The organism is Pasteurella oralis (assembly GCF_002850605.1).
In the GTDB taxonomy this organism is placed as follows: Bacteria; Pseudomonadota; Gammaproteobacteria; order Enterobacterales; family Pasteurellaceae; genus Pasteurella; species Pasteurella oralis.
The window spans coordinates 1-115,343 of record NZ_NXGB01000007.1; the positions used below are offsets into that span (position 1 = coordinate 1).

118 protein-coding genes, 9 tRNA genes and 1 pseudogene (1 of these 128 running past the window's edge) are annotated in these 115,343 nt (G+C 36.2%); 56 read left to right on the plus strand and 72 right to left on the minus strand.

Features of this window, described 5'->3' with window-relative positions:
* The 3 genes from C0975_RS08825 to C0975_RS08835 form a co-directional block, all read right to left on the minus strand.
* On the minus strand, nucleotides 1-181 hold a 181-nt coding region (locus C0975_RS08825), incomplete at its 3' end, for an ArdC-like ssDNA-binding domain-containing protein (RefSeq protein ID WP_143485130.1).
* A gap of 159 nt (nucleotides 182-340) precedes the next feature.
* The gene (locus C0975_RS08830; RefSeq protein WP_101776022.1) at nucleotides 341-586 is read right to left on the minus strand and encodes a hypothetical protein; all 246 of its coding nucleotides are present in this window, start codon (nucleotides 584-586) and stop codon (nucleotides 341-343) included.
* Between the two features lie 63 nt (nucleotides 587-649).
* Nucleotides 650-1,003, minus strand: coding sequence for a hypothetical protein (locus C0975_RS08835; protein WP_101776023.1), 354 nt, complete (start codon nucleotides 1,001-1,003; stop codon nucleotides 650-652).
* A 352-nt stretch (nucleotides 1,004-1,355) separates the two neighbouring features.
* Between C0975_RS08835 and C0975_RS08840 the strand changes: the two genes are divergently transcribed.
* From C0975_RS08840 to C0975_RS08870, 7 genes are all read left to right on the plus strand, one after another.
* Nucleotides 1,356-1,772, plus strand: a complete 417-nt coding sequence (locus tag C0975_RS08840) for a TIGR03757 family integrating conjugative element protein (protein WP_101776024.1) — start codon at nucleotides 1,356-1,358, stop codon at nucleotides 1,770-1,772.
* An 8-nt stretch (nucleotides 1,773-1,780) separates the two neighbouring features.
* The gene (locus tag C0975_RS08845) at nucleotides 1,781-2,722 is read left to right on the plus strand and encodes a TIGR03756 family integrating conjugative element protein (protein WP_101776025.1); all 942 of its coding nucleotides are present in this window, start codon (nucleotides 1,781-1,783) and stop codon (nucleotides 2,720-2,722) included.
* A 12-nt stretch (nucleotides 2,723-2,734) separates the two neighbouring features.
* Nucleotides 2,735-4,693, plus strand: a complete 1,959-nt coding sequence (locus C0975_RS08850; RefSeq protein WP_245853349.1) for an integrating conjugative element protein — start codon at nucleotides 2,735-2,737, stop codon at nucleotides 4,691-4,693.
* 32 nt (nucleotides 4,694-4,725) lie between these two features.
* Nucleotides 4,726-5,151: a hypothetical protein gene (locus C0975_RS08855; protein WP_101776026.1), complete on the plus strand. Its 426-nt coding sequence runs from the start codon at nucleotides 4,726-4,728 to the stop codon at nucleotides 5,149-5,151.
* A 129-nt stretch (nucleotides 5,152-5,280) separates the two neighbouring features.
* Nucleotides 5,281-5,550, plus strand: a complete 270-nt coding sequence (locus C0975_RS08860; protein ID WP_245853351.1) for a type II toxin-antitoxin system TacA family antitoxin — start codon at nucleotides 5,281-5,283, stop codon at nucleotides 5,548-5,550.
* Nucleotides 5,550-6,059: a GNAT family N-acetyltransferase gene (locus tag C0975_RS08865; protein ID WP_101776027.1), complete on the plus strand. Its 510-nt coding sequence runs from the start codon at nucleotides 5,550-5,552 to the stop codon at nucleotides 6,057-6,059. The genes C0975_RS08860 and C0975_RS08865 overlap by 1 nt, the downstream gene beginning before the upstream one ends.
* Nucleotides 6,060-6,126: 67 nt before the next feature.
* On the plus strand, nucleotides 6,127-6,351 hold the full coding sequence (locus C0975_RS08870; RefSeq protein ID WP_101776028.1) for a hypothetical protein: 225 nt from the start codon (nucleotides 6,127-6,129) through the stop codon (nucleotides 6,349-6,351).
* Nucleotides 6,352-6,390: 39 nt separating this feature from the next.
* Here C0975_RS08870 and C0975_RS08875 read toward each other — a convergent pair whose 3' ends face one another.
* The 23 genes from C0975_RS08875 to C0975_RS08990 form a co-directional block, all read right to left on the minus strand.
* Nucleotides 6,391-7,905 (minus strand): conjugal transfer protein TraG N-terminal domain-containing protein, encoded by a 1,515-nt coding sequence (locus C0975_RS08875; protein WP_101776029.1) that lies wholly within the window; start codon nucleotides 7,903-7,905, stop codon nucleotides 6,391-6,393.
* Nucleotides 7,906-8,218: 313 nt separating this feature from the next.
* The gene (locus C0975_RS08885; RefSeq protein WP_101776031.1) at nucleotides 8,219-8,578 is read right to left on the minus strand and encodes a hypothetical protein; all 360 of its coding nucleotides are present in this window, start codon (nucleotides 8,576-8,578) and stop codon (nucleotides 8,219-8,221) included.
* Complete coding sequence (locus C0975_RS08890; protein WP_245853353.1) at nucleotides 8,568-11,366, minus strand: conjugative transfer ATPase; 2,799 nt, start codon at nucleotides 11,364-11,366, stop codon at nucleotides 8,568-8,570. The genes C0975_RS08885 and C0975_RS08890 overlap by 11 nt, the downstream gene beginning before the upstream one ends.
* A 39-nt stretch (nucleotides 11,367-11,405) precedes the next feature.
* Nucleotides 11,406-11,810 (minus strand): TIGR03751 family conjugal transfer lipoprotein, encoded by a 405-nt coding sequence (locus C0975_RS08895; RefSeq protein ID WP_101776033.1) that lies wholly within the window; start codon nucleotides 11,808-11,810, stop codon nucleotides 11,406-11,408.
* A gap of 16 nt (nucleotides 11,811-11,826) precedes the next feature.
* A complete protein-coding gene (locus C0975_RS08900; protein WP_101776034.1) occupies nucleotides 11,827-13,224 on the minus strand; it encodes a TIGR03752 family integrating conjugative element protein in 1,398 nt (465 codons plus the stop codon).
* A complete protein-coding gene (locus C0975_RS08905) occupies nucleotides 13,224-14,105 on the minus strand; it encodes a TIGR03749 family integrating conjugative element protein (protein ID WP_101776035.1) in 882 nt (293 codons plus the stop codon). The genes C0975_RS08900 and C0975_RS08905 overlap by 1 nt, the downstream gene beginning before the upstream one ends.
* Before the next feature lie 19 nt (nucleotides 14,106-14,124).
* Nucleotides 14,125-14,754: a PFL_4703 family integrating conjugative element protein gene (locus tag C0975_RS08910; RefSeq protein ID WP_101776036.1), complete on the minus strand. Its 630-nt coding sequence runs from the start codon at nucleotides 14,752-14,754 to the stop codon at nucleotides 14,125-14,127.
* A complete protein-coding gene (locus C0975_RS08915) occupies nucleotides 14,754-15,128 on the minus strand; it encodes a TIGR03750 family conjugal transfer protein (protein ID WP_101776037.1) in 375 nt (124 codons plus the stop codon). Before C0975_RS08915 ends, C0975_RS08910 begins: the two co-directional genes overlap by 1 nt.
* 12 nt (nucleotides 15,129-15,140) lie before the next feature.
* Nucleotides 15,141-15,503 (minus strand): TIGR03745 family integrating conjugative element membrane protein, encoded by a 363-nt coding sequence (locus tag C0975_RS08920; RefSeq protein ID WP_101776038.1) that lies wholly within the window; start codon nucleotides 15,501-15,503, stop codon nucleotides 15,141-15,143.
* A 38-nt stretch (nucleotides 15,504-15,541) separates the two neighbouring features.
* On the minus strand, nucleotides 15,542-15,772 hold the full coding sequence (locus tag C0975_RS08925; protein WP_101776039.1) for a DUF3262 family protein: 231 nt from the start codon (nucleotides 15,770-15,772) through the stop codon (nucleotides 15,542-15,544).
* The gene (locus C0975_RS08930) at nucleotides 15,772-16,095 is read right to left on the minus strand and encodes an integrative conjugative element protein, RAQPRD family (RefSeq protein ID WP_245853355.1); all 324 of its coding nucleotides are present in this window, start codon (nucleotides 16,093-16,095) and stop codon (nucleotides 15,772-15,774) included. The genes C0975_RS08925 and C0975_RS08930 overlap by 1 nt, the downstream gene beginning before the upstream one ends.
* A gap of 125 nt (nucleotides 16,096-16,220) precedes the next feature.
* Entirely contained in the window at nucleotides 16,221-16,904 is a 684-nt protein-coding gene (locus C0975_RS08935; RefSeq protein ID WP_101776040.1) for a TIGR03747 family integrating conjugative element membrane protein, read from the minus strand.
* Complete coding sequence (locus C0975_RS08940) at nucleotides 16,904-17,251, minus strand: hypothetical protein (RefSeq protein WP_101776041.1); 348 nt, start codon at nucleotides 17,249-17,251, stop codon at nucleotides 16,904-16,906. Before C0975_RS08940 ends, C0975_RS08935 begins: the two co-directional genes overlap by 1 nt.
* Entirely contained in the window at nucleotides 17,229-19,385 is a 2,157-nt protein-coding gene (gene traD / locus C0975_RS08945; protein WP_101776042.1) for a type IV conjugative transfer system coupling protein TraD, read from the minus strand. Before traD ends, C0975_RS08940 begins: the two co-directional genes overlap by 23 nt.
* On the minus strand, nucleotides 19,382-19,909 hold the full coding sequence (locus C0975_RS08950; RefSeq protein ID WP_101776043.1) for an integrating conjugative element protein: 528 nt from the start codon (nucleotides 19,907-19,909) through the stop codon (nucleotides 19,382-19,384). The genes traD and C0975_RS08950 overlap by 4 nt, the downstream gene beginning before the upstream one ends.
* A 32-nt stretch (nucleotides 19,910-19,941) precedes the next feature.
* Entirely contained in the window at nucleotides 19,942-20,586 is a 645-nt protein-coding gene (locus C0975_RS08955) for a lysozyme family protein (RefSeq protein WP_101776044.1), read from the minus strand.
* Nucleotides 20,565-21,290, minus strand: a complete 726-nt coding sequence (locus tag C0975_RS08960; protein WP_101776045.1) for a TIGR03759 family integrating conjugative element protein — start codon at nucleotides 21,288-21,290, stop codon at nucleotides 20,565-20,567. The genes C0975_RS08955 and C0975_RS08960 overlap by 22 nt, the downstream gene beginning before the upstream one ends.
* 9 nt (nucleotides 21,291-21,299) lie before the next feature.
* On the minus strand, nucleotides 21,300-21,944 hold the full coding sequence (gene pilL2 / locus C0975_RS08965; protein ID WP_101776046.1) for a PFGI-1 class ICE element type IV pilus protein PilL2: 645 nt from the start codon (nucleotides 21,942-21,944) through the stop codon (nucleotides 21,300-21,302).
* A 302-nt stretch (nucleotides 21,945-22,246) separates the two neighbouring features.
* Nucleotides 22,247-22,498: a hypothetical protein gene (locus C0975_RS08970; protein WP_101776047.1), complete on the minus strand. Its 252-nt coding sequence runs from the start codon at nucleotides 22,496-22,498 to the stop codon at nucleotides 22,247-22,249.
* A 69-nt stretch (nucleotides 22,499-22,567) separates the two neighbouring features.
* Nucleotides 22,568-23,035 (minus strand): STY4534 family ICE replication protein, encoded by a 468-nt coding sequence (locus tag C0975_RS08975; protein WP_101776048.1) that lies wholly within the window; start codon nucleotides 23,033-23,035, stop codon nucleotides 22,568-22,570.
* Nucleotides 23,036-23,112: 77 nt separating this feature from the next.
* Nucleotides 23,113-23,316 (minus strand): hypothetical protein, encoded by a 204-nt coding sequence (locus tag C0975_RS11280; RefSeq protein WP_143485131.1) that lies wholly within the window; start codon nucleotides 23,314-23,316, stop codon nucleotides 23,113-23,115.
* 737 nt (nucleotides 23,317-24,053) lie between these two features.
* A complete protein-coding gene (locus C0975_RS08985) occupies nucleotides 24,054-26,066 on the minus strand; it encodes a DNA topoisomerase III (RefSeq protein ID WP_101776050.1) in 2,013 nt (670 codons plus the stop codon).
* Nucleotides 26,066-26,260 (minus strand): hypothetical protein, encoded by a 195-nt coding sequence (locus tag C0975_RS08990; RefSeq protein WP_101776051.1) that lies wholly within the window; start codon nucleotides 26,258-26,260, stop codon nucleotides 26,066-26,068. Before C0975_RS08990 ends, C0975_RS08985 begins: the two co-directional genes overlap by 1 nt.
* A 125-nt stretch (nucleotides 26,261-26,385) precedes the next feature.
* Between C0975_RS08990 and C0975_RS08995 the strand changes: the two genes are divergently transcribed.
* Nucleotides 26,386-27,387, plus strand: coding sequence for a hypothetical protein (locus tag C0975_RS08995; RefSeq protein WP_101776052.1), 1,002 nt, complete (start codon nucleotides 26,386-26,388; stop codon nucleotides 27,385-27,387).
* On the opposite strand, the gene C0975_RS09000 is transcribed toward C0975_RS08995, so the two are convergent.
* Together C0975_RS09000 and C0975_RS09005 are read right to left on the minus strand one after the other, a co-directional pair.
* A complete protein-coding gene (locus C0975_RS09000; protein WP_101776053.1) occupies nucleotides 27,356-27,763 on the minus strand; it encodes a hypothetical protein in 408 nt (135 codons plus the stop codon). The genes C0975_RS08995 and C0975_RS09000 overlap by 32 nt on opposite strands.
* Before the next feature lie 254 nt (nucleotides 27,764-28,017).
* A complete protein-coding gene (locus tag C0975_RS09005; protein ID WP_101776054.1) occupies nucleotides 28,018-28,488 on the minus strand; it encodes a hypothetical protein in 471 nt (156 codons plus the stop codon).
* A gap of 109 nt (nucleotides 28,489-28,597) precedes the next feature.
* On the opposite strand from C0975_RS09005, the pseudogene C0975_RS11745 reads away from it, so the two are divergent.
* Nucleotides 28,598-29,239 (plus strand): annotated as a pseudogene (locus tag C0975_RS11745) (plasmid fertility inhibition factor family protein).
* On the opposite strand, the gene C0975_RS11405 reads toward C0975_RS11745, so the two are convergent.
* From C0975_RS11405 to C0975_RS09065, 12 genes are all read right to left on the minus strand, one after another.
* The gene (locus C0975_RS11405) at nucleotides 29,196-29,498 is read right to left on the minus strand and encodes a hypothetical protein (RefSeq protein WP_167383053.1); all 303 of its coding nucleotides are present in this window, start codon (nucleotides 29,496-29,498) and stop codon (nucleotides 29,196-29,198) included. The pseudogene C0975_RS11745 and the gene C0975_RS11405 sit on opposite strands and share 44 nt — an antisense overlap.
* A gap of 80 nt (nucleotides 29,499-29,578) precedes the next feature.
* The gene (ssb, locus tag C0975_RS09015) at nucleotides 29,579-30,016 is read right to left on the minus strand and encodes a single-stranded DNA-binding protein (RefSeq protein ID WP_101776055.1); all 438 of its coding nucleotides are present in this window, start codon (nucleotides 30,014-30,016) and stop codon (nucleotides 29,579-29,581) included.
* Nucleotides 30,017-30,363: 347 nt separating this feature from the next.
* Nucleotides 30,364-30,849, minus strand: a complete 486-nt coding sequence (locus tag C0975_RS09020) for a DUF3158 family protein (RefSeq protein WP_101776056.1) — start codon at nucleotides 30,847-30,849, stop codon at nucleotides 30,364-30,366.
* Between the two features lie 13 nt (nucleotides 30,850-30,862).
* Complete coding sequence (locus C0975_RS09025; RefSeq protein WP_101776057.1) at nucleotides 30,863-31,597, minus strand: PFL_4669 family integrating conjugative element protein; 735 nt, start codon at nucleotides 31,595-31,597, stop codon at nucleotides 30,863-30,865.
* Nucleotides 31,598-31,771: 174 nt separating this feature from the next.
* Nucleotides 31,772-33,067, minus strand: a complete 1,296-nt coding sequence (locus C0975_RS11490) for an STY4528 family pathogenicity island replication protein (protein ID WP_174674052.1) — start codon at nucleotides 33,065-33,067, stop codon at nucleotides 31,772-31,774.
* 72 nt (nucleotides 33,068-33,139) lie between these two features.
* Nucleotides 33,140-33,703 carry a DUF2857 domain-containing protein gene (locus C0975_RS09035; RefSeq protein WP_101776058.1) on the minus strand — a complete coding sequence of 188 codons (564 nt, stop codon included), beginning with the start codon at nucleotides 33,701-33,703 and terminating at the stop codon, nucleotides 33,140-33,142.
* Entirely contained in the window at nucleotides 33,696-35,465 is a 1,770-nt protein-coding gene (locus C0975_RS09040) for a ParB family protein (protein WP_101776059.1), read from the minus strand. The genes C0975_RS09035 and C0975_RS09040 overlap by 8 nt, the downstream gene beginning before the upstream one ends.
* Before the next feature lies 1 nt (nucleotide 35,466).
* Nucleotides 35,467-36,843 carry a replicative DNA helicase gene (gene dnaB / locus C0975_RS09045; RefSeq protein ID WP_101776060.1) on the minus strand — a complete coding sequence of 459 codons (1,377 nt, stop codon included), beginning with the start codon at nucleotides 36,841-36,843 and terminating at the stop codon, nucleotides 35,467-35,469.
* 14 nt (nucleotides 36,844-36,857) lie between these two features.
* Nucleotides 36,858-37,664: a ParA family protein gene (locus C0975_RS09050; RefSeq protein ID WP_101776061.1), complete on the minus strand. Its 807-nt coding sequence runs from the start codon at nucleotides 37,662-37,664 to the stop codon at nucleotides 36,858-36,860.
* Nucleotides 37,665-37,735: 71 nt separating this feature from the next.
* A tRNA-Leu gene (locus C0975_RS09055) sits at nucleotides 37,736-37,822 on the minus strand.
* 44 nt (nucleotides 37,823-37,866) lie between these two features.
* Nucleotides 37,867-37,940 (minus strand) — tRNA-Cys (locus C0975_RS09060).
* A 7-nt stretch (nucleotides 37,941-37,947) separates the two neighbouring features.
* A tRNA-Gly gene (locus C0975_RS09065) sits at nucleotides 37,948-38,023 on the minus strand.
* 275 nt (nucleotides 38,024-38,298) lie between these two features.
* Here C0975_RS09065 and C0975_RS09070 point away from each other — a divergent pair.
* On the plus strand, nucleotides 38,299-39,408 hold the full coding sequence (locus C0975_RS09070; RefSeq protein ID WP_101776062.1) for a methionine biosynthesis PLP-dependent protein: 1,110 nt from the start codon (nucleotides 38,299-38,301) through the stop codon (nucleotides 39,406-39,408).
* Between the two features lie 111 nt (nucleotides 39,409-39,519).
* A complete protein-coding gene (trxA, locus tag C0975_RS09075) occupies nucleotides 39,520-39,843 on the plus strand; it encodes a thioredoxin (RefSeq protein WP_167383056.1) in 324 nt (107 codons plus the stop codon).
* 57 nt (nucleotides 39,844-39,900) lie between these two features.
* Here trxA and cobB read toward each other — a convergent pair whose 3' ends face one another.
* Nucleotides 39,901-40,605: a Sir2 family NAD+-dependent deacetylase gene (gene cobB / locus C0975_RS09080; RefSeq protein WP_101776064.1), complete on the minus strand. Its 705-nt coding sequence runs from the start codon at nucleotides 40,603-40,605 to the stop codon at nucleotides 39,901-39,903.
* 62 nt (nucleotides 40,606-40,667) lie between these two features.
* On the minus strand, nucleotides 40,668-41,639 hold the full coding sequence (gene rluC / locus C0975_RS09085; protein WP_101776065.1) for a 23S rRNA pseudouridine(955/2504/2580) synthase RluC: 972 nt from the start codon (nucleotides 41,637-41,639) through the stop codon (nucleotides 40,668-40,670).
* 425 nt (nucleotides 41,640-42,064) lie between these two features.
* Here rluC and rne point away from each other — a divergent pair, with 425 nt between their 5' ends.
* A complete protein-coding gene (gene rne, locus C0975_RS09090; protein ID WP_101776066.1) occupies nucleotides 42,065-45,076 on the plus strand; it encodes a ribonuclease E in 3,012 nt (1,003 codons plus the stop codon).
* A gap of 142 nt (nucleotides 45,077-45,218) precedes the next feature.
* Nucleotides 45,219-45,308 (plus strand) — tRNA-Ser (locus tag C0975_RS09095).
* Between the two features lie 360 nt (nucleotides 45,309-45,668).
* On the opposite strand, the gene priC is transcribed toward C0975_RS09095, so the two are convergent.
* The 4 genes from priC to gloA all read right to left on the minus strand — a co-directional run bounded on the left by priC (nucleotide 45,669) and on the right by gloA (nucleotide 48,895).
* A complete protein-coding gene (priC, locus tag C0975_RS09100; protein WP_101776067.1) occupies nucleotides 45,669-46,217 on the minus strand; it encodes a primosomal replication protein PriC in 549 nt (182 codons plus the stop codon).
* A 44-nt stretch (nucleotides 46,218-46,261) separates the two neighbouring features.
* A complete protein-coding gene (locus C0975_RS09105) occupies nucleotides 46,262-47,620 on the minus strand; it encodes a Na+/H+ antiporter family protein (protein ID WP_101776068.1) in 1,359 nt (452 codons plus the stop codon).
* 137 nt (nucleotides 47,621-47,757) lie between these two features.
* Nucleotides 47,758-48,408, minus strand: a complete 651-nt coding sequence (gene rnt / locus C0975_RS09110) for a ribonuclease T (RefSeq protein ID WP_101776069.1) — start codon at nucleotides 48,406-48,408, stop codon at nucleotides 47,758-47,760.
* 79 nt (nucleotides 48,409-48,487) lie between these two features.
* The gene (gene gloA, locus C0975_RS09115; protein WP_101776070.1) at nucleotides 48,488-48,895 is read right to left on the minus strand and encodes a lactoylglutathione lyase; all 408 of its coding nucleotides are present in this window, start codon (nucleotides 48,893-48,895) and stop codon (nucleotides 48,488-48,490) included.
* A 121-nt stretch (nucleotides 48,896-49,016) separates the two neighbouring features.
* Here gloA and C0975_RS09120 point away from each other — a divergent pair, with 121 nt between their 5' ends.
* Nucleotides 49,017-51,491: a GDYXXLXY domain-containing protein gene (locus tag C0975_RS09120; RefSeq protein WP_101776071.1), complete on the plus strand. Its 2,475-nt coding sequence runs from the start codon at nucleotides 49,017-49,019 to the stop codon at nucleotides 51,489-51,491.
* 46 nt (nucleotides 51,492-51,537) lie between these two features.
* Here the strand turns inward: C0975_RS09120 and cmoA are convergent, their stop codons facing one another.
* A complete protein-coding gene (gene cmoA / locus C0975_RS09125; protein WP_101776072.1) occupies nucleotides 51,538-52,263 on the minus strand; it encodes a carboxy-S-adenosyl-L-methionine synthase CmoA in 726 nt (241 codons plus the stop codon).
* 64 nt (nucleotides 52,264-52,327) lie between these two features.
* Nucleotides 52,328-52,846 carry an isoprenylcysteine carboxyl methyltransferase family protein gene (locus C0975_RS09130; RefSeq protein ID WP_101776073.1) on the minus strand — a complete coding sequence of 173 codons (519 nt, stop codon included), beginning with the start codon at nucleotides 52,844-52,846 and terminating at the stop codon, nucleotides 52,328-52,330.
* A gap of 220 nt (nucleotides 52,847-53,066) precedes the next feature.
* On the opposite strand from C0975_RS09130, the gene aspS reads away from it, so the two are divergent.
* The 8 genes from aspS to ruvB all read left to right on the plus strand — a co-directional run bounded on the left by aspS (nucleotide 53,067) and on the right by ruvB (nucleotide 59,866).
* A complete protein-coding gene (gene aspS, locus C0975_RS09135; RefSeq protein WP_101776074.1) occupies nucleotides 53,067-54,836 on the plus strand; it encodes an aspartate--tRNA ligase in 1,770 nt (589 codons plus the stop codon).
* Nucleotides 54,837-54,968: 132 nt separating this feature from the next.
* Complete coding sequence (locus tag C0975_RS09140; protein WP_101776075.1) at nucleotides 54,969-55,748, plus strand: RsiV family protein; 780 nt, start codon at nucleotides 54,969-54,971, stop codon at nucleotides 55,746-55,748.
* A 10-nt stretch (nucleotides 55,749-55,758) separates the two neighbouring features.
* Complete coding sequence (nudB, locus tag C0975_RS09145; RefSeq protein WP_101776154.1) at nucleotides 55,759-56,211, plus strand: dihydroneopterin triphosphate diphosphatase; 453 nt, start codon at nucleotides 55,759-55,761, stop codon at nucleotides 56,209-56,211.
* A 48-nt stretch (nucleotides 56,212-56,259) separates the two neighbouring features.
* Entirely contained in the window at nucleotides 56,260-57,000 is a 741-nt protein-coding gene (locus tag C0975_RS09150) for a YebC/PmpR family DNA-binding transcriptional regulator (RefSeq protein ID WP_101776076.1), read from the plus strand.
* Between the two features lie 88 nt (nucleotides 57,001-57,088).
* Nucleotides 57,089-57,514 carry a hypothetical protein gene (locus C0975_RS09155; RefSeq protein WP_101776077.1) on the plus strand — a complete coding sequence of 142 codons (426 nt, stop codon included), beginning with the start codon at nucleotides 57,089-57,091 and terminating at the stop codon, nucleotides 57,512-57,514.
* Nucleotides 57,515-57,588: 74 nt separating this feature from the next.
* The gene (gene ruvC, locus C0975_RS09160) at nucleotides 57,589-58,161 is read left to right on the plus strand and encodes a crossover junction endodeoxyribonuclease RuvC (RefSeq protein ID WP_101776078.1); all 573 of its coding nucleotides are present in this window, start codon (nucleotides 57,589-57,591) and stop codon (nucleotides 58,159-58,161) included.
* A 64-nt stretch (nucleotides 58,162-58,225) separates the two neighbouring features.
* A complete protein-coding gene (ruvA, locus tag C0975_RS09165) occupies nucleotides 58,226-58,840 on the plus strand; it encodes a Holliday junction branch migration protein RuvA (protein ID WP_101776079.1) in 615 nt (204 codons plus the stop codon).
* Nucleotides 58,841-58,858: 18 nt separating this feature from the next.
* On the plus strand, nucleotides 58,859-59,866 hold the full coding sequence (gene ruvB / locus C0975_RS09170) for a Holliday junction branch migration DNA helicase RuvB (RefSeq protein WP_101776080.1): 1,008 nt from the start codon (nucleotides 58,859-58,861) through the stop codon (nucleotides 59,864-59,866).
* Between the two features lie 54 nt (nucleotides 59,867-59,920).
* Here the strand turns inward: ruvB and C0975_RS09175 are convergent, their stop codons facing one another.
* A complete protein-coding gene (locus tag C0975_RS09175; RefSeq protein WP_101776081.1) occupies nucleotides 59,921-60,250 on the minus strand; it encodes a DUF5339 domain-containing protein in 330 nt (109 codons plus the stop codon).
* Between the two features lie 458 nt (nucleotides 60,251-60,708).
* On the opposite strand from C0975_RS09175, the gene C0975_RS09180 reads away from it, so the two are divergent.
* The 18 genes from C0975_RS09180 to recC all read left to right on the plus strand — a co-directional run bounded on the left by C0975_RS09180 (nucleotide 60,709) and on the right by recC (nucleotide 74,958).
* On the plus strand, nucleotides 60,709-62,271 hold the full coding sequence (locus C0975_RS09180; protein WP_101776082.1) for a cytochrome ubiquinol oxidase subunit I: 1,563 nt from the start codon (nucleotides 60,709-60,711) through the stop codon (nucleotides 62,269-62,271).
* A 14-nt stretch (nucleotides 62,272-62,285) separates the two neighbouring features.
* The gene (gene cydB / locus C0975_RS09185; RefSeq protein WP_101776083.1) at nucleotides 62,286-63,422 is read left to right on the plus strand and encodes a cytochrome d ubiquinol oxidase subunit II; all 1,137 of its coding nucleotides are present in this window, start codon (nucleotides 62,286-62,288) and stop codon (nucleotides 63,420-63,422) included.
* Nucleotides 63,423-63,433: 11 nt separating this feature from the next.
* On the plus strand, nucleotides 63,434-63,532 hold the full coding sequence (locus tag C0975_RS09190; RefSeq protein WP_101776084.1) for a cytochrome bd oxidase small subunit, CydX/CbdX family: 99 nt from the start codon (nucleotides 63,434-63,436) through the stop codon (nucleotides 63,530-63,532).
* Between the two features lie 5 nt (nucleotides 63,533-63,537).
* The gene (gene ybgE / locus C0975_RS09195; RefSeq protein WP_101776085.1) at nucleotides 63,538-63,825 is read left to right on the plus strand and encodes a cyd operon protein YbgE; all 288 of its coding nucleotides are present in this window, start codon (nucleotides 63,538-63,540) and stop codon (nucleotides 63,823-63,825) included.
* 133 nt (nucleotides 63,826-63,958) lie between these two features.
* Entirely contained in the window at nucleotides 63,959-64,363 is a 405-nt protein-coding gene (ybgC, locus tag C0975_RS09200) for a tol-pal system-associated acyl-CoA thioesterase (RefSeq protein ID WP_101776086.1), read from the plus strand.
* A gap of 25 nt (nucleotides 64,364-64,388) precedes the next feature.
* The gene (gene tolQ / locus C0975_RS09205) at nucleotides 64,389-65,078 is read left to right on the plus strand and encodes a protein TolQ (RefSeq protein ID WP_101776087.1); all 690 of its coding nucleotides are present in this window, start codon (nucleotides 64,389-64,391) and stop codon (nucleotides 65,076-65,078) included.
* A gap of 79 nt (nucleotides 65,079-65,157) precedes the next feature.
* A complete protein-coding gene (tolR, locus tag C0975_RS09210) occupies nucleotides 65,158-65,580 on the plus strand; it encodes a colicin uptake protein TolR (protein ID WP_101776088.1) in 423 nt (140 codons plus the stop codon).
* A gap of 13 nt (nucleotides 65,581-65,593) precedes the next feature.
* The gene (gene tolA / locus C0975_RS09215; RefSeq protein ID WP_101776089.1) at nucleotides 65,594-66,718 is read left to right on the plus strand and encodes a cell envelope integrity protein TolA; all 1,125 of its coding nucleotides are present in this window, start codon (nucleotides 65,594-65,596) and stop codon (nucleotides 66,716-66,718) included.
* 43 nt (nucleotides 66,719-66,761) lie between these two features.
* Complete coding sequence (gene tolB / locus C0975_RS09220; RefSeq protein ID WP_101776090.1) at nucleotides 66,762-68,057, plus strand: Tol-Pal system beta propeller repeat protein TolB; 1,296 nt, start codon at nucleotides 66,762-66,764, stop codon at nucleotides 68,055-68,057.
* Between the two features lie 20 nt (nucleotides 68,058-68,077).
* The gene (pal, locus tag C0975_RS09225) at nucleotides 68,078-68,530 is read left to right on the plus strand and encodes a peptidoglycan-associated lipoprotein Pal (RefSeq protein ID WP_101776092.1); all 453 of its coding nucleotides are present in this window, start codon (nucleotides 68,078-68,080) and stop codon (nucleotides 68,528-68,530) included.
* A 318-nt stretch (nucleotides 68,531-68,848) separates the two neighbouring features.
* Nucleotides 68,849-68,924: transfer RNA gene (locus tag C0975_RS09230), tRNA-Lys, on the plus strand.
* Between the two features lie 41 nt (nucleotides 68,925-68,965).
* Nucleotides 68,966-69,041 (plus strand) — tRNA-Lys (locus tag C0975_RS09235).
* Nucleotides 69,042-69,082: 41 nt separating this feature from the next.
* Nucleotides 69,083-69,158 (plus strand) — tRNA-Lys (locus C0975_RS09240).
* Nucleotides 69,159-69,339: 181 nt separating this feature from the next.
* A complete protein-coding gene (locus C0975_RS09245; RefSeq protein ID WP_101776093.1) occupies nucleotides 69,340-69,864 on the plus strand; it encodes a prepilin-type N-terminal cleavage/methylation domain-containing protein in 525 nt (174 codons plus the stop codon).
* A 4-nt stretch (nucleotides 69,865-69,868) separates the two neighbouring features.
* Nucleotides 69,869-70,576: a PulJ/GspJ family protein gene (locus tag C0975_RS09250; RefSeq protein WP_101776094.1), complete on the plus strand. Its 708-nt coding sequence runs from the start codon at nucleotides 69,869-69,871 to the stop codon at nucleotides 70,574-70,576.
* A complete protein-coding gene (locus tag C0975_RS09255) occupies nucleotides 70,573-71,238 on the plus strand; it encodes a DUF2572 family protein (protein WP_101776095.1) in 666 nt (221 codons plus the stop codon). Before C0975_RS09250 ends, C0975_RS09255 begins: the two co-directional genes overlap by 4 nt.
* The gene (locus C0975_RS09260; protein ID WP_101776097.1) at nucleotides 71,219-71,509 is read left to right on the plus strand and encodes a DUF5374 domain-containing protein; all 291 of its coding nucleotides are present in this window, start codon (nucleotides 71,219-71,221) and stop codon (nucleotides 71,507-71,509) included. The genes C0975_RS09255 and C0975_RS09260 overlap by 20 nt, the downstream gene beginning before the upstream one ends.
* A gap of 68 nt (nucleotides 71,510-71,577) precedes the next feature.
* Nucleotides 71,578-74,958: an exodeoxyribonuclease V subunit gamma gene (recC, locus tag C0975_RS09265; protein WP_101776100.1), complete on the plus strand. Its 3,381-nt coding sequence runs from the start codon at nucleotides 71,578-71,580 to the stop codon at nucleotides 74,956-74,958.
* Nucleotides 74,959-75,023: 65 nt separating this feature from the next.
* On the opposite strand, the gene rimI is transcribed toward recC, so the two are convergent.
* Complete coding sequence (gene rimI / locus C0975_RS09270; RefSeq protein WP_101776101.1) at nucleotides 75,024-75,491, minus strand: ribosomal protein S18-alanine N-acetyltransferase; 468 nt, start codon at nucleotides 75,489-75,491, stop codon at nucleotides 75,024-75,026.
* Complete coding sequence (locus C0975_RS09275) at nucleotides 75,464-75,874, minus strand: DNA polymerase III subunit psi (RefSeq protein ID WP_101776103.1); 411 nt, start codon at nucleotides 75,872-75,874, stop codon at nucleotides 75,464-75,466. The genes rimI and C0975_RS09275 overlap by 28 nt, the downstream gene beginning before the upstream one ends.
* Before the next feature lie 75 nt (nucleotides 75,875-75,949).
* Between C0975_RS09275 and rsmC the strand changes: the two genes are divergently transcribed.
* Complete coding sequence (gene rsmC, locus C0975_RS09280) at nucleotides 75,950-76,936, plus strand: 16S rRNA (guanine(1207)-N(2))-methyltransferase RsmC (protein ID WP_101776104.1); 987 nt, start codon at nucleotides 75,950-75,952, stop codon at nucleotides 76,934-76,936.
* 326 nt (nucleotides 76,937-77,262) lie between these two features.
* On the opposite strand, the gene fbpC is transcribed toward rsmC, so the two are convergent.
* The 5 genes from fbpC to C0975_RS09305 form a co-directional block, all read right to left on the minus strand.
* Complete coding sequence (fbpC, locus tag C0975_RS09285; protein WP_101776105.1) at nucleotides 77,263-78,312, minus strand: ferric ABC transporter ATP-binding protein; 1,050 nt, start codon at nucleotides 78,310-78,312, stop codon at nucleotides 77,263-77,265.
* A 17-nt stretch (nucleotides 78,313-78,329) separates the two neighbouring features.
* Nucleotides 78,330-80,387: an ABC transporter permease gene (locus C0975_RS09290; RefSeq protein WP_101776106.1), complete on the minus strand. Its 2,058-nt coding sequence runs from the start codon at nucleotides 80,385-80,387 to the stop codon at nucleotides 78,330-78,332.
* A gap of 159 nt (nucleotides 80,388-80,546) precedes the next feature.
* Nucleotides 80,547-81,581 carry an ABC transporter substrate-binding protein gene (locus C0975_RS09295; RefSeq protein WP_101776108.1) on the minus strand — a complete coding sequence of 345 codons (1,035 nt, stop codon included), beginning with the start codon at nucleotides 81,579-81,581 and terminating at the stop codon, nucleotides 80,547-80,549.
* Between the two features lie 9 nt (nucleotides 81,582-81,590).
* Nucleotides 81,591-82,613 carry an ABC transporter substrate-binding protein gene (locus C0975_RS09300; protein WP_101776112.1) on the minus strand — a complete coding sequence of 341 codons (1,023 nt, stop codon included), beginning with the start codon at nucleotides 82,611-82,613 and terminating at the stop codon, nucleotides 81,591-81,593.
* 22 nt (nucleotides 82,614-82,635) lie between these two features.
* Entirely contained in the window at nucleotides 82,636-83,673 is a 1,038-nt protein-coding gene (locus C0975_RS09305) for an ABC transporter substrate-binding protein (RefSeq protein WP_101776114.1), read from the minus strand.
* Nucleotides 83,674-83,928: 255 nt separating this feature from the next.
* On the opposite strand from C0975_RS09305, the gene udk reads away from it, so the two are divergent.
* The 4 genes from udk to C0975_RS09325 are packed head-to-tail and all read left to right on the plus strand — an operon-like array spanning nucleotide 83,929 to nucleotide 87,580.
* A complete protein-coding gene (gene udk / locus C0975_RS09310) occupies nucleotides 83,929-84,579 on the plus strand; it encodes a uridine kinase (protein WP_101776115.1) in 651 nt (216 codons plus the stop codon).
* An 18-nt stretch (nucleotides 84,580-84,597) separates the two neighbouring features.
* Nucleotides 84,598-85,182, plus strand: a complete 585-nt coding sequence (gene dcd / locus C0975_RS09315; RefSeq protein ID WP_101776116.1) for a dCTP deaminase — start codon at nucleotides 84,598-84,600, stop codon at nucleotides 85,180-85,182.
* 1 nt (nucleotide 85,183) lies between these two features.
* Nucleotides 85,184-86,395, plus strand: coding sequence for a hypothetical protein (locus tag C0975_RS09320; protein ID WP_101776117.1), 1,212 nt, complete (start codon nucleotides 85,184-85,186; stop codon nucleotides 86,393-86,395).
* A gap of 3 nt (nucleotides 86,396-86,398) precedes the next feature.
* Nucleotides 86,399-87,580: a sugar transporter gene (locus tag C0975_RS09325; protein ID WP_101776118.1), complete on the plus strand. Its 1,182-nt coding sequence runs from the start codon at nucleotides 86,399-86,401 to the stop codon at nucleotides 87,578-87,580.
* A 44-nt stretch (nucleotides 87,581-87,624) separates the two neighbouring features.
* Here C0975_RS09325 and C0975_RS09330 read toward each other — a convergent pair.
* Nucleotides 87,625-87,714, minus strand: a tRNA-Ser gene (locus tag C0975_RS09330).
* A gap of 135 nt (nucleotides 87,715-87,849) precedes the next feature.
* Here C0975_RS09330 and dauA point away from each other — a divergent pair.
* The 3 genes from dauA to C0975_RS09345 all read left to right on the plus strand — a co-directional run bounded on the left by dauA (nucleotide 87,850) and on the right by C0975_RS09345 (nucleotide 91,016).
* Nucleotides 87,850-89,595 carry a C4-dicarboxylic acid transporter DauA gene (dauA, locus tag C0975_RS09335; RefSeq protein ID WP_101776119.1) on the plus strand — a complete coding sequence of 582 codons (1,746 nt, stop codon included), beginning with the start codon at nucleotides 87,850-87,852 and terminating at the stop codon, nucleotides 89,593-89,595.
* 12 nt (nucleotides 89,596-89,607) lie between these two features.
* The gene (locus C0975_RS09340; RefSeq protein WP_101776120.1) at nucleotides 89,608-90,246 is read left to right on the plus strand and encodes a bifunctional 4-hydroxy-2-oxoglutarate aldolase/2-dehydro-3-deoxy-phosphogluconate aldolase; all 639 of its coding nucleotides are present in this window, start codon (nucleotides 89,608-89,610) and stop codon (nucleotides 90,244-90,246) included.
* 122 nt (nucleotides 90,247-90,368) lie between these two features.
* Nucleotides 90,369-91,016, plus strand: coding sequence for a tellurite resistance TerB family protein (locus tag C0975_RS09345; RefSeq protein ID WP_101776121.1), 648 nt, complete (start codon nucleotides 90,369-90,371; stop codon nucleotides 91,014-91,016).
* An 81-nt stretch (nucleotides 91,017-91,097) separates the two neighbouring features.
* Here the strand turns inward: C0975_RS09345 and cysS are convergent, their stop codons facing one another.
* Nucleotides 91,098-92,477 carry a cysteine--tRNA ligase gene (gene cysS / locus C0975_RS09350; RefSeq protein ID WP_101776122.1) on the minus strand — a complete coding sequence of 460 codons (1,380 nt, stop codon included), beginning with the start codon at nucleotides 92,475-92,477 and terminating at the stop codon, nucleotides 91,098-91,100.
* A gap of 148 nt (nucleotides 92,478-92,625) precedes the next feature.
* On the opposite strand from cysS, the gene C0975_RS09355 reads away from it, so the two are divergent.
* The 3 genes from C0975_RS09355 to C0975_RS09365 are packed head-to-tail and all read left to right on the plus strand — an operon-like array spanning nucleotide 92,626 to nucleotide 94,550.
* On the plus strand, nucleotides 92,626-93,135 hold the full coding sequence (locus C0975_RS09355; protein ID WP_101776123.1) for a peptidylprolyl isomerase: 510 nt from the start codon (nucleotides 92,626-92,628) through the stop codon (nucleotides 93,133-93,135).
* Between the two features lie 49 nt (nucleotides 93,136-93,184).
* Entirely contained in the window at nucleotides 93,185-93,736 is a 552-nt protein-coding gene (locus C0975_RS09360; protein WP_174674054.1) for a peptidylprolyl isomerase, read from the plus strand.
* 13 nt (nucleotides 93,737-93,749) lie between these two features.
* Nucleotides 93,750-94,550, plus strand: coding sequence for a TatD family hydrolase (locus C0975_RS09365; protein ID WP_101776125.1), 801 nt, complete (start codon nucleotides 93,750-93,752; stop codon nucleotides 94,548-94,550).
* Between the two features lie 21 nt (nucleotides 94,551-94,571).
* Here the strand turns inward: C0975_RS09365 and C0975_RS09370 are convergent, their stop codons facing one another.
* The 8 genes from C0975_RS09370 to C0975_RS09405 form a co-directional block, all read right to left on the minus strand.
* On the minus strand, nucleotides 94,572-95,249 hold the full coding sequence (locus C0975_RS09370) for a glycosyltransferase family 2 protein (protein ID WP_167383054.1): 678 nt from the start codon (nucleotides 95,247-95,249) through the stop codon (nucleotides 94,572-94,574).
* Nucleotides 95,250-95,327: 78 nt separating this feature from the next.
* Nucleotides 95,328-95,792 (minus strand): anaerobic ribonucleoside-triphosphate reductase-activating protein, encoded by a 465-nt coding sequence (nrdG, locus tag C0975_RS09375; protein ID WP_101776127.1) that lies wholly within the window; start codon nucleotides 95,790-95,792, stop codon nucleotides 95,328-95,330.
* Nucleotides 95,793-96,056: 264 nt separating this feature from the next.
* Nucleotides 96,057-98,198: an anaerobic ribonucleoside-triphosphate reductase gene (nrdD, locus tag C0975_RS09380; RefSeq protein ID WP_101776128.1), complete on the minus strand. Its 2,142-nt coding sequence runs from the start codon at nucleotides 98,196-98,198 to the stop codon at nucleotides 96,057-96,059.
* 310 nt (nucleotides 98,199-98,508) lie between these two features.
* On the minus strand, nucleotides 98,509-99,906 hold the full coding sequence (locus tag C0975_RS09385) for a cytochrome-c peroxidase (protein ID WP_101776155.1): 1,398 nt from the start codon (nucleotides 99,904-99,906) through the stop codon (nucleotides 98,509-98,511).
* Nucleotides 99,907-100,108: 202 nt separating this feature from the next.
* Nucleotides 100,109-101,407 (minus strand): adenylosuccinate synthase, encoded by a 1,299-nt coding sequence (gene purA / locus C0975_RS09390; RefSeq protein ID WP_101776129.1) that lies wholly within the window; start codon nucleotides 101,405-101,407, stop codon nucleotides 100,109-100,111.
* A 176-nt stretch (nucleotides 101,408-101,583) separates the two neighbouring features.
* The gene (lysC, locus tag C0975_RS09395; RefSeq protein ID WP_101776130.1) at nucleotides 101,584-102,936 is read right to left on the minus strand and encodes a lysine-sensitive aspartokinase 3; all 1,353 of its coding nucleotides are present in this window, start codon (nucleotides 102,934-102,936) and stop codon (nucleotides 101,584-101,586) included.
* Between the two features lie 98 nt (nucleotides 102,937-103,034).
* Nucleotides 103,035-104,297: a glutamate-5-semialdehyde dehydrogenase gene (gene proA / locus C0975_RS09400; RefSeq protein ID WP_101776131.1), complete on the minus strand. Its 1,263-nt coding sequence runs from the start codon at nucleotides 104,295-104,297 to the stop codon at nucleotides 103,035-103,037.
* A gap of 16 nt (nucleotides 104,298-104,313) precedes the next feature.
* Entirely contained in the window at nucleotides 104,314-104,994 is a 681-nt protein-coding gene (locus C0975_RS09405; RefSeq protein ID WP_101776132.1) for a trimeric intracellular cation channel family protein, read from the minus strand.
* Between the two features lie 135 nt (nucleotides 104,995-105,129).
* On the opposite strand from C0975_RS09405, the gene C0975_RS09410 reads away from it, so the two are divergent.
* On the plus strand, nucleotides 105,130-105,939 hold the full coding sequence (locus C0975_RS09410; protein WP_101776133.1) for a hypothetical protein: 810 nt from the start codon (nucleotides 105,130-105,132) through the stop codon (nucleotides 105,937-105,939).
* 78 nt (nucleotides 105,940-106,017) lie between these two features.
* Here the strand turns inward: C0975_RS09410 and dcuC are convergent, their stop codons facing one another.
* The 4 genes from dcuC to fbp all read right to left on the minus strand — a co-directional run bounded on the left by dcuC (nucleotide 106,018) and on the right by fbp (nucleotide 109,912).
* On the minus strand, nucleotides 106,018-107,424 hold the full coding sequence (gene dcuC, locus C0975_RS09415; protein WP_101776134.1) for a C4-dicarboxylate transporter DcuC: 1,407 nt from the start codon (nucleotides 107,422-107,424) through the stop codon (nucleotides 106,018-106,020).
* A gap of 107 nt (nucleotides 107,425-107,531) precedes the next feature.
* Nucleotides 107,532-107,897, minus strand: coding sequence for a peptidase dimerization domain-containing protein (locus C0975_RS09420; RefSeq protein WP_245853366.1), 366 nt, complete (start codon nucleotides 107,895-107,897; stop codon nucleotides 107,532-107,534).
* A gap of 400 nt (nucleotides 107,898-108,297) precedes the next feature.
* The gene (locus tag C0975_RS09425) at nucleotides 108,298-108,792 is read right to left on the minus strand and encodes a hypothetical protein (RefSeq protein ID WP_101776135.1); all 495 of its coding nucleotides are present in this window, start codon (nucleotides 108,790-108,792) and stop codon (nucleotides 108,298-108,300) included.
* A 118-nt stretch (nucleotides 108,793-108,910) separates the two neighbouring features.
* A complete protein-coding gene (gene fbp / locus C0975_RS09430; RefSeq protein WP_101776136.1) occupies nucleotides 108,911-109,912 on the minus strand; it encodes a class 1 fructose-bisphosphatase in 1,002 nt (333 codons plus the stop codon).
* A 144-nt stretch (nucleotides 109,913-110,056) separates the two neighbouring features.
* On the opposite strand from fbp, the gene mpl reads away from it, so the two are divergent.
* Entirely contained in the window at nucleotides 110,057-111,430 is a 1,374-nt protein-coding gene (gene mpl, locus C0975_RS09435; RefSeq protein WP_101776137.1) for a UDP-N-acetylmuramate:L-alanyl-gamma-D-glutamyl-meso-diaminopimelate ligase, read from the plus strand.
* 198 nt (nucleotides 111,431-111,628) lie between these two features.
* Here mpl and C0975_RS09440 read toward each other — a convergent pair.
* A tRNA-Met gene (locus C0975_RS09440) sits at nucleotides 111,629-111,705 on the minus strand.
* 240 nt (nucleotides 111,706-111,945) lie between these two features.
* Between C0975_RS09440 and mltA the strand changes: the two genes are divergently transcribed.
* From mltA to znuA, 3 genes are all read left to right on the plus strand, one after another.
* Entirely contained in the window at nucleotides 111,946-113,046 is a 1,101-nt protein-coding gene (gene mltA / locus C0975_RS09445) for a murein transglycosylase A (RefSeq protein ID WP_101776138.1), read from the plus strand.
* On the plus strand, nucleotides 113,046-113,807 hold the full coding sequence (gene tcdA, locus C0975_RS09450) for a tRNA cyclic N6-threonylcarbamoyladenosine(37) synthase TcdA (RefSeq protein ID WP_167383057.1): 762 nt from the start codon (nucleotides 113,046-113,048) through the stop codon (nucleotides 113,805-113,807). The genes mltA and tcdA overlap by 1 nt, the downstream gene beginning before the upstream one ends.
* A 146-nt stretch (nucleotides 113,808-113,953) precedes the next feature.
* Nucleotides 113,954-115,036 carry a zinc ABC transporter substrate-binding protein ZnuA gene (gene znuA / locus C0975_RS09455; protein ID WP_101776140.1) on the plus strand — a complete coding sequence of 361 codons (1,083 nt, stop codon included), beginning with the start codon at nucleotides 113,954-113,956 and terminating at the stop codon, nucleotides 115,034-115,036.
* 138 nt (nucleotides 115,037-115,174) lie between these two features.
* On the opposite strand, the gene C0975_RS09460 is transcribed toward znuA, so the two are convergent.
* A protein-coding gene (locus tag C0975_RS09460) for an AMP-dependent synthetase/ligase (protein ID WP_101776141.1) crosses the window boundary here: on the minus strand, nucleotides 115,175-115,343 show its 3' end. It continues 1,652 nt past the right edge of the window; the window shows 169 of its 1,821 coding nt (coding positions 1,653-1,821); the start codon falls outside the window, past its right edge; it ends in the stop codon at nucleotides 115,175-115,177.

Below are 115,343 nucleotides of genomic sequence, written 5' to 3' on the forward strand. Positions count from 1 at the left end.
TCCAAAGTAATAAGATATTGACACCAGAATAAGTACGCCCAGAAAATGCATTTGTAGGCAATGAAAGGTCGTATTCAGGTGTATTCCAAGGTTTCAGCCATGGGGCTGTTCCTCGTTCAAGTTCAGCAATAATTCGGTTAGTAACGTTTTGGTAAAGATCAAGTTTAAGTTGAGAAGTCATAGTGTGTTCTCCGATAGAAATAGAGAACACATTTACTCATTGGAAAATGTATTCTCCAATGAGAGTGAAGTGTATAATTTTAAGCAATGAATTCAATTTTGCTAATCTTATCTTAGTTATAAGGAACATATCCTGGAGGTATGTTCCCAAAGGGAAAACTCAACGAGTAACGATTAAACGGCCTTCTGAGTTTTGTTTAATGGTAAAAAAGCGGAAATGAATTCCATTGTTAGCAGGCATTTTGTAGATAAAACGAACTTCTTTTTCGTGAGGATATCTATTTACCCAAGCTTTTAATGCTGCATTTTTAATTGCTCTAGCAACTTCATTATCAATCTGTTTGTTCCAGTATTGAGAAAGATAATCTTCAAAGCAAATTAATTTTATATCAATAGTTAGAGCCATGGTATATCTCCTATAATGCAGAGAAATACCACTCAGCAGGGTATTTTCCCTGCTGGAAACAAATTAAATAAATAACGTAGTTAAAAATATTGATAAAGCGCCTAATATAAAACTAATTAGTATTGCAACAATCAACAATAGAATGTGTCGATGTTTTATTACATTAATAAGTCTTTCATATTCGTTAGCCTGTTCTTCAAGCATAGTGTTTATACTTTCTTGATGTAGACGTTCTTCTTCATCTAAGCTTTCATTAAACCCTCGAGATACCTCAAGATATTTATGTTTTGCTCGTGATTTAACTGTTAGAAACAGTTTTCCAGTATGAAATCCAATACGTTCTAATAAAGAAGTCTTTTTTATACCTAAGAACCCATCAACCGTTATTTCTTTCGGATATTGACTAAAATTAGACATACTCATCTCCTTATATAAAAGTAAAAATGGAACAAGGAAATGACGAGTCCCAGGGACTTCGTATTTCCCCGGTATAGTGAAGGGTGCATTCCCCATAATCGAAGATGGGAGCTCTTTTCAGAATGCAAAGAGGCATTAAGTGAAACCTACTCATGTGTAATGAGTCGTTGCTATTTCAAGGCTTCTACAACTTTAAGTACTATCAACGATAGTAGCTTAAACAAGACCTAGTTTAGTTGATTTTATAAAAAAAAATAGAATTAATTGTATTTTTTTTGAATAGGAATTCTTATTTATTTTTAGGCAGTAAATTTTTAACGTTATATTACTAAAATTTTCTTTGAGCTTAGTTATGCGTTATTTAATTTTCTTTTTTTTTAATTTATTTCCTGTATTAGCTACAGCATATTCAATTTCTGTTTATACCACTCAACATTATCCAATTTCAAATGCTCAATTGGCTGATCATATTTATATGCTTGATGCGGTTGAACAACTTGAAGAAAAGCTAAGTGTCAATTTATCGATTGATCCAGAGACAGCGAGTATTCAAGTTAAAAATAAGATGGATACTGAAGAATGGAAAAATACAGAACAAGCACTTGTGTATAGCTATAACGGTGTTATTTCAGGATGGCAAATTGGGATTAAAAAAGTACCTGCTATTGTATTTAGTCTTGATAATAGCTCTCATTATGCTGTTTATGGTGCTACTGATATTAAACATGCAATTCAACTTTATCAACAGTACCAACAGAGCATGAATTGAGGAAAGGTATGAAAACACTCAAATTTACTCAATCAGTTTCATTATTTAGCCTATTCGTTTCCATTTCTATATCTGGATTCTCAGCAAATATTAATACGGCAACGATTTTAAGTTCAAGTGCTTCAGCATCTTGCGCAGATTACAAAGTAGTAGGTATTTGTTACTGGCTGTTTTGTACACAATTTGGTTGCAAAGTGAGAACATCGACAAAAGTACATCATTTTATTCCTGAATTAGTAATATCAAGTTATAACCATGATAAACAAAGCCCATGGACTGAAATGGCTTTCTTAAATAAAGGCGCAAAAGGTGGTGCTTACCGCTCACCAACACAAAAGTATTCTCAATTAACGTTTAAAAATGCTGAGGCTATCGGTCATCCTGGCGGGCTATTTCTAAATATGATTAGCTCAATGGGATATTCATGTAAAAGTCAAACAACACCTTATCTGCCTTATTTTTTAAGTGCTTTAGATTACTTTGCTTGGAACCATGGAATGCCCGAGATGTTTTATCCAGAAGCACTTACTCCTGGTATGAGAGAGGTGAGGAAAGGGGGAGACTTGTGGGGAAATATTTATCCTAGATCTGGGTTTGTTACACAAAATCATGATTATAAAGCGGCAGCAATAACAGTACAAAGAACGGCAGATGTAATTACTCGCGATGGTCAATTACATGTTTATGTTCCAGTTAATGCTAAACAGAGAGATGGTTATTGGCCACCTAAGCCAGTTCAAGAAGGAAATAAAAGAAATCATAAATGGCAAATGCTAAGCCCTAAAATGGAAACATCTTGCTCAATTTTTCCTGATGGCTCTACTACAGATACATATTCTCATAAGCTTTCTGAACAAGAAAATTATAGCTGGGCATTATGGCGTCCTTATTCTTGTTGTAAACGGCGAGGTCAGAAATTCTTAGGCAGTGTTGATTGGGGAAATTATTAAAGGAAATTAAAAATGCGACAACAAATCAAATTTAAATTCATTGCAGTTACGGTAGGGCTTTTAATGGGGATATGTTTAAGCCAACCAATTTCTGCTACTTCTTATGTACAGGGAACTGTGTTATCTGATAGAGTGTTTTATCAAATTGGGGGAGGAGCTGCAATCATGCCCCCTCCATCTCGTAAACGTCCTCATGAGCTTGCAATTGGTGTAGGTTGGAAAGCGAATTTGATGTGCGGTAATTTTGATTTTAAAACAACAATTAAAAATCAATTAAATGGAATTACTGAAGGTTTCAAAGATTTATATAGCAATATTATCCAGTCTGCAACAGGCGCTGTTGCAAGCTTACCTGCAATGATTATTCAGCGAGCCAATCCTCAACTCTACGATATTTTAACAAATGGTTTGTATCAAGCGAAACTAGACTTTGATTTATTAAAAACCAGTTGTGAAGAAATGTCTGGTCGCCTTGCTGATGCATGGGTAGAGGGCGCAAAACTTGAAAACTTTAAAGATATCGTCACATTAGAGTTTGATGCCAAAAAAGCCAAAAAACGTGTAGAAGAGGATAATGGTGATAAGGGAATAACTTGGATTGGCGGTAAGAAGAAAGGTGGAAAAGGACAAGAGCCTATTAAATTACTAGAAGATGTTATTTCTGCTGGTTTCAATTTAAGCCAAGAACGTTCTGTACTTGAAAAAAGCGCTATTCCTGAAACCCAATGTGATGGGATGATGTGTACCGAATGGAAAACGCCAGCAGATGCAGCCACTTGGGTAAGAGATGTGCTTGGTGATAAGACTATCTCGACATGTGAGAACTGTGGTGTACCGCCAAAAAGTGTTGCAGGAACAGGATTAGCACCGAAAATAGAGCAAGAAAGTATTAATGTCATGACGCATTTTGAACAGGTTTTAAATTCTCCGACGCTTACTCAGGAACAATTAGGGAGTATTAGTTCTACTACAGTATCCGTAACACGTGGCTTGATTGAAGCTTTAAGAGAAGATCCTGATGCACCACTCTTAGCTGCCAGATTATCTCAAGAAGTGGCGATTTCTAGAACGTTAGAAAAAGCATTGGTTGCTCGTAGAATGCTATTAGCAGGAATGCGAGAACCTCATGTAGCAAGTAATACGCAAGCATTGGAAGAGTTAAATCGTGATTTAACAGCACTTGATAGAGAAATCAATCAAGTAAAAATGGAAATGGATTTACAAAAAGAGCTTAACAGAAATACAACTCTTGCGATTTTAAATAAACGTGCAGCTGATCAACAAATTGCATTAAAAGGTAATTCAGGAGATGATGCGAAATTCAGTGATGTGACTAAAGAAAAAAATGAATTAGATAACAGCAATGAAGGGCAATTTAAAGCTAAAGATAAGTACATTAAATTACCAATTCCTGGTTCAACTGGCGGCTTGAGTGGGATTTATGGAAAATATTCTCCTGGAAGTGGAGGAAGTACTGCTGGATCATATAAGCAGATTAAACCAATCGCAGGTTCATCGTTAGATCAAGCCACTGGATTACTACGAAGTTTTGAAGGTTTTAGTTCTAAAGCTTATTGGGATGTTAATGCATACCGAACTGGCTATGGTTCAGATACAATTACTAAAGCAGATGGTACCGTTGTAAAAGTAACAAAAGACACGATTGTGACAAAAGAAGATGCGGAGCGTGATTTGATACGGCGCTCGCAAATTTTTGCTGATAGAGCTAAAAATCAATTATCACCATCAACCTGGAATGCGCTATCACCGAATGTACAAGCAGCGTTGACGTCTTATGCTTACAATTATGGTTCACTGACAAAAGATGTTATCAAAGCTGCACAGACATCGGCCCAATCAGGCGATATGAAAGCACTAGCTGATGCAGTAAGAAATCGTCAAAAAGATAACAAAGGCGTAAATGCAAAACGTCGTAATCAAGAGGCTGATTATATTTTAGGTAAGAGTTAATAATAAAAGATGATTTATAAAGGTGATTTATTATGCGTAAATTAATGATATTTGCTTTAGTTACAGTTTTTCCTATTTCAACTTTAGCTGCCGAAACTATTTTTTCATGTACATTGACTGATAGTAATATTGTGACAGTCACTAAAGTTGATAACGATTACCAGTTTTCGTATAAAGGCGTAGTTTTCAAGAATACAATCAAAAGTGTAGTTAAAAATGAAAGTTCATATATCGCTTCAGGTTCAGGTTTTCTTACTCATTCGTTACAAATGAAAAACAATGGATATGCTTATACGATTGAATTTATAAAATCACGTGGTGAGGCTGAAGCGCCAAATTCTATTAACGATGCACAACTTTATATTGAGAGAGATAATCAAATGGATACTCTAGAGTGTGATACAACTAAAAAGATTTACCAAAATTTCAATGCACGTATTATGAGATCTAGTCCTTAGTATATTGAGAATGAAGATATGATAGCAAAGGGTTATTGGAAAAATGACCCTTTTTTATTAGCATCTTGATTTGTATGTTATTTATCCGTACAATTGTTTTTGTAAACATAAATAATGAAGGAGAGAATTATGGCCGCGACAGCAAGATTTGAGGCTAGGATAAGTCCAGAAGTACATGTGTTATTAAAACATGCAGCAGCAATTGAAGGGCGTAGTTTAACAGATTTTGTTGTAAATGCTGCGTTATCTGCTGCCCGTCACACAGTAGAAAAAAATAAAATGATTCATTTAACAATGTCAGATCAACAACAGTTTGCAAATGCATTAATCGATCCGCCATTACCAAATGAAAAGATGAAAAAAGCGATGCATTTAAGTAAAGACTTATTGGGGGAATAATGTCATCACCTTTCAAGATTGTTCCTTTCGATAAGCGGTTTGATAGAGAAAATTTTGAATGTTCTTCTGAAGAATTAAATAATTATTTAAGAAAACAAGCTTCACAAGATGTTAAAAAGCATGTTTCATCATGTTTTCTCGTGATTGATTCAAATCAAAAAATGTTGGGTTATTATACACTTGCTTCTATGAGTGTTCCTTTGCTTAATTTACCTGAGGCATTGAGAAAAAAGTTACCAAGATACCCTAGTGTTCCTGCGGTATTACTTGGTAGATTAGCTGTTGATAAACAGGCGCAGGGAAAAGGCCTTGGCCAAGCTTTAGTCGGAAATGCGTTAAAGAAAGTTATTCGTTCAGAAATTGCAGCTTATGCTTTAATTGTGGACGCAAAAGATGAACAAGCTGTGGCTTTTTATCGTAAACTTGGCTTTATTCCTTTTTTAAACGAAACGAGACATCTATTTTTTCCTTTGGAAAAAGTGAGAGAGTTTATTGAGAAACAGAGTTGATTAAAGGGAATAATTACTTTAAAAATGGTTTAATAAAAAGTATTATAAGGATAAAAGGGAGGGTAGTATGAAAGAATATTTGACTGCACTTTTAGAGCATTTAAAAAAACCTGAGACTATGCCTAGAAACGCGAGATTAGCTTTCTATGGTACTAAAATTATTGTACTTAGCTTTGTGTATTGTGTTGCAGTATGTATATTTTTTTATAGTTTTTTTACTAATCGAAATTCCATAAAAGAAACTGGCTATACTGGATATAGGGGTTATACTGGGTATGGAGATAAACAATAATTTTAATTTTTAAACTTTTGTTTCTCTCCATTGTTTATTTTAGATTTTTCTTGTTTTATTTGTCTTTTCTACACCTTTTGTTCCTTGCTCAACTATGCCAGCGGCAACTTTTCCTCCTGTAATACCAGCCCAGCTAAGCATCCCAAACCATAGACCTGGCAAAATCAAGAAAGTCAAAGAGTTTATAACATTAAGTATAATGTCATCTCCAGTATTGAGCACGCCATACATATTCCAATATGAATGTGTGCTACTACTATAAAGTGCTGTCATCGTCCAAGAATCTAGCCAACGTGCTAATTCCCACCAGAAGGTTAAGAAAAAGGTACCAAATTGGATTACTGTGATGGTAATAACTGTTTTTATTTGGTAATTTCCAATGATGATAATAAGCGGAGTGACGATTACAATAACTAGGTTGATAAGCGCTTGTAGCATTGGTAGTGATTGTCGAATTGTATCGAACATTGGGCCTGTTAAAATTGCACCAATACTAGTCGTGATGATGCCAATAGTCGCATTCATTGCTTCAATCGGTGCTGAAAGAATACCCGAATTTGCAATTGGATCTCGCCCATAACCATTGTAAACGGAGCCATCAGAGACTTGTAGGTTAGCAGGTCGTACAAGATTTCTTACAACTAAATCATGATAGTCACCTTTATTTTTGAAAATAGCTTGTACTTTTGTCATCGTTTCTGGTTCTACTTGAGCTAGTAGCCGTGCTTTTAGTCCGACATTTGGATTAACCCACCAATCTTGACAAGAAGGATAACCGCCAAATCCTGTATTTGGTAAACCAGCATCTCGATTAGAATCATATGCCCATTGGCTACGTGGTAATTGTGAACGGTAATTGTCATAAAAGCCTGGCGTATTGACTAAAAGTTTTGAGCCAATCCAATCTAAATCTCTCGCTTGGACCTCATCTATTTCAATCTGTTGTCTTTTAATTTTACTTCTCGCAGGAACAAAACATTGTGCAACAAAGTCTTCTACTTCTTGTCGTAAAACTGGATTTTTGATTTGTGTATTTTGTATCTCAAATCGAACTTGACGTAAGTCGGGTTTACATGGCAACGATGCAATTGCCCCATGTGTTAAGCCCTTTCCAACACTATAGGTAAACGCCCACCAAATTGGTAACTGCGCACTTTTACCATTCAATTCTGTTGATACTGTACCGAGTGCTGTTTTTTCAGGGGCAATGTATGTAGTTCTACCACATGCTAACGCGGCTTTAATATCATCATCGTGTTTAGGAAATGTCAATGTCTGATAAGACACAGTGAAAACAGGTAAACAACAGAAGACTAATACTAATAGTGAAACATAAATCTTATTTTCTAACCAATTAACATAAAGTCGTCCTTTATTTCCTTCATCATCTCCTTGTTCTCGTACTTTTAAGAAAGTTGATATCATATGCGCGATAAACGGAATAGCAAATATGCCCGTTTGCGTTAATAGTTCCCAAATATTATTGCTAATGATCCAACTAAGTAATGTCAAAAAATAGTCATAATAACTATCAACAGTTAATGATATATTCATACATAGACCTTATGAAAAATTGATTACTTCGATGATAAAGATAAAAACAATATAAATTGCGATAAGTCGCCTAAATGAATTATTTTCGACAGCTTTTAAGTGTGTTTTACGGAGTAAATAAAAGCCAATCATCATTGTGATATAAATACATAGTCGAAATAGTAGCCATAAATGCCATGTTTGTTGAAAAAACTGTGTGATAGTGTCACTTTTGATATCATATGAAATAGCAAGATGTATCGTAGCAAGCGTTAAAAGTGTTCCTATAAAAATAAATACAATGACATTGCCAATTATTGTAAGAATGCGCATGTTATACCTCTAATAACCCATGTTTTAATACGCTAATTAACCAGTAGCAATCTGTTGCATCAACAACATAAACATATTCTCGCCTTAAATGTATTTTTTCTGGAAACTCTGTATAACCTGCAATGACAAATGTTAATGTACATGTACCTCTTTCACCTGTTAAATTTAGGTTTACATAACTGACATTAGCGATACGATAAGGATAGTATTGAAATGTTGTTAAGCGACCTGTCTTTTCTTTGCATTGTGTGAGTAATTTTGCAATTTTTTCTTGAAAAAAGTCACTTAAACGAGCCTGAATTTGCTTCATATCTTGTTGATATGGCGGCACTTTGAATATCGTTTGTGATCTAACTGACATAAATACCTCTCGCTTTATCAATGTTTTCTGCCACTTTAATCGCAGCATCAAGTTCAGATATTCCAAACTCTTGCATTAACTGTGATCTTTCCGCCTTTTCCTCGGGTTCTGTCATTGCAAGCGCTAAATATAGGCTTGGCGGAACGACTCGAAATAATGCTTCCATTTTAGAAGCAAGAACCACACCTTCTGTATATTTCCTGTTTTCCTTTTTAGTTGATAAAACCAGCATACTTTGCTCTGGCGTTAATTGTCTAAATCGGCTCACTTGTTCGACTTCATCTTTTTCAAGATAGAGTAGTTCCCACCATTCAAGCATTGACAACAATTTTTTCGCATCATTGGGAAAATCAGCCATATTTTGTGTTGCAAGCCACAACCAAATACCTAACTTACGCCACATTTTTCCACCTTTAGCAAGAAAGCGAGCAAGCATTTGATTTACAGTAATAATGTGTGCTTCATCGGTAATATTGACTATCGGTCTGCCAGAATACTGGTATTTTTCACCAAGTGAATTGATATGATTAATTAATGAGATATATGCAATAGATAATTGCGCTTCATAACCTTCACGTGCTAATGTTGCTAAATCGACAAGAGTAATATCGGCATCAGGCCAGATTTCACCTTCTTGATTGAAAAGCTCTGCATCAAAGCTTCCAGGTTGGCAGAATAATCCAATTGAATCGCCCATATCATAAGCTCGTTCTCGGCGAAGACAGGGGAGAGATTCATCTTTGCTTATTTCATAAAATGCATCACGTATATCTTGAGTGAGTGTTGTACGATTTTCTGTAAATGTTCGATGTGCAGCAAGTAAGATTGCTTTACGTATCATAGCTTCATCTGCACGAGTCATTTTTTCATCTTCTTTCTCTTTTCCACCTGTGATCATTAGGCGTGCAATAGTTTCCATTTCACCCAAAATATCACGTTGGTCATCTCCTTCTTCATCTTCATCATCTCTATTTATAGTGTTAGTATTTACTAAAATATTTTCTTCACTGGCGACTTCTTCACTGAGTTTTTGCTCAGTTTTAGCAAGTTCTGGGTCAGTGATCAATTTGTGGCAATCCGCAAAAAGCGGTAATGAGATACCTCCTCCTGGCTTTAATGTAATACGATTTACACTGACACCATAACGCTGTGCGTATTCAGCCATTAAACCAAAAGAATTGCCAGCCTCAATAATGAACAAACGAGGGCGATATACGGCGACCAATTGCGCAATTTTTCCATTTAATGTTGCTGACTTTCCAGCCCCAGTTGGACCCAAAATTAAACAATGTCCACTTTTAGCCCGATCATCTTTGTTTAATGGGTCAAAATCTAAAGGTGCTCCACCTCTGTTAAAATAAGTAATGCCTGGATGCCTTGTACCAATTGAACGCCCGAATACAGGGAGTAAATTTGCGATATGCTGTACAAAATTAAACTTTGTATATAATCGATATTTATCATCCATAGGGTCAAAACATAGTGGCAACCATCTTAAATAAGTGCTAAGAGGAGCAATTTCATTACCTTCTCTAACCGAGATTAACCCTGTGGATTGAAGCGTTGTTCTTAATTTTCGACTACGTCGTTGAAGTTCATCTTTGTTTTGTGCTTTTAAATAAAATGCAAGAGAAGAGGGATATAATTTATGTTTATCTTTTAAAAATTCTTGTACTTTTTCACAATCTTTTTTGGCATAGACTGATTCTGTATTATCACCGAGTGCTTTATCACTGATGCTTTGAATGTGATTTTCGAGTAAATCTTGTGGGTAAACAACGACGGTCATTACCATTACACTACCTTCTGGCAGTAAATCAAATAGCGCATTAATATAATCACCGCGTTTGACTTCACCTGTTAAATGCCCTACTTGCGGGGCACGTCTTAATGAATCAATAACAATAATTTCATGAGGATGTTCATCAAAAAACCAATAGCCCTCTTCAGAACGTGGTGAGTTAACGAACAATGTTTCTGAGAAATCATTGAGTAAATAGAGATCATTTTTGTTTGTTGTTGTTTTTTGGGTATAACAACAAGTTTGATAGAAATCTTCAGGATCATCGTAGAGTGTTGGAGCGGGATTAAACCAGCGTAATAACCATTCATGTACTTGTTTACCCGTTTGTCTTGTTGATTTTACACCTGCGCCCAATAGTGAATTAGTCACACTCTCGCAAGTAGCATTTAGTTCATCAATAGCTTGTTCAAATGTAGTATTTTTACTTACATAGCGATATATCACCATTCTAGTTCTTCGTTGTTGTCCTCTCCATATCGTCCCAGTGACTTCTTTATCTTCAAAAAGGCCTTGTTGCTTTGAAACGTCTTTTAAATGTTTGGACATGATTTTGAGCCATTGTTCTGTAAATTCAGTACCTTGGGCTTGTGGTCGAATATAATCACGAACTAAATCGGTATAGTCTTGAATAGAGTCATCTTGACAATAAAATTGAACAACCCATGGATGAGAGTCTAATTCAGCAAAACTGTCTTGAAGGGCATTACATACTTGAGTGCGTACATTTTCTAAGTATTGGGATGATCGTCCTTCAGTTCCAATTACAGTGAGCTCAAAAATAGCACCAACTGAGCGACCATCTTGCAATAAAATGGCTTGTATATCGTCTAAAAATTCTACCCATGGAAGTTTATCTACAAAAGAATCTTTTGGTAGATATTGTGTGAGGTGCTCTTTTTCTGTATATGTTCCTGTTCGTTTCAGAAAAGTCGGTTCATCAGATGCACTATGTTTCGTGATTGCTTCTGGTTTATTTTTTTTCATAAAAGGAAAAAAATTTCTCATGTTATCTCCAAATATTACTTAATAACGACGTGTGCGTTCACCAGGCTGTGCATATTGAGTTCTGCCGTAAAAAGGAAAGACAGTGGTGTAACCAGGAATTGGTACAGGTTCGATATTATTTGTCAGGTGTGGAAAAACATACATAACAAGATCGGGGTTAGGTAGTCGCGGAAAGAGATTTTTTACTTCATTTTGACTATCTCTTGTATAACTGGCATTATCGAATTGAAGTGTTCTATTTTCTGAAATAGGACGTTCAAGCTGTATGGTATTTTGTCTTTCAATGATGTGATTAGTCATTCCTCCACCTTGTTTCCAAATATCTGCCATCGTTTTATCACTGGTCGGTAATAATTTTTCTTGAGATGTTGCACAACCTGTTAAGATGAATATAAATGTAAAAACAAAATAAAATGATTTCATGCTAATATCCTCGTGATTAATCCATTTTGTTCGATGTATTTTTATTATGATATTTCACTTTACGGCCATTAAAGTCGTAATCGATGTCAAGAGATGTTGTAATATGTACAGCAACAGCTTGCCCTGGCGGGGCATAGATTGCATCAAACATTTGTCCGTAGCGTTGTCTTAGCCATTCTGTCGTTTCATTAAGACCGCCACCTAATGCTTGACCTAAGATATATTTTCCTTGATTGCCTGTTACTGCACCGACAATAGTATTACCTTCAACAACAGTGGTTGTTTGACCTTGGGCGAGCCCTTGAGCGGCAGCACTTGCACCAGATAATAGAAATTGTGAAGTTAAATATTGTGGTGCGTTTGTTTTGCGATCTCCTGGAATACAGGGAACGCCTTGCGGGTTTGATAGCCAGCCAATACTTTTAGCATTATTATTTTGGCCAGGTAAACTTAGCACTCGTCCATCATTGAAAATAAATGTGATACTTGATACTTCTCCTTTCACACATGAAAGAGTCCAATCACCTTGGGCAGTGCCTGAAACGATTGCACCTTGTACATCAGGTAGTTCAATACCATTTGCCATCAAATTATCTTGTCCGATCATAATTTTAAATGGAAATGGATCTGTTACTGTCCCTTGTATTGGTACTCGACCAATGAGAGCCGTCATGGCAACAGAGCCCATGAGTGTTGAATTCTGAGGGATAGTGTAATAAGGCTTAAGCTTAGGTTTATCTTCAGAATAACTATTAGGATTTTTATGTAATTCTGTACTTGCTTTACCTAAAGGCGAATCATCTAATGCTTTAAATAAGTTTGGAAATGTAGGCAATGCATTTTGATCATTAGGATTGACAGGACGTCCATTCTGATCAGTGTATTGCATATCAGAAGGCATCACCCAATTTATTTCTTGTGTTTTTGATGGTATTTCAGAGCCACCGATAGGTATTTCAGTAGTTTGTGATTGAGGGGAAAATTTTGCTAAGCGTTCTTCAAAAAATTGTTCTATTGAATTCAAGCGTTTATCAAAATCATTTTCAAGTTCAATTTGTTTTTGTAATACAGCGTCCTCAATCCGTTTATCGACTTCTGTTGCATTATGTTTTAATGTTTCATTTTCACGTTTGAATAATTCATTTTCTTTACGTACAGCTTGTACTTCAGAGCGAGTTTGTTTAATTGCACCAAGTAATGTTTTTAGTGTATCGTGAGGTGTATCTCCAGCAGTTAAATTTAATTCTTTTTGCTCTTCTTCAGTTAAATCATAAACAACCTCAGTAGAGGTGGTTTCTGATGATGGTTCTTGAACCTTAACACTTTTGAATGCATAGATACCAATAAATACAAGTCCACCGATAACAAAGGGAACACCAAATTTTAATAAGCTATTTGATTTTGTGACTGCCATTATTTTTCTCCTTCATTTCTTCTCGAAATTGTTTTTTTTATTACAGCTGCTTTTTGGGGTACAGCAGGAATAATGGCTTTACTGATATCGCCTTCAGTTACGATATAAACAGCAGTAGTATCTTTGAGTGTTCCTGTAGGACCAAGCCAAGAATGTTGAAATGTTGCAGAATAGAATTTCCCCTGAAGATAGCGGGGATCAAGCGTTATTTTATAGTTGTCTTTATTTTGAATTTTTATCGCTGTCACGATGTATTCACCCAGTCCCCAGCTTTCTAGAGGTGTCGCTTTTACTGGTAGATTAGGCAATAATGTTGGTAGATTTTTAGGTAATTTCATTGCAACACGATGTACACCATTTAACGGTTCGATAGTACGTAATGGCGCATACAACGATTGTGCTGCATAACGAGTAAGTGCAGCTGGTGCAGGTAGCCTATTTTCTATATTTGATTTGCTTATTTCTTCGCTATCAGAAACTAAAACTTGAGAGGGCGCATCAATATTATTTTTAATACTTTCATCAAATGTAATGCGAATATTATCAAGTTTTTCCTTATTTTGATTACTTCGTAAGTCTAATAAGATCAGTTGACCTGTTTCATCTCGAAGTTGAACGCGATTAAAGTCAAATGTTTCAAGTGCTTTTAAATAAACTGCACCACCAGTACTTTGTACTTGTAGTTTTTTATTTAAATGTGATGGGATGCCGACTGCAACATTTTTATCTACAAAGATAATGCGTTCTTCATTTACATTTAAATCAATCTTTAATGGTGTTCTATTCCATTGCATTAATATTTCACTGTATGTAAAAGATGAGAAAGTAGAGAAAAAAAGTGCAGTACACAAAAGTGGTTTACGTAATAATGTTTTCTTCATAATAAACCTGCTTATTAATTTATTGATTCTTTTGTAATTCAATACGCTGTGGAATACTGCTATAACAATTGAGAGCAAGACCCCATGGATTGGTTTCAGGGTTCACATCGTAGCGAACGACATTAATTGGGTAACGCACGAGTACGCGTTTTACGGGATCATCTTTATAATATTCATCTGTACTTAAATCTAAAATGACATCCCAATTATCTTGACTGTGTACTTTTACACGTGATTCGCTAAAGCCTCGTCCTGGTATTTCATAAACGCCTCTTACTCGACCTTGAAGCTCACCTAACAAATCTCGCTGTTCATAATCTTTTAAAAAAAACTCATAACAAGCAGGAGTTAAATAATTACGTAACGCTTCAATATTACGTTTATAATCAGTGTACCCATCTGTTGGCCAGCGATTGAGCTGTTGAAAAATATAAAATGAGAATGAATAAACAGACGATGTTGGGATTTCCCACCAGGCACGAGTAGAGCCTGAACGCAAATCAGGAGGATTATGAATAGTCAGATTATCGGGTGCTTTATGCCATCCATAACCTAGAAATAAGCAAAGTGCTGTTAAAATAAAAATAACAATGCGTAAACTTTGAATATGAAAGCGTTCGCTCGTTAACGCGTGTTTATACTTACTCATTATTTAAAAACCTTTCGATTATTTGTTCGTTTTATTGACCAATATTGTTGTTGAGTAATAAATCTGGTGGGATTTTTTTTATACTCAATATAACGTTCTAGCCATGTATCTGGTTTTCCACGTTTTAAACGAGAAATTGTAATTCCTCCAAAACGCACACTTAAAATACTCATGCCAACCATTGCAGCGAAAATGCTATACCAGCCTAAATTAAATAAGAGCATTACAATCAGTCCTACAACACTGCCAATTAATGCACCAACAATCATAACTATCATCAATTCATAGAAAGTCATGCCTCGATAGACTGTTGGGAAGCGATTTAACCGCTCAGGTAAAAATGTAATCGTTGCTGATGAATGCTCTTTTTGCATAATAAATATGCCTTATAAAATTTTAGCGGCTTCAGTTAATAGCCAAATAATGACAACAAGCATGATTGCACCGACGAGTGCAGCCATTCCCAACTCTCCCCATTTTTTCTTACCTGCCTGTACTTCGCCATAGCCTTCAATTAATGCTGAAGCAACTTTCATAAATCCATAGACGGAGAGAAGTAATCCTCCTAGAATCGCAGCATCATAAGCGTGATTTTTAATCGTTTCCATGATACCTTTTCCCTTTCCTCGGGTAGGTTCCTCTAAAGTAGGTAATGCTGCTAGTGCTTCATTAACCTGAATCGAGGCAAATAACATAAGTGCAGCGCAATTTTTCCCAAGTGATTTCATTTTTTTTACGATATTATTCATAGGTGGATCCTTTTAGTTTATTTAGTTTCAATAGATACTTAATTGAGCAGAAAATAACTGATGATTACAATTAGTAACGCCATTCTTATTAAAATAAAAAAGAATTTTTTCATCTCCCCACTTTGCTGTAGTTCTCCATATGCGTGGATAACAACGTAAGCAAAAACAACGAAAAAGAATGCTAAACAGAGGCTAATAAATAGTGTACTGACTTCACTTGCAGTTGCACTTGCGCCCATTTCAAAAGCTTGAGTGGCTGTCTTGCTCATTATTTATTTACTCTTTGTTTATTATATTCACCAGTTAATGTACTAAGTTGACGAGGATCTCGCGGTTGGGCTCTATCAGAGTTGATGTAGAAATAAATACCACTTGAAATAGTTTCTATTTCTTTATGAGCTTTGTCATAGTCAAAGTAAATACGATTTTTAATACCAGAAGAACGGGCATTATTTTCAGCACGAACAAGCGCTTGTTGTGCAGATTTTAATTGGCGAATAGCTTGTTCTAATTCTGCTTGTTCTCCAGCATAGGCAAGTGTAGATATACCTAGTGAGAACATGATTAAAAGAGTGGGAAAGGCGTTTTTCATTAAATTCTCCGTAATATTTACTGCTGAGAAATAATGCAAAAATTAGTTTTTAAATGTAATGGGAAATTGTGTTAAGAAATGAAACAATTTTTAAATAGCGAACTGATGTAGTTCGCTGTTTAAATCTAGAGATATTTTTTGAAATTAGCTGAAGTTAATGCGATTGTTAAACCAAACAGTAATGCTGCTGGAATTAAAATAATGTTAGGATGGATTGAAAAAGGGATGGAGAGATAAATAATCCAAGCTAGAATCATTGTGGGAAAAATAGCTCGTTTAGCATGATGGTATTTAAATGCGGATTCTCGACCAACGCCAAAGCGGCGTATATCTCGTTGTACTAAGCCATCAATAAATCCAACAATTGCAGCTAGAACAAACAAAGGACTTGTTAAAATAATAATTAATAATCTAATCACAAAAGTAATAATGACATAAAGTGTTGATTCAACATAGGCACGGATATAATGGAATAACCAGATACCGATCTCAGATTGATGTGGATTATTCAGCCAACGCTGAATACCTGTTTTAATGAAAAGCCAGTTATATAAGATTGTAATCGTATTTTCAGCTAATGATACAGGATAACTGTAAATCAAACTATATTGGAATTCTGCAGAAAACCAGCTAAATTCTTCTTGCATTACGCGTTTGCTATGCAAATGTCCTTCTTCTGGCCACAGAAAAGTAATGCAAAGCCACTCTATTAAAATACTTAAAAATAATGAAAGAATCACTGTTTTTACAATATTACAAAGTGTACTTGATTTACGTTTGGGATTTGTATGCTCAACGGTGCCACTCATTATTGTACTTGCTCCTGCGACAGTAATTCACATTGTATGAAAAGCTCACCTTTAAATTGTTTTTTAAATGAAATCCAAAAAGCAAAGTAGTTAGCGGGTAAGCTCTCTTTCTCTAATTCAGAGGAAGAGTCTGTATGTTGATACAATTCAATATCATATTGTTGTAAATAATCTGCAAGTTGATGAAGTGAACATTGATGTGTTTCCCAATATGGAAAAATGTTGTCAATGAAAAATTGTAAGCGTTCTGAGTCGCATTCTCCTTGACTTGAACAGAAAAAATATGGACTATCTTGAGATAAATTAATATAACAATCAGGCATATTAATGATGAGTTGTGTTATCATGATGCTCCTTTAAAATAGTATTTTTGGTCAGCTCTTCAAAAGCTTCAACTGCTTCTTTATTTGGTTGATAGTGATGCACTCCCTCCCACCAGACTTCACTACTTGAATAGGTATTTTGCATATATTGTGCAAGTTGTTGTAAAGACGAAGGCATCATGTCATCTTTATCTTCTATTGGGAGTGGTATTCTGATTTTCCATAGTTGACTGCCTTCAATTAGGGCAAATGCTTGCCCTTTGGGGAGATTAGTAATATCGGCAGGAGAAAGCATTGGTTTTGATTTAATAGTGACACGATCACCCGTATTAGAACCAAAATCTTTTTCAGAAGTGGGGTCGTTATTATCGGTTGTACTTGAAAGTGCCATGACTTCATAAATGCTGACTTCATGTAAATTTTTGGTTAATACTTCGGCTGTAGCTTGCTCTTTGACGCGTAGCATAATTAATGAATTAAAGTTTCCAACAATCTGTCCTGCTTTGGCTGAATCACCAATACGTGCTTTTATATCAGAAATGGTTTGTGTATATGCTGTTACTTGTACACCTGCACCTCCGCCTTTGTTAATAAGTGGAATAAACTCATCACCAATTAGCTCATTAAATTCATCACAATGGACGTTAATTGCAATTTTACTTTGTGTATTTTCTAGTGCGGGTAATCCTTCATTGATGCCAAACTTATAGATATGTCCTGCGATTGATACCAAATCAGCAAACATGGAATTTCCTACTGCGGCAGCAACAGTAAGATCAGATAATGCATCTAAACCAATATATACAATACCTCGTTTGCGAATAACTTCTTCCCAGTCAAAAATAGGGCGCGTATCAAGAATATCACTGTAATTTGGTGATAATAATTCTGCGACTTTTCCAGAAGTCAATTTTTCAAGGAGAGGTAATAAAGAGGCGACTATTTTATCAAAATATGTCTTATCGTAACGTACAGCACTACATAAACCATCTAAGACAGGATCGAAAATTTGATTATCTCGTATGTATTGATCGACAGCAATAACCATTTGATTACGTCCTTTCATCGCAAGAGAGAGATTTTTTTGATCAATACTTGTTGCAGCCTCGGCGATCACTGACCAAATTTGTTTGTCTTTTCTATCAAAAAATGCTTTAGCATATTCTAAAAATAGTGAATCTATACTGCGTACATAACGAGCAATTTGTTCATAATTAGGGCGCAAACCCAATTCAACTAATGCTCGAGAAATAATGTTGACAAACCGCCAAGCAAATTCTTTAAATGCGGCAGAATTTCCAGCACCGCTTAGCTGACCAGAAATCCTTGATGCGACTTCAGTAATTTTATTAAAGCGGCCTACAGCGTTGTAACGAGCAGAGATTTCAGGCCAACCTAGATGAAAGACATAAAACTCTTTATCGCGTCCTGCTCGCTTTGCTTCAGCGTACATTCTTTTTAGAATATCCGCATCACCTTTAGGGTCAAAGAAGATAACGACCTCACGCTCATTAAATGTTCGCCCACGATGAATATCTTGTGTGATCAAAAGTTCAGCAAGACGTGTTTTACCGACTCGCGTCGTCCCTAATACTAACATGTGACCGACTCGACTGCTCGTAGGAATCGTGACGTTTACTTCATTAGGCTCAATACCATGTATAGCTGGAATGCCTTCAACAGGTGGCAAGGGGCGAAATGGATTTAACCAATTGTCTTTTACTGTTAATTTTGCAATCCAACTCTCTTCATGTTTCTTTTCAAATTCTCGTGCCCAAGCGTACCATTTAGATGGTCGAATATAATGTTCAGCATTTTGTTGGAAGCAATCATGTAAACGTTGAGTGTGTTTTTGTCCCCATTGAAATCCTTTACCTAAGAATAGGAATTTACGTCCAACAGGGATTTGTTTACTTGATAATGCATAGAAAGTAAGACGACGTAAATTTCGTTGATAGCGGATAATTTTGTATCCTTCAAATCCTCGTTTCATTCCTAAAGCAAAAAAGCCTGCTGCAAGGCCATAGCCGACAGTTGGTCGTAAAGCAATAGCCCAAGGTGCAACAATACATAATATTCCTGCAACAGTACATATCGCCGTAGTATAAAGTTCCACAGGTGGTCGTAATAATGCTTCCACTAAATGTTTATTACTCACTGGAAAAGTCCTTCAGATGTAATTAGTAATGGATAATGAAAAATGCCTAATCTATCAGCTAAACTATCTGCTACAACGGGCATTAATTCTAAACCCTGTGCTATTTGGCGTAGTGTATTTAATTCATTAAGTGTATTAACGTTAATAATTAAACCTGTGGCTCCCATATTTATTAAATTTGTTTTATTTTTTTCTAGCCATTGTATTGAGGTTTGATCGTAACCAATTAAAAAAAGAGGAATAGCACCAGGCAAGGGAAGTGATTTCGTCTCAATCTTTCCTACAGACCATTTATGCGAAATAACGGGTAGTAAGAGTTCTTCTGATAGAATTTGAGGAATTGCATCTGGGTGCTGAGGTGCATCATCAGTATGGATTGGTTGAATACTTTCGTAGAATCGTACTGCACTTTCTCCACCGAGATCTGCGATGACATGAAGTTTTGCTTGAACATTGAAGCAATATAATGTGCTTAACAGAAATAACGTACTGAGTTTGAGGTTGCTTTTAATCAAAAGTAACATATTTTTAGGTCCGAATGTCAAAGAGTGTTAAATCAAGGTATTATCCAAACGATATTTATATTGGGTTGAATCCAAATAGTCGATTGCGCATTAGCGATTAATTTATTTTTGTTATAACGCTGCTTTTGAAAAGTGAGAAAATCATTAACTGACATTTTTTTCTTCATGCCGTTTAGGCGCATATTTCTGATATCTTCTTTTGTTGATTTACCATGCAATGCACGATAAAGACCGTCTAGACCGATGTTATGTGCGATATAGAGGTTTTCGTCAGTTTGTTGAATTTTTCGTTCTGCAAATTTTTTGAGATGAAATTGGGCTAATAAGCCTATTGCTAATGTGTTTATACGTTTATTACGACGAGGATCATGAGGCTTATTGCGATTTTCAGATGTGACTAATTGCATACCTATATCATGTCCTTCTTTTGTTTGCGCGAGAAAATTCCATGTTTTAACTGTAAATTGCCCAACACCGACCGCTCCTGTTGGCGATATTTTTCCGTTCCAGCCATCTTCCATTTTTATTAAACCACGTAACATGCTTTCACTTACATTATAGGTATTTGCGGTTTCTGTGATATATCTTTCGATTTCTTGGTCAAATCCATTAAATGCGTTAGTGTTTTGACTGAACAATAGTAAATAAAATAATCCTAATAGGTAAATTTTAACCATTGCCCATCTCCAGTCACTTGAAATGCTACAGGTATTTTTCCTTTGGCATATTTGAACCAGTATCCTTGATCGTGATTTAGCGTAATTTGTCTGCTTTTCACTTTTTCAATATCGATTTTGTTTTTTAGAGCCCAATCTCTAATTTTGTCATCATTATTTTCACTATCAATAAGATAAATATCGACATTTTTATCATTGATAAAATTCAATAAACGAACCAGATCTTTATCACAGCTATTACAATCTATTTTTGTAAAATAAATGAGATGATCAGCTTCAGCGGTTTTTTGTGTTTGGTCTCCAACTTTAAAAGGAAGGAGTCCAGGATAGAGCTTTTCAAAAGCTTGTGAATATGCGATTTGGAATGCAAATTCTTTTTCTACGCGTTGATACTCTTTTTTAGCGAGTAATTCAGCATAACGTTTACGTTCAGCATTTGTTGTTGCTTCAACCCCTAACATTGTGAGAGGGTCCAAATTGGGGCTCCATATTCCTCTTGCACTTTTTTTTAGTTCTTCATATTTTGCCCATTCTTCTTGTGTCAATCCCCATTCTGACCATCTATCAGTAGTATTTTGTTGATTTGTATTTTGCGTTAAAACATGTTGATTAATCGTATTAGTGATAGCGGATTGTTGTGTATTTTCTGCATTAATTGTCAGTGAGCATGATGCTAATAAGATAAATGTTATTCGTTTCATCATATTTAGTTCCTATTCATGTTCAGAATAATCAGTTTTTGATGATGATTGGATCACTGTTCTAGGCTCAACTGGGGGAGGTAGTACCGTGCGTCCTTTAAAACATACTTGTCTTAGGGTGTCGTTTACTGTCAATTGATATGCTTCACCTGCGAGCATTTGAAGTGCATCTCTTAGACGCATTGAGCCAAATTTATAGTGTACTTTAGGTAATTGGCGATCAAATAATGTGAGTACTTCTTTGTCTGCTGACTGACAGAGAATGTAACCTGTATCTTTGAGGGTATAGTTAATTCCCTGTTTAACATTTAAAGTGTATTTTTTGTTTTTATTGACTGGAATATTGATATTCACTAACTGATCGAGTAAATATTTTTGGCCGCCAATTGGTGTACTTGTAACTAATGTATAGCGACCGTATCGAATGACTTCTGGATATTCTTCATAAGATGTTAAATAAATATCTTTATCGACAATACGATAATTATCATTCATTGATACTGTATTATTGGTGACTGTTGGGGGACTAATTTCAACAGTAGTAGGAAGGATAGATGAGAGATTGTCCTCATTTTTAATAGTTACTTTCTGAGTGTGCGCGCAGCCAGTGAATATTGTTGTGCATAGCAATGTAGTGATAACTGTCAATTTATTCATAAATATAATTACCTGTTTAGCTGAAAAACAGAATTACTATGCAGAAAATTCATTTATTTTTTAAGAATAAAATCGACTAAGAATTTGAATAATTTAAAAATAGGGGAGAGTTGAGAAAGAGAAAGTGCGATCAATTGATCGCACTTTTAGATGGGTGGTCGAGGTTTAAGTGATAAACTAACGTGATTTTGTTAATTCATCCCAATTGGCCCAGATGATGAGACCAAGAAACCCCCCTATTCCTAATGTAATAGATCCTGTTACTAGGATGAGTGGCCAATTCATAAGCCCTCCAGTAAATGCTATTTTTGCTCTACTTTATCCGCTATATAAGCAAATAATTGGCCAAAAGTCCATAGAATTAAACCAAAAGCAATGATGATTAAGCCTTCGATTCTATCAATAGCATCATTTGGCACTACGATACCAATCAGACCTGCTCCAGCAAGTGTACCTGCTTTACGTAGGTCATCACCAATGCGTTTGCATGTATTGGCATGGATATTTTTGAGCTTTATTTTAGCTTTAATTGATTTAAAAAATGCGTACAACATAACCGCTCCTTTCAAATTATAAAGTAAAAGAAACCTATAATCTTGTGATGATTATAGGTTTTAAGTTAATTATTCAGATGGTATGGGTTCATCTGGTTGTTCAAATTGTTTAGGTTCATTAGTCTGTTTGGGTTCAGCTACTTTCTCTTGGTATTTTATTTCACCATCAATTTTAATTAACTTGATGCGAATTAAACGACCTTTTAAAGTAACGCCAACATCACCAACTTTATGGAATTTACTTTCTTTAGCATAAATAAAAGTGTCATACCATAAATCTGACATTACAAAAGAAATTAATACTTTCTTTTTAGCCTTAACAGCTTCATCACATCTTAATATCAATTTTTCAGCTTCTTGACCCACTACATTCATATCGAAATAGCGAAATTCTGGTTCATTACTCGAACCAACGAGAGCTGAAACACGGCAAGCAACAAAAGGTTGCCCCTTTTTGGGTTTAACTTGACGAATATCATTTAAATAACCGATACCTGATGTATGAAGATTGAAGTAATTATTTTGTTGAGTAGTCATCGTATTCTCCTAAATGTAAAAAAAGCGGAGAAACATTTCTACCCCAAACGGGAAAAATGTTTCCCGCAAGGGTTAAATTAATTTGAGGCAAACCAACCATATTGTTGATCGTATAAATAGCAAAGGCTGAATCTTAAATTATCAACGTTTATATCGTTTTTATTAAGTTCAGACTTTAATTGTTCTAATGAGCAAATTTGCTCACCAACAGGCCATCTACCGTCAGTTGAAATAAAGTGAAAGGTTTTGCCATGGAAGTTTGTTCCTGAGATGAGTTTCATCTTGTTTCTCCAATAAAGCGGAGAAACATTTTTAACCTCTGTGGAAAATGAAAATGTTTTCCGCGAGGTATAAGGAAAGTGAAGGATGCATTCCCCATAATCGAAGATGGGAGCTCTTTTCAGAATGCTAAGAGACATTAAGTGAAACCTACTCATATGTAATGAGCCGTTGCTATTTCAAGGCTTCTGCAACTTTAAGTGCTATCAACGATAGCGGCTTAAATTTGATGTAAGTTTATAATATGAACATAAAAAAAATAGTGTAAATTAGATTTAAATTTGAGATGGATTTTTTAGATAAAGTGAAACAAAAGAATAAAGGCAGTGAACATTTCACTGCCTCTAATAAGGATTGACAAACAATCAATGATAAGGTTGGTTGTATAATATGACAATTGAAACAGTCATATTCTCGTCAAGATATTCCTATTTCATTCCACATATTATCCGATAACAAAGCAACCTTTTACCGGTAAAACGTGCATTCCCTTGAATGCAAAAGGCACTCGTTTTTTCACCAGCGAGCTCTGGTAATGATAAGGTTGCAAATTGCAAAGAAAAAAAGATACTTTAGAAAATACATTGTTTTCTTTGCAATCGCTAAGTAAGATAAAAGTGAAAGGTGCATTCCCCATAATCGAAGATGAGAGCTCTTTTCAGAATGCTAAGAGACATTAATTGATTTGTTTTATTCTATCATTTTTAGTAAACAAGATCTATGCTAACTCCGTTAGGCATTACTTGAGTATTTTACTTTCACGTGTTCTGATTTTCTTCCTTTTTCGATTATTACGGATATTTTCAACCCCATCACATTGAGGATATTGGCTACATCCCCAAAATGTCCCATGTGTATTATGTCGTTTCACCATTGGAGCATGACATTTAGGACATTTTTTGATTTCGATGTTATTGAGTTTCATGCCTTGTTGTAAGCATTCATTCATTAGTACTTTAATAAAATGTGTTTGCTTTTGCATAAAAGCATCAAGGCTCAGTTCTCTATTTTCAATTTGATTCAATGCTTGTTCCCAAAGTGCAGTGAGACCAGGATCTTTTAATAACAATGGGAGGTTGTCAATTAATGCGATAGCTTGCTCAGTACTTATAATCGATTTTCCTTTTCGTTTGAGAAACCCTTTGGTGAAAAGACTTTGAATAATACCTGCTCTAGTTGCTTCTGTTCCTAATCCTTCAGTTTCACGTAAACGTTGTTTTAATCGTTCATCAGTAACAAAACGGGCTGCATTTTTCATTGCTGATAATAATGTCCCCTCAGTGTAATGATTTGGCGGTGTGGTTTGTAGTGTGTTTATTTTTGTTTCTAGAATTTTACATACTTGATTTTGTTTTAACATGGGGAGGGTTTGCTTTTCCTCAGCATTTTCATCTTGAGCTACTGTTTTTCCAAATAATATTTTCCAGCCTGGATTAATTAATACTTTTCCTTGAGAGAGCAATTGATGACCTGCACTATCTAATTGAATAACTGTTTTATCTGATTCAGAAATGGGTAAAAATTGAGCGAGGTAACGACGGCGAATTAAATCGTAAACTTTGATTTCATCGAGGGACATTTTCGTCAAGTTTACGATGCTTGAAGTAGGGATAATACCATGGTGTGCTGTAATTTTCTTATCATTCCATGCGCGAGATTTTTGAGATAAATTTAAATGAGGTAATATTTTTTGTAATTCTATATCTGATTTAACTAAACTTTGTAAAACAATACCTACTTCTGCAAATTGTGATTCAGGTAAATATTGGCAATCAGTGCGAGGGTAGGTTGTTGCTTTATGTGTTTCATAAAGTGACTGTGCAATATCTAAAACTTGTTGAGCTCCCATATTAAATAAACGATTACATTCTCCTTGTAAGTCGCTTAATGAAAAGAGTAGTGGTTGATTTTCTTTTTCTCGTTTGGTTTCCACTGATATGACTTTGGCTGAAGCTATTTGTTGAATTTGTTGGTTCACTTGCATGAGAACATGTTGATTGAGACATAATCCATCTTCATCACAATATTGTTCTGGAATTTTATACTGAGCGGAAAAAGGTTGTTGTGAAGGTGAATTGAGTTGTACGCTAAGACTGAAATGTGATTTAGGTTTGAATTGTGCAATTTCACGATCTCGTTTTACAACAAGTGCTAATGTTGGACTTTGTACTCTTCCTACGCTTAATGGAGAGCCTTGATAGCCTTTTTGTTGCGCTAGTAATGTGAACAAACGGGAGAAATTCATTCCCACTAGCCAGTCGGCTCGACTTCGAGCAACGCCAGCGTAATAAAGAGATTCTGTTTCTGCGCTTGATTTAAGCGAGGCTAATGCTTTACGAATGCTTGCATCATCAAGTGCTGATAGCCATAAACGTTGAATTTGACCTTTAAAGTTTGCTAGTTCTAATAGCTCACGAGCAATCATTTCTCCCTCACGATCTGCATCAGTAGAGATAATCACAATGGAGGCTTTTTTTATGAGGGACATTACCGTGTTATATTGTTTTTTGGTTTCTTTTTTAGCAGACAGTTTCCATTGGGTTGGAATAATAGGCAGGGTATCGAATGACCAACGTTTGAAAGTAGGATTATATTGTTCAGGTTGAAATTGCTCTACTAAATGGCCAATGCCCCAAGTGACACAAATTCGCTGGTCGGCACTCAATATACAACCCTCTGCACGTTTTGTTGCACCGAGGACTTTAGCAATGTCATTACCTTGGGAAGGCTTTTCGCAAAGAAAGAGTTTCATTATTTATCTCCTTTTGCTTTCTTAAGTAATACATATTGTGTTAATTCGTCATCTGTGATTTGTTCTAATCCTTTTCTCAAAACAACTTGTAAAATATCTGTTTCTTTAATCATTGTTTTAACTCGGACAATGACATCAACAGTTTTTTCTTCAACTTTTTGCCAAAGCTCGGCATCAATATGTTTTGTTGGCATCTCTTTCTCCTATAGAATATTTCTAATTAATTAGATTGAAACTGGATAATTTTTAAGTTAAAAGAGAGAAAAGGACTTCGCAATTAGAAATTCATTTAAATATTTAGATAAAAAGGAGAATATTTGTGGCGATAATTGATGCTTATTGTGTTCAGCTTGAGCGTTCAGTAACGATTACTGAAGCGAGGACTGAATTTTTAAATCAATCTAAATGGAAAAAATTTGATTTTTTATGTTCTACTGAAAGCTGCCGAGAAAAGGGTATAAAAATGGTTGGTATAAATTACCAAATTCACCCTTCAGATAATCATCATAATACTCCTCATTATCGTAATGCACCTAGGCAAAAAGAGTCTCATTGTGCTAACTGCTATTTGTCTTATGACGTTACCCAACAATTGCCAGGAGAGACTATTGACGAATTTAAATTGAGACAGACTCGAGCTAAGTTAAATGATTATGTTGATGAGTTTGAGCTAATTCATCCAGATGATAAGTCCGTCGTATCATCTAGAAATGTTCAATCTACAAAAAGGCAAGAAACCATTCAAAAAGAGCAACAAGAAGCAGATGTATCTATTGAGAAGTCATATACTCGATATACCAAAACTAATCAATTAGTCAGATTAGTCGAGTCTTACTTAGATAGTAGAAGAAAATTATCAAATGTGGCATTTAAAAAACTACCTTTAAAAATACAGGATACTGATATTCAGTATTTATATCAGTATTTTTATGGGATAAAGAAAGGAATTGAGTATGGCAAACATTGTGTTTATATGGGAGATGCTATACTGAAGTCGACTAAGCAAGGGTTATTTTTTCAGTTTTTTGAGACAATTTGGGAAAATTACAAACCAAAAGGTTATAAGCTGTTACCAATTTATTTAGAGATTTCGCAGGAAGTATTAGATGCATACCATTATAGACGTGCATTATTAGATCATATAAAAACAAATACTTATCAAGAAAAGCGTTTTAAATTATTTTTTATTCCTAATAAAGAAGATATAGCGCAAAAAACAGGAGAAAAAGATGGCAGAGAATATAAATTTCATTTATTCCATATAATGGATCTTCGTTTATTTAGCCTGTTTACATACTCTTATTTAAAAAAGAAAAGTTAAATTGAACACCTTTCTGTTTAAAATAATGGTAGAGATAGTGAATTAATCCATTGATATCAACTGAATCTATTACTGTTATCGAGCCTTGGTTTGATGTAAAAGAATGGGGAAGGAAATGGATTGTATCACTTTCAGTCGCTGTTAAAGTGTAGAGTAAATCATGAGATAGTGTCATAAAATCTAGTGCATGAATGATGACATCATCATAGAGACGGTAAGTCCAATAGTTAAGCAAAATATTTTCTTTACTTAATGGGGGCATAGTTGAGGCAATACACTCAAACAGCTGCATTATTTGTGTGTGGTAGAGTGAATTTATAGTGATATTACTTAAAGTTGTATTTGTATCAAATAACCATGCTGTTGATTTTCTCATTATTAAGCCCTCTTTTCATATCTACTATAATTAAAACTATAAAAAAAACCTCTAGTGTGCTAGAGGCGAAAGTTCGTTATGTTTTAGGCTATAAGGAATATACTTTGCCCATCTGTTATAATAATAAGTAAATTTTTAAGGTATCTTACTAAAGGAATAAAATGAAAAATATATTTATTTGATAAAAAGATATTTTTAGTTTAAAAAAAATCCTAGCATTTCTGCTAGGATAAGTCTTCTAAGGAGAATAATAGCTATTTAATTGCTTTTAAAATTGAGGTTTTAATTTGATTAGCAAAGGATTCTGTGCCATCTACTTCCCAATATATTTGTGTATTTTTACCTGCTTTTTCGAGCGTAACTTTAACGTAGTAACGGCTTTCTGGACCAAATGAATCTGCCATTTGATAGTAAACACCTGGATTTTTCTCATGAATAAAACCGTCTTGTTCTAAACCAATTTTCTTCCAATTTCGATTGGTTCCCCATGTTTTTCCTAATGCTTCAGCTTCTGTTTTAAATCCAATCTCTCTTTTAATACGGAGATACACGGTATCAATATCCTTATGAGAAGTGATATTTTCATTAAAGTATCGCTTATTATTTATTGTATTATTTAAGCTACCTGCAATATCTCCGATTTGTTTATTTATTGCGGTAAGTTCTGCACAACCTGTAATAAGTGCTACAGAGGCAAGAAATAGAGAGTATTTTAAATGACGCATTTCATTCTCCTTATAAGTAGTTTGTTAATATTCATTTTTCACAAAAGTGTGGTTAAAATCTACTTAAAACTCTTTTAGGCAGTAAGAGAGAAAAATGATAGGAGATATTATGGAATTAAAGAAATTTCCTAATCACATTATCTTTATTGAACAAGCTAAATACAACTTGCAGAATTACTTACTCTTTGAACTATTAACAAGAACAGGACAAGCGGTTTACTTTAAACATCCGATATTTCATACACCCAGCAAAGAGATAAAAATTGTATTTGTTCAAGATCAAAAATTTTTATCTCTATGGCAAAATATGCAATATCCCCAAGAACCACAATTAAGTTTTGGTAATGAGTCTGCTTGGAGAAACGATAGGAAATTCTTATGAGCGGAAAAAGCATTATCTCAGGGTCGAGAAAATCCAGTCAATTTAGCAGAAGTTACTTGCACAGAATATTTGAGGCGAACTCCAATTTATGAAAAGCGATTTTGTTGGTTTAATAAATTCGTAGGATATAAGCATTCAAATGAAGTTGAATGTTCATTTATTGATGGGATAACACGCACTATATGGCTACTAGCAAACGGAGTAAGACAATTTCCAGTTTATGTCTATAATAAGCAAGAAGCTACGCTTTTAGCAAAATATGCAGGTATTCATGAAAATGCCTACTATGACTTAGACGAACTTAATTTAGAGTTAGAAGAATTAGTTAACGAAAAGAATCTTTATGAGCCTCTATCTTGGCAAGAATAGTTTTGATACATCCTTTTAATTCATCTAATTCAGAATAAGGGTAGATAGATATTTTTTCTTGGAAATCTAACAAATTTTGATAACTAACTTTGTTATCAAGTATAGTAGGAATTAAGTTAAAATCACTTAACACATCAAGTAAAAAAAGTATTTTTGTACTATATGGTTCTCTATACAATAGGTATTTTGTTCTATTTGCTATTAGTGAGGTCATAAGAATAATTTCCCCAGAAAATTTTAGTGCTTCGTTTGTATTCATAACAGTTTTGTTATCAGATGGTGGTCACTTATTTTATTATGCCGACCCAACGTAAGACTAGTCGTTTCAATATATGTAACTCAGAACGGAAGCTCATCATTAAAATCATCAATCAATGGATGTTCTATTTGAGTTGGCGCATTAGCTGATGGATCTTGAGTCTGTGCTGGAATGGTTCCGTTATTACGACCACCGAGCATTTGCAATACATCACCTTGAATTTCCGTTATATAGCGGTCTTGACCGTTTTGATCTTGCCATTTACGCGTACGTAATCGACCTTCTACATATACTTGTGAACCTTTATGGAGGTATTGACCAACTACTTCAGCTTGACGGCGATAGAATACAATGCGGTGCCATTCAGTCACTTCACGGCGTTCCCCTGTCACCTTATCTATCCAATTTTCACTTGTTGCAACAGTTATATTCGCAACCGCTTCACCATTTGGCATAGTACGCATTTCAGGCTCATTACCAAGATGCCCGACAATAATTACTTTATTCACGCCAGCCATTATTTTTACTCCTTTAACGAATTGAACTAGGTCTATTAAACTTGATTCAGACCAAGAAAAAATCATTTAATTAAAATTCCATTGAAATGAATTTGCGTTATCTTGCTCAATTTGGTGATTTTGGTGATCGATTAATAACTCATTATCCACTTCAATACTAAATCTGATTTTCACTGTTGTTATCATTTACTCTTTAAAGGTAAAGGCAAAAGGCTGTCGCCTTTTCTCGTCAAAGGTAAAGGGGCTTTGCCCCTTACCTTTAAAAGGCCTTTTATTACAGGGATTACATACAGACAAAATCCAGCCATTACAAGCAATCATTTTCCATCGCTTACATACAATAAGTTTTATTTTTGATTACTGAGTTTTTCAATGTATTCCAATTTTGATTTACATTCTGAAGCTTGTCTTATGATATAACTCAGAATTGATATTTGCATATTCAATGCAATGCGTTCTTTTTCAACTTTTAATAGCGCTTGTCGAATTTCTGTTGGATATTGGTGATCGGTAACGATATTCTCCCAAGCTTGTTGACCGCTTTTTGTGTTCTTTAAGTTACGCCATCTAAGAAAACTTGCTCCAGAGCTACTGGCTCTATCTCTAATAAAGATTAAAGGCAATGAGCCAACCAAACCTATTCTTAGGTCTTGGAGCATTTTAGGTTGTAAATCCATGAATGCTTGCCGCACGTTATGTGTTTCATTCAGAATTGATTCATAATCCTCAACAGTTTCATTTTCTCTAAAAATAGTACGCCAAAACCCATTTAAATTATGTAATTGAGCCAATTCTTTATACATTCCTTCGGGTATAAGATTATATATTTGCATAGTCACCTACTATTTAGTTTGATTCATCTAAATCATCTAGAATTTCTGTATCAGTAGTAATACGGCTTCGAATTTCAGGTGCGAATTTTGCTCTTTTTTGTGCAGAAATCACATCTTCTGGTAATTCTATTTTAAATCGTTTGACTGCATCTTTATAAAGTGTGGAATTTACTTTAACATCTTGGCGAGTAATGCCTGTGTGGCGGTAATTTTCGATCACACCAAAACAGCGACGTAGCAGTACTGCGCCAGCTTCTAACCATTGTCTTGATTCAGCTTTTGTCATTAATGCAATATAAGCAGCAGTCATCGCACTTTTTGCTAAAGTATCAAATTCACATAATAAGTAAATCAATTTATAAGCAAGGGGAGAGTCAGCATAAATAGGATACTGTACAGGTTCAATATTTGTGCAACTTTGAATATTAATATTATCAGGAATATCGTCGGAATAGATATCTAGTAACTTATTAACAAGTACTTTCATCTCTTCAGTATTTTTCAATACCATATCTTCGAATTGAATTAAAAAGAAATCTGCATAGGGATCGTCATTTGCGGCATCTTTCTGGATTTGTGACAAAATAGCTAAACAGCTTGTCATACTTAAGATTTGGGGTTTAATTACTTTTTTCCCTTCTCTTATCATGGGTCTCCCTTGCCAGAGTTTAGTTGCATATTGAGAATGCAATGTAAGAGTGATGTTGCTACGGAGAGCGCCAAGATGTTGATTTTGTAATGTTGTCATAATAAACCTCGATTAGTTTTATAAGTTTGTATACTTTTTGTACTAAACGGTTCCCCGGGAACCACTTTGTATACTTTTTGTACTAAATGGTTCCCCGGGAACCACTTTGTATGCTTTTTATACTAACTGTTGCCCTGGGCAACACTTTGTGCGTTTTTTATACTTCTTATGACCCTAGAGTACTCGTTTTCTTGCAAGCTCTCGAATCTGTGTTAAATCTACTTGAGAATTAAAACTTGTGTTCATTGTTTCTAACAACAATGAGCGATGGTGATTTTGACGGTGCTGAGTATGATCATGAATATGGTCACTTTCTTGTTTTTTCTGTGCTTTATTCATCAAATAGGGAGTAAATTCGCCATTTTTCGCTCGTTTGACTAAGTTAAATAAGTAACCTGCTGGCTTTTTAATGTCCCCATTTTTAATGCGAGCATTAGCTTCGAAGATCACTGCTCGACGAGTCTCTTCAGGTAAACAACCCATCATGTTAGAGATAGTTTGTTTTTCTAAATGACTAAGTGGAAAATTATCTAATTCATTTGTGATATGTTCAGTACTAGTACTGTACTGATCTTTATAAGTACTAGTACTATACTGTATAGCTGAGTTTCGATTTGGAACTAAGCCTAAAATCAATGATTTATCTGCATTTTTCTTGCTAAGTTCACTTTGGGAACTTTGTGAAAAATAGCTTAGTTCCCTATTGGAACTCTGTTTCATTTCACTGAGTTCACTTATTTTTGAACAGGGTTCCAAATTGGAACTGAGTAAATATTGCTGTGTTTTGTTTATCGCATCTACCAAATTTTCAGGTAGTTTCGGTATATGTGTATCAAACATTGTTTGATTTTTATGAGCGTTGTATCGCTCACGAATAGCATCAATGTGTGAGGCAAAATGCCAAAGTTGATCTGATGTGATAACTTCATCAATAATGGCATTTGCTACTTGAGCTACAATAGGATCTTTATGTTTAGTTGTTTTTTCTAATAATCGTAAATAATCACTATTCAATGTAATACTGTCTAGAATGCTTAATGGTTCATCATTCATCATATAGACATTACCGAGGATTTGACCTTTTTCATTACGTACTGTTTCACATAATGTTAACCAACGAGTTAGCCGCAATAAGAGTAGTGTTTGGGAAACTAATTTTCGAGAAATTGGTTTATTCTTGTATGCTTTTTCTGATAACCAAAGCGAAAGCTGTTGATAGGATGGAAATAATGTTCCTTTAAATTGTACTGCATTTAATTTTATTAACTGCCAAGCTGTTTTTGCTCGAGGGGTTAAATATGGATCAGTCAATAATCTTACGGGAACTGTCTCATGCCGATTTCCAATAAACAGCAAACTTTGAAAATCAGAATGAGCCATTTTTTCTTTTTCTTTTAATTGTTCGAAATTATTAATGAATTTTTTGTGGGTTAATTCATCTGTTTTTTGTACACTTTCATTGAAATTCATTTCATTCCAACCTATTTGACCTGGATTGAAGTTTCAAGCGAGAACTTGTAATAAGTTTCTCGCTTTTCTTTTTTACTTCTCTGTTGTTAACCATATTGAGATAAGACGCCATACTTCGCTTAAATTTACACCTGTTGATTCTGTGATAAACATCAATAAATCCAACCCTTCATTAGACGTTACAATATCAATATTACTAAGCGTATGTTTATGCTTTTGCCAGCTATCCCAAACAGCTTGCTCTTCTTCCTCTGTCGCATTTTTTTTACGCCCAATATGTTCTTTTATGCCAAGTAATTTTCGTCTTGTGGAAACTTCGGCAGAACTCCAGCCAAAGCGTTCTCGTAGCATTTCACCTGAGATACCAAGCTCTAATGCTCGATCAATCAGTTGGCGTTCTCGTGTATTTTCACGTACAGATTCAATTAAGTTCCAAAACACTCTATGATTAATTTGTATACGAGCAAACGACGCGTTGCTTTCACATAAATCACATACTTCTTGAGTGGATAGATTGATAATTGCACTTAGCTCAGTCTCATCGAAGCCTAATTGTTTACAATAATGAAATTCACCACGACGGATATGGGCAATAATTTCAGAAACTATAGCTTGGTTTAAATTAGAATTAAGCATATTGCCCTCCTTGTCTTAAGTAACGAATGATACGAATTAAACGAAAGAGACGTACTAGAAGTAGATCTGAGATTAATGCGGGTGCATCTTTGGTTCCTAATAACTCACCAATATCAAATTCAATACATTTAGAGAGAGAAGATGTGTTGAGATTCTCTGTTGAAAGTGCGGTTAATAATTGGTGTACTTTTTGAATAAAAGGTGAGTAAGTGTTGGGTTCTAAAGAATGAACTTTAAAACTATAATCAATAGGATCATGTATTACATGCTCAATGAGATGCATAAAACCACATTCTTCAGCAATATCAATTGCTAATGAATATGCTTCTGTTTTATGAGGGCGATTTGGATAGATTTTCCAAATGCTGCTGATTGGTTGGCGGCCAAGATTAGCAAATTCCAACGTATTAATACGCGCTTCTTCTTCTCTTTGAGTTTGAGGGTTTACACCTGGTGTTAAACCTAAATTTGCTAAATATTCACTCGCCTCAGCTGCAATTTCGCTGATACCTAAATTGACTGGTATGCTATCTTCGACAGATACATCGTTATTTTCATCTGATAGATATGTCTTTGTATTATTTGATAGCATATCATTAAAAGTAGATAGCGTTGGCTCTTCTGACTTTTGGTTATTTTTCTCAATTCTTTCTGCTGGATTTTTGGCATCAGAAGATGAGACCCTTGTTTCAATAACTGGTAAAGATGGGGATTGTTCATTATTAGCGATGGTGTGACTTTCGGTAGAACGTTGTAAAATAGTAGGCTGTTTTTCAGCTAATTTACGCAGTTTCTGCTCAGTCAAATCAATATCAAATTTAAATGTTTCGTAAGGGATATTGTAAGAAAATGCTTCGGTGATATTGCCAATTAAAGTATCTTGAACATCATTGATTGTAAATTCGGTAGGCTCCTCATCAAAACTAGAGAGTGTATCCATCCATAGCTGATCAAAGTCAACTGTTGGAAGATATTCTTCCTTATGAATATCCCATGAAGTCATTGCATTTTTGCGGATAACGAGAAGTTTTTCTATTTGATGTTTCCCCAAACCACTTAACAATATATTCGGGATATGAGGGTATAAATAGACTAAGCATTGCTCCATTTTTACAAGAATAGAATGAGAAATTGGGTAACCATTTTCACCTAATTTTTCAGCCAGTTTGCGATGTGAAAAAAATTCTTGGTATTTTTTCTCATATAATGCTTTTACTTCACGGATACCTAACGCTTTTTCGATAAATGAAAGTTCACCTCGTATATCATTTTCAGCTAAGTGTCCAATCAACACGTTTAGCTGTGAGTTGATATCATCAGCATCACCTTCCCAAGGTTTGAAAATACATTCAATCGTCCAAAAACGCAGATCTTGCGTTTCTTGGAACAGTTCATTTAATGCTTGTAAGCGTGTATTACCACCGTCTAATATGATATAGAAATCATCTCCTGGGCGTTGAGTAATATTCGGTGCATGATCTAAGCCGCGTGATTTGATTGAGGCTTTAATTTCCTCATAAGCAGGGTTTTTTGTTTTTCTTGGATTACCTTCATACGGTCTTAACTGTTCTAAAGTAACCGTGACCAAACGGTGCTTACTTTCTGTTGTTTGCGATGCAGCTAAATGTTGTGCTTGTACTATTTGCTGATATTCAATGGAATTGTTTGCAATTGGTGGCGTACTTAATGCTGCTAACATTTGTTTTGCTCTTTCTTCTTTACTTTTTTTGACTACAAGTGGATTTTTATTTTTACTCATCATCTTATAATCTCGCTAATTTGTTATATTCATCATCAGGAATGTTCTCAAAAAGAGAATATTCCCCTTTAAATTTTGCAAAAATAGTGCCAATAGGACCGTTGCGTTGCTTTGAAATGATAATTTCTGCGATACTGCGATATTCACTATCTGAGTGGTAGACTTCATCTCGATAAATAAAGAGAATGACATCTGCATCTTGTTCAAGTGAACCAGAATCTCGAAGATCAGCAGGCATTGGTCTTTTATCTGCACGGTTTTCTAAGTTTCGGTTTAGCTGTGATAAGGCAATAACTGGGCAACCGATTTCTTTGGCTAGTTTTTTCAGTGAGGTTGAAATACTACTAATTTCTAGATTTCGATTTTTACTGTCTTTGTATGATGGGTCATTCATTAATTGAAGATAATCAATAATAATGACAGCAGGTTTGCCGTATTTGCGAACATTACGTCTTACGCGACTACGTAGCATTTGTGGCGTTAATTCACAACTATCATCTAGTAATAAACGATTTGTCCAATAGTTTTTGATATGCCCGATTGCATCAGCATATTTTCCCCAATCTATTTGAGTCATATTGACTGCTTGTCTCGCTTTTTGCATTTCAACTTTTGAAATCATGGATAAAAAGCGTTGCATTATTTGCTCTGCGGGCATTTCTAGACTGAAGTAATGTACTGGTTTATTGGTTGATTCTAATGCACTTTTTGCAAAAGTAAGTGATAGTGCAGTCTTGCCCATAGACGGACGAGCAGCGACCATGATGAGATCTCCATCTTGCGCGCCTGTAGTATTAAAGTCGAGGCGCTCAATTCCAAATGGGGTACCCGTAATAATCGAGCCATTTTCAGAAGCAATAGTCATTTTATCTATCACTTTCTCAATAGCATCATCTAGAACAACATTTGTTTCACTTTCTATAGAATTTAATGTTAATTCTGTTAAACGCTTTTCAGTTTCTGTGATAAGAAAATTAAGCTTATCTTCAGTATTTACTTTGCGAGCTTCTTTACAAATTAAATCCCCTAACGCATATAAATATCGTGTTTGACTATCTGTTCTCACAATTTTTGCGTAAGCAGAAATATTAGAAATATGTGGAAGATTTTTGATCAGCTCTGCTAAATAAGCGAAGCCTCCAATTTGCTCTAATTTTCCTTGTTCTTCTAATATGCGACTGACAGTTAGTAAGTCAGCGGGAATATTTGAAAGCAGTAAACCAGCAATAGTAGTAAAAATGAGTTTATGAGCAGAAATATAAAAATTATTTTCATTAATAATTAAAGATATTTCATCCCATGAATCATTATTGATCAGTAATCCGCCAAGTACAGATTGTTCAGCCTCATTGGAATAAGGTAATTGAATAGTAGAAGTCATCTTTTCCCCCTTAATTAGAATTTATCTTTCCATTGAGGGAATAAAAGAGTACAAAGTTGACGAATGTTTTGCTTTTCTTTCTCGCTATGACGATGTACTGGGAGGGCAAGACTTGCAGCCTCTCGATATGCTACACGAGATGGAATTGTAAAATCGAGCAATTCCATATTCGGATCATCGTGTTGTGCAAAAAGACTTTTTAAACTTTCGACTACTGATTTGGCATCATTAGTATGATCTAAACAATTGATAATCGCTTTTACTTTAGGAAGTGTAAAACCATGTTTAGTAAATGCTTGTAATTGTTGGTATAAGCCCAGAGTGCCACGCATGAATTCTCTTGCTGATAGCAACTCGGGTTTAAGTGGAGATAACACTAAGTCACTGGCTAATACTGACATATCGACAGTAATCCCTCGAGTTCCTCTTGTATCAACAAGGATTAATTCATATTCATGAAATGCTTCAATAAGATCATTAAAGCGTAACATTCCATCAGGAGAATTACGTAAATATGTCGTGATAGTGTCTGTTGGATCATTCGATTGAATGATGTCTAAATGAGTAAATTCAGTTTTTGAGATAATTTGTTCTGCTTCAGTTTCTCGATGAATAAGAAATTCAAAAAGTCCTTTTGGCGCAGAGTAATTAAGATGATAGTAAGAGGATAAAGTAGGTTGCACATCTGTATCAATCATTAATGTTTTGATACCTGAGTCAGCACAGAATGCACCGATGTTTGCAACATTAGTAGATTTAGTTACGCCACCTTTAGTGGACATAACAGTTACAACAAACGTATTAAAGTGCGATTTTTTCATAACGAACTCTCTAACTTGAAGTTAAAGTGAACTTATGAACAGCTAAGATAGGATTCTTTAGAAGTTTTATATGGTGCCCGAGGCCAGACTTGAACTGGCACGCTTCGAAAAGCGAGGGATTTTAAATCCCTTGTGTCTACCGATTTCACCACTCGGGCGCATAATTTAGATATGTTGCGATAACTAACTACGCTTTAGGTTATGGAGGCGTGTCCCGGAGTCGAACCGAGCTACATGGATTTGCAATCCAGTGCATAACCGCTTTGCTAACACGCCGTTAGTTTGGAGCGGGAAACGAGGCTCGAACTCGCGACCCCAACCTTGGCAAGGTTGTGCTCTACCAACTGAGCTATTCCCGCATTCGCTGTTAGTGCGGTGCATTCTACTGATTTCTAAAAATCTGTCAACGATTGTTTTTAAAAAAATTGATTAATTGCTGAAAAAAAATGCATATTAGTTGTTTTTGTGCAGAAATAATCAATTTTTTGTTTGATTTTAAACAAGTTGTATCTTTTCTTTAAGATTGAAGAATTTACTTTTTTGTTTTTTGCCTTTGTGTCATAATGTGCATATAGCCATCTGGATGGCTAATTTGTTATAATGATTTCTTATTAATACAGGGGGTAGAGAATTTATGACACAACAACATTCTATTGATACCTTGCTTGCTCAAGCAGGTAATCGAACAGATAAGCGAACTGGTGCAGTATCAACACCTATCTTTTTGTCTACAGCTTATGGGCATCATGGGATTGGCGAAAGCACGGGTTATGATTATACGCGGACAAAAAATCCAACACGTACAGTGTTAGAAGAAACCATTGCTAAACTTGAGGGAGGGGAACGTGGTTTTGCCTGTGCTTCAGGTATGGCTGCAATTCAATTAATTATGTCACTATTTGCAGCGCCTGATGAGTGGATTGTATCAAGTGACGTTTATGGTGGTACTTATCGTTTATTGGATTTTGCGTATAAAAATATGCATGGTGTGAAGCCTATTTATGTTAATACCGCAGATGTGACGGCAATTGAAGCGGCTATTACGGAAAAGACCAAAGCAATTTTTGTAGAAACGCCGTCTAACCCGTTAATGGAAGAATGCGATGTAGCTGAAATTGCTAAAATTGCCCAAAAATATCATTTATTACTAATTGTCGATAATACATTTTTAACGCCAGTTTTATTTAGGCCCATTGAACATGGTGCAGATATTGTGATTCATAGCGCAACTAAATACCTTGCAGGCCATAATGATACGTTAGTTGGGCTTATTGTAGCAAAAGGCGTAGAGTTATGTGAACGTTTATTCTATGTGCAAAACGGGGCTGGTGCAGTGTTATCTCCATTTGATTCATGGTTAACGATTCGAGGGATGAAAACCTTAGCGTTACGTATGGAACGTCATCAAAATAATGCAAAATTATTAGCTGAGTTTTTAAGAAAACAACCACAAGTAAAAGATGTATTATATCCAAATAAAGGTGGAATGCTGTCTTTTCGTTTACAAGATGAAAATTGGATTAATCCCTTTTTGAAATCTATTAAATTGATCACATTTGCAGAAAGCCTAGGCGGAACAGAAAGTTTTATTACGTATCCTGCGACTCAAACTCACATGGATATTCCAGAACAAGAGCGGATTGCTAGAGGTATTTGTAATTGTTTATTACGTTTCTCAGTTGGCTTAGAAGATGTTGAAGATATTAAAGCGGATTTACTACAAGCCTTTGCACAATTAAACTGAGTTTTCATTGCAAACGGATTGATTTGCATAATGCTTGTGATATTATCAATGCACTTGAAATTATGAAAAGCGTTCTTATTATAGAAAGCATTGTTAACAGAAAAGGAAGAAATAATGGAAGTATTACATTCAACTGATGCAACATTTGCAGCTGACGTAGTTAATTCAGATGTACCTGTATTATTAGATTTTTGGGCTCCTTGGTGTGGTCCTTGTCGTATGATTTCACCAATCTTAGATGAAATTGCAGCGGAATTTTCGGGTAAAGTAAAAGTCGTGAAAATTAATATTGATGAAAACCAAGAAACACCAGCGCAATTAGGTGTTCGTAGTATCCCAACGTTAGTGTTATTTAAAGATGGTAAAGCCGTAGCAACACAAGTCGGTGCATTACCAAAAAATCAGTTAGCGAATTTTATTAATCAGAATATCTAATTTAAATAAATTAAAGATAATCCCAAGTTTGATACTTGGGATTTTTTTATGGACGAATTATAAGAACTGATTGATATATAGAGGAACAACTTCGCTCGCTTTACCGTAGTGAAATTCGTCAAAATTCGACCGCACTTGACTTGGTTCTAAGTTGAGCTCAACAGTATGTGCGCCATGATGTTTTGCTTCATTAACAAAGCTGGCGGCTGGATAGACATTACCTGATGTGCCAATCGCAATAAAATAATTGCATTCAGAAAGCGCAGTATAAATACGTTCCATTTCTAATGGTATTTCTCCAAACCAGACGATATGTGGACGTAATGTTTGTGGTATTTGACAACATGCACATTTATCTTGTTCAGTAATATCTTGTTGCCATACATAAATTTTACCAGATTTTATACAGCGTACTTTTAATAATTCGCCATGCATGTGAATGACATTTTTTGAACCAGCACGCTCATGTAAGTTATCGACATTTTGTGTTATGACCAATAAGTTTTTACCAATTTTCTCTTCCAGCTTAGCTAAAGCAAGATGTGCCGAGTTAGGTTTTAAATGAGGATCTAAGAGTTGTTTACGGCGTTCATTATAAAAACGTTGAACCCGTTGTGGATTTTTTGTAAATCCTTCTGGAGTCGCAATATCTTCAATACGATGCTCTTCCCATAAGCCATCTAAAGCACGAAAAGTACGAATACCTGATTCCGCAGAGATACCAGCACCAGTTAATACAACAATTTTAGGTTGATATGACATTATTGCCTCTCTCTTTTATTGATCATCCACATTAACAGAGCACTATATTATTTTTATACACTTTATTTCTGGTCACGTAATGTTCGTAAAATACGTTTCATTTCTTCATCCAGTGGTGCATTCACACGTAAAAGTTCCCCTGTTTTCGGGTGTTCAAAACGAATAGAAAATGCGTGTAGAAACAAGCGTTTTAAGCCTATTTTACTCATTTGTTCATCAAATTGACTATCGCCATATTTATCATCTAATGCGATAGGATGACCTGCATATTGAGTATGTACACGAATTTGGTGGGTTCGTCCTGTGACAGGGAATGCTTTAACTAACGTTGCATTAGTATAGCGTTCTTCAACTGAAAAGCGTGTTTCAGAAGGTTTGCCTTGCTCACTGACTTTGACGATCCTCTCTCCACTTGATAATTCATTTTTCAGTAAAGGGGCTTTAATCACTTTACAATGCGACTGCCATTGTCCGCGAACTAAGGCTAAATAATCTTTTTGTATCGTTTTTTCGCGTAATTGTTCGTGTAGATGACGTAGAGTAGAACGTTTTTTAGCGACTAATAAGATACCAGAAGTATCACGATCTAAACGATGTACAAGCTCAAGAAAGCGTGCATTTGGGCGCAATGCACGTAATGCTTCAATAACACCAAAATTTAGCCCACTACCACCATGCACTGCAATACCAGAAGGTTTATTGAGGATTAACAAGACCTCATCTTCAAAAACAATGTGTTTTTCTAATTGACTGACTTTATTTAATTTATTGGAAATTGGTGCTTGTTCTTTTTCTGATATACGGACAGGTGGGATACGTACTACATCATTGGTTTGTAATTTATATTCTGGCTTAATACGACCCTTATTCACTCGTACTTCGCCTTTACGTAAAATGCGGTAGATTAAACTTTTAGGTACGCCTTTCAATTTGGTCAATAAATAGTTATCAATACGTTGTCCTGCTTCATCTTCGCTAATGGTGAGTTGTTTTACACTTTGATTGATAGTTTTTTCGTTTGTATTTTGGCGCATTTGACAGCTCTTTTTTGTGAAAATTGGGCGGATCATATCACATTTTGATATCCTTTGAATGATTAAAATTACCTTGATAAATAAGAGTGATAAGTACATAATAGTGTGTATTTTTACGTCATTAAAGTGACTTAAAAATGGAGCGTTATTATTAAGTGAATATAATGCAGCATGTGGCATAAGACATTAATAACTTAATGATTTTACATGTTAAAAATAGCATGAGTACTTGCGGGATCATTTTTTATAGGTCGATTCTGTTTTACGAAAAATGTGTTTTTTACTTCATTTGAGTAACGTAATCAATGCACCCAGCCGTTGACAGTCGAGAGATTGACATTCGGCAACAGACACGAGGTCGATTGCGAAGAAAAAGTGCGTTTATTTTTAATCAAGCAACAGAATTAAAGTTAAGAGAACGAATAATGAAAAGAATGTTAATTAATGCAACTCAGAAAGAAGAGTTGCGCGTTGCATTGGTGGATGGGCAGCGTTTATTTGACTTGGATATTGAAAGCCCAGGACATGAACAGAAGAAAGCAAACATTTACAAAGGTCGTATCACACGTGTTGAGCCAAGTCTGGAGGCTGCATTTGTCGATTATGGTGCGGAACGTCATGGTTTTTTACCATTAAAAGAAATTGCACGTGAGTATTTTCCTGCGGATTATGTTTATCAAGGACGTCCAAATATTCGAGATATTTTGAGCGAAGGGCAGGAAGTTATCGTTCAAGTAAACAAGGAAGAACGTGGTAATAAAGGAGCGGCATTAACGACTTTTGTTTCTTTAGCGGGCAGTTATTTAGTTATTATGCCAAATAACCCAAGAGCAGGGGGGATTTCACGCCGTATTGAGGGAGATGAGCGTTTAGAATTAAAAGAAGCATTAAGCTCATTAGATGTACCAGAAGACGTGGGATTAATCGTGCGTACCGCTGGAGTTGGTAAATCACCAGAAGAATTACAATGGGACTTAAAAGTGCTATTGCACCATTGGGAAGCAATTAAACAAGCATCAGAAAATCGTCCCGCGCCATTCTTGATTCATCAAGAAAGCGATGTGATTGTGCGTGCAATTCGTGATTATCTACGTCGTGATATTGGTGAAATCTTGATTGATAGTCCTAAAGTATATGAAAAAGCTAAAGCGCATATTAAGTTAGTACGCCCAGATTTTATTCATCGAGTTAAACTTTATCAAGGTGAAGTACCATTATTTAGTCACTATCAAATTGAGTCACAAATTGAATCTGCTTTCCAACGTGAAGTGCGTTTGCCTTCTGGTGGTTCTATTGTGATCGATGTAACGGAAGCGTTGACTGCAATTGATATTAACTCCTCTCGTTCCACTCGTGGTGGTGATATTGAAGAAACGGCTTTAAATACCAATCTTGAAGCCGCAGATGAAATTGCACGCCAATTACGCTTACGTGACTTAGGCGGCTTAATTGTTATTGATTTTATTGATATGACACCAGTCCGTCATCAACGTGAAGTTGAAAATAGAATTCGTGATGCGGTACGTCAAGATCGTGCTCGTATTCAAATTAGTCGTATTTCCCGTTTTGGCTTACTTGAAATGTCACGCCAACGTTTAAGTCCATCGTTAGGTGAGTCTTCACATCATGTTTGCCCACGTTGCCAAGGTACAGGAAAAATTCGTGATAATGAGTCACTTTCCTTGTCAATTTTACGCCTTATCGAAGAAGAAGCATTAAAAGAAAATACAAAACAAGTACATACTATTGTGCCTGTTGAGATCGCGTCTTACTTATTGAATGAAAAGCGTAAAGCGATTTACAGTATTGAAAAGCGTCATCAAGTAGATGTTATTGTTGTACCAAATGAAGCTATGGAAACACCGCACTTTGGTGTTTTCCGTGTTCGTGATAGTGAAGAAGTGAATGAACTTAGCTATAACTTAGTTAAATTACATCAAGATCAAGACGATCATTTTATACCTGAAGAATCTCTGGTTTCACGTAATACTGAAACAGCGGCAGTGACGAGTGAAAATGCGTTAGAGGGGGCAGCAGTTTCGATGGCAATTCCTGCGCCTGCACCAGTTCCAGAGAAGAAAGTTGATAACAAACCTTCTTTACTTGCACGTATCATTGCCAAAATTAAGGCGATGTTTGCGGATAAACCAGCAGAAGAAGAGAAATCTAAAAATAGCCGTAATAGGAACAATCGTAATCGTCGTAATCAAGAACGCCGTAATAATCGTCGTTCTCGTACAGAAAATGCAGAACGCGAAAATAACTCGAAACGTAATGATGAAATTGTTGAGGAAGTCGTTCGTCCACGTTCAGAACGCAATAATAAGCGTAATCGTAAAGCAAGTACAACGGAAAGTGCGGTTGTAAATGAGGCTATTTTAGAAAATGTCGTCGAAAATACGGAAGTGGAAAAAACTGAGCAACCAATCCAACAACGTCGTCAGCGTCGTGATTTACGTAAGAAAGTTCGTATTACAGATGAAGTTGTTACAGAAAAAGCGCCAATCACTACTTCTGAAGAGATATCGGTGGATGTGATTAAATTGACCGCTGAGTCTGATACGTCAGTACAAGCTGATGTTACGTTAGTTGAAACTGTTGTGGTAGAGGAAGTTGAACCTGAAAAACGTCGTGATAACGTTCGCCGTCGTTTACCGCGTCATTTACGAGCGAATAATCAGCGTCGCCGTCGTAATCATCAAGAAGGTAAATCACCAATGCCATTGTTTGCTGCTGTTGCTTCACCAGAGTTGGCTAGTGGTAAAGTGTGGATTGATTATAATCATGTTTTAGTCATTGCTAAAGAAAATCAATTTTTGTCAGTGGATGAATTGCTAGAGCAACAAAATCAACCAAAAGATGAAGTTGTAGCGACTATTCCTGCAACAGGTTTAGTTGTTGAGAGTAGTGAAAAATCATCAAAACCATTTAATGCATTTATGACTCAGCCTGCTAATGAATCTGTAGAGAAGAAAGTACAAGAGTCTTTACAACGTTTAGAAGCAGAGCAACCATTAGTTGAAATGACTGTGGTCGATACAAAAATTGATGGGCAGGTATCTACAGTTGAACGTATTGTTATTGAGCCTGTTGAATCAATTACTAAACTAGTTGATGTTGTTGTAGAACAAGTCGAGCAATTGAGTATTCCAGTAGATGATGTGCAAGTATTACCTGCAGAGGCAGACATAAAAATTATGCCAGATTCTGACCGCACTTTTAACTTTACTGGGCGCTTAGGAACAATTTCAGCTGTTGTACATACTAAAGCTGAAATGACTTTAGCTCAGGCAACAAGTGAGATTGAGCCTATGTCATCACAAATTGAGATTTGGGCTGAATCACGTTATTACTTCCATGGTAAAGGAGCAGCAGGACATCATAGTGCAATTAGCCATGTGTATGCGGTACCAACAAGGGCTGAAAGTCAAGCTTAAACAAGGTTTTTTACAGTTTCTGATTGAGATTGTAAGATGAAATGTACGAGTTGTTCTAAATTAGAGCAATTGAATAAAAATCTTAATTTAATTGCTTGACTTAGAACAACAAAATCCGTATTATTCACCTCGCTTAAATCATGGAGGAATGGTCGAGTGGTTGAAGGCACCGGTCTTGAAAACCGGCGAGGGTTTACGCCCTCCGTGAGTTCGAATCTCACTTCCTCCGCCATCAAATTTTAGAAAACCGTAAGTTGATAAAACTTACGGTTTTTTATTGTCGACTAAATTTACTTCCCTGAAAGTGGATTTTTACTGCTAAGTTAACGGCTAATTACTTTTCTCTCCAAATTGGTTTTATTACCGTAGGAGGATTACTTTTTGCGATGTCTGAATGTGTAATAAATAGTACAGTGTACTTTTAACGTACGGTTGTTTCTTTTTTCTATTCTAGAGAGGATAAAGTACGGTCTGCTATGCGTATTTTCCGCTTGTTACGTTCATCTTGTAGAGCGTGATAAGTAAGCTTGTTAAGCTACTTAGCACAGATTAGGTCTTTCATATAATGCTTTGGGTAGGTACTATCCAAGAATTAGATTTGATTTTGTTTAAATACCAAATATTCCTCTAATACTTCAATTGCCATGAGACATTTTTCACGACGTTGTTTAGTGAAGGCGATTTTTTGGACTAAATAAGCTTTTTCATTGTGATCTTGTGCCTTACGTTTTTCATCCTCTTGTTGAGTAATTTTTTCGTTCAACGCTTGGAGGGCGGCATAATATTTTTCTAAGCGCTCGCGAGGTGGCAGTTGATGAATGTTTTGTGCAATTTGTCTTGTTTGTTTTGTTGGCGTGGTTTTAATTGGAATTGGATTTAATGCATCAGAAAGTGCAGCGCATTGAGATAATAGTTTTTCTGCAAAAAAAATGGCTAGATTGAGATCATTTTCCGTTACACCAGCAAGGTGTCTTAGTGTTTGTTGTATTTCTTGATAATAAAATGAGAAAGATTGACCATTTTCACTAAATAACTGAGGATCAAATTTAGTCTGTAATTTTTGCTCAGTACGTTGAGCATATTGTGTATACAGTTGATTTACTTTGTTTGTTAAAGATTGAAGTAGTTCTGTTTTGGTCATCGCATTTTTACATGAAAAATCCTCCCCAAGAGGAGGATTGTTTGTTAGAGATACATAGCTGCTAACCAGCCAAAAATAATGAGTGGGATGTTGTAGTGGATAAATGTTGGTACCACAGAATCCCAAATATGATCATGTTTACCATCAGCATTTAAACCAGAAGTTGGTCCTAACGTAGAATCAGATGCTGGTGAACCGGCATCACCTAATGCGGCAGCTACTCCAATGATGGATACTGTAGCAAGTGGTGAAAAGCCTAGCGATATGCATAGTGGTACGTAAATTGACGCAATAATTGGTACGGTTGAGAATGAAGAGCCGATACCCATAGTGATAAATAAACCAACTAATAGCATTAAAAATGCGGCCAATCCCTTGCTGTCAGCACTTAAACCTTGGCTGAAAGTTTGTACTAGGCTGGTTACTCCGCCCGTTGTATTAATCACGTTGGCAAAGCCAGAAGCCGCAATCATGACGAAACCAATCATTGCCATTAAACGTAAGCCTTGTTGGAAAATATCATTACTTTCTTTCAGTTTGAAAATACCACATACAGCAAAAATAACTAAGCCTGCTAAACCACCGATAATAGTTGAGCTAGTAAACAGCTGTAATCCAAAAGTCACAATGATTGCAGCTAAGCTGGCTCCAACATGAAAGGGTTTGATATTGGCGATATGTGCTTCTATGTCAGCCGTACTGATTTCGCTGTGTGTGACGGCATATTCTCTTGGTTTACGATAGCTAATGAAAATGGCGGTAAGCAAGCCTAAAATCATACCAACAACAGGAACTGCCATTGCAAGTGATACTTCTGCAACAGAAGTCTGTAAACCTAGAGCTGCCCCAGCTTGGTTGATATTTTTGACTAATACACTCTCAATAAAGATTTTCCCGAAACCGACAGGTAATAACATATAAGTTGCCGTTAAACCAAATGTCAATACACAAGCCACTGCACGGCGATCAAGTTTTAATTTATTAAAGATTGCAAGTAGCGGTGGAATCACAATCGGAATGAATGCAATATGCACAGGTAATAAGTTTTGTGATGAAATAGCAAATAAAGCGAGTATAGCTAAAATAAAATATTTAAAACCTGCCATTGAGCGACTGGTTGGTGTATTGCCTAATCGTTTGATTACTTTATAAGCTAATAAATCTGTAATGCCTGACTTGGAAATTGCAACAGCGAAAGCACCTAAGATAGCATAGTTCATTGCAACTTCGGCACCACCACCAAGTCCATTAGTGAAGGTTTTAATTGTTTCGCTGATGCCAAGATTACCCGTTAAACCTGCTATTAATGCGGAAATAACCAGCGCAATGACTACGTTAATTCGCAACAGACTTAAAACAAGTAAAACGACAATAGAAATCACGACTGGATTTGTTATTAACATTGTGTTTGTCCTTTGGTTATTTTTTAGAAAGAATTTCTAAATTTACTAAAAAAAAATAATTTGTCTAGACTCGATTTAGCAAAATGGCAAAATTGATTTAGATTTTGCTAAAAAGAGCGGTCTGTTTTTAGAAAATTTTAAATTTGGTGTGGGAAGCCACCTAGACTTTTTAAGTGATTGACCATGTAGCAAAATAATTCGGCAGTACGTTCAGTATCATATAAAGCAGAATGTGCTTGTTTGCCATCAAAGGCAATTTTCGCAGTTTGGCATGCTTTTACTAATACAGTTTGCCCAAACATGAAACCGCTTAAGGTTGCGGTATCAAATAGTCCAAAAGGATGGAATGGGTTACGTTTTATACCAGTACGTTCAGCTGCTGCCATGAGGAAACTTTGGTCAAAGGCAGCATTGTGTGCAACAATAATTGCACGCTGGCATTCAGCTTCTTTTTGTCCTTTACGAACCATTCTAAATAATTCAGTGATAGCATGTGTTTCGCTGACAGCACCACGCAAAGGATCATGAATATCAATGCCATTGAATTGTAATGATTCTGGATTGATATTAGCACCTTCAAAAGGTTGAACATGGAAGTGGCATCGTTGATTTGGCATTAATAAACCATTTTCATCCATTTTTACTGTGATCGCAGCAAGCTCTAACAATGCATCTGTTTTAGCATTAAAGCCCGCAGTCTCGACATCAATAATTACCGGAAAATAACCGCGAAAACGATTTTTTAATAAATTATAATTAGTGGTTGATTCAGTTTGGATTTCTGTCACATTACTATCCTATATTCAAGTAAATAGCGTGGACAAAGCCACGCTATCAAAACTTTTCAAAAATTGACCGCACTTAAGCTTAGTTACCTAAGCCTGCTTGAGCACTCTTATTTTCAATAAATTCAATTTTATAACCATTAGGATCTTCAACAAAGGCAATCACTGTTTTACCACCTTTTACTGGACCTGGTTCACGTGTAATTTTACCTCCAGCATTACGAACAGCTTCACAAGTCGCATAAATATCATCTACACCAATTGCAATATGCCCATAAGCTGTGCCTAGCTCATATTCTGTTACGCCCCAGTTATAGGTTAATTCTAATACAGAAGCCTTGCTCTCATCGTCATAACCTAGAAATGCAAGTGTGTATTTGTATTCTTCATTTTCACTCGTGCGTAGTAAACGCATACCTAATACATCTTGATAAAATTTGATTGAGCGTGCTAAATCAGTTACACGCAACATTGTGTGTAGAATGCGCATAAATTACTCCAAATTTGTGTTAACTAGTTAAAAAGTATGTAAAGTCGTTGTCAAAATTGAGTAAGATTATGCCATAATCGAGGTGAAAAATCATTATATTCTCAAGAATAAGGAAAAACAGATGCAACAGACGACATTGTTTAATTTATCTTGGCAGAAGTATTTAGCGCTGTTATTTGCATTATTAAGTGCAGGTTTCTTTTCAAGTGGCGTAATTACCTGGATTGCTGCAAATTGGGATTATTTTTCTAAATTTCAAAAGCTTTATGGTATTCAAGCTTTATTTTTTATTACTGTAGGTCTAGGGTTATTTTTTTATTATCGGGAAGCGAAAAAAGCCAATAGTTCAGCGCTTTTTTCACTGATTTTTTCGTTTTTATCACTTGTCTTTCTTGGAGGTTTATTTGCATTAATTGGGCAAACATACCAAACTGGGGCAGATCCTTGGGAGTTATTTGCTATTTGGTCATTATGCCAAATTCCATTTTTGATTTTATTTCCTAATATCGCAAGCGCGTTGTTATTCGCTACCACGTCAAATACAGCATTGATTTTAGCGGACCACATTGTTGGTAACAATTTAGATAGTCTTCTCATTGGGCTTAATTTAATCTTATTGGTGCTGTATGAATATTTTGGTGAAAAGCTAAAAGATACAAATTGGCGAGTGCTGCCAAAATTATTAATGCTGAGTTTAGTAGGATCTTTTTTATCCTTAATGTTTCGCAGTAATGCTGTCATCATTTCTTGGTTAATTGTTGCGGGCTTAATTTATTACTATAAAGAGCGTCGTTTTGATTTCCTCAATTTAATCATTTTATTTATCTATGCCATTATCAGTTTCCATGTGAAATTATTAGTAGAATCAGGCAATGATTTTTTCTCAGGTATATTTCTAGTCACTATATTGGCTTTTGCTTCAACAATCGGTGGGATTATCATTCTAACCAAATGGTTTAAAGCACATAATCCAATAGCTAAAAAAGTAACATGGCATATTTATCCTTTATTTATTTTATTAATCTTATTTTGTACGGGATTATTTTTAGCGACAGCCATTTTTACGTTTGAGTTATTAGATGATGAGCATGAGTTAATTTATCTCAGTTTCACATTGCTTATCATTACTAGCATAATGCATTTTAGCCAAAAAGAAGAGAATGAGTTGCTTTATATTGCCATTGATATGTTGTCAGCGATTGGTTTGATTATTTATTTTATTTTCTTTTTGTTTGAAGCGAAATCAGAAGCTTATTTTGCCTTAATGCTGATTATTTCTGTTTTTTTCTATGTACTACGTACTGCAAATTGGTTGCGTTTTCTTATTAGTGCTCTAGTCATTATCGCATTTCTCCATTATTTAGGTTTTTTTGAATTTGGTTGGTACATCGATGAAGGGAATTTACCGAATCAATTTGTGTTATCAACGCGGCAATGGCTGATGATATTGGGATTAGCACTTTACTATTACTGTGCAATCAATAGTGAAAGTAAAAGTGGAATTATCCTATTGCCGATCGCTTGGTCTACATTATTAATCGGTTTGAGCTTACCAAACTTGGATATTCTCAAAAATTGGGAATTCTTTGAGCCAGTGGCAGAGTTACCTGACATTAAAAGTTTATTTGATTGGTTTGATATCATTACGGTTTATTTTTTTACTCATTTTAATCGCGATGTTTGGTTACTAAAGAGTTTAACTTTCTTACTTTCGATTACACCAATTATCTTTTTTCTTTTACTCAGTAGACGTTTTGCATTAAGCAAAAAATTACAGACGATCTTATTTTTTGCTATTGTGTTGCTATGTTTAAGTTTTATTGCCGCAAATGAGACATTAGCTTGCATTGCATTATTGTTATTAGCTTATTTAAGTGTAAGTCGTATTTTATTTGTAGTTGCTGTATTTGGTGTAGTGACAAATTTAGCCGCTTATTATTATTTACTGACTATACCATTATTATATAAATCTTTTTTATTGATGCTGTTAAGTATTATTTGGTTATGTTTTACGTTAATTTTAATACGCCACATAAAAAGCCAAGAAATGGTTGAAGAACGAGCTGAAAGTACGGTACCAAATCGTAAAACTTTGTTAATTAGAGTCATGTTGACAGCAATAACGGCATTAGCTATCGGTTTGACTACGAGTTATAGCATTCATAAATATGAAGATGTTTTAACTACTGGTGAATCTATTATTTTAAAAACAGCACCTGTTGATCCGCGTTCTTTAATGCAAGGGGATTACATGAGCTTGAATTATGAAATATTGCAAGATATTCGTAATGCATGGTATGAAGATCCTCCTGAAGGTGCCTCTTTTGTGTATGCGCTATTGAAACGTGATGAATTGGGGATAACTACGTTATGTCGTTTACAAAAAGATATACCCACAAACTTTGAAGGTTGTACACCAGATATTTATTTGCCAATTAACGTAGCACAATGGTGGCCTCGCTTACCAAGCCAAGATTACTTTTTCGCAGAAGGGAAAGGTGAATATTATGCTCAGGCTGAATATGCGGAATATCGTTTTAAAAATGGTAAAGCTTTGTTATTTCAATTGTTAGATAAAAATTTAAACCCATTATAAGCGGAAAGGCGGTTTTCATACCGCCTTTCTTTTGTCGCAAATTGTGTTATTTCACTGCAATCATAGAACCAAAATTGAAGCATTGGAACCATAATTCCACTTGATTGAATCCAACCGCCGTTAATCGAGTTTTGTGTGTCAGAATACTGTCTGTACGCATCACATTTTCAAGTGCAGTACGTTTTTGGCTTACTTCTAATTCGCTGTATCCATTAGCACGTTTAAATTGGTGGTGTAAATCAATCAGTAAATTATCAATTTTCTCATCTTCAAAGTGGAATTTTTCGGATAATACTAATACACCATTTGGATTTAAACCCTGATAAATTTTTTCTAATAGTGCGCAACGATCTTCAGGAGGCAAAAATTGGAGTGTGAAATTTAAGATTACCATTGAGGCATTTTCAATTTGAATATGACGAATATCATCGCAAAGAATGTCTACTGGTACGGTACTTTGGTAAGCATTAAGATGTTGGCGACAACGTTCTACCATTGGTAATGAGTTATCTACACCAATAATTTTAACGCCAGATTTGTCAATATGACGTCGTGCAGAAAGTGTAGCTGCACCGCGTGAACAGCCTAAATCATAGACATTACTATTAGCAGTGACAAAACGAGAAGCTAGCATGCCGATTGCAGTGATAATATTGGAATAACCTGGAATCGAGCGTTGAATCATATCTGGAAAAACTTCTGCTACACTTTCGTCAAAAGTGAAATCACCTAATTTAGCAATAGGCGCAGAAAAAAGCGTATCTTTAACCATAGTTTTTAAAATCCGATCAAAAGTGCGGTCATTTTAGAAGAAGTTTTATACTATCACAAATAAATTATTGGGTTTTAAACAAGTGGGTCATTGCGCTTTCTTCTTGCTTAATTCTGATGGCTAAAATTACTAAATAGATAGGTAAACCAATTATTGCTGTGTATTTAGCTTGACAAAATAGACACAAACCAATGAGTTCGGGAATAATGTTTAAGAAATAATTTGGGTGGCGTACATATTTGAATAAAAAAGAACGATTGATTTTATGCTCAGGCAAAATATAAATTTTAACAGTCCAAATTTCTTTTAATTCATGAATGACATAAAATAACATCACAATTGCAAATATAAGTATCGCTAATCCGATTTGGGATACTGTATTCAATGTGATGCCGTTATAATTAGCTTCACTAATTGCAGCGAGATAAAACAACACATGTACCATAGATAATATAGTTGAATTGCGTTTTCCGTATTGTATTGCGCCTTTTGCTATCAGTGCTTTTTCATTGCGAATAGAAATGGATAGACTATAAAAACGAATGGCTAAAATAAGTATAAAAGTGAGATTGATAAATAACATACTGTCATCCTTAACTAGATTAAACTCCTATGAAGTGAGTCAATATAACAAAAATGAGTAGAAGGTGCATTAAAAGTCTGCAAATTTAATCGAAACCAAGCTTAGTTTTACTTATTTTTTCGCCATTTCTCCTACAGAAATAATCTTTTTCTCTCCGCTCATTTTCCGCTATAATTGTTGCAATTTTTTCTCATGATTTATAAGACAAAGGATTTTTGAAATGATGCGTACACATTATTGCGGTAGCTTGAACCGTAGCAATATTAGTCAAGAAGTGACATTAAGTGGATGGGTTCATCGTCGCCGTGATTTAGGTGGATTAATTTTTATCGATATGCGTGATCGTGAAGGTATTGTGCAGGTTTGTTTTGACCCTAAATATCAAGAAGCATTGAGTCTAGCGGCAAGTTTGCGTAATGAGTACTGTATTCAAATTAAAGGGGAAGTGATTGCCCGTCCAGATAATCAGATCAATAAGAATATGGCAACAGGTGAAGTAGAAGTATTAGCAAAATCGCTTTTTATTTATAATAGCTCAGAGCCATTACCTTTAGACTTTAACCAAAATAATACCGAAGAGCAGCGTTTGAAATATCGTTATTTGGATTTACGTCGCCCAGAAATGGCACAACGTTTAAAAACACGCGCAAAAATTACCAGTTTTGTTCGCCGTTTTATGGATGAGCATGGCTTTTTGGATATTGAAACGCCAATGTTAACTAAAGCAACGCCAGAAGGTGCACGTGACTATTTAGTCCCTAGTCGTGTACATAAAGGTAAATTTTATGCCTTACCTCAATCTCCACAATTGTTTAAGCAATTGCTAATGATGTCAGGCTTTGATCGTTATTACCAAATTGTGAAATGCTTCCGTGATGAAGATTTACGTGCAGAGCGCCAACCTGAATTTACCCAAATCGATGTAGAAACCTCTTTTTTAACCGCACCAGAAGTACGCGAAATCATGGAGAAAATGATTCATGGTTTGTGGTTAGATACTATTGGGGTTGATTTAGGTAAATTTCCAATCATGACTTTTTCTGAAGCAATGCGTCGTTTTGGTTCTGATAAACCTGATTTACGTAATCCATTAGAAATGGTGGATGTCGCAGATTTATTGCAAGACGTTGAGTTTAACGTATTCAATGGACCAGCTAATGATCCAAATGGTCGTATTGCTGCGATTAGAGTGCCAAATGGTGTTGAAATTACGCGTAAACAAATTGATGAGTATACTCAATTCGTGAGTATTTATGGTGCGAAAGGCTTAGCATGGCTGAAAGTGAATGATTTATCAGCTGGCATGGGAGGTGTGCAAAGTCCAATTGCTAAGTTTTTGTCTGAAGATGTGTTAAATGCAATTTTAGTGCGCGTCCAAGCGCAAAATGGAGATATTTTATTCTTCGGTGCTGATAACTATAAAGTCACTACAGATGCGATGGGAGCATTACGTTTGAAATTAGGTCGTGATCTAGGCTTGACTAAATTAGAGGAATGGCAACCATTATGGGTTATTGATTTCCCTATGTTTGAGCGTGATGATGAAGGTGGTTTGGCTGCAATGCACCATCCATTTACATCACCAAAAGATTTTAGTCCAGCACAACTAGAAGCAAATCCAACTCGTGCTGTAGCAAATGCTTATGACATGGTTATTAATGGTTATGAGGTCGGTGGCGGTTCTGTTCGTATTTTTGATCCTAATATGCAACAAGCAGTATTTCGTATTTTAGGTATTAATGAGGAAGAGCAGCGTGAGAAGTTTGGTTTCTTACTTGATGCATTAAAATTTGGTACACCGCCACATGCAGGTTTAGCATTTGGTTTAGATCGCTTAACTATGCTGTTAACAGGTACGGAAAATATTCGTGATGTGATCGCTTTTCCGAAAACAACGGCAGCGGCGTGCTTAATGACAGATGCACCAAGCTTTGCTAATCCACAGGCACTTAATGAATTAGCTGTACAAGTTATTAAAGCAGAGCAATAGATTTAAAGTGCGGTCAATTTTGACTGCACTTTTAAAGCGTACTGGTCAGATAAATAACATTTTTATGCTTTATCGGGTTTTTTAGGGATTCCATAAGATATTAGAGGGTGAAAATAATTTAAGGGATATTTTATGCGTAAAAGTATCTTATTGTTTATCACAGTTTTATTAAGTGCTTGTTTTGATAAGTTACCATTTGTCCATAAAGGCTCTCCTACTACTAATCAAGTTGTGGCGATCCAATCTGATTTTCATATTTTAGCACAACGTCTTCAATGTATTCATGCTGCGATTGAAGACGATTTAATCGAGGAGCATTGTGCAAGTTTAAGCTTGATCTCGCAAAAGACAAATTTAGAGTGGCTGAATCAGTTCTTAGATAGTCTCACATTAAGTGTATTAACTGAAACCAAATCATCTGAACAAGGTATCGAACAATTAGTACAGAAATGGTTCAACGATGTGTTACCTGAGTTGGAAATTAATCAAGGCTGGGACTATACGCGTGAAATTCATTTTATTGGACAACGTGGACGTTTAGCCACATTTTCTGTAATAACTAGTTATTACACAGGTGGTGCTTATGGTATGTATGATACTCAGTTTTTAAATATTGATTTAATAGATAAAGTTATCTATCAGCTGGATGACTTACTTATTTCATCAGATAAACTGCCAGCATTGACAAAATTATTACGCGATAAAAATATGATTCGTCTAAATGAATTAGGCATCACTGAAAATAGAGAGAATGATGAGTTACAAGCAACAAATAACTTTGTTTTTACTATTAATGGATTAGTTTTCCGTTATCCAGTTTATGCATTAGGTTCTTATGCAGAAGGGGAAATTGATTTAGTGTTACCTTACTCTCAATTAAAAGGCATTGTTAAGCCAGAATTATTACATTGATGCTATCGAAATGTATAAAAATCCAAATAGTGTTTTAGTTGTTGTTTATTGCCAAGCTTCACGCCGTGTATTAATGTTACAGCGTCAGGATGATCCGACATTTTGGCAATCAGTAACAGGCTCTTTAGAACCAGATGAATTGCCAATGCAAGCGGCACTTAGAGAAATAAAAGAAGAAATTGGTATTGATGTGATTGCTGAGGGGCTTTCCCTTTTTGATTGTAATGAGTGGGTAGAGTTTGAAATATTTCCACATTTTCGTTATAAATACGCACCGAATATTACACATAGTATTGAACATTGGTTCTTATTAGCTTTACCTAACGAAAGAATACCAGTATTAACAGAACACACAGCGTTTCAATGGCTTTCTATATCTGAAGCTACTAAATTGACAAAGTCATGGAATAATAGTGCTTTGATTGAGAAATATTTATTCAAATTAAGTGCAAACAATATGTGATAAGAATCATTGTACTTATTTTATTAAACTTTAAGAGGAAAATTAAAAATGGCAGGCCATAGTAAGTGGGCAAATATTAAGCATCGTAAGGCAGCGCAAGATGCGCAACGTGGTAAAATTTTTACAAAATTAATTCGTGAGTTAGTCACCGCAGCGAAATTAGGTGGCGGTGATGTTGGTGCTAATCCTCGTTTGCGTACGGCGGTAGATAAAGCCTTATCGAGTAATATGACGCGTGATACGATTAATCGAGCCATTGAGCGTGGTGTTGGTGGCGGTGATGATACCAATATGGAAACTAAAATTTATGAAGGTTATGGCCCCGGCGGTACAGCAGTAATGGTTGAGTGTTTAAGTGACAATGCGAATCGTACAATCTCACAGGTTCGACCAAGTTTTACTAAATGTGGTGGTAATTTGGGTACTGAAGGTTCAGTTGGCTACTTATTTAGTAAAAAAGGATTGATTTTAATTAGTTCTGGTGATGAAGACCGTATTATGGAAGCTGCAATTGATGCTGGTGCTGATGATGTTCAGCTACAAGAAGATGGTAGCTTTGAAGTGTATACGGCATGGGAAGAATTAGGTGTGGTTCGTGATGCGATTGAATCTACCGGAATTAAAATTGTTAATGCTGAAGTGACAATGATTCCATCGACAACAGTTGAATTAGATGCGGAAAACGCCCCTAAGCTATTAAAGCTTATTGATATGCTAGAAGACTGCGATGATGTACAAAATGTATATCATAATGGTGAAATTAGCGATGAAGTTGCAGCAATGTTATAAATTTTGTATTAAATAAGAACTTATTTAATACGATTTTGTCGAAAAGATGCATAAATTATGCATTCAATCATTCATTTTAGGAGAATTTATGAAATTAACTAAACTTTTTGCAAGCTTAATGGTTGTTGGTGCATTAACAGCTTGCTCTCAAAATATGAGTTCAGATATGAAAATGGCAGAGAAAAAAGCGATGGAAATGAAAGCTTCTGAACCTGCTTTTGAGACTGCAGCATATTTTTGTGATGTAAGAGGCAAGAAAAATCAAGTGGTTTCTGTAACCTATGCTTTTGTTGGCGGAAAAGCAGACAGTGCAACAGTGAGTATTAACCGTAAAGTTGTGGGACATGAAATGAAACTTGATAGCTCATATCAAGATGGTTTTCGTTTCGTTGAAGGCGAAAAAGTTTGGTCATTAGATTATGGCTTTGCAGCTGAGACGGTAGGGACAACCGTACCAGTCATGTTCACTGACAACAACAAAATTTTAGCGAAAAATTGTCGTATCGCAAAATAAGTAGCAGTGATAGAGAGATAAAATAGAATGGGTTTACAGTAAAATGTAGATCCATTTATTTTTTGGGGAATCGGATGGCAATTATTTTAGGGATTGATCCCGGCTCGCGAGTGACAGGTTATGGTGTAATTCGTCAAACAGGAAAGCAATTAGAATATCTAGGAAGTGGTGTAATTCGTACTTCTGTGCAAGATTTACCGACACGTTTGAAGCGTATTTATAGCGGAGTAAGTGAAATTATTACTCAATTTCAACCAGAAATGTTTGCTATAGAAGACGTTTTTTTAGCTAAGAATGCTAATTCAGCATTGAAGTTAGGACAAGCACGTGGTGCTGCAATTGTTGCAGCCGTAAACCAAGATTTACCTGTTTTTGAATATGCAGCACGTTTAGTGAAACAAACTGTCGTGGGCATCGGTTCAGCAGATAAAATTCAAGTACAAGATATGGTGACGCGTATTTTAATGCTCTCAGAAAAGCCACAAGTGGATGCCGCTGATGCGCTAGCTATTGCAATTACACATGCACATTCGATGCAACATTCTTTGCATGTGGAAAGTGCTATACCAATTACTCAAACTCAGCAAAAATCGACCGCACTTTTACGTACAAGATATAGTCGCGGACGATTTCGCTTAAAAATTTAACTGGATATTCATCCAGTTTTATTTTATGCTATATTACATAGTGTAATATGTAAATGAGGAAATTATGATTGGTCATTTAACAGGGCGCATTGTCGAAAAACAGCCACCTGAAATTTTGTTAGATGTACAGGGAATAGGCTACGAATTGTTATTGCCGATGACCAGTTTTTATAATTTGCCGGAAATAGGACAACAAGTCGCATTATTTACTCATCTTGTTGTACGTGAAGATGCTCATTTGCTGTTCGGATTTTCGCAAAAAACTGACCGCACTTTATTTCGTGAGTTAATTAAGACCAATGGGGTGGGACCTAAACTTGCATTAGCGATTTTATCTGCAATGTCAGTGAATGAGTTTGCTTATGCGATTGAGCGTGAAGAGTTATCGAAATTGGTTAAAATTCCAGGTGTTGGCAAAAAAACAGCAGAGCGTTTGTTGGTTGAATTAAAAGGGAAGTTTAAAGATATTCAACAAAGTCACTTCTTTGTTGAAAGTAAGCATCTCCCAAGGCTTGAGAATGAGAACCATCAAGGTGAAGAACCAAGTAATGAAGCTGTTTCTGCATTAATTGCTTTAGGTTATAAAGCTTCAGAAGCAGAAAAAATGGTGAAGAAAGTGAATAAGCCAGAGCTATCTAGTGAACAGCTCATCCGTGAAGCGTTAAAAGCTTCATTATAATATTAATTTGATATAACTATGATTGAAGCAGACCGCATTATTAGTACAACCGCGAAATTAGACGAAGAATATATCGATCGAGCTATTCGTCCAAAATTATTAAACGACTATGTTGGACAACCACAGGTATGTGAGCAGATGGATATTTTTATTCAAGCTGCAAAATTGCGTCAAGACGCGCTTGATCATTTATTGATTTTTGGTCCGCCAGGATTAGGAAAAACGACTCTTGCTAATATTGTTGCTAATGAAATGGGCGTTAATATTAGAACAACCTCTGGACCAGTATTAGAGAAGGCAGGAGATTTGGCGGCAATGTTAACGAATTTAGAGCCGCATGATGTATTATTTATAGATGAAATTCATCGTTTGTCTCCAGCAATAGAAGAAGTACTTTATCCTGCAATGGAGGATTATCAATTAGATATTATGATTGGTGAAGGACCTGCTGCACGTTCAATCAAGTTAGATCTTCCGCCATTTACATTAATTGGGGCAACAACAAGGGCTGGCTCATTAACTTCGCCATTGCGAGATCGTTTTGGCATAGTACAACGCTTAGAATTTTATTCAGTAGAAGATTTAACTTCAATTGTTGCACGTAGTGCGCATTGTTTGAACTTAGATATCGCAGCTAATGCCTCTTATGAAATTGCTCGTCGTTCTCGTGGTACGCCGCGTATTGCTAATCGTTTATTAAGACGAGTACGTGATTTTGCTGATGTACGTAACGGTGGCACAATTTCAGAAGATGTTGCTAAAGCTGCGTTATTAATGTTGGATGTGGATGATGCAGGTTTTGACTATCTAGATCGTAAACTATTGCATGCCGTGATTGAGCGATTTGATGGTGGACCAGTTGGATTAGATAATCTTGCTGCAGCTATTGGTGAAGAACGGGATACTATCGAAGATGTATTAGAGCCTTATCTAATTCAGCAGGGCTTTTTACAACGGACACCAAGAGGACGTATGGCGACATCTCGAACTTATCTACATTTTGGATTAGAAAAGATAGTTGGCTAGGGAAGATTTGTGGAAAAAAAGCTTATTAATCAAAAATTAATAAGCTTTTTTATTTTAGTTCTCTTGCTGTTTTAAATGATTTAATTTTGCTAAAGCAAAGTCACAACTTTTAATTTGAGTAGCTAATTCCATTTCAAGAATTTGTTGTTTACTTTGATTTAATTTACTTTTGATTTTACCTACTTGTGTATGTGTACCTGGTTGCTTTTCTGCTTCAGCAATAAGATTTTCAGTTTCCTTGAAAAGTTTTTCACATTGTTGTGGTACTGCGGCATTGGTATTTGTTTTAATTTCTTCTGTTTTTGCCGTCGCATAAGAAGGGGATGCAATCAACGCGGTAGCCGCAAAAAGTGCGGTCAAAATTAAGCGAAAATTTCGTTTCATTGTAATTCCTTTGAATTCCTTTGTTCTAAGACAATTAAAGTATTTGACAAAGTAGCAAAATCTATAATAGATGTCTAGCCTTTTGTTGTTTTTTTATCCAAACTGTGATTTTTCCCTCACTAATCGTTGCTAAAATGTTAATAAAATTTATAATTTGACCTGTATCAATCAATAGAGTTCTGCTTATTCTGTGTTGTTTTTGATTTAAGTATAAAAATGTGATCAATGTGACATTTTTTTGTATTTTTTATCCTTATATTTAGTAGTAGAATAGATACCGAAGTTGGGTTACCTATATAATGATGCACTATCGTCTGTAAAAATTATGTCATATTTTTGTTTTATAGTAATGATTGTGAAGGTAATTCAAGAGGTCTACTTAGGGAATTTCTTTAAGTATTGGGGTGATTACTCTGTAATCATATTGTGAGGTCTTGTAGCATTTACAAGGAGCTGAGATGTTGGACGTTGTTGAACTCTCTCGATTGCAGTTTGCATTAACTGCGTTATATCACTTTTTGTTTGTGCCATTAACACTTGGATTATCTTTTATCCTTGTGATTATGGAAACGCTCTATGTAGCCACAGGCAAAGAAGTTTATAAAGATATGACTAAATTTTGGGGTAAGTTATTTGGTATTAACTTTGCTCTCGGTGTAACAACTGGTATTACAATGGAATTCCAGTTCGGTACTAACTGGTCATATTATTCTCATTATGTGGGCGATATTTTTGGTGCGCCTCTTGCTATTGAAGCATTATTAGCATTCTTCCTAGAATCAACATTTGTTGGTTTATTCTTCTTTGGATGGGATAGATTATCAAAAGCTAAGCACTTATTAGCAACATATTGTGTTGCTTTTGGTTCGAACTTATCAGCAATGTGGATTTTAGTTGCAAATGGTTGGATGCAATATCCGGTCGCTTCAGAATTTAATTTTGAAACAATGCGAATGGAAATGACCAGCTTTATGGATTTATGGTTAAATCCAGTTGCGCAAAGTAAATTCTTACATACATTATCGGCTGGCTATGTAAGTGGTGCAATGTTCATTTTAGGCATTAGCGCATATTACATTTTGAAAGGTCGTGATTTAGGCTTTGCTAAACGTTCATTCTCAGTTGCTGCGACATTTGGTTTTATTTCAGTGATTTCTGTATTAATTATGGGGGATGAATCTGGTTATGAAATTGGTCAAACTCAACCAGTAAAATTAGCTGCAATGGAAGGTGAGTGGCATACACAACCTGCACCAGCTGCTTGGAATATGATTGTGATGCCAAATCAAGCAGAAAAACGTAATGATTTTGCTATCCAAATTCCTTATGCTGCAGGAATTATTGTAACACGTTCTTTAGACAAGCAATTTGCAGGTCTTGCAGATTTAGAAGCATTGAATGTAGAGCGCGTACGTAATGGTATGCAAGCTTATAACTTGTTACAACAATTACAAGCACAGAAAAAAGCAGGTCAAGTAAGTGAAGAAACAAAAGCACAATTTAGCACAATCTCAAAAGATCTTGGTTTTGGTTTATTATTAAAACGTTATACTGACAAAATTGTTGATGCAACCGAAGAACAAATTAAGCAAGCAGCAGCAGATACAATTCCAAATGTTGGTCCAACATTCTGGTCTTTCCGTGTGATGATGGCAGCAGGTGGATTACTATTGCTTCTTCTTGTCGGCGCATTTGTTCAAAATGTACGTAAAACAGTAGGAACAAAACCTTGGTTCTTAAAAGCACTTTTATGGAGTATACCATTACCATGGATTGCAATTGAGAGCGGTTGGTTCTTAGCAGAATATGGTCGTCAACCTTGGGCGATTTATGAAGTGTTACCAGTTGGTGTAGCAGCCTCTGATCTAACTACAGGTGATCTATGGTTATCTATCGGTTTAATCTGTGCACTTTATACCTTATTCCTTGTTGCAGAAATGTATTTAATGTTTAAATACGGTAGATTAGGTCCAAGTTCATTAAAAACTGGTCGCTACTATTTTGAACAGTCATCTAAATAAGCAGGAGCCTGATTATGATTGATTATGAAATTCTACGTTTTGTTTGGTGGATCTTGATCGGTGTATTGCTTATCGGTTTTGCAGTAACTGACGGTTTTGACATGGGAGTGCTCAACTTGTTGCCTTTTGCGGGTAAAAAAGAAGTTGAAAAACGCATTATGATTAACTCAATTGCGCCGCACTGGGATGGTAACCAAGTTTGGTTATTAACTGCGGGTGGTGCAATGTTTGCCGCATGGCCAATTGTTTATGCAACGTCATTTTCTGGTTTCTATATCGCTATGATTTTGGTGCTAGCAGCGTTATTCTTCCGCCCAGTGGGTTTAGAGTATCGCGCTAAAATTGATAATCCAACATGGCGTACCTTGTGGGACTGGGGACTATTTATTGGTGGTTTTGTTCCTTCATTAGTATTTGGTGTTGCATTCGGTAACTTATTACAAGGTGTGCCATTTGAGTTTAATGAATTATTACAAGTGAAATATACGGGGTCATTCTTCGCATTGTTAAATCCATTTGCATTACTATGCGGCTTAGTCAGCTTGGCTATGCTAACAACGCAAGGTAGTGCATGGTTACAAATGAAAACAACCAGTGAATTACGTGAACGTGCTCGTATGATTACACAAGTAGGTGCATTTGCAACTTTAATCACTTTTGTACTTGCTGGTGTATGGTTATATTTCAAAGATGGTTTTGTGGTGACTTCTGTGATTGATCATCATGCACAATCAACACCATTTGGCAAAACCGTTGTGATTGAAACTGGTGCTTGGTTCAATAACTATAAAGAGATGCCTCTTTTATGGATTTTCCCATTACTTGCTGTTGGCGGAGCATTATTGAATATCTTAGCGTCTAAAGCGAATCGTTCTGGTTTTGCATTCTTGTTCTCATCATTAACAATGGCTGGTATTATTTTAACTGCAGGAATTGCAATGTTCCCATTCGTAATGCCATCAATCACTCATCCAGAGTTAAGTTTGTTAATGTGGGATTCAACATCAAGTAAATTGACATTGACATTAATGTTAGGCTTTGCTCTTGTGTTTGTTGTTATCTTACTTGCATACACAATTTGGGCATATTGGAAAATGTTTGGTCGACTTGATAGTGAATTTATCGAGCAAAACAAAAACTCATTATACTAAGGAGAAATATCATGTTTTATGTCATTTGGGTATTGGGTATTTTGTTAGCAGTAATGTTAGCTGCAATGATTACTATCAGTATTGAAAAAACAGGCAAATTTGATGAGTAATCTCAATGATTAGTTCACTATATCAAATCTTTAATAAGGGTTCGTTAAGAACCCTTTCATTTATACTTGCCATTTCGATTACGCTATGCTTTTTCTTGAATATTCACGATTTCTCAACTAATTTACGTAGTGCTCCAATTACTTTAGTATTATTGAGTATATGGGGAACAGGGATTGTTTGGATTCATGGCATTGGCTTTGAAATTCGTTCAACTATTTGGCAGCTAGTTTTTTCGCCATTATTAGGCTATATTGCAACGATTCTTGCATTTTGTGTTACTTGGTTAATGTAATTGAATTACTTGTCCCTAAAACAAAATATCCTATGATAATGGCTTTGGGGACTTGCTTATTATTCATACAAGCTCTAAAATACGCCACCGATTTGTGATGACCAGATTTTTATAACCGAAAGGAATAGCAATTATGCTAGAAAACGTATTTAATTTTCCTATTCGCGTCTATTATGAAGATACTGATGCAGGTGGTGTTGTGTATCATGCTCGTTATTTACATTTCTTTGAGCGAGCAAGAACAGAGTATTTACGTAATTTAAATTTTTCTCAGCAGACTTTATTAAATGAACGACAGCTTGCTTTTGTTGTCAAAACAATGAATATTGATTATTGTTTTCCTGCAAAATTAGATGATTTGTTAATAGTAGAAACAGTAATGACGGGAGTAAAAGGAGCTTCTATCTTCTTTACTCAAAAATTAAAGAAAAATGAACTGATTTTATGCGAGGCTACTGTAAAAGTAGCCTGTGTTGATCTTGGAAAAATGAAACCAGTGGCTATTCCAGTAGCAGTGAAAACAGCCTTGGTGAGTTAGCTATAAAACCTTCTTGGAGTATGTGATGACTGCAGATTTGAACTTTTTAGAATTATTTCTAAAAGCGAGCATCGTTGTTCAACTTGTTATTGTAATTTTAATTATTTTTTCCATCATGTCGTGGGCGATTATTATTCAACGTAGTCGCATTTTAACGAAAGCTCTGAAAGATTCTGCTGCGTTTGAAGATCGTTTTTGGTCAGGTGAAGATCTGAATCGCTTGTTTGATGGTTTAGAGAATCGCCGCGATGGACTTAGTGGTAGTGAACAAATTTTTTATGTTGGTTTCAAAGAGTTTTCACGTTTAAAACAAGCTAATCCGAATGCGCCAGAAGCTATTATTCAAGGTAGCTCACGTGCCATGAATCTTGCAATGAATCGTGAAGTAGAAGAACTGGAAACACGCGTTCCATTCTTAGCTACAGTTGCATCAATTAGTCCATATATTGGTTTATTTGGTACAGTATGGGGAATTATGCATGCATTTATGGCATTAAGTGGTGCTAAACAAGCTACTTTACAGATGGTTGCCCCAGGTATTGCTGAAGCATTGATTGCAACTGCCATTGGTTTATTTGCAGCAATTCCAGCGGTAATGGCTTATAACCGTTTGAGTTTACGTGTGAGTAAATTAGAACAGAATTATGGCAATTTTATTGATGAGTTTACAACTATTCTGCACCGCCAAGCTTTTGGTAAGAATGGTACACATTAATTAAATTATCAACTTTTAGACCGCACTTTGATATTTACTGTAAAGTGCGGTCAATTTTCAAAAAGTTTTAGGGGTATCGATGTCTTATCGCCGTAAACGCAGAGATGTTAAATCTGAAATTAATATTGTTCCTTTTTTAGATGTACTATTGGTACTTTTGCTTATTTTTATGGCAACTGCACCGATTATTAGTCAAAGTGTACAAGTAGAGCTACCTGATTCTGTTCAAAGCCAAGAGGTTGCTAATGAAGATAAAGTGCCTGTGATTTTGGAAGTGTCTGGTGTGGGACAATATACCTTGTCGATTGGTACTGAACGTCTTGAAAGCTTGACTGAGGAAATGGTGACCCAGTTATCAAAGCAAGAGTTTGAAAAAGACAGTAATACGTTATTTCTTGTAGGAGGTGCGAAAGATGTACCTTACGAAGAAGTCATTAAAGCGTTGAATTTACTTCATCTTGCGGGCATTAAGTCTGTTGGATTGATGACAAACCCAATTTAATATAGGTAATATTGTGCAAATGAAGCGGCAAAATACAGATATTAGTGCAGTTATGATCTCGATCATTTTGCATGTTATCTTGTTTGGTTTGTTAGTGTTAGGCTCGCTCTATCACAAAATAGAAATTATGGGAGGCGGTGAAGGTGATGGTGAGATCATTGATGTTGTGATGGTCGATACAGGATCTGCTACACAAGAATGGGGAAGGATTCAACAACAAAAGAAAGGGCAAATAGATCAACAGAAACAGCAAGATGACTTGATTGATGATCAAAAAGAAAAATTACATCAGCAAGAGATTGAGAAACAAAAAGAAATTGAACGCCAGAAAGAGCTTGAAAAACAGAAACAGCTAGAAAAACAACTAGAATTAGAAAAACAAAAGGAAGCAGAGCGATTAAAACAGTTAGCAGAACAAAAAAAAGCAGAGGAAAAAGCTAAGCAGGAAGCATTAGAAAAACAACGTGAATTAGAAGCCAAAGCTAAAGAAGCTGCTGAGGCTGCAAAACTAAAAGCAGAAGCGGAAGCTAAGCGCTTAGCTGCATTAGCGAAACAAGCAGAAGAAATAGAAAAAGCTAAAGCTGAAGCAGAGGCTAAAGCAAGAGAAGAAAAAGCGAAAGCAGAGAGAGCCAAAGCTGAAGCAGAGGCTAAAGCGAAAGTAGAAAAGGCTAAGGCGGAAGCAGAAGCTAAAGCAAAAGCAGAAAAAGCTAAGGCGAAAGCTGAAGCACAGCGCAAAGCTGAACAGGCTGCTTTAGATGATTTTTTAAATGGTGGTGATATTGGTGGTGGTTCGGCAAGTGTTGGAAGTAATACAAATCGCCAAGGTTCACAAGGTAGTGGAGCTGCAAAAGGCGCTGGTGATGGTGGTAAAACTGGTGATCAGTATGCAGGTGTCATCAAGAAGGAAATTCAACGTCGTTTCTTAAAAGAGCCAAGTTTTGCGAATAAAGTTTGTGTTGTTGAGGTGGAATTTTTACGTGATGGTACCATTGCGAGTTATCAACGTGTTTCAGGACCAGATGATATTTGTAATGCCGCACTAAGTGCGGTTGCTAGAACCAAGAAAGTACCACCCGCACCGACAGATGAAATTTATAATAAGTATAAAAAAGTACCAGTTGATTTTAAATTAAGATAAGTTGGGTATTTTAGTCTAATTAGTGATTAATACAGGTGATTTTATGAAATTAATAATGCGTTTTTTCTTATTTTTCCTTTCGTTAGGCATAATAAGTAATGTAGCACAAGCTGAAGTACGTATTGTGATTGATGAAGGGGTGGATAGCGCTAGACCAATTGCAGTAGTGCCATTTAAATGGAATGGTCCTGGTTCTGCTCCAGCAGATATTGCGGATATTATTGCGGCTGATTTACGTAATAGTGGTAAATTTAATCCAATTGCTATCAATAGAATGCCGCAGCAGCCAACTTCTGTATCAGAGGTTAATCCTGAAGCCTGGGCATCATTAGGTATTGATGCTGTTGTTGTTGGGCATATAACGCCAGCAAATGGCAGTTTTAATATTGCTTATCAACTGGTCGATACAATTGGTGCAACAGGAACAGTTGGTACAGTATTAAGCCAAAATCAATATACAGTAACTACCAAATGGTTACGTTATGGTGCACATACAGTAAGTGATGAAGTATTTGAGAAACTCACTGGTATCAAAGGTGCCTTTAGAACGCGTATTGCTTATATTGTCCAAAAACATGGAGGCTTTCAACCTTATGAAGTGCGAGTATCTGATTATGATGGTTTCAATCAATTTGTTGTCAATCGCAGTTCACAACCTTTAATGTCACCAGCATGGTCACATGATGGTAAAAAATTGGCTTATGTATCTTTTGAAAATCGTAAATCACAATTAGTTGTACAGGATTTAGGCTCAGGTGCGCGTAAAGTTGTGGTTTCTTTTAAAGGTCATAATGGAGCGCCTGCATTCTCACCAGATGGTTCAAGATTAGCTTTTGCATCATCGCAAGATGGGGTCTTAAATATTTATGTAATGAATTTAGGTAGTGGACAGGTTTCACAGTTGACTAGAGGTTCTGGGAATAATACTGAACCATCTTGGTCACCTGATGGACAAACAATTCTGTTTACATCTGATAGAAGTGGTTCACCGCAAGTTTATCAAATGAGTGCTACTGGTGGTGGCATATCATTAGTAAGTTCAGGTGGTCGCAGTTATAGTGGGCAAATTACTGCTGATGGTAGTGCTATGGTTATGATTAGTGGTGATAATATTGTGAAAAAGGATTTAGCTTCTGGTTCGACTGAAGTACTAAGTTCCACTTTCTTAGATGAAAGTCCAAGTATTTCACCAAATGGGATCATGATCATTTACAGTTCTACCCAAGGGCTAGGAAAAGTGCTACAATTGGTATCCGCTGACGGTCGTTTCAAAGCACGGTTACCAGGAAATGATGGACAAGTTAAATTCCCTGCTTGGTCACCATATTTAACTAAATAAAAAACTCTAAGGAGAAAACAATGAAAAAATTAACTAAAGTATTATTAGTTGCTGGTTCTGTTGCTGTATTAGCTGCTTGTGGTTCATCTAAAAAAGATGAAAGCGTTGGTCAAATGTTCGGCGGCTATTCAGTACAAGATTTACAACAACGTTACAACACAGTTTACTTCGGTTTTGATAAATACAATATCGAAGGTGAGTACGTTCAAATCTTAGATGCGCATGCAGCATTCTTAAATGCAATGCCTACAACTAAAGTAGTTGTTGAGGGTAACACTGATGAGCGTGGTACACCAGAGTATAACATTGCATTAGGTCAACGTCGTGCAGATGCAGTACAAAGCTATTTATCAGCTAAAGGTGTTCAAGCTGGTCAAGTTTCAACAGTATCTTACGGTGAAGAAAAACCAGCAGTGTTAGGTCACGATGAAGCAGCATACTCTAAAAACCGTCGTGCAGTGTTAGCATACTAATCTGCTATTCTAGTTTATAAAATAGGGGCTGGTTTAAGCCCCTATTTTTATTATTAACTAAAAGAGGCCTTTTTATGAAGATAGTTATCAATTTTTAAAGCTTTACCTAAAAAAACACTTATCCATATACCAATATAGAGAAAACGATGAGTCAATTTGCATAGATAGTTAGTTGAGTTGTTTCATCATCTATACAATTAAGTTAAAATCTTATTTTTTGTTGGTTATTCGCACAAACGAATAAAAAAATAAAAATTTTTATTGATTCTTAAAATAAAATCAGTATTATAAGCCTCCGTTACGCAGTAATATGTAAGTGGGTCGTTAGCTCAGTCGGTAGAGCAGCGGACTTTTAATCCGTTGGTCGAAGGTTCGAATCCTTCACGACCCACCATTTAAAATTTAGTAACAAATCCCTCGCAGTAAGATGCAAATGGGTCGTTAGCTCAGTCGGTAGAGCAGCGGACTTTTAATCCGTTGGTCGAAGGTTCGAATCCTTCACGACCCACCACTTGAAATTTAATCATAAATCCTTCGCAGTAAAATGCAAATGGGTCGTTAGCTCAGTCGGTAGAGCAGCGGACTTTTAATCCGTTGGTCGAAGGTTCGAATCCTTCACGACCCACCACTTAAATTCACAGATAATTCACTCGCTTTTATATTTTTTATTTAAATTATTATTTGTTTATTACAGCATTTCTCTTTTTTTACTATCCAAATTTATTTTTGCGATCTACATTCCAATATTGTTTCTTGCTTTTTGGTAACAAGTAGGAACAAGTGTAAAGTGCATTACAAAAAGAGGAAGTATGAAAAACGGATTTACTTTATTGGAAATGTTAATAGTTTTGCTTTTACTAAGTTGTGTTTTCGTTATTACTCTGCCTAGTTGGCAAAATTTACGTGAACAGCAACATTTTAATCAGGAATTGAGTAAATTACAGCTCTTTTTACGCCGAGTACAGATGCGAGTAGCTAATTCACAAGAGATATGGCTCTTGATCGCTAACCGTGATTTAGTTCAAAAACGTTGGTGTTTAACTGCGCAAAGAAAAGTAGATAATGTTTGTGACTGTTTAAATCCGAATTCTTGTTCTCAAGATACAACGGTATTGTTTTATTATCCTCAATTTTCCCATCAAACTATGTTAATTAGTAAATTTTATTATCCGAGAGAAATAAGCCGTTTGAGTGGTATTCGAGATACATTGGAAACTGCTTGTTTTATTTTGCAGTTAGGCAATCAAAGAGCCGTTTTTTCTTTGTTTAATGTAGGTAGCATTAAATTAAAAAGGCATAAATCATTCAGTGCTTGTGAAAATAAAGAGGTTTAGTGAGATGTTATATCGTGGTCAAACATTGCTGAGTTTGCTTTTATCTTTATCACTTTCCTCATTTTTATTATTCGTGTTTGTGACTTTTTATGTACACAGTCAACGCCAAAATCAATATCTCTTTCTACATTTACAACTTCAATCTGAGTTACAACGTGTGATTAGGTTAATTGCTAAGGATATCAGGCGAGCGGGGTTTCGTGCTTTTTCTGCTAAAACACAACAAACAAATTTTTCATTATTTGAACAAGCGCATAGCAGTTTGCAGTTATTTTCGATAAATGAGCAAAATGAACAAGATTGCGTGTTGTTTTTCTATGATTTGGATACAAATGGTTGTTTAGGAGAGAAATTTAAAGGTAAAAGCTGTGTAGTAGGTGAGCATAATAATACTACACATGTTGAACGAGAATTATTTGGGTATCGCTTAAATCAGGGCATGATTGAAACTCGTCTTACGTATAAAAGTGCGGTTAATTCTCATTGTAAATTAGAAGAATGTCAGACTTTTTTACAAAAAAGTGCTTGTACTAGTGGTGGTTGGGTCGATTTATTAGATAAGAAAGAATATGTTATTCGTCATTTACGTTTTCATTGGGTAGCTAATAAACGAGGTATAGAAATGTATTTAGCTGGATATATGCAATCTCAACCAACAATTTTTTATGAAACATCTGCTGTCATTCCTTTATTAAATACTCGTTCATTATGAAAACGCAAGCCGGTATTGTGACATTAACAGTATTGCTATTGTTAAGTGGTATATTAATCGTTTTTTTACTGTCTAATGAAGATGTATTGCATCTATATTCAGAACAAGTGTATCAATATAAGCACTATCTTACACAAAGCTTAAGGTTACAGGTACAAAGTTATCGCCAAAAACATGAATTATGTGAAAACTTACCATTAACTTTAGATAACAATGCGCATAAATTAGATTTTACTGATACTTATCCACAAGATGAATATGCACAATATGTTTGGTGTTCTCGTATATCTTTATTCAAAGCTGTACCTCATTCAGCGCTAAATGAACAGCAATTTGATCGCTTTATTCAACGTGAAAATATACCGATTTTCCGTGCTGATTTTTCGGTTAATGAATTGAGAACGCCTCAATTTTATTGGTTTACCGCGCAACAAAATGAGTGGGTATTAGCAGGGAACAAGAATGCGGTTGTTATTGCTGAAGGTGATTTACATATCAAAGGTAAGGGAAAAATTACAGGTACGGTGATTACTGCGGGAAAGTTGATATTAGATCAAAGCGTGCAAGTTAGTTATCGAAAAGCAACTGTAGAATATTGGCAGACTCAATTGAGTCGTTGGCGCTTAGTAGAGAATAGTTGGCATGATTTTAAATCATTATAAAGGCATGAGCCTTTTATCATTATTATTGACTTTAGGCGTTTTTAGTGGACTTTTCCTCTCAGTTAATCAATGGTTAGCCATACAACGCCAGAATGCGATTAGGATTTATCATACAGTTCAGGTTATGCAAATTGCTGAAAATCAAAAGCAGCGCCAATTTTTAGGGTTAGATTGTGAGAAACAAACCAAGCAAAATAACATCCGGTTTCAAATTGAATGTACATCAGAAAAAGCAACAGTCAAATCCTCTTTTGTTCAAATAACTTTGTAAAAGTCTTGCGATGCAAACTAAACTGGGGAAAAATAACATAAATTGATAATTTATGGGATAAAGTTTCCGTGTTTAATATTTATTACTCCAATGATCTTGATGTACAAAAAAATATTCTATTGAGTTTAATGGAAGAGAGATTAGAGGATCCTTTTCAGTCGGAGATTATTTTAGTTCAAAGCCCTGGTATGGCACAGTGGTTACAGTGGAAAATTGCAGAGCAAAAAGGGATTGCAAGTAATATTAAGTTTCCAATGCCGGCTAGCTTTATTTGGCAACAATATGCGGATAATTTGCCTCATGTAGAGGGTCAAACACCATTTAACAAAACTGCAATGACATGGCGTTTAATGCGTCTGATTCCAACTTATTTAGTTCAATCTGAATTTGAGTCATTACGTCATTATTTATCTTCTTCTGTACAAACTGAACAACAAAAATTGTATCAATTAGCGCATAAGATTGCCGATTTATTTGACCAATATTTAGTTTATCGTCCTGAATGGATCTTAAATTGGGAAAATGGGAATGATAAGGCAGTGATTAAGCAATTTAAGTCACTTTCTGTTTCTAAAGATGACAAATTTTTCCAACAGCTTAAACAGGATATTACTTGGCAGGCTATTTTATGGCGAGCTTTAATTGCCGATATTCAAGCTCAGGATGAAATTAATTTACCTCTCCATCGTGCCAATTTGCAAAGTCAATTTTTACAATTTTTACAGCAACATCAACCTGTAAATGTACCTGCACGTATTTTTGTTTTTGGTATTTCTGCTTTACCTAAAGGCTATTTAGATACTTTATATGCAATGAGCCAGCACTGTGAAGTACATTTATTCTTTACTCATGGCTGCCGAGAATATTGGGGCGATTTAGTTGATGCCCGTTTTATGCAAAATTTAACTCAATTACGACGTATATCTTATTATTCTCAGCAGGCTAAGCCTGTGTTAACTCAACATGCAAAACCTGTATTTGAGCTTAGCTATGAAAATGAACAATTATTGGAAGGACATCCATTACTTTCAAGTTGGGGAAAATTAGGGCGTGATTTTTTATATTTATTAACTGAATTAGAGCAGAATGATAATGTACGCAGTATTGAAGCATATACTGAATTAGCTGCACCTACTTTATTATCGCAGGTCCAAGCACGTATTCTTAATTTAGATGGTCATACTGGACTAAATTTCTCACCAAATGACCGCACTTTAACCTTTCATTCTTGTCACAGTGCAATGCGTGAAGTCGAAGTATTACAAGATTATCTACTTCATTTATTTCAGCAAGATTTGGAGTTAACACCTAAAGATATTGTTGTAATGGTCGCAGATATTGATAAATATCTTCCTTATATTCAGGCAGTATTTGGTCAACAGCATAAAGAGAGTCATGCCACAATTCCATTTTCGATTTCTGATAATAAATTGTCAGAGAATGACGTATTAATCGCGACTTTTATTCATTTATTAACCATTAAGGAGAGCCAATTCAGTGCTGAAGAGGTACTAGCTTTACTCGATGTACCAGCCATTCGTGCCAAATTCCGTATTGAACTTGCTGATTTAGCCAGACTTCGTCACTGGGTTGCAAACTCAGGTATTCGTTTTGGTTTAGCAAAGTGCGGTGAAAAGCATCAGAAAAATTATAATGCATGGCAAGCTGGCTTAGAGCGAATGTTATTAGGCTATGCTATGCGCGAGGAAAATGGTATTTGGCAAGATAGTCTGGGGTTTGATAGTAGCTATGGTTTACAAGGCGGGCTAGCTGGACGTTTAGCAGCGTTTATAACTGCTTTATCGCAATGGAATAATTGCATCCAAACGATGCAATCTATTGTGCAATGGCAGCAAAGTTTGACTAGACTTTTAGCTGATTTTTTTGAAGCGAATGAAAATAGTATACCGACTTTGCTTTATATTCAGCAGATGATTGAGCAAATTGTTGAGGAAGTACAAAAAACAGATTTTGAACAAACGCTAAATATTGATGTTATTGCAGAAGTACTCAGTGCAGCGTTAGAAGACGATCCTAATACTCTGCGCTTTTTAGCTGGTAAAGTGAACTTTTGTACTTTGTTACCTATGCGCTCAATTCCTTTCAAAGTAGTCTGTTTGTTAGGAATGAATGATGGTGAATATCCTCGTCAGCAAACGCCAAATAGCTTTGATTTAATGCAATATGATCGCCGTAAAGGTGATCGTTTTCGCCGTGACGATGATTGTTATTTATTTCTTGAGGCATTGTTATCTGCTCAAGATTATTTTTATGTGAGTTTTGTTGGTCGTTCAATTATTGATAACCAAGAAAAACAACCTTCCGTTTTAGTGAATCAATTGCTCGATTATTTAGTGGATAAATTACCTCAAAATAATGAGATAGATTGGAAGTCGGTTTTAATCCGACAACACCCAATGACGGTTTTTAGTCCTGATAACTTTAAAGCGCCTTATCATTCTTTTGCAAAGCAGTGGTTGCCTTTAGCCATGTCGCAGAAAAATGAATCTTATGAGAATTTTATACAACCCATTTCTCAAGAGACAATGGATGAGGGATTCGAAATCAACTTATCTGATTTGATTACTTTTGTACAAAATCCAGTGGAATTTTTCTTCAAGCGCCATTTAGGTGTGTATTTTGTTAGACAAGAAGAAGGCATTGCAGAGAGTGAAAATTTTACTTTAGATAATTTAACTAAATACCATATTAATGAGGAGTTACTTGATTATTCCAATGAACAAATAAAGGCTTTTTTTATCCAGTTGAAAGTTAAAGGTATTTTACCACGTGGTGAATTTGCACAAATTTATGAACGCCAACTACAAGAAGATATTCAGTCTTTAAAGACCACAGTAGCGACTTATTTATCGCAAGAACAACAGATCTTAGAGTTAGATATTGTTTTGCCAACTAAGCAAGGTGATGTTCGTTTAGTGGGCAATATTGATAGGTTATATGATAATCGTCGTGTGACTTGGCGTGTAGGTCATATCAAAGATAAGCATTTAATTGAGGCATGGATTTACTATCTTGTGCAGTCTGTAGTGGCAGAAGATAAAACAGTTATTCCCCCTATTTGTTATAGTAAAGATGAGCAGAAATCATTTAAGCCTTTAACAGCAAATGCTTCTCTGAATGTAAAAGCGCTTGCATTGAATCAATTACAGATTTATGTAGAGAGTTATATCCAAAGTCATCAACAGCTACAACTTGTGCCAACAGTTAATCTTAAAAGTTATTTAAAGCTGATTAGTGATGGAAGTGCGGTCGATTTTGAGAAAGTTTTAACTATGTTGTGTAAAATTGGTGCAGGTGATGATTATGTTCAAGGGGATGTCTACTGGCAGCGAGTGCTGACACAGCAACAATTTAGTGATTCTTTTTTAAAAGAAATTAACCAACGCACTCAAGATTGGTTTCAGCTTATGTTTGAACATGTCGTGTAGTCGCCATCATATTTGCCACAATGACCAGAATATTGTGGCAAATTTTTTATGCGTCTATGATCTATCTACAGATATAACGCCATCAAAATGGCATTTTCACGTTTACCATCGGGTGTTGGATAATAATTTTTACGAAGATCTACTTCATTAAAACCAAATTGATCATATAGAGCTTTGGCAGTTAGATTTGATTCTCGAACTTCTAACCACAGTGTTGAAATCTGTTTTGCTTTTAATTGATTGGTAAGCTCATTCAGTAGTTTTTTGCCAAAACCTTGTCCTTGAAACAGTGGATCAACCGCAATGTTAAACAACGTTGCCTCGTCTAATATTGTTTGGCAAATCACGAACGCGACAATTTGTGTATGGCTGGTCAACTTTAAGTTAAGATAACACTCACCTTGGTTATTTTTTAGCGTACCAAGTGACCAAGGTATTACATGTGCGGCTTGTTCAATGGCAAAAAGGCGATCAAAATCAGATTCAATGATAGGGGAAATTTGCATTAGACTCTCACTTGGATTTGTTGCCATAGATGGCGCTTAGCTTGATGACTTTGTTTAAATTTAAGCCAAGTTGGTGACTGCCAAATAGCGCTAGCAGAGTGGCAGTAGGGTAAAGTGCGGTCAATTTTTTCAGCATTATCACTCAATAGCCAGTAAGTGACATTATGCGTTGCTTTTAGATGTTGTGCTTGTTCAAAGCTAATGAATAAACAGTTGTTTTCATTAAGTTCTAAACTGCGTAGTACATCTTTTAATAGCATATTATCTTGTTTCAAATTGGCTTCTGTAATGACAATTAAACGAATATTTTCACCCACGTTAATATTTACAACGCCCTTTAAGCGCTCGGGATGTTGTAGTTGCCATTGGGTTATCCCCATTTCTTGTAACAGAAGCTCTCGTCTGGTCATGCTATTTCTTCATTGCTATTAGTTTTTCCTTTATAATGCGTTCAATTTTAACTAATAACCCATAGGATTAACAGCGTGATTTCTCTTGAGAGCCAAGTTCTACAACGTCACCTTACATTTTTTGATAATAAATCAGTATTTTTTGCTGGTGGTATTAATGATAATTTTCCACAACAAATCAATGCTAAATCAGTGAAAATATGGAGTTGGTATTTTGACTATGCCAAAATACAAGATGCGGTGGATTTTTGCCTAGAATCAGACACACAAGCTGATTTAGTGATTTTCTACTGGACTAAAAATAAACAAGAAGTGCAGTTTCAATTGATGCAATTGTTGGCAAATGCACCTATTGGACAAGAAATGCTCGTTATTGGTGAAAATCGTTGTGGCATTCGTTCGGTAGAGAAAATGCTTGAACCTTATGGTGAAATTGCCAAAATTGATTCTGCTCGCCGCTGCGGGTTATATCATTTTTGTTTAAAGAAGCCAGTGGATTTTCTTTTTGACAAGTATTGGAAAACGTATCAGCACACGAAGTTAAAAGGATTGACTATTTATAGCTTACCTGGTGTTTTTAGCGCAAATGAACTTGATGTAGGGACAGATTTATTACTATCTACTCTTGAACAATCAATTCGTGGTAATGTATTGGATATGGGGTGTGGGGCTGGTGTCATTGGTGCTTATATCAAGCAGCATAACCCTAAAGTACAAATCACGATGACAGATATACATGCAATGGCTCTTGCCTCAGCTAAGCGTACTTTAGCGGAAAATCAGCTTGAAGGCGATGTGATTGCAAGTGATGTATTTTCTCATATTACAGGTAAATTTGATTTGATTATTTCAAATCCACCTTTCCATGAGGGAATCGACACTACTTATCGTGCAGTAAATGAATTGATTAGCCAAGCAAAATGGCATTTGAAGCAAGGCGGTGAGCTACGTATTGTAGCAAATGTATTTCTTCCTTACCCTGATTTATTAGATCAACATTTTGGTTCTCATCAAGTGTTAGCGAAAACAAATAAGTTTAAGGTATATTCTGTTATGCTGTAGCGAGCTAAAAGTCCAATAACAGATTATTGGAGTCATACATTATTTTAAATTTATTATAGCCGATAATTTTTTGGCATTTTGCATAAATGCTAAGTTATAAAGGAAAAGAGTGTGAAAGCTGATCACATAACAATAATGCAATGTGATTTTCTCAGATCTTTTTTATATGGTTGGCTTCTTTGTGATAATAATTTTGACTCTGTATCATCTATAAAAGAGGGGCAAAGGTGAACTACGTAGCTACAGTGATACTCTCACTATGCTAGCTTGCAAGAATGAAAAGTGCGGTAGAATTGTTGCTTTTTTTACCGCACTTTTTTATTTTACTATTCTTGCTTTAACAAAAAGACACCATGTTCTGCTAAATGAACATAAGCTTCTGTTAATTCAGGATTAAATTGTTCTGGGTTCGTATTAATTAGCAAGTCTTGCCCTCCCCAATTAGCAACGATTTCCCAATGATTGCCCATATAGACTGCACTTTTAATGGTACAACGCTGTGCTTCTTCGCCTGTTTGTTTAAGCGTGATAGCTTCTGGACGGACACCAACAAGACAAGGACCATCAGGTAAGCCAAATTGTGGTGCTGTCGCTAGAGTGAATTGATAACCATGAACAGTGATTTGATCTTGTTGCACTGAACCATTGAAAATACTTGATTCTCCCATAAAATTAGCTAAGAACAGCGAATTTGGACGCAAATATAATTCTTTTGCTGGGGCTTTTTGCATAATTTTGCCTTTATGCATGACGATAACTTCATCAGATACAGCAAATGCTTCAGTTTGATCATGAGTCACATAAAGCGAAGTGATACCTAAACGTTGCTGCAATTCACGGATTTTTTCACGCATTGAACGACGTAGATTCGCATCAAGATTACTTAATGGTTCATCAAAAAGAAGCACTTTCGGTTTGAGAACTAATGCACGAGCAAGTGCAACACGTTGCTGTTGACCACCGGATATTTGATCAACATAGCGATCTTCAAAGCCAGCGAGATCAACGAGCTCGAGTGCTTCTTTAACACGCTGTGTACGCTCTTCTTTGTTTACACCTTGCATTTTTAAACCATAGCCGACGTTATCACCAATTGACATGTGTGGGAATAAGGCGTAAGACTGGAAAACAATACAAATATCACGATTTTGAATTGATGATTTAGTGACATCTTCACCATCAATAAAAATTTGTCCTGATGTTGGGCTTTCTAATCCTGCGACTAATCGTAGCACTGTTGTTTTACCGCAACCAGATGGCCCTAATAAGGTGACCATCGTGCCGCGTTTAATGTTTAAATTTAAGTCATCAATAACGACTGCTTTACCGAAAGCTTTAGTGATGTTTTTTAATACTAAGAAATCATTATTACTCATAGTTTACTACCTATACATTAATTCATTTTTTTCGCTTTGGAACGTGAAATACGAGTATCGCCCACGATCCAGTCAAAGAATAAGATAATTGCCATCATGACAACGATAAGGATTGAACCGTAAGCAATCGCAATGCCGTATTCGCCATCTTCTACTCGGTTCAAAATATAAGATGTAGCAACGCGTGTGTCAGCTGTGACTAAGAATATAATGGCGCTGACTGTTGTCATGGAACGGACAAAGCTCGTGACTAAAGCGGATAATAACGCAGGTTTTAGTAATGGAAATACGATATACCAAATGGTCTTAAAAGAGCTTCCTTTTAATGAGAGCGACGCTTCATCCAGTGACTTATCTAATTGTCCTAAACCCGCAATGGCAGCACGCATACCAACAGGCATATTACGCATGACCATTGAAAGTACAATAATCATGGCTGTACCTGTGAGGTAAATTGGCGCGCTATTAAAGGCAATAATATAGGAAACCCCTGCCACTGTGCCTGGAACAGCAAAACAAAGCAGAGTTAAGAACTCAAGAGTCTTTTTACCCTTAAACTCACGACGTACTGTAATATAAGCAATCAATAAACCAAATAGTGCAGTGACAGGTGCTGCACTCGCCGCAAAAATAACGGTTTGGATTAATGATGGCCAAGCACCATCGCTGAATCCTTGTCCAAAGAGAATTTGGTAATTTTTCAAGGTTAATGTGTAATCTACCCCCCAGTTTACGGTGAAGCTACCGTAGAAAATACTGCCATAAAGTACGACGTTAAATAAAGTCCAGAAACCAAGGAAGAATACAATTAAGGCTTTTAAACCATTCGGTAGTTCTTGCACATCACCACGATAGGATTTGCCTGAAACTGTGACATAAGAACGTTTACCTATCCAAAGATATTGAATCACAAAGATAGCAAGCGAGAACATTAATAGGATCGTACCTAATGTACTTGCTGAAGCGTAATCTAATTGTGAGCCTGCGATATAAAAATAAATCTGTGTCGCAATGACATCAAAGCTACCGCCAAGAACAAATGGTGTACTGAAATCAGCTAGAGATTGGATGACAACCACTAAGAAAGAGTTGGCTAATGCGGGCTTCAATAATGGGAAAATGATATGGAAGAACGCTTGATAACGATTTGAGCGCAATGTATAAGCCGCTTCTTCGATTGAAGGATGAATAGATTTCAATGCGCCCTCAAGAATCATGAAGGACATTGGTGTCAACGCCAAAGTATGAGCGATCACAATCCCAGTAAACCCATAAAGCCAGTTACTGCTAAAACCTAAATATTCAACTAAGAAAGCAGTGACATAACCAGAGCGACCAAGCATCAATGTCACCCCAAGACCTACTACGAATGGTGGTGTGACGATAGGTAAAATTGAGAATATTTTACCAATGAATGCCGTACGTTTAGCGATACGTGTTGTATAAAGTGCAAAAGCTAGACCAAAAATTGTAGAAAGCACACCAACAACTGAGGATACCGCTAAAGAGTTTCCGACGACTCGTAACACATAAGGTTGTTGTATGATATCAACCACTTGCTGCGGCGCAAACTGTCCATTATCAAAAAACATGGAAAGCAAGATAGCAAAAGTCGGATAGACGATAAAAAAGAAAATCGTCATGACAATAGCGATAAGTGACGCAATTACAAATTTGTCACCTTGCATGACTTTTAATCGCGCAAGCGCATTTGTTGCTAATGCTAATAATGCGATCATCAAAATGATAACTGAATAGCCAAGGCTAAATTTTGCTATTGTCGCAGAAACAAAGACAAAGAGGAAAAGTGCACTGATAAGCCCTAACTCAAGTTTAGCACGTTGAGTATCAGAACGCGGTAATAAAAAGCTGAGTAATGGAAATACTAGCATCGGTAAAAACCAAGCCCAGCTTAGGTTTAAATTATACCAACCCATCGCTTCTAATAATTCATCAGATGTAGAATCCCATAGACCATAATCTAATGCTTTTGATGGCAATAAGGTAAAGCCAAGTAATGCTAAAAGCATCCAAAGCATAGGGGAGTTAAAAGAAAATATTTTTTTCTGCTCCATAAAAAACCTCTAATTAAGCAGTAAGACATCATTCAATAGGTGATTTCGCCCTATTGAATGACGAAATTATTAAGTCATTTTTTATTAACTAATATTATAGTTATACTCTTTGGGGAAAGCAGTTATATGCTATTAAAAAAGCAAAATAATCATTTCTTATTATTTTGCTAATTTGACATCATCCACCCATTTTTTTATTAAGCGTTTACGCTCTTCTACTGCACCATATTTATCAAAATCATAATCAATTAAATTAATAGACTTGAAGTCGAGAGAATAAGGTGATTGTTTTGCTTCAGTGTTAGTGAGAGTTTGATGGGTTTCGCCTTTTTGCCAAGACAACTCTTGAGCTTCTTTGGATAATGCCCAGTCGACGAATAATTTCGCATTGTCAGGATTTCTTGCTCCTTTGATGATACTTACTCCACCGATTTCGTAACCAGTTCCTTCACATGGCACGATTAATTCTACAGGCGCACCTTTTTCCTTTTCAATAGAATGTTCATGTAAGAAACCAATCCCAATCGAAGCCTCACCGCGTGCTGTATTGCGAGTAGCAGTATTACCTGATTTAGTATATTGCGATACATTTTTGTGTAAGGCTTTCAGATAATCAAAAGCTTTTTCTTCGCCCCAAAGTTGAATAAATGTTGCAAGTGCCGTATAGGCGGTTCCTGAACTTTGTGGATCGGCTGCTTGAATTTCATTTTTCAAACGAGGATCGGTTAAATCTTTCCAACATTTAGGCACAGGAATACCCAGTTTAGCTAAACGCTCGGTATTTACACCAAAACCAAGTACTCCTAAATAAATGGCGGAAGTATAGTTGCCCTTCATTTTGGCAGGATCTTTTAATTCGTCAGGAATATATTGTAAGTTAGGTGATTTATATGGACTTAACAATCCCATTTCACCAGCTTGCGAATGTGGATCAAGTGTACCACCATACCAGACATCACCTTGCGGATTAGCTTTTTCGGCATCAATTCGTGCTAAAATACTGCCTGTTCCCGCGCGGATATGGCTAACTTTAACATCATATTTTTTACCAAAAGCTTCAACTTCTTGTTCACACATCGTATTTTGTGCACTGCAATAAACAGTTAAGCGCCCTTCTGCCAAAGTATTGAATGAAACTAAGGCACCACTTAATAAAAGTGCGGTCGATATTGCTGAGGTTTTGAAGATTCTCATGCTTTTCTCCTATTTATTCAATTTGATTTTATCGACCCATTTATTAATGAGGCGACCTCGCATTTCGTTTGAACCAAATTTATCGAAGTCATAATTAATTAAGTTCAAATCTTTAGGTTTTAATGCATAAGGTGATGGTTCAGCGTTAACATTTGTTGGTACATGATGTGATTGCGCTTCTTTCCACGAAAGTTCTTGTGCTTCTTTGGACATCACCCAATCAGCAAAGCGTTTTGCATTTTCCAAGTTACGCGCATTTTTAATGACACTAATTCCACCAAGTTCATAACCGGTTCCTTCACAAGGTACAACAATTTCTATTGGTGCACCGTTTTCTTTTTCAAAAGAGTAGTTTTGTAAGAAACCAATTCCAACAGTAGTTTCACCGCGCGCAGTATTTCGCGATGGTGCCGTACCTGCTTTAGGATATTGAGAGATATATTGATCAATTTCTTTTAAATAATCAAAGGCAGCCTCTTCCCCCCAAAGCTGTACAAATGTGGCTATGGCAGTATAAGCGGTACCTGAACTTTGTGGATCGGCAATTTGAATTTCATTTTTCAAACGAGGATCAAGTAAATCTTTCCAACATTTAGGGACATTATTAATACCGAGTTTTTTCAAGCGTTCGGTATTTACTCCAAAACCTAATACTCCCATATAAACAATTGAGCTATTTCCATCTCCTAGTGTTTGAAATTGTGGCATGACTTCAGCAAGTTTTGGTGATTTATATGGCGTTAATAATCCTAATTCTGCGGCTTGAAGATGTGTATCAAAAGGACCGCCATACCATACATCTGCTTGTGGATTATTTTTTTCAGCCTCTATTTTAGCAAGTGTACTACCTGAACTATTGCGAATAAAAGAGGTTTTTACGTCATATTTTTGTGCAAAGCCTTGTACTGCTTTTTCACAAACAATATTTTGTGCACTACAATAAACAACGAGTCTGCCTTCTGCTATCGCCATATTACTGGCAGTGAACCCCGCCAGTAATATACTTGATAGGGCAATGTGAGTTGCTTTCATAAGTCGCCCTCTTTAAGCTTAATTATTTTGATAGTTTAATATTTTCAACCCATTTACTGATCAAACGCTTACGCTCATCAGCTGCACCATATTTTTCAAAATCATAATTGATCAGATTTAATGTGGTTGGATCAAACGCAGTTGGTGATTGTTGTGCCGTTGTATTGGTTAAGATTTGTAAACTATTTCCCTTTTGCCACGCAAGCTCTTGACCTTCTTTTGATAATACCCAATCTACGAAGAGTTTGGCATTTTCTAAGTTGCGAGAACCTTTTAAGATACTGACACCACCAAGTTCATACCCTGTGCCTTCACAAGGTACGATCATTTCAATAGGCGCACCTTGTTGTTTTTGTAGTGCATAGTCATGTAAGAATCCAATACCGATCGTGGTTTCGCCACGTGCCGTATTATTTGATGGCGTGATGCCTGATTTTGTATATTGGGAAATATTTGGATGTAGTTGTTTAAAGTAATCAAATGCTGCGTCTTCGCCCCAGAGTTGGACAAAGGTTGCTATTGCGGTATAGGCTGTACCAGAACTTTGTGGATCTGCAATTTGAATTTCGTTTTTCAAACGTGGATCAGTTAAGTCTTTCCAACATTTTGGTACCTCATTAATACCTAATTTTTTTAAACGTTCAGTATTGACACCGAAGCCTAGAATACCCATGTAAATAGCCGATGTATAGTTACCTTTGATTTTTGCTGGATCTTGGAAACGCGGTACAATTTGATCGACATTTGGTGAGCGATAAGCATGGAGTAGACCTAGTTCGCCAGCTTGAGATTGTGGGTCAAAAGTACCACCATACCATACGTCTGCTTGTGGGTTATTTTTTTCGGCTTCAATTTTCGCAAACGTACTACCAGAACCATTACGGATAAATGAGGTTTTGACATCATGTTTTTCACCGAAGGCTTTGATTTCTGCTTCACACATTTCATTAGTCGCACTACAGTAAACGACTAAGCGTCCTTTGGCTAATGCTGGTGATGACATTAATCCTGCGCTTAAAAGTGCGGTTGAAATAGCAAGAGAAAGTGCTTTGAATTTCATATCGAGTACCTCTTTAATTTAGGAAGGAATGATTTTTCATAATGACTTTTATATAATATTAATGTTTTATCCTACCCTAAACTAATATGGAATACCGTGAGAGTTATCACAAAATAGAGATTATTTATTTTAAATTGGAGTGAATGAATAAAATCTCTACTTTCTTAATGTGGCGACTGAATTGCTGCTATTAAAATGCGATTTTTTTCTTTATAATTTGTCGATCAAATCAACGGCTCTTTTAGGTTAATTATTATGTTAAACTCATCAACATCATCTTGTATCATTATTGCAATTGCTGGAGCTTCGGCCTCTGGAAAAAGCTTAATCGCCTCCACTGTTCATCGAGAGCTTTGTGATGAGTTAGGCTGTGAAGAAATCGGGATCATTTCAGAAGATTCATATTACAAAGATCAAAGCCATTTAGATATGGAAGAACGCATTAAAACTAATTATGATCACCCCAACTCAATGGATCGAAGCTTATTAATTGAACATCTTAAAACCCTCAAATCTGGCCAGCCCGTTGATATTCCCGTTTATAGTTATGTTGAACATACTCGAACTGATAAAATTATCCATTTCCAACCTAAAAAAGTCATTATATTAGAAGGTATTTTGTTACTGACCGATGAAAAAGTACGTGATGAAGTGAGTGTTTCTGTTTTTGTCGATACACCATTGGATATTTGTTTTATTCGCCGTTTACAGCGTGATATGAAAGAACGTGGCAGAAGTTTAGAATCTGTTGTAGAACAATATCGTAAAACCGTACGCCCAATGTTTTTACAATTTATTGAGCCATCTAAACAATATGCGGATATTGTTATACCGCGTGGGGGGAAAAATCGGATTGCGATTAATATACTAAAAGCCCAAATTCGACAGCTTTTAGGAAAACGTTAATTTGAAAAGGAGCCTATAATGAGATTATGTGATACTGATATTGAACGTTATTTAGATGATGGCATTATTGCGCTTGAGCCACGTCCGAGTAATGAGAAAATTAATGGTGCAACCATTGATGTTCGTTTAGGTAATTCTTTTCGTGTTTTTCGTGAACATTCTGCACCTTATATTGATTTGAGTGGTCCGAAAGAAGAAGTTTCTGCTCAACTTGAATCAGTAATGAGTGAAGAAATTATTATTGCTGATGGTGAAGCATTTTTTTTACATCCTGGTGAATTAGCGCTTGCTACAACGTTAGAGTCAGTGAAGCTTCCTGCTAATATTATTGGTTGGTTAGATGGTCGTTCTTCATTAGCGCGCTTAGGATTAATGGTGCATGTGACTGCACACCGTATTGATCCAGGTTGGGAAGGTAAAATCGTGTTAGAGTTTTTTAATTCGGGCAAATTACCGTTAGCATTGCGCCCAAATATGGTTATCGGGGCTTTAAGTTTTGAAATCTTAAGTGGCACAGCAGCTCGTCCTTATAGCAGCCGTAAAAATGCAAAATATAAAAATCAGCAAAGCGCAGTAGCCAGCCGCATTGATGAGGATAAATAAAATGTGGAAGAAAATCGCCATTGGTAGTATGACATTAATCGTGGCGATTTTTGTGGCGCTGTATTGGCAAATTAACCGTGCGAAGACAGAGTTAGCCCAATTTTTAAATGACCATCAGATCACCTTTACGCAATTATCTCTTAATCTTTTTCCCCAGCCTTATCTTGAATTAACCGATGTTAAGTGGCATGACCACAAAGTGCGGTCTGTTTTTGCTGAGAAAGTGAATTTACAGCTTGATATAGCCACATTATTTAATCCTCAAAAAGGTCACAAACAATTTACTTTTCAGCAGGCACAATTTTGGTATTCGGGGCAAACTGCGCCTGATTTGAAAAATGTGAATGGTCAAATGAGTGGTGAGTTTTTTATTGAGTCTCAGCAGATAAGTTTTGCTAATCTTGAGCTACATGTGGCATTCGATAGTCCAATTTTATTGAATACAAAACAGCTGCAAGTATCAGTACAAAAAGGCATGATTCAGCAATTGTCGGAAACAGAATCCAAAGCTGTATTAGATTATTGCAACATTAATGGAGAAAACTTTACTTTTGTTAATGCGACTCTTTTGAGAGATAAAGACAGTACATTGCTTTCTGCCCAAGTCAGTTATTTAGATAATCGACCCGAATTACAAATTGATTTAAGTGTAAAAACGATTCAAGAAAATCAGCAAATAATATTCACGGGGAAAAATATTGCGTTAGTAGCATGGCAAAATGTGTTTAGTCTACCTCAATTATTTACCGGTGATATGCATGCTTCTGGTGAAATAATATTGCGTAACAATAAAGTGCAGCATGGCAATGCAGAAATACATATTCCACAGGGACAGTTTAAAGGGATTAATTTATTTACTTTAGTCGCTAAATATTTACCTATTAATTATGATGAGCAGAGCTTACAAGAGAAAACATTGACCACTTCTTTTCAGAATTTACATTCACATTTTAGTTGGGACACAAGACAGTTATTATTAAAGCAATTAGCGTTTATCAGCGATAAGCTGACGATTACAGGAAAAGGGGATGTGAATTTAGCCAATATGCAATGTGAAATTGTATTAAATTTAGGTTTAACTGATCCGCAATATCAGCAGTTTAAACTGCCAATTCGTTTTTTTGACCACTGTTATTCACCACAATATAAAGTAGAATTTAATAAGCATTTACGTAATCAATTGAAAGATCTACTTAAAGAAAAATTTAGGTAATTTATGTTGCCATTTCAAGTCGCGCGTCGCCGCCAATTTGCTCGTGTACTTAGTCTAGCATTTGCTGGATTCATTTTTAATACAACTGAATTTATTCCTGTTGCGTTGCTATCTGACATTGCACAAAGCTTTGCTATCCCTGTTTCTCAAACTGGTTTAATGATAACCGTTTATGCTTGGGTTGTGTCATTGATGTCTTTGCCTTTTATGCTATTAACGGCAAAGTTAGAACGAAAAAGCTTATTAATTAAACTACTTATCTTATTTATTGTCAGCCATATTTTATCAGTAATTGCATGGAATTTTTGGGTATTAGTACTCGCGAGAGCGGGTGTCGCAATAGCACATTCAGTATTTTGGGCAATTACTGCCTCGTTAGCAATTCGAGTTGCTCCGAAAGATAAAAAAGCACAGGCGATCGGTTTAATTGCAATTGGCTGTTCACTCGCCATGATTCTAGGGTTACCATTAGGAAGAGTGATTGGGCAGTTATTTGGTTGGCGTGCAACATTTGGCATCATTGCTTTAATTGCAACAATAATTTTAATTTTGTTTTATCTCTTACTTCCTCACTTACCAAGTAGAAATGCGGGTTCATTAAGTAGTATTCCCAGTTTATTTAAACGTCCATTGTTAGTGGGATTGTATCTATTAACAGTGCTAGTTATTACTGCGCATTTTACAGCTTACAGTTATATTGAGCCATTTATGTTAAATGTTGGCAATATGAATAACAAAATGACTACAATGATGCTGTTTGTTTTTGGTTTATCTGGTATTACTGCAAGTTTGTTGTTCAATCGTTACTATAATGCTGGACCTATTCGTTTTATTGTCATTTCTATGGGCATTCTCAGTACGACATTATTGTTGCTATTGTTATCAAGTTACTATGAATGGACAATGTTTTTACTGATATTCCTATGGGGAATTGGCATTTCTGGAATAGGTTTAGGTTTGCAAATTCGTGTTCTACATTTAGCACCTGACGCGACTGATGTAGCCATGGCAATTTACTCTGGTATTTATAATATAGGTATTGGTAGTGGTGCTTTACTTGGTAATCAAGTGATGTTACATCTAGGCTTACCACATATTGGTTTTGTTGCCGCAAGTTTAGCAATTATTAGCTTGTTACTTTTTGTTCGTATTCAGTACCGTTATGATCATTTAGCACCACGCTAAATCGCTTTAAGTGCGGTCGATTTTGGAAAAGTTTTCATTCGAAATGGCGGTGAGAGAGGGATTCGAACCCTCGATGCACTTTCGCACATACACGCTTTCCAGGCGTGCTCCTTCAACCACTCGGACATCTCACCATTTTGAATAGGCTGTGCACTATAAAAATTTAACGCAATTTAGTCAAGTATTTTTTGCGTTAGAGCATGAAAGTTGCTAGCGATTTGCGATAAAATAAACGACCTTCTTTTCTTATTTTCAGGTCTTAGTGTGATATGTTGAAGAAATGGTTTCTCAGCAAAAATGTCTTTTTGGCAGTCAAGCCTTTTAGTGCGTTAAAAGAGAGTTTTCGTGTGGGTTATACCCGTCAATCCTTAGTTAGAGATATTATTGCAGGATTAACCGTCGGCGTGATTGCAATTCCATTATCTATGGCGTTAGCGATTGCCAGTGGTGTTCCTCCACAACATGGCTTATATACTGCCATCGTGGCTGGTATGATTATTGCATTAACTGGTGGCTCACGTTTTAATGTTTCGGGTCCAACGGCAGCATTTGTTGTTATTTTATATCCTGTGACTCAGCAATTCGGTCTTGCTGGTTTATTAATGGCAACGTTGTTATCTGGTGTCATTTTAGTGTTGATGGCATTATTTCGATTAGGGCGTTTAATTGAATATATCCCATTACCCGTAACCTTAGGCTTTACTTGTGGTATTGGGATTGTCATTGCCACTTTGCAAATTAAAGATTTTCTTGGCTTAACGATTGATGAAATGCCGACGCATTATATTGAAAAAATACAAACTATTGTGGCAGCTTTACCTACAATCAGTTGGGCAGATGCAGCGGTTGGTGTGGTGACATTATGTGTATTAACCCAGTGGTATAAGCTTCGTTTACCCATTCCGGGTCATTTACCAGCAGTAATTCTGGCGACTTTTTTATCTTTAATCTTTATTTCTTTTGATTATGATGTTGCAACTATTGGCTCTGCTTTCCAATATAGTTTGTCTGATGGTTCGACTGGGCTAGGGATTCCGAATGTACTGCCTGAATTTATTTTGCCTTGGTCGATTCCAAATGCTCAAGGTAAGCTGATTGACTGGAATTTAGATACGATACAAGCATTATTACCCGCTGCTTTTTCAATGGCTGTGTTAGGCGCGATTGAGTCGTTATTATGTGCTGTCATTTTAGATAACATGACAGATACTAAGCACCATTCCAATGATGAGTTATTGGCACAAGGACTGGGCAATATTGCTGCTCCTTTTTTAGGTGGAATTACTGCCACAGCGGCTATTGCACGTTCTGTTGCCAATGTGAAAGCGGGTGCTGTATCACCAATTGCAAGTATTGTGCATGCGTTATTGGTATTATTTGCTTTACTCTTTTTTGCTAAAGCATTGTCTTATCTCCCTTTGTCTTCGATGGCTGCGTTATTATTAGTTGTAGCATGGAACATGGCAAACGTACCACAAATTATCCAATTAATTCGTCGTTCTGGGCGTAATGAAATCGCAGTGTTACTAACTTGTTTAATCCTCACAGTGATTTTCGATATGGTGATTGCGATTACAGTGGGGGTATTATTAGCGAGCTTATTATTTATCCGTACTATTGCAGAAATGACGAAGTCGATAGAAATAGCTCATCCAGAAGATTTAACAGATGTATTAGTTTATCGTATTAGCGGACCGCTCTTTTTTGCTGCGGCAGATAATTTATTTGCTGATTTACATGATAAAACGGTACATACTGATCATGAAATTCGCCATATTGTATTGCAATGTGATGCAGTCACTGTTTTAGACAGCGGAGGAATTCATGCCTTAACTCGATTTGTACAGCATATGTTGCCACATCAACAGCTTTATATGTGTAACATGCAATTCCAGCCATTACGTATGATTGTGAAATCTAATACGGTGACTGAAATTCAAAAAATTAACTTTGCTTCCGATTTAACTGATGCATTTACTAAAATTCGCGTCTTTGAACAACAAAATACGTTGTAGTAAGGAGATAATATACGTTATACCAATGCACAATTACTAGAAAAATTACGTCAATTACGAATTGTGCCAGTTATTGCTTTAGAGCAGGCTGAAGATATTGTTCCTTTAGCAGATACTTTAGTAAACAATGGATTGCCTGTTGCTGAAATTACTTTTCGTTCCGCTGTAGCAAGTCAAGCGATTGCGCTATTAAGAGAGAAACAACCTGATATATTGATTGCAGCAGGTACAGTGTTGACAGCAGAACAAGTTGTGCAAGCCAAAAATACAGGAGCTGATTGTATCGTTACGCCTGGTTTTAACCCTAAAATTGTGCAGCTTTGCCAAGATTTAGACCTACCAATTATTCCTGGAGTGAACAATCCTATGGCGATTGAAGCAGCATTAGAGATGGGAATTCGTGCAGTGAAGTTCTTTCCTGCACAAGCTTCTGGTGGTGTGAATATGATTAAAGCCTTATTAGGGCCTTATAGTATGTTACAGATTATGCCAACAGGTGGTATTAACTTAGATAATTTGCAGGATTATTTAGCTATTCCGAATGTTATGGCTTGTGGTGGCTCTTGGTTTGTGGAAAGTGCTTTAATTAAAGCTAAAAACTGGAGTGAAATTAGACGGTTAACGCGTGAGGTCGTTGATCTCATTAGCTAAGTGTTTGCTTAAAAAGTGCGGTCTATTTTGGCAATTTTTTAGTTTTTAGTGTGTGCTGAATTTATTATGATTAAAATTGTCTAATTAATATCTTATTGATCACTTTACTAAGGAAAGCTAACATGAACTTTAATCGTATTTTAAATGAAGTATTAAGTACTGTAACGAAATCAGCAGGGCAAATTAATAAACCAAGTCAGGATACTGCAGAAAAAATTACGAAACTCGGTGGTGCTGCTGCATTGGCTGGTATTTTATCAATGGTATTAGGACGCAGTGGTGGCGCGAAATTAACCAAATTAGGTTCATTAGCTGCATTAGGTAGCATTGCTTATCAGGCTTATCAAAACTATCAAAAAAATCAACCAGCTACAGAAACGCAAGCAGCCGAAAATTTATCTGAAGCAGCATTTGAAGCTACTCAGCAAGCAGAAGATACTGGAGCAATTATTTTACGCACAATGATTGCTGCAGCAGTATCAGATGGTGAAATTGATGAAAAAGAAAGAGCAATTATTGCAGAAGAGGGCGGCGATGATCCTGAGTTACAGCAATGGTTAGAGCAAGAAATTGCTCATCCAATTACTGTTGCTGAAATTGCGAGAATTGTGGGCAATGATACTGCACTTGCTACCCAAGTTTATCTTGCTGCGCGCATGGTTTGCCAAGAGTTAACACGTAAAGAAATTGTGTTCTTATCACAACTCGCTGCGGCTTTAAATTTAGATGATGCGTTAGTTGAACAGTTAGAAAAACAAGCTGGTTTTTAAAGCAAGATAGCTAAAAAATAATGGCAAGGTCAAAATCCTTGCCATTATTGTTTTTACTGTCAGAAAAAGGATCTTATCTTATTATTGTTTACGCCATGTTGTGCCATTTACACCATCTTCTAATAAAATTCCCATTTCAGTCAGTTTATTTCGTGCAGCATCTGCGCTTGCCCAATCTTTTGCTGCTCGCGCTTCATTACGTTGTTTGATTAGTGCTTCAATCATTGCAACTTCATCATCATTTGAACCTGCTTGTAAAAAAGCTTCAGGATCTTGATATAACAGACCTAATATAGCTGCTAATTCACGCATTTGAGCGGCTAAACCATGAGCTTGTGTCATGTTTTCTGCTTTCAATTTATTAACTTCGCGTGCCATTTCAAATAATACTGAGATTGCATTTGGCGTATTGAAATCATCATCCATTGCTTCTTTAAATGCTTGAACAAAATGTTCACCGCCATCAGGAAGCGCACTTTGATTTGTATCACGGAGTGCGGTATATAAGCGCTCTAATGCGCCTTGCGCAAGATTAAGGTTTTCTTCGCTGTAATTTAGTTGGCTACGATAATGTGCCGTTAATAAGAAATAACGTACACTTTCTGCATTATAATGACTCAATACATCACGAATAGTGAAGAAGTTGCCAAGCGATTTTGACATTTTTTCTTTATCAACCATGATCATGCCAGAGTGAATCCAGTAGTTGACATAATCATTACTATGCGCACAGCAAGATTGTGCAATTTCATTTTCATGATGCGGGAACATGAGATCAGAGCCACCACCATGGATATCAAAATGTTCGCCTAACTCTTTGTAATTCATCGCAGAACATTCAATATGCCAACCCGGACGACCTGCTCCCCAAGGCGATTGCCAGTGAGGCTCTTCTGGTTTTGACATTTTCCATAACACGAAATCCATCGGGTTTTTCTTAATTTCTACAATTTCAACACGGGCACCAGCTTGCAATTGCTCAAGATTTTGACGAGATAATTTACCATATTGGCTGAAACTTTCTACATCAAACATCACATCACCATTATCTGCTACATAAGCGTGTCCACGCTCAATTAATTTTTGTACAATCGCAATAATCTCTGCAATATGATGTGTCGCGCGGGGTTCAATATCAGGGCGTAGGACATTAAGTGCATCAAAATCTTTGTACATTTCCAACACCATACGATCAACTAGTTGATCGCAGCTTTCTTTATTTTCTAATGCACGTTTAATAATTTTGTCATCTACATCAGTGATATTACGCACATAAGTTAAGTGATAGCCTAAATAACGCAAATAACGCGCAATGACATCAAAGCAAACAAAAGTTCGACCATGTCCAATATGACATAAGTCATAAACAGTGACACCACAGACGTACATACCCACTTTACCCGCCTGAATAGGTTTAAAAATTTCTTTCTCTCGCGTTAACGTATTAAAAATTTTTAGCATTTGTTTGCTCTCTTATTGTTCTTCAAAATTTAGTTAAAACAGACCGCACTTTAAGTCGGCGCGTATGTGTTCTAGAATTGCCACTTTATAGCATTTCTTGGGCTTTTATGGAATAATAAACGCTTTGAAATTTCAGAGGATAATGGCAATGGTCACATTACATACAAATTTTGGCGATATTAAAATTGAATTAAATCACGAAAAAGCCCCAATCACGGCAGAGAATTTTTTACATTACTGTCAAAGTGGTTTTTATAATAACACAATTTTCCACCGTGTTATTGATGGATTTATGATTCAAGGTGGTGGTATGGAAGCGGGTATGCGTGAGAAAAATACCAATGCGCCAATCCAAAATGAAGCAAATAATGGATTAAGTAATAAACGTGGTAGCATTGCAATGGCTCGTACTTCTGATCCACATTCAGCAACAGCACAATTTTTTATCAATGTAGCAGATAATACGTTCTTAGATCACCGTGCGAAAGAATTATTTGGTAAAAAAGTCGTGCAAGAATGGGGCTATGCTGTGTTTGGTGAAGTAGTAGAAGGGATGGATGTCGTGGATAAAATTAAAGCTGTGCAAACAGGTAATAAAGGTTTCCACCAAGATGTGCCAAAAGACGATGTCGTGATTACTTCTGTGACTGTTGAATAATGGATTTCCCCTCAATTGAGGGGAATTTTTTAGGAATATGATGATGAATATATTTAACATATTGACAGCACTAGCTGCTGGATTATTAGCAATTAGTGTACAAGCAAAAAATGTAGTACTGCATACTAATTATGGTGAAATAAAAATTGCGTTAGAGCAAGAAAAAGCGCCTATTTCAAGTCAAAACTTCCTACAATATAGCCAAGCGGGTTTTTACAATGGAACGATTTTTCATCGTGTCATTGATGGTTTTATGGTACAGGCAGGTGGTTTTGAACCAGGTATGATACAAAAGAAAGCAAATGCACCTATTCATAATGAAGCAAGTAATGGGTTGAAAAATTTACGTGGTACAGTGGCGATGGTGCGTACTTCTGACCCACATTCGGCGACATCACAGTTTTTTATTAATACCGTTGATAATGATTTTTTAAATTTTAGTGCGGAAACCACACAGGGTTGGGGTTATGCTGTGTTTGGCAAAGTGATTGAAGGGATGGATGTTGTAGATAAAATGAGTAAAGTCGATACTGGGCGTTCAGGCTTCCATCGTGATGTACCAAAACAAGATGTGATAATTAAATCAGTTACCGTTGAATAAGTGTTTGTGTACGATGGCGTTTTTTGATACCCATACTCACTTAGATTATTTACAGCGTGATACAGGTGAGTCAATTGAGCAGTTATTGAGTAATGGATTACAAGTCGGGGTGAATAAAATCTTGATTGTTTCTGTGCTTGCGAAAGACTTCGAAATTATTCAAAAAATGACCGCACTTTATCCTCAACATTTGTATTATGGACTGGGTTTACATCCACTCTATATTGTCCAGCATAGCCAGCAAGATCTGGCGTTGTTGGAGAATAAATTATCTGAACGGGCGTTGAATTGTACTGCTGTTGCTGAAATTGGTTTAGAGCGTGCTATACCAGAATTATTGACAGACTCACTTTGGCGTAAGCAGTGTCAATTTTTAGAAGCACAGCTTTATTTAGCACAACAATATCATTTGCCTGTTAATTTGCATTCACGTAAAGCACATGAGCAGTTGTTTACTTTTCTTAAACGTATCCCTCTAACCAAAAGGGGAGTGGTACATGGTTTTGCTGGAAGCTATGAGCAAGCAAAGCGTTTTGTGGATCTTGGCTATAAGATTGGGGTAGGCGGGATAATTACTTATCTGCGGGCGAATAAAACTCGTGATGCAATTGGTCGTTTACCTTTAGAGAGTTTATTGTTGGAAACGGATTCACCAGATATGCCTGTATCTGGTTTCCAAGGACAACCGAATCGTCCTGAGCGTGTGTTTAATGTTTTTCAATCTTTATGTGAATTGAGAACAGAAGCTCCTGAGCAGATTAAGCAGATCATTTGGCAGCAAAGTGTCGATTTATTTTCAAATAAAAATGGCTAAGTGAAACCTTAGCCATTTTAGTTAGATATTCTTAACCAATAAACGTAGATAATCGCGTAAATATTTGCCAATAAATTTTAATATACCTTGTTGTTCAACTTCAGTTCTAGGATGTTGTGCACTGGCATTAATGACATTGTAATGAAAAGTTTTAGCCGCTTTTTGTAAATAGTTACAAGTTTTTTCCTCGTGAATATCAAATCCACCAATTGTATGGTGTATCTGCTTTGTACTAAATAAGCAATCAAAGCTACTTAATGGAATCATGAATTTAGACAGCCACATTAACAGATTAAATCCTTCAACTGCTAAGCGCATGATTAATGGTGCATCTTGTACTTGTAACTTTCCACTTGCTAACCAAAGTTGTTGTTTATTTAAGCGCGATAGGGATTGATAAATAAAATCGGGCGATAAACGTAATCTTGGGTTCAAAAATAACAAGCGTTCATACTTTGCTTTCTCTACAGCAAGATTTTTTGCCACACTTGCTTTTTGTCCATCTAATTGAATGATGTGTAAATCCAATTTGTCACGGTAATTTTCAAAAATTGCCCCATTTTGATCAATACGGCTTAAATCGACTACAATGACTTCAAATTGCTTATGAGTCTGCGCCAGTAGATCTTCTAGTAATAAATTAAGTGATGTTTCAACATGATCCGTTGTTAAAATAATGCTGATTTCGTTTGTTTTCATTGAATCCTCCAACATAGTGAATCATTTATGAGTAATTACTTTACTGAAGAGATCTTAATGAAATCTTAAGCGTGAATATTATTTAAAACGATAGATAATTTGGTTTGATGAGCCTCGCCACACTAGGCTGGGATCAGCTTTTTCTTGCTCAAATTTACCGTCAATAAGAACATCAATATAAGGTAATATTTCACGTTGAAATTCATTGAGTTCTTGAAGTTTATAGCCTGTCCACACCCATAAATCTTTTTTGGGGCACTCTTGTTTTAAGCGTTTTACAAAAGGCAAAAGCACGGCAAGATTAGCTGGATGTAGCGGATCGCCACCAGTCAGCGTTAAACCTTGTCGCTTGATCCTCGTATCTTTCAAATCGTTGATAATTTGTTGTTCCATCGCCTGATCAAAAGGAACGCCTGCACTAAAGGACCAACTTTTCTTGTTGTAGCAGCCTTTACATGCATGAATACAACCACTGACAAATAAAGTACAACGTGTACCTTCACCATTAACAATATCAGTAGGGTAGTATTGAAGATAATTCATAATGCTATTTATTTTATTCGAAGATGATTGACTTATTCATTAGTTTAAAACATGTAGAATGAATAACACTAATTGTTAAATTTCGTTAGATTTTTTTACCGATAAACCTCGTGAACAAAAATATCTTGTTGATTTTTCTTTATGTTGTTTGTGGGGAATAGGGCTTTTAAATTGATTTAAAACGCGATTAAATAAGACATATCGCAGCATATCTCTATTTTAAACTCCCCCTCTTTTCATTAAATTAAGAGGGGGAAGTGTGGATTACAAGTGTTTTACTCGTCTTTTTACTTCTTCTTGCTTGCCTGCATTAAATGGTCTGGCATCAGGACTGCCTAGATAACCACAAACTCGACGTGTTACAGACACTTTTTCACTGTCATGATTACCGCATTTCGGGCAGGTAAAGCCCTTACTCGTACATTCAAATTCACCCGTAAAACCACATTCATAGCACTCATCAATCGGGGTATTCGTGCCATAATAAGGAACGCGCTCATAGCTATAATCCCAAACATCTTCTAATGCTTTTAGGTTGTGTTGAATATTAGGATATTCACCATAACAAATGAAACCGCCATTCGCTAATGCAGGATAAGGAAGCTCAAAGTCGATTTTATCGTATGGGTTGACTTTCTTCTCTACGTCTAAATGGTAACTATTTGTATAGTAACCTTTATCAGTGACGTTTTCGATGACGCCAAATTGTTTAGTATCTAGACGGCAGAAACGATCACATAAGTTTTCACTTGGTGTCGAATAGAGACTAAATGCATAGCCAGTTTCTGTTTTCCATTGTTGTACTGTTTTGCTAAGATATTGCACAATTTCAATACCTTTTTGACGCAATTGTTCATCATCATACATATGTTTATCGCCGTATAGCGCATTAATTGTTTCATGAATGCCAATATAGCCTAATGAAATCGAGGCTCGGCCGTTTTTAAAGATTTGCGCCACATTATCATCTGCGTTTAAATGCACACCGCAAGCCCCTTCCATGTAAAGAATTGGAGCAACTCTCGCTTTGGTGTTTTCTAAACGCGCAATACGAGTCATCAAGGCTTTTTTCGCAATTACGAGGCGTTGATCTAAAATTTGGTAAAAATCGACCGCACTTTGTTGTGGATTACGACGTTTTGCTTCAATTGCAATACGTGGTAAGTTAAGGCTCACGACACCGAGGTTGTTGCGTCCGTCGTGCATTTCTTCGCCATTTTCATGGTAAGCACCTAAGAAACTACGGCAGCCCATTGGTGCTTTGAAAGACCCCGTGACTTTGACAACCTGATCATAGTTGAGAATATCAGGGTACATTCGTTTGGAAGCACATTCTAACGCAAGTTGTTTAATATCATAATTAGGATCGGTTGGGCTGTGGTTAATACCTTTTTTAATGGTAAAGACCAGTTTGGGGAATACGGGGGTTTTATGATTTTTGCCTAGCCCACGAATTCGGTTTTTCAAAATTGAACGTTGGATTAATTTAGATTGCCAGCTTGTTCCTAAGCCAAAGCCAAAGGTCACAAATGGTGTTTGGCCATTTGATGTATGTAGCGTATTAACTTCATACTCTAAAGATTGGAACGCATCGAAACATTCTTTTTCAATTAAAGCTTTTGCATAGTTTTCTGCATCAGGCACTTGCCATTCCGCTGCTGTTTTAAGATGTTTTTCATAGCTGAGTTGGACATAAGGGGCTAACACTTCGTCGATACGATTAATTGTTGTCCCACCATAAATATGGCTAGCGACTTGTGCAATAATTTGTGCAGTGACTGCTGTTGCAGTGCCAATAGATTTTGGTGGCTCAATTTCCGCATTCCCCATTTTGAAGCCATTATTCAACATACCTTTTAAATCAACTAGCATACAGTTAAACATTGGGAAGAATGGGGCATAGTCTAAATCATGGTAATGAATTTCGCCTTTTTCATGGGCTTCAACAACATCACGCGGTAAGATATAACGTTTAGCATAATGTTTGGCTACAATACCAGCTAATAAATCACGTTGTGTTGGAATGACTTTGGCATCTTTATTCGCGTTCTCATTGAGTAACTCTACGTTACTTTGCTCAATTAAACCTTCGATTTCTTTAGTGAGATGGCTACGTTTTTCACGTGCAAGATCACGATCATGGCGATATTCAATGTAAGCCCGCGCTACTTCAGGATATTGGCTTGACATAAGATGATTTTCCACGATTTTTTGAATGTGGCTAATATCAATTTCCTGTTGATAGCGCGCAAAAATTTCATCACAGACTTGTTGCCCTATTGCATGGCAATAGCGTTCATCTTCCACATTAACCGCTTGTGCAGCCTTTTTGATTGCATTGATAATACGCTGGATTTCAAAACCTGCGCGTGAACCATCACGTTTAATTACAAAGAAAGTTGCCATATTGTTTTTACCCTATTTTATGTGTATGACTCAAATATCGAGGATACTATATATAGTTAAAATTTTATTTTCAACCACAAGATATAGTGTTTTTGTTAGGGTTAGGTTAAAAACAAGGTGAGGAAATATGATTACTGATTGGTTTTATTGATAAAATTCTTATTTTTAAGTGAGAATTATTCTCAAATATATTTTATAAAAATGTGATCTAGATCAAAAAATGAGGTAATGTTGTTAGATTCTGTTAAAGTAAAAAAGACCCAGCCATAAGCTAGGTCTAAGTGGGAGTAATATATTATTGTGAATATAACTAATTTTCTAGAGTTAATAGTTTACCTTGATATTCCCCTGTTAATGCTTCTAAGAACGCGGCGATATCTGCGACATCTTTGCTTGGTAGATCTTTACCGCTTTGGTAATGCAGCATGATTCGTACAGCCTCTTTTAGATCACTTGTGCGAGCATCATGCATGTAAGGCGCAGTTAATGCAATATTACGCAATGTTGGCACTTTAAATTTATGCATGTCAGCAGGATTTTGCGTATGTGCAAAGCGCCCTTGATCTGCGTCAGTTAATGGCGTTCCTCTTGCGGCGAAATAGTCATCAAATAAGCCCATATACTCAAAAGATTGTCCTCCCATCGCGACACCAACATGGCAAGTATCACATTTATTTTCTTTAAATAATTGATAGCCCCGCAACTGATCTTGATTTAGCGCATTTTTATCTCCTTTAAGATAACGGTCAAAAGCACTGTTCGGAGTAATTAATGTTTTTTCAAATTCAGCAATAGCATGAGTAATAGTTGCTTCACTGATTTCAGGGTATACTGCGAGGAATTGCTGCTTAAATACGTCATCTTGTTCAAATTTGGCAACAATTTCATCCCAGCTTTTTGAACCCATTTCTACAGGATTAAGAGGTGGTCCACCTGCTTGCGCTGCAAGGTCTTTAGCACGTCCATCCCAGAATTGTAAAATATTAAAAGCTGAGTTATAGACCGTTGGTGCGTTAATTCCACCTTTTAACCCATCAATTCCTGTTGATACGGCTAAACCATCTGCACCACCAAGTTTGAGCTGGTGACAAGTATGACATTGAACAGTACCATCCGCAGAAAGACGCCCATCATGATAGAGCATGTTACCTAAAGCAACTTTTAATGGATCGGTTTCTAAACTATCTGGGATCGGCTGGACTAAACGCGTTGGGTCAATTCCTTCAGTGTTTGTTGGAAGGAAGTGGTTTTGACGTTGTTCTCGGAGCCAATTTAATACTGTCACTTTTTCATCTGCATCAGGACGTGATCCCCAGTGGATATGCACAAATTTGGCGATTGGCATTTCATCTTTAATCAAAACTTGTTCTAGTTTTGCAAGACTGACTTCAGAGAGTTTGGTTGGATCTTTTAATCCATCGAGGATATCATTAAGTAGAAATACTCTTGTACCTTTTTGGATATCTTCTTGCACCATTTTATCTACGATAGGAAATTTAGAGTAGAAAGGTAGCTCTGCATTTGATGTATGACAATATTGGCAGCCATTGTCATAGAACACTTTAGCGACTTTTTGTGGTTGTCCACTGAGTTGAGTTTGCGCTAATAATGTTTCAGCTTGTTGTTTATCAAAAATATGGACGTAACCTACTGTTCCTAAAAAACCTACTGTTGCGAGTGCAACGGCAGATAACAATAATTTTTTCATTTTCATAAATAAAATTCCTTTTGTTATTACGAGTGAGTATATTAACATTACAATATATAGGGTTTATTGATCTAAATTAATAAATCCAATTTATTAAATCTATAGAATCAATTTGTATTTTCTATTAATTAATAGAAAAGCAAAAAAGAAAATGGAAAGCAATACTTGCCTTCCATTTTTTATTTAAAATCAAACGATTAAACTATGCTTGAAATGGATCACGCAAGATCATCGTTTCAATACGATCAGGACCTGTTGAAAGAATATCGACAGGCACACCAGTGACTTCTTCAATACGTTTTACATAATTACGGCATGCTTCAGGTAGTTGATTGACATCTGTCACACCAAATGTATTTTCTTTCCAGCCTGGCATCGTTTCATAAATTGGCTCGACACCCTCCCAATCTTTAGCTGCAAGCGGTGCATATTCAACAATATCACCATTTGGCATTTTGTACGCGATACAGATTTTGACTTCATCAAAGCCATCTAAGACATCTAACTTAGTCATACAAAAACCAGAGATTGAGTTAAGTTGAATCGCACGACGAATTGCTACTGCATCAAACCAACCACAGCGGCGTGGACGACCTGTTACTGCACCAAATTCATTTCCTTTACGTGCTATCTCTGCTCCAGTTTCATCAAAGAGTTCTGTGGTAAATGGACCGCCACCTACACGAGTACAATACGCTTTGATTATACCTAATACATAATCAAGATTGCGTGGGCCAAAACCCGCACCTGTTGCTACTCCGCCTGCGGTTGTGTTTGAACTCGTAACGAATGGGTAGGTACCGTGATCAATATCTAACATTGTGCCTTGAGCACCTTCAAATAAGATATTATCGCCGTTTTGGCGTGCTTTATCTAAGATTGTTGTGATATCGGCGACCATATCAGTGATAATATTGGCGACAGTCATGACATCGTCTAGTGTTTTTTGGAAATCTACTGGCTCAGCGTTATAGTAGTGTACTAATTGGAAATTGTAATAATCTAAAATATTTTTCAGTTTTTGAGCAAAAGCGTCTGGATTGAATAAGTCACCGACGCGTAAACCACGACGAGCCACTTTATCTTCATAGGCTGGACCAATACCGCGACCTGTTGTCCCAATTTTGTTTTTACCTAAGGCAGCTTCGCGAGCATGATCCATAGCAACATGATAAGGGAGAATTAATGGGCTGGCTTCTGAGATTAAGAGGCGTTCGCGTACATTAATTCCACGGCTTTCTAATTCGCCCATTTCTTGCATTAAGGCGGCAGGAGAAAGGACGACGCCATTACCGATTAAGCATGTCACATTTTCACGTAAGATACCTGATGGAATTAAACGAAGTACGGTTTTTTCACCGTTAATGATTAGGGTGTGACCTGCATTATGACCGCCTTGATAACGTACAACGTATTTTACGCGATCAGTTAATAAGTCAACAATCTTTCCTTTACCTTCGTCGCCCCATTGTGCGCCTAAGATAACAACACTTTTTCCCATAGTATTTTCCGCCTTTAAGCCTTGTGTATAATAAAATGAACAACGGATTACTTTACTATTTTCTGATGTTAATCTCAATGTAATTTACGTTTTTATTTGATAATTTGTGAGCATTACAGAAAACAAAGTGTGGTCAAAATTTTTAAAATTTTGACCGCACTTTAATACAAAAGGCCCTATTCAAATAGGGCTTTATGCAAAACACAGACAATCGTATCAGCATTTTCGTTGCGTACTAGAATACAGATATTGTTTGTACTTGCCCCATAGCAAATTGAACGAATGTTATAATTTTCCAGCGTATTAAAAATGTTTTTAGCGACACCTGAAGATGTATGTAAGTCATTACCAATGAGTGCCACAAGTGATAAATCACTATCAATTTTTACACTGCAAAGTTTACTTAACTCATCAATTAAATCCGTTGAGAGTAGGCAATTACCTGAAGATGCGGAGCCTGTTTTATCTAAAGTTAAAGCAATACTGACTTCAGAAGTAGTGACAACATCAACAGAGATCTTATATTTCGCTAGGATAGTAAATACTTTTGCTAGGAAGCCCTGAGCATGTAGCATGTTTAAACTAGAAAGTGTTAAGAGCGTTTGATCTCTGCGTAACGCAATGGCACGGAAAGTCGGTCTTGGTTGTGGATCGCGTGTTACCCATGTGCCACCTGCTTCAGGCACTTTACTTGAACCAACATAAACAGGAATATTACTGCGTACCGCGGGTAGTAAAGTAGCAGGATGGAGAACTTTGGCACCAAAGGTTGCCATTTCAGCTGCTTCACAAAAACTCATAGTATCAATGCGTTTTGCATTGGTCACAATACGAGGATCTGTCGTATAAATTCCCGCAACATCAGTCCAAATGAGGACATCTTTGGCTTTGAGTACTTCTGCTAATAATGCTGCAGAGTAGTCGCTGCCTCCACGTCCTAATGTTGTTGTCTTACCTTGCTCATCTCGTCCAATAAAGCCTTGTGTAATAATCAACTCACCCCGATCAATGAGAGGTTTTAGCATTTGATCGCTATTTTTTTGTGTTCTTGCATCATTAGGTCTTGCTTTGCCAAAGTGGCTATCTGTGGCAATAATTGAGCGTACATCGATCCAAGTAGCGGTAGTGTTGAGTTCACGTAAGATTTCGACAAAAATCAAAGAAGACATCATTTCGCCATGACTAATTAATTCATCACTCAGGGCTGGCGAAGTCGCTAAACTCGCAGCTTCAGCAAGAGATTCAATATTAGTTAGTAACTTTTCAATTTGATGACGTACAGTACTATCATCTTTTAATTCACATAGAATGTTTTCTTGAATTTGACGTACTTCACTCATTAATTTAGCACGTTCTGCACTATCACAGCCATTTGCAAGAGCCACAAGTAAGTTAGTGACACCAGCGGAAGCAGATAGTACTACAACGCGAGTATTAGGATCATTAATGATAATTTTCGCACAGGCAGACATGGCAGCATAGTTAGCAACACTTGTACCACCAAATTTTGCGATAGAGAGATGAGACATGATTGGCTCCTTAGAATTATTTATTGTTATGATGTTGTATAAGTTAAAAGAAATAACGAGTTAGAAAAAATGCTCAAATAAGTTAAGTTAGCATATGACTAGCGACGCGAAGTATAGTCGCCAACACAAACCCATTTGTAAGTAGTCAGTGCTTCTAATCCCATTGGACCTCGTGCATGCAGTTTCTGTGTACTTACTGCAACTTCTGCACCTAAGCCAAATTGCCCGCCATCAGTAAAACGAGTACTTGCATTGACATACACTGCAGCAGAATCAACTTGTGCAATGAATTGTTGAGCAAGTTGTTGTGAACTAGTTAAAATACCATCAGAATGTTGACTACCATATTCACGGATATGAGCTATTGCTTCGGCTAAATCTTCGACAATGACAACATTTAAATCATAGGAGAGCCATTCTTGACGTAATTGCTGTTGTTGGATAGATTCAACATTTGCCTGTACGGATTGCAAGATTGAAAGTGCGGTTGGATCTGCATGAAATTTTACGTTTTTTGCCGCTAAATGTGCCGCTAATTTAGGCAGAAATTGGGCAGCGATATGGCGTTGTACCAATAAAGTTTCAAGTGTGTTGCAAGTACTCGGGCGTTGTGTTTTAGCATTTTCGATTAAAGGTAGTGCTTTGTCTAAATCTGCGCTTTGTTCAACAAATAAGTGACATACACCAATACCACCAACGATGACAGGAATAGTAGAATGTTGTTTACATAGCTCATGTAAGCTTGCACCTCCACGCGGGATGATCATATCTACATAACGATCCAGTTTTAATAATGCCATGACTAAGGTGCGATCTGGATCTGTAATGGCTTGTACTGCATATTGGGGTAATCCTGCCTGTACTAGCGCGTTTTGTACTACATCAACTAATACTTTATTAGAATGTTGTGTTTCTTTACCTCCGCGTAAAATAACCGCATTGCCTGTTTTTAAGCAGAGTGTTGCAACATCAATAGTCACATTAGGACGTGCTTCATAAATAGTACCTATCACGCCGAGCGGTACGCGAACACGTTCAATTTTGATTCCACTATCTAATATACCGCCGTCAATGACTTTGCCAACAGGATCGGCAAGTGATATCACATGGCGTACGTCATTAGCGATAGCACTTAAACGTGATTTTGTGAGTAATAGGCGATCAATAATGGCTTCAGATAAACCATTTTGTTTTGCTGCTTCAATGTCTTTTTGATTAGCGGCGAGGATGTGCTCTGTCTGAGCTTCTAATTGCTCAGCAATGACTGACAACGCTGCATTTTTTTGTTGGTGAGAAAGTTGTGATAGCACAAAAGCGGCTTGTCGGGCCTGTTGTCCCATTTGCTGTAAGTTGATTGTCATTGTATTTATTCCTGAGTTATTTTTTCCATTGTATTTTTTTAGATAATTTATCATCACTGTGCTTTTTAGCAATCTGCTGTTCTTGGTAATCAAATACAGGCAATCCCCATTCAAAATAGATGGCCAACAAACGTGCAATAAATCCGCTAATCAGAGTAATAATGATGATCAGATTTTGATCAATGTTTAAGTGTTGTAAACCAATATAAATGCTGGTAGCAATCAATGCAATACTGGCATATAGCTCTTTTTGGAAGACTAAGGGAATACGATTGCATAACAGATCACGGAGTACACCACCGAAGGCACCAGTAATGATTGCAGCAATGGTCGCAATAGTGAATCCATGTCCCATGTCTAAAGCGATTTGTGCACCAATAATGGAGAAGACAATTAATCCTAACGCATCTAGTACTAAGAAAATCGTGTGGAAATAACGCATGAGTGGGCGAATAAAAGGGACAATAAAGACAGTGAGTACAGCCGCACCTGCTACAATCAGAAAATATTCTGGATTTTTAACCCAGCCTAGAGGGTAATGACCTAATAACACATCGCGTACTGAACCGCCGCCAATTGCTGTCATCGAAGCAATAATAATTACACCAAAAATATCCATTTTCTCGCGTCCAGCAGCTAAAGCACCAGTAATGGCTTCGGCAGTAATACCTATAATGTATAACACGCTTAATAGCATAAATCTTATCCCTAAAAGTGCGGTTCAAAATGGGGTTATTTTAGAGGGGAATTGGATAAAAGAATAGGAAATTTTGACCGTGCTTTCTAATTCTTGCATAATTGGCAAATTCGTTTTATTAAGGCTATGTATTTTATGTCAGAACAAAAAAAATCCCCATTATTGACCGCACTTTTATCTTTATTTCCACTTATATTAATTCTGAGTATTGATCTTTTTGCGATGTTTTTACAATCGCAAGCAAAAGCGATTTCTCACTTTGCGTTTGGAGTATTGATGGCACAGTTAATTAGCGTATTAGTGTTCATGAAAGGGCAAATTTGCCCAGGGCAACGCGAACGTTTAAGCCAAGTGAATGGGTATTTTTCCCTTTTTTGGGGATTATGGTTTCTTATCAGTTTCTTTTCTAACTATCATTTTATTTTGACAGACATGATAAGCTTGTGTGGAATAGCTGTTGTTCTAGCCACTTGGCATCAACCTCAAGATAATCAATTGCGTCGATCAATGCTGATTATTGCAAGTTTGATGGGAGGGTTGGGTTGTCTTTGTTATTTACTGATCTTTACTGAAGTTTCAATGCTTTCTTTTATCCAATATAATCTGTTTGGACAAGGTTTGCTAGGCATTATTTTGGCTAATTTAGCTTTAGTGGTGGCGCGTAATCGCCTACAAGGGTTGATTGCCTTATTCCCATTATTCATGTTAGTGATGTTGTTTTTCAACGCATTAAGCGGATTGGGAGTGTTGATTTATTCATCAAGTACAGTCAGTTTTGCTAATGAATTAGCATGGATATTGTACTTTAGTTTGCATTTGGTTATTGCATTTATCATTGCAGTGCATATTTTTAAGCAATGGAAATTGAGTTATAACACATTATCGATTTTACTGTTAATGGCTGCATCGTTGCCTTTATGGGCAAGTTTTGCATATATTGATTAACAACTTACAATAAGGGGCTACTGTGTAAAGAAAAACGGACATTTATTAATGTCCGTTTTTTTGAAAATCACGAATTGACTAATAATAAAATATAAAGGTGCCTAAGAAAACAGTAATTAAGGCAAATGTCATAGGAAGCATAGTCCGTTTAATTAAATCGAGTGGAGAGATGTTTGCTATGCTAGAAATAACAATTATTACTGTCGTAATTGGTGACATACTTCTTGCAATACCTGTGACAAGTTGCAATGGTAATATCATTAATACTGGTGATATACCAAACTCTATTGCAGCAATGTTTGGTACTGATTGAAGAAAAGCAAAGAAAGAAACAAGACCAGAACCCATCATGATAGCAGATAATGTGATAATGAAGACCATGATTAAGGTCGTTAAGAAAATACCAAAACCAAATAGTTGTACATTTGAAATAAGTGTATCTTTTACACCAACTGCGATTAATCCTCTCCCAAACATTTCACTTGCTACAATTAAAGTCACTACTGTTGCGAATTGTTTTCCCATACCGTCAAAGAAAACCTTCATTTCAGTAACTACTTGTTTTACATCTCTTTTTCTGAATAATTCAAATAATATTGCGACAAGTAAACTGATGATTGTTGCTATCGTAACATTCATTTTAATACCGCTTATCACTAATTTACCAAAAGTTAAAATAAGTATTAATGGTAATAAGGGTAATAAAATATAGAGATTAGAAACTGGTCGTGATTGTTGCACTGGTGTATCTACTTTATTATCTAATACTACTTCATCATTCATATTATTGCTGCTCTGTAATGCTTGTTTTTTATCAAACCATTTTTGAACAAAGAAGTGAGAAATTGAAATAACTAACATAGTGATAATGGCGAGTTTTAGTTGATAGCTAACAAAATATTCAGCAATATTAATATTTGCTGCTTTAGCTGCAAGTATGGCATTGCCTGATGCAGGACCTAAATCAAGGCAGGCTGTTGTCGCAATTAACGCTGCCGCACCTTCTCGGCTTACGCCAAGGTTGATGAGAATGGGGAAAATCGTCAACATTAATAATAAACTGAGTCCTGCTGCATTTGGAATAAAGATATTTAGGATTTGACCAATAATATAAGCAAATGCAAGTACTACATAAGGTGCTTTAAGTGCATTTAATGGTTTAGCTGTGATATTGACTAATGCTTCACTAGCACCAATTTTATCCATATAGCGAGCAAAAGCACCCACTGCCATGATCATCAAACCAAAATCTAATGCGCGAGTGGTAAATGAATTTTTGATAATCGCAAAAATGTCTAATGCAATCCAATTTGTGGATTTATGTTCAGGCAGTATTTCACCTAAACCAAATAGCACTGCAAAGCACATTAAAATGATACCACCACATAGCAGTACAAATTGTAGCGCGAATTGTGTTTTATGTTTTTTGACGATGAGATAACCAACAAGGATGTTTATTACTAACCCAAGTAGAAGTCCTAACATATGTATATTCCTTTATTTTTTGAGTACAATATTCATTTAATTAATTCAACGACCAATTTAATTCTTGGTTCAATTGAGGAAATATTTAAGTATTTATCTAGACTATGTTATTTCCCACCATTTGATTTCACACCATCGATAACAATGGCGCTTAATGCAGCGAAGAAATTACTATCAGAACTACCAACCGTCGATTCCCATTCAGTAGCTTGAATACTTAGTCTCTCTTTTATTTGAGCAACAGCGTGACAGAAAGCTAAACCTGTTTCATTATGACGCCAAAATAGGGGAGTGATATCATCTGACACGCTAATTTTTACGCCCTCTTCAGTGACTGTGTCATATAAAGTAGAAATGAATTGATTTAAACGTTCGCTTTGTTCAAGCGAAGTAAAGCGGCAATCAATTTGTGTTTTAGCATAAGCAGGTACTGTATTGGGTGTTGTGCTACCTTCTACTGTTCCAATATTCATGGTTGCTCCTTTTTCAGGAGTGGTACTATTGAGTTATTTTGCAATGCGAATAAAAGCATTAATCGTATTTGTACCATTAGAAATATATTTAATAACATAGGCTTTTCTTTCTTACTTATAATACTAATCAGCGCACATTAAAAAAGTAAATAACATAAAATTACTTGATATACTGACATATTAGTTAGCGCGATAGCAATTTAATCTAGGCGAAAATAGTGATGTTTGTAGGAAGGATCACATAAACCTATATGGCAGTATTTCAATCTAAACTCTATCTCGTCAAAGAAGGAAACGAAGAAAAGCATGACTGATTTACAATTGTCATTTTGTTTTGAAGAGAGCTTTTAATCGAATATTTGATTAACAAGTATGAGTTAGATTCTCTTATTGAGATTGGCTACCTTGACACTGTAATTTTACTTCCATCATCAAAAATAATTTCTCTGGCAATAATAATGACTTTAATTGGGTTTTTAGGGTTTAACACTAATGGCCTATTTTTCTTCGGGATATTATTAACAAGCACAGTCTCTGCAATTATTTGTTGAGTATGTGGCGCTAAAGGTGCTTCGAAGACAATCGGGAGATCGTGAGTATAAAGAAAGTTGGAATCCAAAATATAGACACTATTCCACAGAATAGTCTTAATGGATTTATCACTTAAATTTTGTATATGGTAAGTCATTGCCGCGAGATCATTATTTTGAGCATCTTGCGTAATATAACGCTCAGAAGGTGTGATTTTCACTGTACTATTAAATTGTTTTAAAGACAGGATTTCTTCTTGATTATTAGGCAATGTCGTTAACGGTGAAACGCTTCGTTCACAACTCCAGAGTAAAAAAGGTGGCAGAGTGAGGATTCCCGCCATCAAGATTTGTTTAAGGTCCACAGCTAACTTTCCTAAATTAAGTAATAAAATTTTTAAGGTTATTTTTTGTGCTGCTTATAATAGGGGAATAGAGGATAGCCCGTCAAATGAATTACGGGCTCTTTTAAATACTTTACATTCAGCTCAATTCTGCCATAAAACCCTGCGCTTTATTTACCATTTCTTTTGAGCCAATAAATAGAGGGACACGTTGATGTAATGCGCTTGGTTGGATATCTAAAATACGCTGGAACCCATCTGTGGCGAGCCCTCCTGCTTGCTCTGCAAGAAATGCCATTGGATTGCCCTCATAGAGTAGACGTAATTTACCATTTGGATAATTTGTAGCACTTGGATAAATATAAATCCCGCCTTTCAACATGTTACGGTGAAAATCAGACACTAGCGAACCAATATAGCGTGAAGTATAAGGACGCTGAGTCTGTTTATCTTCTTCTTGACAATACTTGATATATTTTTTTACACCAGCAGGGAATTTCAGATACTGTCCTTCGTTAATTGAATAAATCTTGCCGTTTGGTGGAATTTGGATATTTTCATGGGAAAGACAGAACACTCCTAAAGAGGGATCATAAGTAAAACCATTTACGCCATTACCTGTGGTGTACACTAACATAGTGGAAGAACCATAAACAATATAGCCAGCGGCAACTTGACGATGTCCAGGTTGCATAAAATCTTCTAAGGTGACAGGTGTACCAATCGGCGAAATGCGACGATAAATCGAGAAAATTGTGCCCACTGCGACGTTGACATCAATATTTGATGATCCATCTAGCGGATCAGTAAGAATCACATATTTGGCATTGCGTCCGCGTTCAGTATCAAAGGCAACGAAGTTTTCTTCTTCCTCTGAAGCAAAGCCGGCGACTTCTTCACGGGCAATTAATGCGTTTTTCATCGTATTGTGAGCAAAAAGATCTAACTTCATTTGCGCTTCACCTTGCACATTTTCGATACCCGAGTTGCCAATAATATTATTAGTCAAACCTGCTTTATTGATATCACGATGAATAACTTTTGCTACTAATCGAATAGATGACAAAATCCCACTAAGCTCTCCTTTTGCTTGAGGATATTCTGCTTGTTTTTCAACAATAAATTGACCCAACGTTTTCATATTTTAATCCTTGTTGTTAATAAATTTTACTCATTTGATGAGTTAATTTATTATAACAACCTTAGGTTTTTCATAAAAAAGTCGAATGTTAACAATGTGATCTTCGACACACTTTTATGATAATTTTTTCATAGAGATAGAAAAATGACAGCAAAACATATTCACATTTTAGGTATTTGTGGCACGTTTATGGGTGGCGTCGCAATCATTGCTAAACAACTTGGTTATAAAGTGACAGGTTCGGATACGAATGTTTACCCGCCGATGAGTACTTTTTTACGGGAAAGTGGGATTGAGATTATTCCTCACTTTGAAGCCTCACAATTACAACCTGCACCAGATATGGTTATTATTGGTAATGCGATGAAACGTGGGAATCCCTGTGTCGAGTATGTATTAGAACATAATTTGCCTTATACATCTGGACCACAGTGGCTGCATGATCATTTATTACGTGAGCGTTGGGTTTTAGCCGTATCAGGCACACATGGTAAAACGACAACTACAGGCATGTTAAGTTGGATTCTTGATAAGTGCGGTTTAAAACCAGGCTTTTTAATTGGCGGAATTTCTGGCAATTTTGGCACTTCTGCACGTTTAGGAGAGAGTCACTATTTTGTGATTGAAGCCGATGAATATGATACAGCTTTCTTTGATAAACGTTCTAAGTTTGTACATTACAACCCGAAAACACTAATTATCAATAATATCGGGTTTGATCATGCAGATATTTTTGATGACTTAAAAGCCATTCAGCGTCAATTCCATCATATGATTCGCACAATTCCTGCTAGTGGTTGTGTACTTTCTGTTGCAGATGAGGTCAGTGTGAAAGCCACATTAGAAATGGGCTGTTGGTCTGAGCAACAATTTTTAGGTGAAGATCAGGCATGGTTTGCACAACGTCTTACGAATGATTGTACACAATTTGCTGTATTTTATCAGGGAGAAAAAGTGGCAGAAGTGCATTGGAATGTGGTTGGTCAGCATAATATGCACAATGCATTGATGGCTATTGCAGCAGCACATCATGCTGGTGTAGCAATTCAAGAGGCTTGTGCAGCCCTTACGACCTTTATTAGCCCAAAACGTCGTTTGGAAATGAAAGGTGAAGTCAATGGGGTGGCTGTATATGATGATTTTGCGCATCATCCTGCAGAAATTTTGGCAACATTGACCGCACTTCGCGATAAAGTCGGTGGGGGAGTACGTATTTTAGCTGTGTTAGAGCCACGCTCTAATACGATGAAGATGGGCGTGCATAAAGATGAGATTGCACCAGCATTAGGCAGAGCTGATAATGTCTTCTTGTTTCAACCTGAGAACATGGGCTGGGATGTTGTTGATATCGCGAATCAATGTGTACAACCTGTTATGTGGAATGTAAACTTAGATAAATTAGTAGAGGCAATTGTTGCAGAAGCAAAACCATCAGATCATATTTTAGTGATGTCTAATGGTAGTTTTGGTGGTATTCATCAAAAATTGTTAGATAAACTTGCGCTAAAAAGTGAATGATTTTTCAGTATGATGTGACACTTGTAGAATAACGCACAAATTCTACTTTAGGTGTTTGATACATATAAGAGTCAATGAGTTCGATATAACATGTTTGAAAGGGCAAATTTCTATTTGTCCTTTTTATTGAGCAACGTTTATGTATGATGACTTCATAAAAAAGCCGTTAGTTTCTGAACTAACGGCTTTTATCGAATTTGGTTGCGGGGGCCGGATTTGAACCGACGACCTTCGGGTTATGAGCCCGACGAGCTACCAAGCTGCTCCACCCCGCGTCTGTGTAGGCGTAATATACTTGTTTCAAAATTTATTGCAATAAAAAAATGCGTTAAATCTGAGTGTTTGTTATAAAAATAAACGATATGCTTGTTTTTTATGCTTTATTGCATTGGTAGGGGATAATAGTTGGTGGGGAAAGTGGAAATAATATATGGCTTCGAGGCTATATTTTTGAGTGGATTTCTGATAGCGTATGCGCTTTTAGTTTAGTGATTATTATTTAGGAATAGAAATCCATGATGTTTCAGCGCAAATCTTTAGTAAAAGTGACCGCACTTTTAGGTGCCATGCTGCTTGCGGCTTGTTCTTCCAATCCCAAAGGGACATCAACTGCCATTAATCAAGTTGATCCACAGCAGTTTGGTGCGAAGTATGCCGGACGAGAATATCAGCAGGCTATTCTCAATGCGGTACCAAATGTTGAAAATCAAAGTGCGGTGATTAATCAAGGTGATTTTTTAACGCAAGTGTCCAATGTCAGAAATTATTCCAATAAATTAACTAATCAGTTCGATCACCATTATGTAAAAGTGACTAATTGGGTATTGTCTGGTGGTGATGTTCGTAATTTATCCGATTTTGGGATCCAAACTCACTTAATGAAAGGGTTTGATGGTTACCAGAATGTGTTGATGACTGGCTATTATTCACCTGTTATTCATGCCCGCCGTACACAACAAGGAAAATATAATCAGCCAATTTATGCAATGCCAAAGCAAAAACGTTTTAGTCGTGCTCAAGTGTATGCTGGGGCGTTAGCGAAAAAAGGCTTAGAATTAGCATACAGTGATTCAATGTTAGATAACTTTTTGTTAGGTGTACAAGGAAGTGGATATGTTGATTTTGGTGATGGTAATTTAACTTATTTCGCTTATGCGGGGCAAAATGGTTTTCCTTATACTAGTGTAGGTCGTTTATTAGTTGAAGATGGCGAGATTGAAAAAGAAAAAATGTCTATTCAAGCCATTCGTGATTGGGCAAAAGCAAATCCTTCTCGTTTACAAGCCTTGCTTGAGCGTAATGAGTCTTATGTCTTTTTTAAAAATGATCCTTATGGCAAAGTAAAAGGTGCTGCTGGTGTACCATTAGTACCGATGGCTGCTGTTGCTGCTGATCGTAATGTCATTCCTTTGGGCAGTTTATTGCTAGTAGAAGTGCCACAAATTGATACTCATGGTCGTTGGACTGGTGAGCATAAGTTACATTTAATGGTTGCACTTGATGTGGGCGGCGCGGTAAAAGGTCACCATTTTGATTTGTATCGTGGGATAGGAGATGATGCTGGTCATATTGCAGGCTTATCAAAACATTATGGTCGAGTATGGGTATTACAATAATGGAACGCTTAGATAATTACGAGCAACGTTTTGCTGGAATTGGACGGTTATATGGTACAGATGCATTGACTCGTTTAAGATATTCTCATGTTTGTGTTATCGGTATTGGCGGTGTTGGTTCTTGGTGCGTAGAGGCTTTAGCCCGCTCTGGAATTGGTAAGCTGACATTAATTGATATGGATGATATTTGTGTCACGAATATTAACCGCCAAATTCATGCTTTATCAGGTAATGTAGGTAAACTAAAAACAGAAGTGATGAAGGCACGTGTGACGTTGATTAACCCGGAATGTGAAGTGGATATTATCGATGACTTTATTTGTGACGAAAATTTAGTGGATTATTTATCTCGCGGCTATGATTACGTGATCGATGCAATTGATAGCGTAAGAACAAAAGCGGCTTTAATCGCTTATTGTAAAAGGCAGAAAATAAAAGTGATTACAATTGGTGGGGCGGGGGGACAAACGGATCCAACACAAATTCAAATTGCTGATTTAAGTAAGACTATTCAAGATCCGCTAGCTGCAAAAGTACGCTCTGTGTTGCGTAAAGAATATCATTTTAGCCAAAATCCAAAGCGTAAGTTTGGTATTGATTGTGTTTTTTCTACTCAACCACTCATTTTTCCGCAAGTTGCAGATAGTTGTGATACTTCTGCCACAATGAATTGTGCGAACGGGTTTGGTGCGGCTACCATGATCACAGCAAGCTTTGGTTTTTTTGCTGTTTCTCGTGTCATTGATAAACTATTACGTTAGCTTTATATCTCGTTAAAATAAGCGAATAGCCATTCGCTTTTTTGATAGAAACTTATTTTTCATATAAAAAAAAGATAGCAATTTGTGAGAAAAGAGAGTAGTCTAAGACGACTTTTTGATAACTATTCTTAACTAAGGAATTGTATATGCGCCTTTTACCAAAAAACTTGCAGAAAACCGCGTTAGCTGTTGCATTAGCTTCATTTTCTTGTGTAGTCAGTGCAAATGTTGTCACTTCAATTAAGCCATTAGGTTTTATCGCTTCTTCGATTGCAGATGGTGTAACTGATACAGAAGTGCTGGTACCAACAGGCGCTTCACCACATGACTATAGCTTAAAACCTTCAGATATTCAGAAGTTACAATCTGCAGAGTTAATTGTTTGGATTGGTGAAGATATTGATGCTTTCCTTGATAAAACTTTGCGTCCAATGCCGTTTAAAAAAGTACTTAGTATCGCTGATTTTGCTGAAATTGGTCCTTTTTTAGAAGGTGAGGCACATGACCACGATCACAAACATGGCCACGATCATAAACATGGCCACGATCATAAACATGGTCACGATCACAAACATGGTCACGATCACAAACATGACCACGATCACAAACACGCCCATGAACATAAACATGACCATGAACATAAACATGACTATGAACATAAGCATGACCACAAGCACAATCATGACAACGCTCATGCACATGATCATGACCATAGCACTAATTGGCATCTATGGTATTCACCAGAGATAAGTAAAATTGTTGCTTCTCGCTTAGCGACGCGTTTAACAGAGCTTTATCCAGAGAAAAAAGATAAAATTGTGCAAAATTTAGCAGAATTTAACCGCACTTTAGCCGCTCAAAATGAAAAAATTAAGCAACAGCTTGCACCTGTAAAAGATAAAGGATTTTATGTTTTCCATGACGCTTATAGCTATTTCAACAATACTTATGGGTTGAAGCAAACTGGTTATTTCACAATTAATCCATTAGTGGCGCCAGGGGCGAAAACACTAGCTAAGATTAAAGCAGAAATTAAAGAGCATAAGGTGAATTGCTTATTTGCAGAGCCTCAATTTACACCGAAAGTGATTGAAGGTTTGAGTAAAGGAACGGGGGTACATGTTGGACGTTTAGATCCAATGGGTGATGCAGTAAGTTTAGGGATGAATTCTTATGCCAATTTCTTACAATATACTGCTGACAGTTATTTTTCTTGTTTGAGTAAGTAAAGTGCGGTCGATTTTTCAAGAATTTCATCAGGATCTTTGTTGATATTAATTTATTTAGTCAAGATCACCTTTTTACATTTGTGATAGATAAGAAAGTGAGGGCTTCAATATCTGATTGAAGCCCTTTGTTTAGCTAATTTAATCTTTTTTATGTGTATATTCTTTGTACATTGCTTCAATTTGAGTCTTGTAACGTTCTACAATGACTTTACGACGCAGTTTAAGTGTAGGAGTAATTTCTTCCATCTTTGTTGTAAATGCTTGTGGTAATAAAGTGAATTTTTTAATTTGTTCAAAGCTTGGTAAT

Excerpts from the sequence above, each read along its gene's own strand:
- C0975_RS09275 (WP_101776103.1), bottom strand. The coding sequence starts at position 75,874 with ATGACCAGACGAGAGCTTCTGTTACAAGAAATGGGGATAACCCAATGG.
- C0975_RS09005 (WP_101776054.1), bottom strand. The coding sequence starts at position 28,488 with ATGCGTCATTTAAAATACTCTCTATTTCTTGCCTCTGTAGCACTTATT.
- C0975_RS08985 (WP_101776050.1), bottom strand. The coding sequence starts at position 26,066 with ATGAAACTCTTTCTTTGCGAAAAGCCTTCCCAAGGTAATGACATTGCT.
- nrdD (WP_101776128.1), bottom strand. The coding sequence starts at position 98,198 with ATGGCAACTTTCTTTGTAATTAAACGTGATGGTTCACGCGCAGGTTTT.
- C0975_RS09255 (WP_101776095.1), top strand. The coding sequence starts at position 70,573 with ATGAAAACGCAAGCCGGTATTGTGACATTAACAGTATTGCTATTGTTA.
- C0975_RS08845 (WP_101776025.1), top strand. The coding sequence starts at position 1,781 with ATGAAAACACTCAAATTTACTCAATCAGTTTCATTATTTAGCCTATTC.
- znuA (WP_101776140.1), top strand. The coding sequence starts at position 113,954 with ATGCGCCTTTTACCAAAAAACTTGCAGAAAACCGCGTTAGCTGTTGCA.
- nrdG (WP_101776127.1), bottom strand. The coding sequence starts at position 95,792 with ATGAATTATCTTCAATACTACCCTACTGATATTGTTAATGGTGAAGGT.
- C0975_RS09260 (WP_101776097.1), top strand. The coding sequence starts at position 71,219 with ATGATTTTAAATCATTATAAAGGCATGAGCCTTTTATCATTATTATTG.
- C0975_RS09070 (WP_101776062.1), top strand. The coding sequence starts at position 38,299 with ATGACACAACAACATTCTATTGATACCTTGCTTGCTCAAGCAGGTAAT.
- pal (WP_101776092.1), top strand. The coding sequence starts at position 68,078 with ATGAAAAAATTAACTAAAGTATTATTAGTTGCTGGTTCTGTTGCTGTA.
- rimI (WP_101776101.1), bottom strand. The coding sequence starts at position 75,491 with ATGGCAACAAATCCAAGTGAGAGTCTAATGCAAATTTCCCCTATCATT.
- C0975_RS09245 (WP_101776093.1), top strand. The coding sequence starts at position 69,340 with ATGAAAAACGGATTTACTTTATTGGAAATGTTAATAGTTTTGCTTTTA.
- nudB (WP_101776154.1), top strand. The coding sequence starts at position 55,759 with ATGTATAAAAATCCAAATAGTGTTTTAGTTGTTGTTTATTGCCAAGCT.
- C0975_RS08895 (WP_101776033.1), bottom strand. The coding sequence starts at position 11,810 with ATGAAATCATTTTATTTTGTTTTTACATTTATATTCATCTTAACAGGT.
- C0975_RS08885 (WP_101776031.1), bottom strand. The coding sequence starts at position 8,578 with ATGTCAGTTAGATCACAAACGATATTCAAAGTGCCGCCATATCAACAA.
- rne (WP_101776066.1), top strand. The coding sequence starts at position 42,065 with ATGAAAAGAATGTTAATTAATGCAACTCAGAAAGAAGAGTTGCGCGTT.
- C0975_RS09385 (WP_101776155.1), bottom strand. The coding sequence starts at position 99,906 with ATGAAAAAATTATTGTTATCTGCCGTTGCACTCGCAACAGTAGGTTTT.
- C0975_RS11405 (WP_167383053.1), bottom strand. The coding sequence starts at position 29,498 with ATGAATACAAACGAAGCACTAAAATTTTCTGGGGAAATTATTCTTATG.
- C0975_RS08830 (WP_101776022.1), bottom strand. The coding sequence starts at position 586 with ATGGCTCTAACTATTGATATAAAATTAATTTGCTTTGAAGATTATCTT.
- C0975_RS09420 (WP_245853366.1), bottom strand. The coding sequence starts at position 107,897 with ATGAATATTGGAACAGTAGAAGGTAGCACAACACCCAATACAGTACCT.
- mpl (WP_101776137.1), top strand. The coding sequence starts at position 110,057 with ATGACAGCAAAACATATTCACATTTTAGGTATTTGTGGCACGTTTATG.
- cydB (WP_101776083.1), top strand. The coding sequence starts at position 62,286 with ATGATTGATTATGAAATTCTACGTTTTGTTTGGTGGATCTTGATCGGT.
- ruvB (WP_101776080.1), top strand. The coding sequence starts at position 58,859 with ATGATTGAAGCAGACCGCATTATTAGTACAACCGCGAAATTAGACGAA.
- proA (WP_101776131.1), bottom strand. The coding sequence starts at position 104,297 with ATGACAATCAACTTACAGCAAATGGGACAACAGGCCCGACAAGCCGCT.
- C0975_RS09130 (WP_101776073.1), bottom strand. The coding sequence starts at position 52,846 with ATGTTATTTATCAATCTCACTTTTATACTTATTTTAGCCATTCGTTTT.
- lysC (WP_101776130.1), bottom strand. The coding sequence starts at position 102,936 with ATGTCTCATCTCTCTATCGCAAAATTTGGTGGTACAAGTGTTGCTAAC.
- ruvC (WP_101776078.1), top strand. The coding sequence starts at position 57,589 with ATGGCAATTATTTTAGGGATTGATCCCGGCTCGCGAGTGACAGGTTAT.
- C0975_RS08955 (WP_101776044.1), bottom strand. The coding sequence starts at position 20,586 with ATGGTTAAAATTTACCTATTAGGATTATTTTATTTACTATTGTTCAGT.
- mltA (WP_101776138.1), top strand. The coding sequence starts at position 111,946 with ATGATGTTTCAGCGCAAATCTTTAGTAAAAGTGACCGCACTTTTAGGT.
- C0975_RS09050 (WP_101776061.1), bottom strand. The coding sequence starts at position 37,664 with ATGAAAAAATCGCACTTTAATACGTTTGTTGTAACTGTTATGTCCACT.
- dauA (WP_101776119.1), top strand. The coding sequence starts at position 87,850 with ATGTTGAAGAAATGGTTTCTCAGCAAAAATGTCTTTTTGGCAGTCAAG.
- tolR (WP_101776088.1), top strand. The coding sequence starts at position 65,158 with ATGTCTTATCGCCGTAAACGCAGAGATGTTAAATCTGAAATTAATATT.
- C0975_RS08950 (WP_101776043.1), bottom strand. The coding sequence starts at position 19,909 with ATGTTACTTTTGATTAAAAGCAACCTCAAACTCAGTACGTTATTTCTG.
- C0975_RS09040 (WP_101776059.1), bottom strand. The coding sequence starts at position 35,465 with ATGATGAGTAAAAATAAAAATCCACTTGTAGTCAAAAAAAGTAAAGAA.
- cmoA (WP_101776072.1), bottom strand. The coding sequence starts at position 52,263 with ATGGTTAAAGATACGCTTTTTTCTGCGCCTATTGCTAAATTAGGTGAT.
- C0975_RS09020 (WP_101776056.1), bottom strand. The coding sequence starts at position 30,849 with ATGCAAATATATAATCTTATACCCGAAGGAATGTATAAAGAATTGGCT.
- tolQ (WP_101776087.1), top strand. The coding sequence starts at position 64,389 with ATGACTGCAGATTTGAACTTTTTAGAATTATTTCTAAAAGCGAGCATC.
- C0975_RS08935 (WP_101776040.1), bottom strand. The coding sequence starts at position 16,904 with ATGAGTGGCACCGTTGAGCATACAAATCCCAAACGTAAATCAAGTACA.
- C0975_RS09405 (WP_101776132.1), bottom strand. The coding sequence starts at position 104,994 with ATGCTATTAAGCGTGTTATACATTATAGGTATTACTGCCGAAGCCATT.
- C0975_RS09140 (WP_101776075.1), top strand. The coding sequence starts at position 54,969 with ATGCGTAAAAGTATCTTATTGTTTATCACAGTTTTATTAAGTGCTTGT.
- aspS (WP_101776074.1), top strand. The coding sequence starts at position 53,067 with ATGATGCGTACACATTATTGCGGTAGCTTGAACCGTAGCAATATTAGT.
- C0975_RS09320 (WP_101776117.1), top strand. The coding sequence starts at position 85,184 with ATGTGGAAGAAAATCGCCATTGGTAGTATGACATTAATCGTGGCGATT.
- C0975_RS09035 (WP_101776058.1), bottom strand. The coding sequence starts at position 33,703 with ATGCTTAATTCTAATTTAAACCAAGCTATAGTTTCTGAAATTATTGCC.
- C0975_RS08990 (WP_101776051.1), bottom strand. The coding sequence starts at position 26,260 with ATGCCAACAAAACATATTGATGCCGAGCTTTGGCAAAAAGTTGAAGAA.
- C0975_RS09175 (WP_101776081.1), bottom strand. The coding sequence starts at position 60,250 with ATGAAACGAAATTTTCGCTTAATTTTGACCGCACTTTTTGCGGCTACC.
- C0975_RS08875 (WP_101776029.1), bottom strand. The coding sequence starts at position 7,905 with ATGAATATATCATTAACTGTTGATAGTTATTATGACTATTTTTTGACA.
- C0975_RS08850 (WP_245853349.1), top strand. The coding sequence starts at position 2,735 with ATGCGACAACAAATCAAATTTAAATTCATTGCAGTTACGGTAGGGCTT.
- dcuC (WP_101776134.1), bottom strand. The coding sequence starts at position 107,424 with ATGTTAGGACTTCTACTTGGGTTAGTAATAAACATCCTTGTTGGTTAT.
- C0975_RS09305 (WP_101776114.1), bottom strand. The coding sequence starts at position 83,673 with ATGAAATTCAAAGCACTTTCTCTTGCTATTTCAACCGCACTTTTAAGC.
- C0975_RS08855 (WP_101776026.1), top strand. The coding sequence starts at position 4,726 with ATGCGTAAATTAATGATATTTGCTTTAGTTACAGTTTTTCCTATTTCA.
- C0975_RS09025 (WP_101776057.1), bottom strand. The coding sequence starts at position 31,597 with ATGACAACATTACAAAATCAACATCTTGGCGCTCTCCGTAGCAACATC.
- pilL2 (WP_101776046.1), bottom strand. The coding sequence starts at position 21,944 with ATGAATAAATTGACAGTTATCACTACATTGCTATGCACAACAATATTC.
- udk (WP_101776115.1), top strand. The coding sequence starts at position 83,929 with ATGTTAAACTCATCAACATCATCTTGTATCATTATTGCAATTGCTGGA.
- C0975_RS09295 (WP_101776108.1), bottom strand. The coding sequence starts at position 81,581 with ATGAGAATCTTCAAAACCTCAGCAATATCGACCGCACTTTTATTAAGT.
- C0975_RS08940 (WP_101776041.1), bottom strand. The coding sequence starts at position 17,251 with ATGATAACACAACTCATCATTAATATGCCTGATTGTTATATTAATTTA.
- C0975_RS08930 (WP_245853355.1), bottom strand. The coding sequence starts at position 16,095 with ATGAAAAACGCCTTTCCCACTCTTTTAATCATGTTCTCACTAGGTATA.
- C0975_RS08960 (WP_101776045.1), bottom strand. The coding sequence starts at position 21,290 with ATGATGAAACGAATAACATTTATCTTATTAGCATCATGCTCACTGACA.
- C0975_RS09120 (WP_101776071.1), top strand. The coding sequence starts at position 49,017 with ATGCAACAGACGACATTGTTTAATTTATCTTGGCAGAAGTATTTAGCG.
- C0975_RS08870 (WP_101776028.1), top strand. The coding sequence starts at position 6,127 with ATGAAAGAATATTTGACTGCACTTTTAGAGCATTTAAAAAAACCTGAG.
- dnaB (WP_101776060.1), bottom strand. The coding sequence starts at position 36,843 with ATGACTTCTACTATTCAATTACCTTATTCCAATGAGGCTGAACAATCT.
- C0975_RS08865 (WP_101776027.1), top strand. The coding sequence starts at position 5,550 with ATGTCATCACCTTTCAAGATTGTTCCTTTCGATAAGCGGTTTGATAGA.
- gloA (WP_101776070.1), bottom strand. The coding sequence starts at position 48,895 with ATGCGCATTCTACACACAATGTTGCGTGTAACTGATTTAGCACGCTCA.
- C0975_RS08905 (WP_101776035.1), bottom strand. The coding sequence starts at position 14,105 with ATGAAGAAAACATTATTACGTAAACCACTTTTGTGTACTGCACTTTTT.
- C0975_RS09155 (WP_101776077.1), top strand. The coding sequence starts at position 57,089 with ATGAAATTAACTAAACTTTTTGCAAGCTTAATGGTTGTTGGTGCATTA.
- ybgE (WP_101776085.1), top strand. The coding sequence starts at position 63,538 with ATGATTAGTTCACTATATCAAATCTTTAATAAGGGTTCGTTAAGAACC.
- C0975_RS08915 (WP_101776037.1), bottom strand. The coding sequence starts at position 15,128 with ATGCAAAAAGAGCATTCATCAGCAACGATTACATTTTTACCTGAGCGG.
- C0975_RS09250 (WP_101776094.1), top strand. The coding sequence starts at position 69,869 with ATGTTATATCGTGGTCAAACATTGCTGAGTTTGCTTTTATCTTTATCA.
- C0975_RS09180 (WP_101776082.1), top strand. The coding sequence starts at position 60,709 with ATGTTGGACGTTGTTGAACTCTCTCGATTGCAGTTTGCATTAACTGCG.
- ruvA (WP_101776079.1), top strand. The coding sequence starts at position 58,226 with ATGATTGGTCATTTAACAGGGCGCATTGTCGAAAAACAGCCACCTGAA.
- C0975_RS09000 (WP_101776053.1), bottom strand. The coding sequence starts at position 27,763 with ATGAGAAAATCAACAGCATGGTTATTTGATACAAATACAACTTTAAGT.
- C0975_RS11490 (WP_174674052.1), bottom strand. The coding sequence starts at position 33,067 with ATGAATTTCAATGAAAGTGTACAAAAAACAGATGAATTAACCCACAAA.
- C0975_RS09355 (WP_101776123.1), top strand. The coding sequence starts at position 92,626 with ATGGTCACATTACATACAAATTTTGGCGATATTAAAATTGAATTAAAT.
- cobB (WP_101776064.1), bottom strand. The coding sequence starts at position 40,605 with ATGTCATATCAACCTAAAATTGTTGTATTAACTGGTGCTGGTATCTCT.
- C0975_RS09345 (WP_101776121.1), top strand. The coding sequence starts at position 90,369 with ATGAACTTTAATCGTATTTTAAATGAAGTATTAAGTACTGTAACGAAA.
- C0975_RS09300 (WP_101776112.1), bottom strand. The coding sequence starts at position 82,613 with ATGAAAGCAACTCACATTGCCCTATCAAGTATATTACTGGCGGGGTTC.
- cysS (WP_101776122.1), bottom strand. The coding sequence starts at position 92,477 with ATGCTAAAAATTTTTAATACGTTAACGCGAGAGAAAGAAATTTTTAAA.
- C0975_RS08975 (WP_101776048.1), bottom strand. The coding sequence starts at position 23,035 with ATGACTACTCAACAAAATAATTACTTCAATCTTCATACATCAGGTATC.
- ybgC (WP_101776086.1), top strand. The coding sequence starts at position 63,959 with ATGCTAGAAAACGTATTTAATTTTCCTATTCGCGTCTATTATGAAGAT.
- C0975_RS08835 (WP_101776023.1), bottom strand. The coding sequence starts at position 1,003 with ATGTCTAATTTTAGTCAATATCCGAAAGAAATAACGGTTGATGGGTTC.
- dcd (WP_101776116.1), top strand. The coding sequence starts at position 84,598 with ATGAGATTATGTGATACTGATATTGAACGTTATTTAGATGATGGCATT.
- ssb (WP_101776055.1), bottom strand. The coding sequence starts at position 30,016 with ATGGCTGGCGTGAATAAAGTAATTATTGTCGGGCATCTTGGTAATGAG.
- purA (WP_101776129.1), bottom strand. The coding sequence starts at position 101,407 with ATGGGAAAAAGTGTTGTTATCTTAGGCGCACAATGGGGCGACGAAGGT.
- C0975_RS09150 (WP_101776076.1), top strand. The coding sequence starts at position 56,260 with ATGGCAGGCCATAGTAAGTGGGCAAATATTAAGCATCGTAAGGCAGCG.
- C0975_RS08970 (WP_101776047.1), bottom strand. The coding sequence starts at position 22,498 with ATGTTGTACGCATTTTTTAAATCAATTAAAGCTAAAATAAAGCTCAAA.
- C0975_RS09370 (WP_167383054.1), bottom strand. The coding sequence starts at position 95,249 with ATGAAAACAAACGAAATCAGCATTATTTTAACAACGGATCATGTTGAA.
- C0975_RS09325 (WP_101776118.1), top strand. The coding sequence starts at position 86,399 with ATGTTGCCATTTCAAGTCGCGCGTCGCCGCCAATTTGCTCGTGTACTT.
- C0975_RS09190 (WP_101776084.1), top strand. The coding sequence starts at position 63,434 with ATGTTTTATGTCATTTGGGTATTGGGTATTTTGTTAGCAGTAATGTTA.
- C0975_RS09365 (WP_101776125.1), top strand. The coding sequence starts at position 93,750 with ATGGCGTTTTTTGATACCCATACTCACTTAGATTATTTACAGCGTGAT.
- C0975_RS08910 (WP_101776036.1), bottom strand. The coding sequence starts at position 14,754 with ATGAGTAAGTATAAACACGCGTTAACGAGCGAACGCTTTCATATTCAA.
- C0975_RS11280 (WP_143485131.1), bottom strand. The coding sequence starts at position 23,316 with ATGAAACTCATCTCAGGAACAAACTTCCATGGCAAAACCTTTCACTTT.
- fbp (WP_101776136.1), bottom strand. The coding sequence starts at position 109,912 with ATGAAAACGTTGGGTCAATTTATTGTTGAAAAACAAGCAGAATATCCT.
- C0975_RS08840 (WP_101776024.1), top strand. The coding sequence starts at position 1,356 with ATGCGTTATTTAATTTTCTTTTTTTTTAATTTATTTCCTGTATTAGCT.
- fbpC (WP_101776105.1), bottom strand. The coding sequence starts at position 78,312 with ATGAGTAATAATGATTTCTTAGTATTAAAAAACATCACTAAAGCTTTC.
- C0975_RS08890 (WP_245853353.1), bottom strand. The coding sequence starts at position 11,366 with ATGAAAAAAAATAAACCAGAAGCAATCACGAAACATAGTGCATCTGAT.
- tcdA (WP_167383057.1), top strand. The coding sequence starts at position 113,046 with ATGGAACGCTTAGATAATTACGAGCAACGTTTTGCTGGAATTGGACGG.
- C0975_RS09290 (WP_101776106.1), bottom strand. The coding sequence starts at position 80,387 with ATGGAGCAGAAAAAAATATTTTCTTTTAACTCCCCTATGCTTTGGATG.
- C0975_RS08900 (WP_101776034.1), bottom strand. The coding sequence starts at position 13,224 with ATGGCAGTCACAAAATCAAATAGCTTATTAAAATTTGGTGTTCCCTTT.
- C0975_RS09105 (WP_101776068.1), bottom strand. The coding sequence starts at position 47,620 with ATGTTAATAACAAATCCAGTCGTGATTTCTATTGTCGTTTTACTTGTT.
- rluC (WP_101776065.1), bottom strand. The coding sequence starts at position 41,639 with ATGCGCCAAAATACAAACGAAAAAACTATCAATCAAAGTGTAAAACAA.
- C0975_RS08925 (WP_101776039.1), bottom strand. The coding sequence starts at position 15,772 with ATGAGCAAGACAGCCACTCAAGCTTTTGAAATGGGCGCAAGTGCAACT.
- C0975_RS08860 (WP_245853351.1), top strand. The coding sequence starts at position 5,281 with ATGGCCGCGACAGCAAGATTTGAGGCTAGGATAAGTCCAGAAGTACAT.
- C0975_RS08920 (WP_101776038.1), bottom strand. The coding sequence starts at position 15,503 with ATGAATAATATCGTAAAAAAAATGAAATCACTTGGGAAAAATTGCGCT.
- priC (WP_101776067.1), bottom strand. The coding sequence starts at position 46,217 with ATGACCAAAACAGAACTACTTCAATCTTTAACAAACAAAGTAAATCAA.
- C0975_RS09410 (WP_101776133.1), top strand. The coding sequence starts at position 105,130 with ATGTCAGAACAAAAAAAATCCCCATTATTGACCGCACTTTTATCTTTA.
- tolB (WP_101776090.1), top strand. The coding sequence starts at position 66,762 with ATGAAATTAATAATGCGTTTTTTCTTATTTTTCCTTTCGTTAGGCATA.